The 112,058-nt window shown below is 45.8% G+C and carries 98 protein-coding genes, 3 tRNA genes, 1 other RNA gene and 1 pseudogene; 44 read left to right on the plus strand and 59 right to left on the minus strand.

The genetic code is table 11. The annotated features are described in order from the left end of the window. A partial coding sequence (locus LPW36_RS05600) for an IS1 family transposase (RefSeq protein WP_230608631.1) occupies nucleotides 1-108 on the plus strand: 108 nt, incomplete at its 5' end. Between the two features lie 444 nt (nucleotides 109-552). Here the strand turns inward: LPW36_RS05600 and LPW36_RS05605 are convergent. From LPW36_RS05605 to mltB, 10 genes are all read right to left on the minus strand, one after another. Continuing rightward, nucleotides 553-693 carry a hypothetical protein gene (locus LPW36_RS05605; protein WP_230608480.1) on the minus strand — a complete coding sequence of 47 codons (141 nt, stop codon included), beginning with the start codon at nucleotides 691-693 and terminating at the stop codon, nucleotides 553-555. Nucleotides 694-1,438: 745 nt separating this feature from the next. After that, nucleotides 1,439-1,515: transfer RNA gene (locus tag LPW36_RS05610), tRNA-Arg, on the minus strand. Nucleotides 1,516-1,595: 80 nt separating this feature from the next. Beyond that, nucleotides 1,596-1,672, minus strand: a tRNA-Arg gene (locus LPW36_RS05615). Between the two features lie 25 nt (nucleotides 1,673-1,697). After that, nucleotides 1,698-1,790: transfer RNA gene (locus tag LPW36_RS05620), tRNA-Ser, on the minus strand. 290 nt (nucleotides 1,791-2,080) lie between these two features. Further along, nucleotides 2,081-2,266: a carbon storage regulator CsrA gene (gene csrA, locus LPW36_RS05625; protein WP_027275176.1), complete on the minus strand. Its 186-nt coding sequence runs from the start codon at nucleotides 2,264-2,266 to the stop codon at nucleotides 2,081-2,083. A 275-nt stretch (nucleotides 2,267-2,541) separates the two neighbouring features. Beyond that, nucleotides 2,542-5,169, minus strand: coding sequence for an alanine--tRNA ligase (gene alaS / locus LPW36_RS05630; RefSeq protein ID WP_230608482.1), 2,628 nt, complete (start codon nucleotides 5,167-5,169; stop codon nucleotides 2,542-2,544). Nucleotides 5,170-5,311: 142 nt separating this feature from the next. Further along, entirely contained in the window at nucleotides 5,312-5,779 is a 468-nt protein-coding gene (locus LPW36_RS05635) for a regulatory protein RecX (RefSeq protein ID WP_230608484.1), read from the minus strand. 37 nt (nucleotides 5,780-5,816) lie between these two features. Continuing rightward, nucleotides 5,817-6,872 (minus strand): recombinase RecA, encoded by a 1,056-nt coding sequence (gene recA / locus LPW36_RS05640; RefSeq protein WP_230608486.1) that lies wholly within the window; start codon nucleotides 6,870-6,872, stop codon nucleotides 5,817-5,819. 105 nt (nucleotides 6,873-6,977) lie between these two features. Beyond that, nucleotides 6,978-7,466, minus strand: coding sequence for a nicotinamide-nucleotide amidase (gene pncC / locus LPW36_RS05645; protein ID WP_230608632.1), 489 nt, complete (start codon nucleotides 7,464-7,466; stop codon nucleotides 6,978-6,980). A 232-nt stretch (nucleotides 7,467-7,698) separates the two neighbouring features. Then, complete coding sequence (mltB, locus tag LPW36_RS05650) at nucleotides 7,699-8,811, minus strand: lytic murein transglycosylase B (protein ID WP_230608488.1); 1,113 nt, start codon at nucleotides 8,809-8,811, stop codon at nucleotides 7,699-7,701. Nucleotides 8,812-9,003: 192 nt separating this feature from the next. Here mltB and LPW36_RS05655 point away from each other — a divergent pair, with 192 nt between their 5' ends. From LPW36_RS05655 to LPW36_RS05680, 6 genes are all read left to right on the plus strand, one after another. After that, on the plus strand, nucleotides 9,004-11,550 hold the full coding sequence (locus LPW36_RS05655; protein WP_230608490.1) for a penicillin acylase family protein: 2,547 nt from the start codon (nucleotides 9,004-9,006) through the stop codon (nucleotides 11,548-11,550). Then, entirely contained in the window at nucleotides 11,547-12,281 is a 735-nt protein-coding gene (locus LPW36_RS05660; protein WP_230608492.1) for an acyltransferase family protein, read from the plus strand. Before LPW36_RS05655 ends, LPW36_RS05660 begins: the two co-directional genes overlap by 4 nt. Nucleotides 12,282-12,492: 211 nt before the next feature. After that, nucleotides 12,493-13,677 carry an ROK family transcriptional regulator gene (locus tag LPW36_RS05665; RefSeq protein WP_230608494.1) on the plus strand — a complete coding sequence of 395 codons (1,185 nt, stop codon included), beginning with the start codon at nucleotides 12,493-12,495 and terminating at the stop codon, nucleotides 13,675-13,677. A 38-nt stretch (nucleotides 13,678-13,715) separates the two neighbouring features. Continuing rightward, on the plus strand, nucleotides 13,716-14,987 hold the full coding sequence (locus LPW36_RS05670) for a hypothetical protein (RefSeq protein WP_230608495.1): 1,272 nt from the start codon (nucleotides 13,716-13,718) through the stop codon (nucleotides 14,985-14,987). A 31-nt stretch (nucleotides 14,988-15,018) separates the two neighbouring features. After that, entirely contained in the window at nucleotides 15,019-16,188 is a 1,170-nt protein-coding gene (locus LPW36_RS05675) for an MFS transporter (RefSeq protein WP_230608497.1), read from the plus strand. Nucleotides 16,189-16,444: 256 nt separating this feature from the next. After that, entirely contained in the window at nucleotides 16,445-18,436 is a 1,992-nt protein-coding gene (locus tag LPW36_RS05680) for an O-linked N-acetylglucosamine transferase, SPINDLY family protein (RefSeq protein WP_230608499.1), read from the plus strand. A 179-nt stretch (nucleotides 18,437-18,615) separates the two neighbouring features. Here LPW36_RS05680 and LPW36_RS05685 read toward each other — a convergent pair whose 3' ends face one another. Continuing rightward, nucleotides 18,616-18,921: a hypothetical protein gene (locus tag LPW36_RS05685; RefSeq protein ID WP_230608501.1), complete on the minus strand. Its 306-nt coding sequence runs from the start codon at nucleotides 18,919-18,921 to the stop codon at nucleotides 18,616-18,618. Nucleotides 18,922-19,007: 86 nt separating this feature from the next. Then, complete coding sequence (locus LPW36_RS05690; protein ID WP_230608503.1) at nucleotides 19,008-20,018, minus strand: Fic family protein; 1,011 nt, start codon at nucleotides 20,016-20,018, stop codon at nucleotides 19,008-19,010. Between the two features lie 479 nt (nucleotides 20,019-20,497). Here LPW36_RS05690 and LPW36_RS05695 point away from each other — a divergent pair, with 479 nt between their 5' ends. Further along, entirely contained in the window at nucleotides 20,498-21,115 is a 618-nt protein-coding gene (locus LPW36_RS05695; RefSeq protein WP_230608505.1) for a Fic/DOC family protein, read from the plus strand. Here LPW36_RS05695 and LPW36_RS05700 read toward each other — a convergent pair. Then, nucleotides 21,112-21,282: a hypothetical protein gene (locus tag LPW36_RS05700; RefSeq protein ID WP_230608507.1), complete on the minus strand. Its 171-nt coding sequence runs from the start codon at nucleotides 21,280-21,282 to the stop codon at nucleotides 21,112-21,114. The two genes, LPW36_RS05695 and LPW36_RS05700, sit on opposite strands and share 4 nt — an antisense overlap. Before the next feature lie 413 nt (nucleotides 21,283-21,695). On the opposite strand from LPW36_RS05700, the gene mutS reads away from it, so the two are divergent. After that, nucleotides 21,696-24,254 carry a DNA mismatch repair protein MutS gene (gene mutS, locus LPW36_RS05705; protein WP_230608509.1) on the plus strand — a complete coding sequence of 853 codons (2,559 nt, stop codon included), beginning with the start codon at nucleotides 21,696-21,698 and terminating at the stop codon, nucleotides 24,252-24,254. A 77-nt stretch (nucleotides 24,255-24,331) separates the two neighbouring features. Here the strand turns inward: mutS and LPW36_RS05710 are convergent, their stop codons facing one another. Both LPW36_RS05710 and LPW36_RS05715 read right to left on the minus strand, forming a co-directional pair. Beyond that, nucleotides 24,332-24,907 carry an MSMEG_1061 family FMN-dependent PPOX-type flavoprotein gene (locus tag LPW36_RS05710; RefSeq protein ID WP_230608511.1) on the minus strand — a complete coding sequence of 192 codons (576 nt, stop codon included), beginning with the start codon at nucleotides 24,905-24,907 and terminating at the stop codon, nucleotides 24,332-24,334. A gap of 4 nt (nucleotides 24,908-24,911) precedes the next feature. Beyond that, nucleotides 24,912-26,018 carry an ABC transporter substrate-binding protein gene (locus LPW36_RS05715; protein WP_230608513.1) on the minus strand — a complete coding sequence of 369 codons (1,107 nt, stop codon included), beginning with the start codon at nucleotides 26,016-26,018 and terminating at the stop codon, nucleotides 24,912-24,914. Nucleotides 26,019-26,285: 267 nt separating this feature from the next. On the opposite strand from LPW36_RS05715, the gene LPW36_RS05720 reads away from it, so the two are divergent. After that, nucleotides 26,286-28,427 carry a TonB-dependent siderophore receptor gene (locus LPW36_RS05720; RefSeq protein ID WP_230608515.1) on the plus strand — a complete coding sequence of 714 codons (2,142 nt, stop codon included), beginning with the start codon at nucleotides 26,286-26,288 and terminating at the stop codon, nucleotides 28,425-28,427. A gap of 69 nt (nucleotides 28,428-28,496) precedes the next feature. Here the strand turns inward: LPW36_RS05720 and rpoS are convergent, their stop codons facing one another. The 12 genes from rpoS to LPW36_RS05780 all read right to left on the minus strand — a co-directional run bounded on the left by rpoS (nucleotide 28,497) and on the right by LPW36_RS05780 (nucleotide 38,998). Then, nucleotides 28,497-29,486 (minus strand): RNA polymerase sigma factor RpoS, encoded by a 990-nt coding sequence (gene rpoS / locus LPW36_RS05725; protein ID WP_230608518.1) that lies wholly within the window; start codon nucleotides 29,484-29,486, stop codon nucleotides 28,497-28,499. Between the two features lie 57 nt (nucleotides 29,487-29,543). Further along, nucleotides 29,544-30,692 (minus strand): murein hydrolase activator NlpD, encoded by a 1,149-nt coding sequence (nlpD, locus tag LPW36_RS05730; RefSeq protein WP_230608520.1) that lies wholly within the window; start codon nucleotides 30,690-30,692, stop codon nucleotides 29,544-29,546. A 275-nt stretch (nucleotides 30,693-30,967) separates the two neighbouring features. Next, on the minus strand, nucleotides 30,968-31,600 hold the full coding sequence (locus LPW36_RS05735) for a protein-L-isoaspartate(D-aspartate) O-methyltransferase (protein WP_230608522.1): 633 nt from the start codon (nucleotides 31,598-31,600) through the stop codon (nucleotides 30,968-30,970). A gap of 2 nt (nucleotides 31,601-31,602) precedes the next feature. Next, complete coding sequence (gene surE, locus LPW36_RS05740; RefSeq protein WP_230608524.1) at nucleotides 31,603-32,355, minus strand: 5'/3'-nucleotidase SurE; 753 nt, start codon at nucleotides 32,353-32,355, stop codon at nucleotides 31,603-31,605. Between the two features lie 519 nt (nucleotides 32,356-32,874). Then, nucleotides 32,875-33,915, minus strand: coding sequence for a tRNA pseudouridine(13) synthase TruD (gene truD, locus LPW36_RS05745; protein WP_230608633.1), 1,041 nt, complete (start codon nucleotides 33,913-33,915; stop codon nucleotides 32,875-32,877). Between the two features lie 8 nt (nucleotides 33,916-33,923). Next, complete coding sequence (gene ispF, locus LPW36_RS05750) at nucleotides 33,924-34,397, minus strand: 2-C-methyl-D-erythritol 2,4-cyclodiphosphate synthase (RefSeq protein WP_230608526.1); 474 nt, start codon at nucleotides 34,395-34,397, stop codon at nucleotides 33,924-33,926. Nucleotides 34,398-34,415: 18 nt separating this feature from the next. After that, on the minus strand, nucleotides 34,416-35,135 hold the full coding sequence (gene ispD, locus LPW36_RS05755; RefSeq protein ID WP_338085969.1) for a 2-C-methyl-D-erythritol 4-phosphate cytidylyltransferase: 720 nt from the start codon (nucleotides 35,133-35,135) through the stop codon (nucleotides 34,416-34,418). Further along, on the minus strand, nucleotides 35,135-35,437 hold the full coding sequence (ftsB, locus tag LPW36_RS05760; protein WP_230608527.1) for a cell division protein FtsB: 303 nt from the start codon (nucleotides 35,435-35,437) through the stop codon (nucleotides 35,135-35,137). The genes ispD and ftsB overlap by 1 nt, the downstream gene beginning before the upstream one ends. 75 nt (nucleotides 35,438-35,512) lie before the next feature. Next, nucleotides 35,513-36,475: an aminoimidazole riboside kinase gene (locus LPW36_RS05765; protein WP_230608635.1), complete on the minus strand. Its 963-nt coding sequence runs from the start codon at nucleotides 36,473-36,475 to the stop codon at nucleotides 35,513-35,515. Between the two features lie 194 nt (nucleotides 36,476-36,669). Continuing rightward, complete coding sequence (locus LPW36_RS05770) at nucleotides 36,670-37,398, minus strand: amino acid ABC transporter ATP-binding protein (protein ID WP_230608529.1); 729 nt, start codon at nucleotides 37,396-37,398, stop codon at nucleotides 36,670-36,672. Then, on the minus strand, nucleotides 37,391-38,152 hold the full coding sequence (locus LPW36_RS05775; protein ID WP_218466378.1) for an amino acid ABC transporter permease: 762 nt from the start codon (nucleotides 38,150-38,152) through the stop codon (nucleotides 37,391-37,393). Before LPW36_RS05775 ends, LPW36_RS05770 begins: the two co-directional genes overlap by 8 nt. 69 nt (nucleotides 38,153-38,221) lie before the next feature. Next, the gene (locus tag LPW36_RS05780) at nucleotides 38,222-38,998 is read right to left on the minus strand and encodes a basic amino acid ABC transporter substrate-binding protein (protein WP_230608531.1); all 777 of its coding nucleotides are present in this window, start codon (nucleotides 38,996-38,998) and stop codon (nucleotides 38,222-38,224) included. Between the two features lie 358 nt (nucleotides 38,999-39,356). On the opposite strand from LPW36_RS05780, the gene LPW36_RS05785 reads away from it, so the two are divergent. The 3 genes from LPW36_RS05785 to LPW36_RS05795 all read left to right on the plus strand — a co-directional run bounded on the left by LPW36_RS05785 (nucleotide 39,357) and on the right by LPW36_RS05795 (nucleotide 41,791). Further along, nucleotides 39,357-40,091: a nucleoside recognition domain-containing protein gene (locus LPW36_RS05785; protein WP_230608532.1), complete on the plus strand. Its 735-nt coding sequence runs from the start codon at nucleotides 39,357-39,359 to the stop codon at nucleotides 40,089-40,091. 37 nt (nucleotides 40,092-40,128) lie between these two features. Continuing rightward, entirely contained in the window at nucleotides 40,129-40,593 is a 465-nt protein-coding gene (locus LPW36_RS05790; protein WP_230608533.1) for a YjiG family protein, read from the plus strand. A gap of 85 nt (nucleotides 40,594-40,678) precedes the next feature. Next, complete coding sequence (locus tag LPW36_RS05795; protein ID WP_230608534.1) at nucleotides 40,679-41,791, plus strand: M20 family metallopeptidase; 1,113 nt, start codon at nucleotides 40,679-40,681, stop codon at nucleotides 41,789-41,791. 263 nt (nucleotides 41,792-42,054) lie between these two features. On the opposite strand, the gene mtr is transcribed toward LPW36_RS05795, so the two are convergent. Beyond that, nucleotides 42,055-43,320: a tryptophan permease gene (gene mtr / locus LPW36_RS05800; RefSeq protein ID WP_230608535.1), complete on the minus strand. Its 1,266-nt coding sequence runs from the start codon at nucleotides 43,318-43,320 to the stop codon at nucleotides 42,055-42,057. 137 nt (nucleotides 43,321-43,457) lie between these two features. Continuing rightward, a complete protein-coding gene (locus LPW36_RS05805) occupies nucleotides 43,458-44,831 on the minus strand; it encodes a tyrosine phenol-lyase (protein ID WP_230608537.1) in 1,374 nt (457 codons plus the stop codon). Between the two features lie 820 nt (nucleotides 44,832-45,651). Between LPW36_RS05805 and queD the strand changes: the two genes are divergently transcribed. Further along, complete coding sequence (gene queD, locus LPW36_RS05810; RefSeq protein WP_230608538.1) at nucleotides 45,652-46,014, plus strand: 6-carboxytetrahydropterin synthase QueD; 363 nt, start codon at nucleotides 45,652-45,654, stop codon at nucleotides 46,012-46,014. Between the two features lie 439 nt (nucleotides 46,015-46,453). On the opposite strand, the gene queE is transcribed toward queD, so the two are convergent. The 6 genes from queE to rlmD form a co-directional block, all read right to left on the minus strand. Further along, nucleotides 46,454-47,125: a 7-carboxy-7-deazaguanine synthase QueE gene (queE, locus tag LPW36_RS05815; RefSeq protein ID WP_230608540.1), complete on the minus strand. Its 672-nt coding sequence runs from the start codon at nucleotides 47,123-47,125 to the stop codon at nucleotides 46,454-46,456. Nucleotides 47,126-47,228: 103 nt separating this feature from the next. Beyond that, complete coding sequence (eno, locus tag LPW36_RS05820) at nucleotides 47,229-48,530, minus strand: phosphopyruvate hydratase (protein ID WP_230608542.1); 1,302 nt, start codon at nucleotides 48,528-48,530, stop codon at nucleotides 47,229-47,231. Between the two features lie 171 nt (nucleotides 48,531-48,701). After that, nucleotides 48,702-50,339 (minus strand): glutamine hydrolyzing CTP synthase, encoded by a 1,638-nt coding sequence (pyrG, locus tag LPW36_RS05825; protein WP_230608544.1) that lies wholly within the window; start codon nucleotides 50,337-50,339, stop codon nucleotides 48,702-48,704. A gap of 114 nt (nucleotides 50,340-50,453) precedes the next feature. Next, nucleotides 50,454-51,260 carry a nucleoside triphosphate pyrophosphohydrolase gene (gene mazG, locus LPW36_RS05830; RefSeq protein ID WP_230608546.1) on the minus strand — a complete coding sequence of 269 codons (807 nt, stop codon included), beginning with the start codon at nucleotides 51,258-51,260 and terminating at the stop codon, nucleotides 50,454-50,456. Between the two features lie 511 nt (nucleotides 51,261-51,771). Beyond that, nucleotides 51,772-54,003 (minus strand): GTP diphosphokinase, encoded by a 2,232-nt coding sequence (relA, locus tag LPW36_RS05835; protein WP_230608548.1) that lies wholly within the window; start codon nucleotides 54,001-54,003, stop codon nucleotides 51,772-51,774. Between the two features lie 31 nt (nucleotides 54,004-54,034). Further along, nucleotides 54,035-55,351: a 23S rRNA (uracil(1939)-C(5))-methyltransferase RlmD gene (gene rlmD / locus LPW36_RS05840; protein WP_230608550.1), complete on the minus strand. Its 1,317-nt coding sequence runs from the start codon at nucleotides 55,349-55,351 to the stop codon at nucleotides 54,035-54,037. 101 nt (nucleotides 55,352-55,452) lie between these two features. Here rlmD and barA point away from each other — a divergent pair, with 101 nt between their 5' ends. Continuing rightward, nucleotides 55,453-58,227 (plus strand): two-component sensor histidine kinase BarA, encoded by a 2,775-nt coding sequence (gene barA, locus LPW36_RS05845; protein WP_230608552.1) that lies wholly within the window; start codon nucleotides 55,453-55,455, stop codon nucleotides 58,225-58,227. Between the two features lie 88 nt (nucleotides 58,228-58,315). Here the strand turns inward: barA and pdxJ are convergent, their stop codons facing one another. The 6 genes from pdxJ to lepA all read right to left on the minus strand — a co-directional run bounded on the left by pdxJ (nucleotide 58,316) and on the right by lepA (nucleotide 65,299). After that, a complete protein-coding gene (pdxJ, locus tag LPW36_RS05850) occupies nucleotides 58,316-59,047 on the minus strand; it encodes a pyridoxine 5'-phosphate synthase (protein WP_230608554.1) in 732 nt (243 codons plus the stop codon). A gap of 206 nt (nucleotides 59,048-59,253) precedes the next feature. Continuing rightward, nucleotides 59,254-59,997, minus strand: coding sequence for a DNA repair protein RecO (gene recO / locus LPW36_RS05855; protein WP_230608636.1), 744 nt, complete (start codon nucleotides 59,995-59,997; stop codon nucleotides 59,254-59,256). Between the two features lie 11 nt (nucleotides 59,998-60,008). Further along, nucleotides 60,009-60,935 (minus strand): GTPase Era, encoded by a 927-nt coding sequence (gene era, locus LPW36_RS05860; protein ID WP_230608556.1) that lies wholly within the window; start codon nucleotides 60,933-60,935, stop codon nucleotides 60,009-60,011. 701 nt (nucleotides 60,936-61,636) lie between these two features. Continuing rightward, complete coding sequence (gene rnc / locus LPW36_RS05865; RefSeq protein WP_230608558.1) at nucleotides 61,637-62,317, minus strand: ribonuclease III; 681 nt, start codon at nucleotides 62,315-62,317, stop codon at nucleotides 61,637-61,639. Between the two features lie 161 nt (nucleotides 62,318-62,478). Beyond that, nucleotides 62,479-63,468, minus strand: coding sequence for a signal peptidase I (gene lepB / locus LPW36_RS05870; RefSeq protein ID WP_230608560.1), 990 nt, complete (start codon nucleotides 63,466-63,468; stop codon nucleotides 62,479-62,481). A gap of 16 nt (nucleotides 63,469-63,484) precedes the next feature. Continuing rightward, complete coding sequence (gene lepA / locus LPW36_RS05875; protein WP_230608562.1) at nucleotides 63,485-65,299, minus strand: translation elongation factor 4; 1,815 nt, start codon at nucleotides 65,297-65,299, stop codon at nucleotides 63,485-63,487. Nucleotides 65,300-65,484: 185 nt separating this feature from the next. On the opposite strand from lepA, the gene bhsA reads away from it, so the two are divergent. Further along, nucleotides 65,485-65,718 (plus strand): multiple stress resistance protein BhsA, encoded by a 234-nt coding sequence (gene bhsA / locus LPW36_RS05880; RefSeq protein WP_230608637.1) that lies wholly within the window; start codon nucleotides 65,485-65,487, stop codon nucleotides 65,716-65,718. Between the two features lie 139 nt (nucleotides 65,719-65,857). Here bhsA and rseC read toward each other — a convergent pair whose 3' ends face one another. The 5 genes from rseC to trmN form a co-directional block, all read right to left on the minus strand. Next, on the minus strand, nucleotides 65,858-66,313 hold the full coding sequence (rseC, locus tag LPW36_RS05885; RefSeq protein ID WP_230608564.1) for a SoxR-reducing system protein RseC: 456 nt from the start codon (nucleotides 66,311-66,313) through the stop codon (nucleotides 65,858-65,860). 9 nt (nucleotides 66,314-66,322) lie between these two features. Then, complete coding sequence (gene rseB / locus LPW36_RS05890; protein WP_230608566.1) at nucleotides 66,323-67,273, minus strand: sigma-E factor regulatory protein RseB; 951 nt, start codon at nucleotides 67,271-67,273, stop codon at nucleotides 66,323-66,325. A 3-nt stretch (nucleotides 67,274-67,276) separates the two neighbouring features. Then, complete coding sequence (gene rseA / locus LPW36_RS05895) at nucleotides 67,277-67,909, minus strand: anti-sigma-E factor RseA (RefSeq protein WP_230608568.1); 633 nt, start codon at nucleotides 67,907-67,909, stop codon at nucleotides 67,277-67,279. 47 nt (nucleotides 67,910-67,956) lie between these two features. Further along, the gene (gene rpoE / locus LPW36_RS05900; protein WP_108900045.1) at nucleotides 67,957-68,532 is read right to left on the minus strand and encodes an RNA polymerase sigma factor RpoE; all 576 of its coding nucleotides are present in this window, start codon (nucleotides 68,530-68,532) and stop codon (nucleotides 67,957-67,959) included. A gap of 326 nt (nucleotides 68,533-68,858) precedes the next feature. Next, the gene (gene trmN, locus LPW36_RS05905; protein WP_230608570.1) at nucleotides 68,859-69,605 is read right to left on the minus strand and encodes a tRNA(1)(Val) (adenine(37)-N(6))-methyltransferase TrmN; all 747 of its coding nucleotides are present in this window, start codon (nucleotides 69,603-69,605) and stop codon (nucleotides 68,859-68,861) included. Between the two features lie 195 nt (nucleotides 69,606-69,800). Here trmN and srmB point away from each other — a divergent pair, with 195 nt between their 5' ends. After that, entirely contained in the window at nucleotides 69,801-71,141 is a 1,341-nt protein-coding gene (srmB, locus tag LPW36_RS05910; RefSeq protein WP_230608572.1) for an ATP-dependent RNA helicase SrmB, read from the plus strand. A 235-nt stretch (nucleotides 71,142-71,376) separates the two neighbouring features. Here the strand turns inward: srmB and grcA are convergent, their stop codons facing one another. Beyond that, nucleotides 71,377-71,760: an autonomous glycyl radical cofactor GrcA gene (gene grcA, locus LPW36_RS05915; protein WP_130592065.1), complete on the minus strand. Its 384-nt coding sequence runs from the start codon at nucleotides 71,758-71,760 to the stop codon at nucleotides 71,377-71,379. A 388-nt stretch (nucleotides 71,761-72,148) separates the two neighbouring features. On the opposite strand from grcA, the gene ung reads away from it, so the two are divergent. Continuing rightward, on the plus strand, nucleotides 72,149-72,826 hold the full coding sequence (ung, locus tag LPW36_RS05920; RefSeq protein ID WP_230608574.1) for a uracil-DNA glycosylase: 678 nt from the start codon (nucleotides 72,149-72,151) through the stop codon (nucleotides 72,824-72,826). Between the two features lie 69 nt (nucleotides 72,827-72,895). Here ung and LPW36_RS05925 read toward each other — a convergent pair whose 3' ends face one another. Then, nucleotides 72,896-74,290: a cytochrome c peroxidase gene (locus LPW36_RS05925; RefSeq protein ID WP_230608576.1), complete on the minus strand. Its 1,395-nt coding sequence runs from the start codon at nucleotides 74,288-74,290 to the stop codon at nucleotides 72,896-72,898. Between the two features lie 342 nt (nucleotides 74,291-74,632). Then, entirely contained in the window at nucleotides 74,633-75,214 is a 582-nt protein-coding gene (grpE, locus tag LPW36_RS05930; protein WP_230608578.1) for a nucleotide exchange factor GrpE, read from the minus strand. Nucleotides 75,215-75,339: 125 nt separating this feature from the next. Between grpE and nadK the strand changes: the two genes are divergently transcribed. From nadK to bamE, 3 genes are all read left to right on the plus strand, one after another. Next, nucleotides 75,340-76,221 carry an NAD(+) kinase gene (gene nadK / locus LPW36_RS05935; protein WP_230608580.1) on the plus strand — a complete coding sequence of 294 codons (882 nt, stop codon included), beginning with the start codon at nucleotides 75,340-75,342 and terminating at the stop codon, nucleotides 76,219-76,221. Between the two features lie 85 nt (nucleotides 76,222-76,306). Continuing rightward, a complete protein-coding gene (gene recN / locus LPW36_RS05940; RefSeq protein WP_230608582.1) occupies nucleotides 76,307-77,968 on the plus strand; it encodes a DNA repair protein RecN in 1,662 nt (553 codons plus the stop codon). 252 nt (nucleotides 77,969-78,220) lie between these two features. Beyond that, nucleotides 78,221-78,568, plus strand: a complete 348-nt coding sequence (gene bamE / locus LPW36_RS05945) for an outer membrane protein assembly factor BamE (RefSeq protein ID WP_230608603.1) — start codon at nucleotides 78,221-78,223, stop codon at nucleotides 78,566-78,568. A gap of 55 nt (nucleotides 78,569-78,623) precedes the next feature. On the opposite strand, the gene LPW36_RS05950 is transcribed toward bamE, so the two are convergent. Beyond that, nucleotides 78,624-78,908 carry an RnfH family protein gene (locus LPW36_RS05950; RefSeq protein WP_230608604.1) on the minus strand — a complete coding sequence of 95 codons (285 nt, stop codon included), beginning with the start codon at nucleotides 78,906-78,908 and terminating at the stop codon, nucleotides 78,624-78,626. Next, the gene (locus LPW36_RS05955; protein WP_230608605.1) at nucleotides 78,901-79,335 is read right to left on the minus strand and encodes an SRPBCC family protein; all 435 of its coding nucleotides are present in this window, start codon (nucleotides 79,333-79,335) and stop codon (nucleotides 78,901-78,903) included. The genes LPW36_RS05950 and LPW36_RS05955 overlap by 8 nt, the downstream gene beginning before the upstream one ends. A 238-nt stretch (nucleotides 79,336-79,573) precedes the next feature. Here LPW36_RS05955 and smpB point away from each other — a divergent pair, with 238 nt between their 5' ends. Next, entirely contained in the window at nucleotides 79,574-80,056 is a 483-nt protein-coding gene (smpB, locus tag LPW36_RS05960) for an SsrA-binding protein SmpB (RefSeq protein ID WP_140921380.1), read from the plus strand. A gap of 91 nt (nucleotides 80,057-80,147) precedes the next feature. On the opposite strand, the gene caiD is transcribed toward smpB, so the two are convergent. The 5 genes from caiD to caiT form a co-directional block, all read right to left on the minus strand. Then, nucleotides 80,148-80,933, minus strand: coding sequence for a crotonobetainyl-CoA hydratase (caiD, locus tag LPW36_RS05965; protein WP_230608606.1), 786 nt, complete (start codon nucleotides 80,931-80,933; stop codon nucleotides 80,148-80,150). Between the two features lie 127 nt (nucleotides 80,934-81,060). Next, the gene (gene caiC, locus LPW36_RS05970; RefSeq protein WP_230608607.1) at nucleotides 81,061-82,620 is read right to left on the minus strand and encodes a crotonobetaine/carnitine-CoA ligase; all 1,560 of its coding nucleotides are present in this window, start codon (nucleotides 82,618-82,620) and stop codon (nucleotides 81,061-81,063) included. Nucleotides 82,621-82,701: 81 nt separating this feature from the next. Continuing rightward, a complete protein-coding gene (gene caiB, locus LPW36_RS05975; protein WP_230608608.1) occupies nucleotides 82,702-83,919 on the minus strand; it encodes an L-carnitine CoA-transferase in 1,218 nt (405 codons plus the stop codon). Nucleotides 83,920-84,005: 86 nt separating this feature from the next. Next, the gene (caiA, locus tag LPW36_RS05980; protein ID WP_230608609.1) at nucleotides 84,006-85,148 is read right to left on the minus strand and encodes a crotonobetainyl-CoA dehydrogenase; all 1,143 of its coding nucleotides are present in this window, start codon (nucleotides 85,146-85,148) and stop codon (nucleotides 84,006-84,008) included. A gap of 34 nt (nucleotides 85,149-85,182) precedes the next feature. After that, nucleotides 85,183-86,712: an L-carnitine/gamma-butyrobetaine antiporter gene (gene caiT, locus LPW36_RS05985; RefSeq protein WP_230608610.1), complete on the minus strand. Its 1,530-nt coding sequence runs from the start codon at nucleotides 86,710-86,712 to the stop codon at nucleotides 85,183-85,185. Nucleotides 86,713-87,390: 678 nt separating this feature from the next. Here caiT and fixA point away from each other — a divergent pair. The 5 genes from fixA (at nucleotide 87,391) to LPW36_RS06010 (ending at nucleotide 92,359) form a co-directional block, all read left to right on the plus strand. Next, a complete protein-coding gene (fixA, locus tag LPW36_RS05990) occupies nucleotides 87,391-88,164 on the plus strand; it encodes a putative electron transfer flavoprotein FixA (protein WP_230608611.1) in 774 nt (257 codons plus the stop codon). A gap of 12 nt (nucleotides 88,165-88,176) precedes the next feature. Further along, on the plus strand, nucleotides 88,177-89,118 hold the full coding sequence (locus LPW36_RS05995; protein ID WP_230608612.1) for an FAD-binding protein: 942 nt from the start codon (nucleotides 88,177-88,179) through the stop codon (nucleotides 89,116-89,118). Between the two features lie 55 nt (nucleotides 89,119-89,173). After that, nucleotides 89,174-90,463, plus strand: a complete 1,290-nt coding sequence (fixC, locus tag LPW36_RS06000; RefSeq protein ID WP_230608613.1) for an FAD-dependent oxidoreductase FixC — start codon at nucleotides 89,174-89,176, stop codon at nucleotides 90,461-90,463. Then, nucleotides 90,460-90,747, plus strand: a complete 288-nt coding sequence (locus LPW36_RS06005) for a ferredoxin family protein (protein ID WP_108900065.1) — start codon at nucleotides 90,460-90,462, stop codon at nucleotides 90,745-90,747. The genes fixC and LPW36_RS06005 overlap by 4 nt, the downstream gene beginning before the upstream one ends. A 295-nt stretch (nucleotides 90,748-91,042) precedes the next feature. After that, a complete protein-coding gene (locus LPW36_RS06010; protein WP_230608614.1) occupies nucleotides 91,043-92,359 on the plus strand; it encodes an MFS transporter in 1,317 nt (438 codons plus the stop codon). A 46-nt stretch (nucleotides 92,360-92,405) separates the two neighbouring features. Here the strand turns inward: LPW36_RS06010 and aes are convergent, their stop codons facing one another. Further along, the gene (gene aes, locus LPW36_RS06015) at nucleotides 92,406-93,371 is read right to left on the minus strand and encodes an acetyl esterase (RefSeq protein WP_230608615.1); all 966 of its coding nucleotides are present in this window, start codon (nucleotides 93,369-93,371) and stop codon (nucleotides 92,406-92,408) included. 471 nt (nucleotides 93,372-93,842) lie between these two features. Between aes and caiF the strand changes: the two genes are divergently transcribed. The 10 genes from caiF to LPW36_RS06065 all read left to right on the plus strand — a co-directional run bounded on the left by caiF (nucleotide 93,843) and on the right by LPW36_RS06065 (nucleotide 105,271). Further along, complete coding sequence (caiF, locus tag LPW36_RS06020; protein WP_230608616.1) at nucleotides 93,843-94,244, plus strand: carnitine metabolism transcriptional regulator CaiF; 402 nt, start codon at nucleotides 93,843-93,845, stop codon at nucleotides 94,242-94,244. Between the two features lie 141 nt (nucleotides 94,245-94,385). Beyond that, nucleotides 94,386-94,750, plus strand: a transfer-messenger RNA (tmRNA) gene (ssrA, locus tag LPW36_RS06025). Nucleotides 94,751-95,196: 446 nt separating this feature from the next. Beyond that, nucleotides 95,197-96,438 carry an integrase domain-containing protein gene (locus LPW36_RS06030; protein WP_230608617.1) on the plus strand — a complete coding sequence of 414 codons (1,242 nt, stop codon included), beginning with the start codon at nucleotides 95,197-95,199 and terminating at the stop codon, nucleotides 96,436-96,438. After that, complete coding sequence (locus tag LPW36_RS06035; protein WP_230608618.1) at nucleotides 96,435-96,941, plus strand: hypothetical protein; 507 nt, start codon at nucleotides 96,435-96,437, stop codon at nucleotides 96,939-96,941. Before LPW36_RS06030 ends, LPW36_RS06035 begins: the two co-directional genes overlap by 4 nt. After that, nucleotides 96,913-97,542, plus strand: a complete 630-nt coding sequence (locus LPW36_RS06040) for a hypothetical protein (RefSeq protein WP_230608619.1) — start codon at nucleotides 96,913-96,915, stop codon at nucleotides 97,540-97,542. Before LPW36_RS06035 ends, LPW36_RS06040 begins: the two co-directional genes overlap by 29 nt. A 276-nt stretch (nucleotides 97,543-97,818) precedes the next feature. Next, nucleotides 97,819-98,049, plus strand: a complete 231-nt coding sequence (locus LPW36_RS06045; RefSeq protein ID WP_049032564.1) for a helix-turn-helix domain-containing protein — start codon at nucleotides 97,819-97,821, stop codon at nucleotides 98,047-98,049. After that, entirely contained in the window at nucleotides 98,046-99,545 is a 1,500-nt protein-coding gene (locus LPW36_RS06050) for a type I restriction-modification system subunit M (RefSeq protein WP_230608620.1), read from the plus strand. The genes LPW36_RS06045 and LPW36_RS06050 overlap by 4 nt, the downstream gene beginning before the upstream one ends. 5 nt (nucleotides 99,546-99,550) lie before the next feature. Beyond that, nucleotides 99,551-101,041 (plus strand): type I restriction-modification system subunit M, encoded by a 1,491-nt coding sequence (locus tag LPW36_RS06055; RefSeq protein WP_230608621.1) that lies wholly within the window; start codon nucleotides 99,551-99,553, stop codon nucleotides 101,039-101,041. Further along, nucleotides 101,042-102,205: a restriction endonuclease subunit S gene (locus LPW36_RS06060; protein WP_230608622.1), complete on the plus strand. Its 1,164-nt coding sequence runs from the start codon at nucleotides 101,042-101,044 to the stop codon at nucleotides 102,203-102,205. It begins immediately after the preceding gene. Nucleotides 102,206-102,208: 3 nt separating this feature from the next. Then, nucleotides 102,209-105,271 (plus strand): type I restriction endonuclease subunit R, encoded by a 3,063-nt coding sequence (locus LPW36_RS06065; protein ID WP_230608623.1) that lies wholly within the window; start codon nucleotides 102,209-102,211, stop codon nucleotides 105,269-105,271. Between the two features lie 477 nt (nucleotides 105,272-105,748). On the opposite strand, the gene LPW36_RS06070 is transcribed toward LPW36_RS06065, so the two are convergent. Beyond that, on the minus strand, nucleotides 105,749-106,297 hold the full coding sequence (locus LPW36_RS06070; RefSeq protein ID WP_230608624.1) for a hypothetical protein: 549 nt from the start codon (nucleotides 106,295-106,297) through the stop codon (nucleotides 105,749-105,751). Nucleotides 106,298-106,329: 32 nt separating this feature from the next. Between LPW36_RS06070 and LPW36_RS06075 the strand changes: the two are divergent. Beyond that, nucleotides 106,330-106,454 (plus strand): annotated as a pseudogene (locus LPW36_RS06075) (cyclopropane-fatty-acyl-phospholipid synthase); the annotation flags it as partial. A 90-nt stretch (nucleotides 106,455-106,544) separates the two neighbouring features. On the opposite strand, the gene LPW36_RS06080 reads toward LPW36_RS06075, so the two are convergent. Next, nucleotides 106,545-107,444, minus strand: coding sequence for a diaminopimelate dehydrogenase (locus LPW36_RS06080; protein WP_230608625.1), 900 nt, complete (start codon nucleotides 107,442-107,444; stop codon nucleotides 106,545-106,547). A 391-nt stretch (nucleotides 107,445-107,835) separates the two neighbouring features. Here LPW36_RS06080 and LPW36_RS06085 point away from each other — a divergent pair, with 391 nt between their 5' ends. The 6 genes from LPW36_RS06085 to LPW36_RS06110 form a co-directional block, all read left to right on the plus strand. After that, nucleotides 107,836-109,164, plus strand: coding sequence for an MATE family efflux transporter (locus LPW36_RS06085; RefSeq protein ID WP_230608626.1), 1,329 nt, complete (start codon nucleotides 107,836-107,838; stop codon nucleotides 109,162-109,164). A gap of 258 nt (nucleotides 109,165-109,422) precedes the next feature. Then, nucleotides 109,423-109,749 (plus strand): hypothetical protein, encoded by a 327-nt coding sequence (locus LPW36_RS06090; protein ID WP_230608627.1) that lies wholly within the window; start codon nucleotides 109,423-109,425, stop codon nucleotides 109,747-109,749. 153 nt (nucleotides 109,750-109,902) lie between these two features. Then, nucleotides 109,903-110,295 (plus strand): VOC family protein, encoded by a 393-nt coding sequence (locus tag LPW36_RS06095; protein ID WP_230608628.1) that lies wholly within the window; start codon nucleotides 109,903-109,905, stop codon nucleotides 110,293-110,295. A 147-nt stretch (nucleotides 110,296-110,442) separates the two neighbouring features. Then, nucleotides 110,443-111,090: a glutaredoxin 2 gene (grxB, locus tag LPW36_RS06100; RefSeq protein WP_230608629.1), complete on the plus strand. Its 648-nt coding sequence runs from the start codon at nucleotides 110,443-110,445 to the stop codon at nucleotides 111,088-111,090. A gap of 171 nt (nucleotides 111,091-111,261) precedes the next feature. Next, on the plus strand, nucleotides 111,262-111,939 hold the full coding sequence (locus LPW36_RS06105) for a pirin family protein (RefSeq protein WP_230608630.1): 678 nt from the start codon (nucleotides 111,262-111,264) through the stop codon (nucleotides 111,937-111,939). A 43-nt stretch (nucleotides 111,940-111,982) separates the two neighbouring features. Next, a partial coding sequence (locus LPW36_RS06110) for an IS1 family transposase (protein ID WP_338085967.1) occupies nucleotides 111,983-112,058 on the plus strand: 76 nt, incomplete at its 3' end.

The raw sequence follows: 112,058 nt of genomic DNA on the forward strand, positions 1-112,058 counted from the left end.
CGAACCCATCTTAAACGGTTGACCCGCAAGACTATCTGCTTCTCAAAGTCAGAAGAAATGCACGATAAGATCATCGGATGGTATCTGACGATCAATCATTACCACTAAATCTGCGTCACGACCCCATCCCTCATTGTTGTCTTTGTCACACTTCAGCGGCCTTTACAGGCCGCTCTTTTATTGGCTTTTGCTGTATAAGAAGAAAAACACTTTATAAAAAGCCGTTATATATCTTCTTTTTTCAACACTATTATTCTGGTTCTGCCTCACCATAATTAATAGCAATACTTTAAATTACATCAAAGACAGTTCTAATAACCTATAAATATTTTTAAATAACTTTCTCTAAAGCAGTTACTGATAATTTATTAAATCATTATTTCCGACAACTAATAAAATACAAAAAATAAGGCAAGGAATATCCCTTATCCTATTAGCAAAAACAATAAATTTATCTTTCAAAGAACCGTTTAATAAATTACTAGTACTTCACCAGAAATAAATAATTGCCATATAAAAAAGATAAATAAATTAAAAATAAATCAGATATTATTAACAGCGTCCACAAACAATTTTTGCTGCATGACACAGCTTCAGGTGGCCACTACAGAAGGTACCACCGGCTTCAGCAACCGATGCAACTCCGAAAGACAGTAACAAAGCAAGCGATAACATTTTCATTTTGCTAACCATAATAAACTCCTTTTAATATATAATTCATATATCAGAGATATAATATAGAAACAACTTCCTCTTCTTATTAAAAGTCTCCCTAATACTCTACTCTTAAAACAAGAAATTGAGAATTGAATATAGTATTTCTGAACACGATTTTATTTACTTCTTTCCAGAAGAAAATAAGTTACTCCTGATAATATTACCATGTCAATACATAATAAAAACAAAACCACAATAACCCTGGTCTATTATTGTATTGTTATAAAAATTAATTATTTCTTTTAATATAAAACAAACGTCTTAATTACGATGGTAATCTTACTATAAGATAAATTGACTTTTGGCTATAGCTCGCTATGCAGACAGATTAAAACCAGAGTTAAATCGATTTTATTCCTGGTCATTATCCCCGGTAAACCACTGATGGATTGTTACAGCCTATTCCCGCTAAAAAATACCGGCATCAACTTATCGTCGTGACAAATTACCGTCAATTAACAGTTACCTTATTGGCCTCGTTGTAAGCCTGTTTAGCAGTTTAATAAACCGAATCATCTCCGATACACACAATCCTGATAAAACGCGCTGAGAAGCTTTATAGCGCGATAATTTCTACTTTGAAGGAGAGCAGGCACTCTGCTGTGAACGGGTTATACAGGTACATTGTGATTGGATTTAAGGCAAAACACCGCCAGAAACAGAGAAGCGCTAAATTGCAGGCATAAAAAAAGATACCTTTCGGTATCTGCAAACTTCAAAATGGTGCACCCGAGAGGATTCGAACCTCTGACCGCTCGGTTCGTAGCCGAGTACTCTATCCAGCTGAGCTACGGGTGCTCTTTGATTCCCTGAAACAGATATTACGATGGCATCTGTTTTTGATACGAATGCTGTTACTAAAACAACACTGTAAAATATGGTGCACCCGAGAGGATTCGAACCTCTGACCGCTCGGTTCGTAGCCGAGTACTCTATCCAGCTGAGCTACGGGTGCAGATTCTAACAATGTAGTAAGTAAATGGCGGTGAGGGAGGGATTCGAACCCTCGATGCAGCTTTTGACCGCATACTCCCTTAGCAGGGGAGCGCCTTCAGCCTCTCGGCCACCTCACCTTGTACTTACTATCTACAGGTTGCTAAACATTAAAAATGTTTATTAACACTGCGTGGCGCACATATTACTTTCCCGGACTTATAAGTCAAATACTTTTTCATTCATTAGGTTCGTTTGTGCACTAAGCAAACAACACGAACAATTTGCCAGCAAAAAATCGTACTTTTGTGGCAAAACCAGGGGATAAAAAACAGAATATAAAAAGAGGCAATAACCAAAAAATCAGAGGAATTTCGAAAAAATCAACGCGCCTTACTTTCGATTACCGCAAGTAAGGCGCGTTTATTGGTTAAAAAGTCGATTGTTGTGACTTTTCAGCCTGAATTCGCTGGTAGATCTCTTCACGGTGAACAGATACTTCTTTCGGTGCATTAACACCAATACGAACTTGATTACCTTTCACGCCCAAAACAGTAACAGTAACTTCGTCACCAATCATCAGCGTTTCACCAACTCTACGAGTTAGAATAAGCATTCTTTGCTCCTTGACAGATTAAACAGACCATTGCATCTCTTTGTGCATCCTGCCCATTATCCATGATATGCCCTAAGAACGTAAGCTATAAATCCGATAGATTAACTAGCATCACTGACTCATTCAGCCAATAATCAAGATAAGAACACGTATATGCCTAAGTTTAGCCAACTTTAGTAATTTTGTACTAATTTGTTTCAACTAAAAATATCAAACAACCCCGCAGGTTCCAATATGATAAAACAGAATAATCATACAAACCTGCGGGCCCTGTTTTATAGTTTAGCAGCAACCCAGTTTTCTACCGTTGCTAATGCAGCGGGTAACGCTGTCACATCGGTACCACCTGCCTGAGCCATATCAGGACGCCCACCGCCTTTACCACCCACTAACTGAGCGACAGGGCTAATCAGTTCACCGGCTTTTACCCGATCGACCAAATCTTTGGTTACACCAGCGATTAAGCTAACTTTGTCATCATGTACCGTTGCCAATACGATAATGCCGGAGCCTAGCTGATTTTTAATGTCATCAACCATGGTGCGCAACATTTTTGGTTCAACGTTTTGCAGGTTGCTAACCAGCAGCTTAACCCCTTTTACGTCTACCGCTTTGCTGACTAATGATGAACTTTCCTGAGCTGCCAGTTGATCTTTTAACTGTTGAAGCTCTTTCTCTACGCCTTTGGCATGTTCCAGCAGGCTCTTCACTTTTTCGATCAGACTGTTGCTGTCACCTTTTACCAACGATGCCACTTCGCTCAATACATCTGTTTGCTGATGCATAGAGACGATGGCATTCTCACCGGTAACCGCTTCAATACGACGCACACCGGCCGCAATACCGGATTCAGAAGTAATACGGAACAAACCAATATTACCGGTCGCTTCAGTATGAGTACCACCACATAATTCAGTGGAGAAGTCCCCCATAGAGAGTACGCGAACTTTATCATCGTACTTCTCGCCAAACAGCGCCATGGCCCCTTTGGCTCTGGCCGCTTCCAGATCCATAATATGGGTTTCTACCCGTAGATTGCGGCGAATTTGCTGATTGACTAAGTCTTCAACCGCGCGAACCTGTTCCGGCTTCATGGCTTCAGGATGAGAGAAGTCAAAACGCAGATAGTTATCATTAACCAGAGAACCTTTCTGCGCGACATGCTCACCTAAAATTTGGCGCAGAGCAGCATGCAGTAAGTGGGTTGCCGAGTGGTTAAGACGAATACGTCCACGACGCACAACATCCACCGCCGCATCAACGCTCTCCCCGACTTTCAGTTCACCCTGAGTCAAACGACCAACGTGACCAATTGCCTGACCATATTTTTGCGTATCCAGCACCTCAAAGGTGCTATGGGTGGATTTCAGCACGCCCCGATCGCCAACCTGTCCACCGGACTCACCGTAGAATGGCGTATTGTCCAATACCACGACGGCTTCCTGGCCGCTCTTAATCTCTTTAACTTCATTACCGGCAACAAACAGTGCGATAACTTTTGATGACTGTTCCAGACGCTCATAGCCGCTAAAGCATGTTTCACCGTCAACGCGAATTAATTTGCTGTAGTCAGCGCTAAAACCGCTGGATTCACGAGCGCGACGACGCTGCTCTTCCATCGCTTTTTCAAAACCGGCTTCATCGACTTTAATATTGCGTTCACGACAAACATCAGCCGTTAAGTCCAGCGGGAAACCAAAGGTATCGTACAGGCGGAATGCGGTCTCACCGGCCAGCGTATCCCCTGTCAGCTTACTCAACTCTTCATCCAGTAGCGTTAAGCCGCGTTCCAGAGTACGGGCAAACTGCTCTTCTTCGGTTTTCAGTATTTGTTCAACCACCGACTGCTGGCGGCGTAGCTCATCCGCAGCACTGCCCATCACACTAATTAATGGGGCAACTAACTTATAGAAGAACGTTTCCGTCGCGCCAAGCATATGCCCATGACGCACTGCACGGCGGATGATACGGCGTAATACGTAGCCGCGGCCTTCATTTGACGGCACTACACCATCAGAAATCAGGAAGGCGCAAGAACGAATATGATCGGCAATAACCCGTAAAGATTTACTGCTTAAATCGGTCGCTTTGGTGGCTTTAGCTGCCGCATCAATCAGGGTACGGAACAGGTCGATATCGTAGTTAGAGTTAACGTGCTGTAAAACCGCAGCAATACGCTCTAAGCCCATGCCGGTATCCACAGAAGGCTTCGGCAATGGCAGCATGGTTCCGTCGGTTTGACGGTTAAACTGCATAAATACGATATTCCAGATTTCAATATAGCGGTCGCCATCTTCTTCCGGCGAACCCGGAGGGCCGCCCCATATATGGTCACCGTGGTCAAAGAAGATCTCAGTACATGGACCACAAGGGCCGGTATCACCCATCTGCCAGAAGTTATCAGATGCATAAGCAGCACCTTTGTTATCGCCGATACGGATGATTCTTTCGCGGGGAATACCGATCTCTTTTTCCCAGATTTCGTAAGCTTCATCGTCCGTTGCGTACACGGTCACCCACAGCTTTTCTTTTGGCAGGTTAAACCATTGAGCGCCGGTGAGTAACTCCCAGGCAAAATTAATAGCATCGTGCTTAAAGTAATCACCAAAACTGAAGTTACCCAGCATTTCAAAGAAGGTATGGTGGCGGGCGGTATAACCTACGTTTTCTAAGTCATTATGTTTACCACCGGCGCGCACACAGCGCTGAGAAGTCGTTGCCCGAGTATAGGCACGCTTATCCAGCCCAAGAAATACATCTTTAAACTGGTTCATCCCTGCGTTGGTAAACAGGAGTGTTGGATCGTTATGCGGCACTAAAGAGCTGCTATCGACAACTTGGTGCCCTTTACTATTAAAGAAATCGAGAAACGCTTGACGGATCTCAGCGGTGCTCTTGGTCATATAATTTCCAATATCTGGCTAATAAAATGAAGGCGATACGTAAGTTAAGCACGAAAAATCAGAAGTAAGCGACTTATTTACGAATTAAAAGTAGCCATAAGATAAAATTTCTTTGATGGGAAGTAAATCCGCAGAAGATTTATTATTCAGAATCGCTGAAAACTGATTGAATTTCATCCTGAGCAAACCCACGACATGCAAGATAACGCTGCATTTTTGAGCGTTCTTTCCAGTCCGTCGGGATATTATCCCCAAAACGCTGCGTCGCGACTTTTTTAGCTTTTTCATACCAGTCAATCTCACAGGCTTGCATCGCCCGGGAAATATCGTCCCGATCGATGCCCTTCTGCTGCAATTCTGACCGAATACGCTGACGGCCATAACCTTTATGGCTGCGACCGATAATAAATTTACGGGAGTATTCCGCATCGTTAAGCCAATTGTACTGATGACAGTATTCAATTGCGCGATCGATGGATTCTTTGGAGATGGGTTCTTTTTCTGCGGTGCGGTCGAAAGGAGAATGCGCCGCAAGCTTACGGCGCATCTCTTGTTCACTATAATCACGCTGGGCTAATAAGCGCATTGCTCGTGGTAATAGTGATTTCATAACTAACCAACTCTACAACTTAAGCTTACGGCCGAAATTAAAACTCTTCGCCTTCCGGCAGCTCGGCATCATCTTCAATATCCGCACCGGCTGGCACAAATGGGTTAGCGGTCAGCAATAATTCACGCAGGCGTTTTTCCAGATCGTTAGAAATTGCCGGGTTTTCCTGCAGGAATTTCATTGAATTAGCTTTGCCCTGACCAATTTTGTCACCGTTATAGGCATACCATGCGCCAGATTTATCAACCAGCTTATGCTTAACACCCAGATCGATCAGCTCACTCTCTTTAGAAATACCGCTGCCGTACAGGATTTGGAAATCTGCCTGACGGAATGGTGCAGAGATCTTATTCTTCACCACTTTAACGCGCGTTTCGTTACCCACCACTTCTTCACCATCTTTAATTGCGCCTACGCGACGAATATCCAGACGAACAGAAGCATAGAATTTCAGTGCGTTACCACCAGTGGTGGTTTCAGGGTTACCAAACATCACGCCAATTTTCATACGGATCTGGTTGATGAAGATCACCAGACATTTAGCATTCTTAATATTACCGGTTAACTTACGCAGCGCCTGAGACATTAAACGTGCCTGCAAACCAACGTGAGAGTCACCCATTTCGCCTTCAATTTCAGCTTTTGGCGTTAACGCAGCAACGGAGTCAATAATGATAACGTCAACAGCACCGGAACGAACTAAAGCATCACAAATTTCCAGCGCCTGTTCACCCGTATCCGGCTGAGAGATCAGTAAGTCATCTACCTGCACACCCAGCTTGGCGGCATAAATTGGGTCCAGAGCATGTTCAGCATCGATAAAGGCGCAGGTTTTGCCTTCTCTTTGTGCCTGAGCAATAACGGACAGCGTCAGCGTGGTTTTACCGGAAGATTCTGGCCCAAAGATTTCAACCACGCGGCCCATTGGTAAACCACCAATACCCAGCGCAACATCCAGGCTCAGGGAGCCGGTGGAAACAGACTCAACATCAAGAGATTGAGTGTCACCCAAACGCATGATTGAACCCTTACCAAACTGCTTTTCAATCTGTCCTAATGCGGCGGCAAGCGCTCTTTGTTTGTTGTCATCCATTATGCGGCTCCGTGGTTATCAAATGTGGTCATAAAGTAATATGAGACTTTATCTCTAAAGCGATGAAATGATTATACTGTATAATCATACAGTATCAAGTCAGTTTTAAATAAATTTTTCCAGCACTACCCTCAGGGCATATTCTACCGCCTGTTGACGTACCTGATGGCGGTTGCCATTAAAGCGCCTTTTGCGGGCAATCACCAGCCCTTCACGATTCGCCCAGCCAAACCAAACGGTGCCAACCGGCTTTTCAGCACTACCGCCGTCCGGCCCGGCAATACCGCTCACCGAAATAGCGATATCCGCATCGGCAGCCTTTAGCGCGCCGGTTGCCATTTCTCTCACCGTTGGTTCACTAACGGCTCCCCATTGGGAAAGCGTTTGTTGGTTAACGCCCAGTAACTGCTGTTTAGCCAAATTACTGTAGGTGACAAAGCCGCGGTCAAAATAGGCTGAACTTCCCGCTATTTCGGTAAAATAAGCGGCAATCAAACCACCGGTGCAAGACTCAGCGCAAGTGATCCACTGGCTTTTAGCAGCAAGACGTTGGCCAATCTGCTGACTCAACTCGCATATTCTGGTATTCAATATAGAGACTCCCCTGCGGTTATTCTCCTGAACAGGCTACTCGCAACAAAGCCTGAGAGCATAAGTCTCAGGCTTTGTTTACCCTACAGAAGATTACCATATATGAAACACAGACAGGGAATCAAACCTGCCTGTATCAATATGCAAAAGGCCTTTCAGTTTTTAATCTATTGAAACGCTAATTTGTTGGTTGTAGGGGAGCAAAAATACGCTCCGCTACAACCAACAAAAACACTTATCTGGCGCGTTTAACCGCTTCACCTAACTGCCATACTGCCATGGCGTAGTGCGTGCTGTGATTGTAACGGGTGATGGCGTAGAAGTTGGGTAAACCATACCAGTATTCATAGTTGGTACCCATGTCAAAACGCAACAGACTGGCTTCCTGATAGCCTCCAAGGGAGCTTTGTGGTCTTAGCCCGGCGGAGGCTAACGTAGAAAGTGGATAAACGGTGTTAAATCCATGCTTCAATCCAGGTGCTTCGCCAACGCCAGGTACGGCAATCGGTGCATTTTTCTTCCAGCCATGTGCCTGGAAGTAATGGGCTACGCTACCAATAGCATCTTCCGGATCCCACAGGTTAACATGGCCGTTACCATTAAAATCTACCGCATAGTCTTTAAATGAGGATGGCATAAATTGACCATACCCCATGGCTCCGGCATAAGAGCCGCGTAAAGAGAGCGGGTCGTTGCCTTCTTTACGCGCCATCAGCAGGAAGGTTTCCAGCTCACCGGTAAAATACTCTGAGCGACGTGGGTAGTCGAAAGAGAGCGTTGCTAATGCATCAATGATGCGAGTTTTACCCATGACGCGGCCCCAACGGGTCTCTACTCCAATGATGCCAACAATGATTTCTGGTGGTACGCCATATCGTTGCCAGGCGCGTTGTAAAGCACCTTCATACTGATTCCAGAATACAACGCCATTTTGTACATTGTCCGGCGTGATGAACTTATTACGATAGCGAATCCATGAACCGTTTGGCCCGGATGGTTGACCGGTGCTCACCGTAGTAGACGGTGCTTGTTTATCCATCAATTTAATGACGTAATCCAGCCGTTTAGTCTGACCTAATACGCTTTGTAACTGTTGACGATCAAAACCATGCACCCGAACCATCTTATCAATAAAGCGAGATGTCGCCGGATTATAGGCAAAATCACCGTCGGCTAAATGGTTAGCATGTTCAGCTTCAAGCTGAAAACCCCCTCTTACGGTGTATACATCCGGTAGCGGTGCAGTTCCTGACATTGGTGCAAAAACGGGGGAGGTAGACTGGGGCTTACTGCTACTACAGGCAGAAAGCAACAGAACTAAAGGTAATAAAGCAGCCAAATAACGCATCAAATATCCATATGAACAAACAGAAAAGAATGGCGACTATGGTAAGGCATTATCTACTATGAACAAACAGGAATATGCCTGAGTTACCGCACAACCTTGAATCCACTGGCGATAAAATAGTCATGAATCGCTGGGTTTATTGGTGCTTACGGATATAATCGCAAAAGAGTTTCAATTTTTACGGAGCACAATATGAGATTACAGGGAATGTTGGGCTGCTGCCTGCTTGCCAGTTCGTTATTGCTAACCGGCTGCCATAGCCTGCTTAATCTCTATTATTCCGATACCCTCCCCCCTGAAGAGGGACAGATCACTCTGGCGGGACTAAGTGAACCAGTCAGCGTTCGTTATAACAAAATGGGCGTTCCGCTGATTAAGGGCCAGAATCTGGATGATGTCTATCTGGTTTGGGGCTATATCCATGCATCCGAACGTATTAACCATATGGTGTTAATGCGCCTGACGGCTGAAGGACGACTATCCGAATATCTGGGGGAAAGCGCCCTCAGTATTGATAGCTTTATGCGTAAGATGCGTTTTCGTCAGGCCGCCGATAAGCTTTATCAGCAAACTAATGCCCAAAATCGCCGTTATCTGCAAGCCTATGCTCAGGGGGTAAACCTGTGGCTGAATACCCATCAGGATAGTTTACCGATGGATTTAGCCGCCGCTGATTACCCGGTTCCTGCCTGGCAGGCTACCGATGCTATCTTAATTTTATCACTGGCCAACTTTGGTCTGGCTGGCAACCTGCACGAAGAGATTGATAGCCTGATTATTGCCCAACAGTTGGGTACCGAGCGACTACCCTGGCTGTTTCCCGTTTATCCCGATGAGCCCATCCCTCACGGCGAAGCAAAAAAGCTACAGGGGCTTAATCTGCAACCGTTACAGCAGGAAGCCGATCGGTTAAAGCTGGTTAGCCAATCGCTGGAAAGCATTCATCTGCACGATATTATGGCCTCTAATAATTGGGCGCTCACATCCGATCTGACACAAAACGGCGGCACTCTGTTGGCAAATGATACCCATCTGCCCATCGGTTTACCTTCGCTGTGGAGTATGATTCAAATCGAAACTCCCGAGTGGCAAATGGCGGGAGCCGCTATTCCGGGTATTCCGGCAATTGTACTGGGAGCCACACCACATCTGGCCTGGGGCTACACCATGGTGATGGCGGATAATCAGGATCTGTTTCTGGAACAAATGCGCCCTGCCGGTAAAGGGTTTGAGTATCTGTATAAAGGAAAATGGTTGCCGGTGAAGCAAACGCAGGAGGTCTTTCATGTTAAAGGGCAGCCTGACGTTACCGAAAATATGTATGAAACTCAGCACGGCATTTTGCTCAATGAATCGCTGAAAAGCCGTAGCTATCTGCTACAGCCGCTGGAAGTAGAGTCCCGTTATGGTATTGCCTTGAGCACCCTCTCTCCAACAAATGACGATAACAGTATTAACGCCCTGATGGCGATTCCCTACCAGCAGCACGTGCCTCAGGCAATAGCGCTGGCTAACCAGATTAAAGTGATCTCGGTAAATATGCTGCTGGCGGATAAGCAACAAATTGGCTGGCAGTTAACCGGTAGCTACCCATTGCGCAAAAATGGTCTGGGGCAGTTTCCTTCTCCGGGTTGGGACGGTATATATGACTGGCGGGGAAGCGTATCGACTAAATACTATCCATCAGCGCTGAAGAAGAGACAAGGCTGGTTAGCCAGCGCCAATAACCGTATTGTAGAAAAGGGTTATCCGGTCAACTTTTCACAAACCTGGGCCCATCCGGAACGCTTTGAGCGCATATCAGCCATGCTGAATGCTACCAATCGCCATAGCCTCAACGCCATGAAGCAGATGCAGTATGACCAATTGGACCCGATGGTCGCCAAACTTCAGACCTACCTGAGCGACCCGGCCCTCAGCATCGCGATTGCCCGTCTGCCTGAGCCTGAACAGCAACAGGCTCGGTTAGCCCAATCCCGGCTGATGGATTTCGACGGTCAGCTACATGCAGATAGCCCGGCGGCGGCACTGTATAATCTGTTTTTATCGGCGTTTAGCCACCAGCTGTTTGCCGACGCGTTTACTGACCACCCGCAGGCCTGGCATGCCTTTGTTGAAAGTTCAAAATCCTATTCCGCTCAGGCGGACCATCTGCTGTGGCAGGATGACAGTAAACCAGACTCCAGCCCGTTCTGGCAAAAAGCCGATCCGAGCCGCAGCGGTAAAGCGGCAATAGTAGCCCATGCGCTGGCTGCCGCCGTGCAACATGGGGAACAGCAGCTTGGCAGCGACTATTCCCGCTGGCAATGGGGGCAACTGCATCGCTATAAGTGGAACAGTCTGTCATCCCAAATAGCGCCCTATTTACCGGAAGAACAACAAAAAATGATTGGTCGCCTCGACGGTTATCTGAACCGGGGCCCTTACCCTGCCGGAGGCAATATCAACACGATTAATATTGCCAGCTACACTATGGGACAAGACTTTAATACCCTGTTGATCCCCGCCATGCGCTTGATTGTCGATTTCAGTCAACCCGATCCGGTTTGGGTCATGAACAATGCCGGTCAGTCGGCTAATCCAGCCAGCCCACACTATGCGGATAATATTGATGACTGGTTAAAGGGGGAATACCAAAACCTGCCTTTCAGTCAGGAGGGGCAGCAGCGTCTGTATAGTGCCAAAGCGCTCAATTTTGTGCCGGGGCAAACCTCATTACCGGTATCTGAGGTCCCATGACATTAACAACGCTGTTTCAGCGATTTACCCCTATTGAGCAAGATGTATCTCATCAGCTTGATATGCTGCGCGGCTTTAGTACCGCCATGGTGCTGTTCTGTCATGCCTATTTACTGTTTCTCTATCCGGTCTGGCCTGCCATTATGCTGCCAGTTTATCTGTTTGCTCATGCCTGGGTGATGTCGCTGTTTGCCCTGAGCGGTTTTCTGATATGTAAATCTGCCTGCTATAACATTCAGCAAAACCATCAGTTCAATATCAAACGTTATGCCTTTTCCCGTTTAAACCGTATTGTTCCCCCTTTCTATTTTGGTTGTGGGGCGTTGTTATTGATCTATCTGGTTTCACCCTGGTTTTTTGCCTCCAGTAGCCGTGAACTGGCGGTTATCAGCGATACCATGAGTCAGGCTAAAATGGTGTTAGATGCCAAAAGTTTTACCGGCGTTTTACTATTTGTGAACGGCTTTTTAACAGTGACTCCGGCCAGTAACTTCTCTTTCTGGTCGCTACCTTTCGAGGTTTGGTTTTATGTTCTATTTGGCCTGATGCTGTGGCCTCAAAATAAAATAGCCATCTTCACTGCCGTTCTGTTATTACTGACATTAAGCCTGCTGAATTATGCTTTTCTGCTGTATATTGCCGGGTTTATGGTGGTATGGTGTTTAGCTAAACTACTAAACCGTATTCAGGAGCGTGAAAAGATGGTCGCCGTGAATACCGAAAATAACTGACTCTCAGATTAACCGTGAAGCACGGTATTAGCGCCGCCGTTTCACAAACTCATCAAAAGTGTGCAGCGCACCACAAAAGTTCACAAAGCAAACCAATGGATCGAAAAATCACTTTACAAGGCGTGATATCGAAGTCTATTTTATAAAAAAACACATTAAAGCCTATTTTTTTACTTAATTAGTTTAGATTCAAAACTAATTGGAGATAAACATGAGTCCTAACGTACCGAATACCCTGAGACTGATGAATAAGTCTTTAGTCCTCAATGTGATTCGCGAACATACGCCCCTTTCCCGGGCGCAAATCGCGAAAATTGCCGGTATTACAAAAGCCACTATTTCTGAGATTGTTACAGAACTGCTGGATGAAAAAATCATCTATGAAAGCGGTATGACCGAAGGCGGCCTGGGGCGTAAAGGGGTAATGGTTAATTTTGATGCCAATCACGGTGTAGGTGTGGGTATTGATTTGGGTGGCACCAAAATATCCTTCTCTTTGTTTAATCTGAATGCTGAATTGCTGGCGACCGTACAAACAGAAACCTACAAAGTTGCCACCCGCGCTGAGTTTTTACAGCATTTTAATCATGCCATTCGCCAATTTCTCAATAAACATGCCGTTAGCGCCGATAAACTAAAAGTGATTGGTATTGCTACTCCGGGCATCGTTGATTACCACCATGGTATTGTGCTGGAAGGTTCACCCAATTTGCCGGAATGGGAAAACATTCCTCTGGCCGATGAAGTTTCCGCTGTGTTTAACGTACCGGTAGTGCTGGAAAACGACATTCGTTCAGCCCTGATCGGTGAAATGTGGCGGGGTAAATGCCAGAGAGTTCATAGCGCCGCACTCATTGGTGTTGGTACCGGGTTAGGCGCTGCATTATTAATGGATGGAAAAATCATTCGCGGCGCTAACAATGCTGCCGGTGAGATCGGCTATATGATGTTTAGTCGTGAACACCTTTCCCATAACTGGCGCAATAAAGGCTGTTTTGAGGTTCACGCCTCCGGTTCCGGCATTAGTCAACGCTATCATGAACTCAGCGGCAAAACGTTAGACGCGGCAGCCATTGCTAAACTAGCCCAACAGAGCGAGCCTCTGGCTGAATCCCTGTTCAGGGAGCTGGCTGACTACTTAGCTATTGGTATTCTGAATATTGTTGCTATTGCCAATCCGGAAAAAATCATACTTACCGGCGGTGTAACCCAATCAGCGCCACAGTTTTTGCCTTATATCCAGGCCCATATTAACCAGCATACGTTTTCACAAACCTTAATTCAGATAGAACAATCCGAGCTGGGCACTCAGGCACCACTCTACGGTATTGCCGTACTGGCGTTGAATCAGGTTTATCCTTCGATTCAATTTATGTCAGATGCTCAACTCAGTTAGCGCCAACTAAAAAACGATTATCAAGCGAGGAATTCACCATGTCAGGTATTCATCTCCACCCTCACGATATTCTTGATGAAGGCGTGGATAACATTGTTAGCCGCTTGGCACAAATGGGTGATGTCGACCATCTGTTTGTCGAAGTTAATACCATATTTGAACGTAACCCCTATCCGGTTGGTCATCTTCCTCATAATCCGGTTCATCAGGTCGTAATGGGTACCGGAACCCTGCACGCCAGACTGAACGATTATCAACAGGGTGCGCTGTATCAGCGCGTTGATCCTACGATCCTGGCAGGTCAGGACCCATTAGCCATCATTAAGCAACAAACTGATGGTAGCAGTATGAAGGTGATCCCCTGGGTCAATATTCTTAACGGCGATTTTGCCGGCGATCTGGCGAATAATCAGGTCGTAGATTTTCAGGGCAATACCATTGAACACTGGTTATGCCCTAATGCGCCGGACGTCATTGAACTGTGGAAAAAAACTTTCCACAGCCTGCAAAAAACATACGGTTATGATACCTACCTGATAGATCGTATTCGTTTCCCTGACTGGGCAGGCAAAACCGTTAACCCACGCGGTCTGTTAACCTGCTTCTGCCCCCACTGTCAGAAAAAAATGCAACAGCAGAATATTGATATCAGTCATCTGAGATTCACGATTAATCAGTTAGTCATTTTGCTCAAACAGCATGAATATGATGTGATTGCCGATTACCTGCTCAATGACACGCGGCTAAAACAGTGGCAACAGTTCCGCCAGCAAAGCATTAGCGATTTTGTCAAAAATCTGTTGCATGACGTCAATCAACATAATGGTTCGCTGAAGCTCTGGCTCGATCTGTGGCCACCGGCTTATTCATGGATCCTTGGTCAGGACTATACCCAGCTCACTAAACTCTCACCGGCATTAAAACATTTCCCTTATCACAAACTGGGCGGTGGCGCTGATGTGCAGGGACTGATTAATTTTCTGGCGAATACGTCAGAGCAACAGGAAGCGGCTTTTTCTGCCTTTCTGCGGTTATTCAATTTGCCTTACGATCTGAGTTACCAGCAGTTTAAACAGCATGGATTTCCTATCGCTTTCGTTAAGCAGCAAAACGATATTGTTCGTGAGCGTTCACAGCCCGGCACCTGGATTTTTAGTGGCATTCAAATGTGGAATATCGATGCCGATGGCCTGTTGGAAGCGGTGAAAGCGGCTAAAAACAGCGCCTGCGATGATCTGCTGTATTACTGCTATGGATGGGCAACCGACGATCTGTTTACCGCTATCGGTCAACAGTCAGCTAAACGTTAACACTTTCATCCTGACATCAGGGAGAACAAACATGACTAATGCACAAAAATGGAAAGTGTTCTTTTTGTTGTTTACCACCATGTTTCTACTGGGTGGTATCCAAAACACCAAGGGCATCATTCTGGAACAGGTCCATCATGATATTGGTTTAACCATGTCACAGATAGGCACCTTAATTTCTACTTTTCAGTACGGTTTTCTTATCGCCAGCCTGTTAACCGGTTACTTTACCGATAAGAAAGGCTTACGCTTTATGATGTTTATTGGTGCCAGCTGTATGGCAATTGGCCTGGTGGGCACCAGTATGGCATTTACCGTGATGCTGTTTCTTGGCTTCTATCTGGTTATCGGACTGGGTATTGGCTCAATGCTGGTGTCTATCGTTACCGTTATTCCGACCTTCTATAAAGAGCGTGCTGGTATGATGTTTAACGTGGCGAATGCCATGTTTGGTGTCGGTATGATTGTTACTCCGCTGGTGTTGAATATGATGTTCAGCCATAACATTTCATGGCGAATCTTCTATATTGCCGTGGCGGTGATTGTGGCGCTGATATTGCTGGTTCTGACGACGCTTCGGTTAGAGAAGTCCGGCGGCATGGATATGAACGTTAAAGACTTCATGCAGCTTTTAACTAACCCCCGCCTGATGTTAGTCATTGCCTACTTACTGTTTTACGTGGCGGCGGAAGTGGCTTTCCTTAACTTCTTCCCTATTTTTTACAGTTCGCTGGATATCGCTAATGCAACCGTCGCCGAAAAAACGGCTACCGGTGCCTATGTAATAGCCAGCTTTGCCGTACTGTTTACCATCGGACGCTTTATCGGTGGCTTTATCAATATGCGTTTGGGGGAGCGTAACACGCTGATCCTGTTCTCTGCCCTGTCTCTGGTTACATTGATTATCAGCCGGATGATGGTATATGAGTGGATTTATGCCTTTATGGCCTTCGGTTTTGCCATGTCGGTGCTGTTCCCTACCGCTTCCGCCATCGGTACCCGCATGACCGATAAAAGCGGCAGCATGCTGGGGCTAATTTATGTGGCATCCGGTTTAGGCGGTGCATTTGCCGGTTGGCTGGTAGGTATGTTGTCAGATACTTACGGTATTGCCTTTGGTTTTAATACGCTGATTGGCTTCGTCTGCGTATTCCTGGTGCTCTCCTGGTTTGTTAGAGAACCACCCAATGCAGTAAAATAATCAGATACCATATATAGCTAAACGCTAAAAATATCAGGGACGGGGAATCACTCGTCCCTGTTTCATACCAAAACCCTTCCCGTTCTGCGTCATCAAAATGACGAATCCTCCCTTTATTGGTAAACTTAGACATGACTTACTAAAGGTAAATGCTTCTCCCGTTAAGCAGCCAATTTCAACACCGCTTCAAGTATGACGCGTAGGTTATGAAACAGATTCGATTCTGTTGTTCATATCGATAGCTCCAGGAGGGGCAATGAAGAGTAATCCACAAATTTTAAATCAAAAATATCAGGAAGCCCTTGCTCTGTATAATAAGAGTGAATACCTAAAAGCCGAGGGCGTTCTGCGTCAACTGGTACAACGGGCACCAAGATTTTCCGATGCCATACATTTACTGGGTGTTGTCTGCTATCTGCTTAATCGCCATACCGAGGCAGAAACCTTTATTCGCAAAGCTATCCTTATCAAACCAACGTCTGAATGTTATTTCAATCTTGGTTTGGTTTATCGGGAATTAAATAAAGACGCAGAAGCCGAAGCAGCCTTTATTAAAACAATAAAGCTGGACCCACAGCATGCCAAAGCAGCCAACAATCTTGGCAATATCGAACTTAGCGGAAAGAATTACGCTAAAGCAGAACAGTATTACAATATGGCTATCGCCAGTGCCCCAAAATATGCCCTGGCTTATAAAAATTTGGGCCTGATTCTCAGAGATACCAATCAGGAAGAAAAAGCCAAAGAGGTATTACTGAAGGCAATTCAATTTGATCCTAATCTTATTGAGTCCTACTCTATTTTAGCGGGTATGTATGAGAAAGATGGCGAATTTCAATCAGCCATTGATATGTTCAAAAAAATTGGTAATTACTGTTCTGCACAGCGCGCTGCCCGCCGCGGTGCGTTCTGGAACGGACTGGATGAGTTGGATAAAACCGCCTTACAAAGTTTAACCACCAGTGATGAATTCAATTTTTTTGAGCCCTGGTCGCTATTAAACGTTTCAGGATTAACGCCAATTCAACACAGAGACATTGGTAAAAAGTTTGCTCAGTTTAAGTTAAAGAGCGTCTTACAGCGCCCGCCTGTGCCGCTGGCACCTTCATTGCCTGCCGATAGCGTGTTAAGAGTCGGATATCTCTCATCTGATTTCTATAATCACGCCACTATGCATCTGATGTCCGGCATTCTGGAAAAGCACAATACCAATAACTTCTTTATTCGGCTTTACTCCTATTCTCCCCAAACGAGAGACTCTTATACCGAACGACTAAGCGCATTGAACATTGAGATTATCGATCTCAGTAATATGTCGGACAGCGCAGCCGCTAAAACCATTGCTCAGGATAATTTACATATTCTGGTTGATTTAAAAGGTTTTACGCAAAATACCCGGTTGGAAATTACCGCATTACGCCCGGCACCGGTGATTGTGAGTTGGTTAGGATATCCGGGGTCCTTAGGTGAACCTCGGCTGGCAGACTACATCATTGGCGACCCGGTAGTGACCCCTGTCGAACATGCTGAACACTTTAGTGAAACTCTGGCATTAATGCCCCACTGTTATCAGCCCAATGATGACAAAAAGAAAATTGGCCTTCGCCCAACCCGTGCGGAGCAAAATTTACCGGAAGACGCTTTCGTTTTCTGTAGCTTTAACCAAATAATGAAATATACCCCGGAGACGTTCGCCCTTTGGTGCAAACTGCTACATAACGTGCCAAACAGCGTATTGTGGTTGCTTTCCAGCACCTCCGTACCCGTGGATAACTTGCGTGCTGAAGCGGTAAAAAACGGTATTGACCCACAACGTCTGATTTTTGCCAATGGCCTACCCGTAGAGCAGCATCTTGGTCGTTTACAACTGGCGGATTTAGCACTGGATACCTACCCGGTTGGTTCACACACCACTGCCAGTGACACCTTGTGGGCAGGAGTCCCCTTGGTTACTCGCCTTGGGCCACTATTTGCCAGCCGCGTTGCCGCAAGTTTGCTTACCGCAGTAGGGTTACCTGAGTTGGTTACTGAAACCGATGAAGATTACTACCAGCTAGCACTTTCATTAGCTAATGATCCGGTACGCATTCAGCAACTAAAAGAGCAACTGGCGGCAAATCGCACCACTTCGCCGCTGTTTAATACTGAACGTTTTACCCGAGATTTAGAGCGGTTGTATCAGGCTATATGGCAGCAACACAGTGAAGGAAATGCCAAACGGGATCCCATCGTTTTGCAAAGTGAATAGTGACTCTTTTCACCTGAAAAGCGCTCTTCTCCGTGAAGGGCGCAAATTATCTGATTTATATCACCACTACCACAAGGCGTCAGAGCCAGACTCACTACTTGATGATGTACCCTCAAAGCCATGGGACAAGGCTGGATAGCAGGTATACTATTAGTGAGTTACATCGGTACAAGGAGCAGCTAATAAGTTGTTACAACAGTATAAAGGGGAATATCATCATCAGTTCCTTCTTGATCTATAAACGACATGTATTCCTCAATGCCATCATATTTATATATATCTATATAGGCTTTTTGCTTAGATGCTACCGAGTCCCAAACGGCAACATCAAACCATTTGGCACCATTTCTGATTAACGAGTGGGAAACATAACCTTTTTGTTTAGACATAAATTCGCGGTTAAATTTTTCATGGGCACGCAAGAAATCTGCCTCTGATACTCCGTCTTTAATTTTGAAACATGGCATTTCCAATATATGTGGCACAGCATACTTCTCCTTTTTAAAAGATGAGCACTACCATTTTATTAATATTTAACTACACCATATATAATTATCGAAGACTAACACAACTAAATCACCCTCCAATACCCAGCCTTTGTTGAACCAATTCTTTCTAACAACTTCAACTGCTGCAAAGTATTAAGATGGCGTTCAACGGTTCGGGTGCTGACTTGCAGCTTTTCTGCGACCATAGGGATCGTCATCGTTGGGTTTTGTTTCAATGCGTTAAAGATCTGGCGAGCGACTTTGTGTAGAGCAATCGGACTATTTTCCCCCGACATTTCTACCGTCATTTCTCCCGACATTTTGTCGCTGTTGCTATCAATTCCCTCTTTCAACACCCCAGTCATCACCTTTAGCATGAAATCAATAAAGCAGGTACAATCACTCGCCTTATCAGCCTCACCCAATACACGATAGTAATCGTTTTGTTGTTTTTGAATCAGCGTCTCAACAGGCAACCATGCCAACTCCGATCGCCATTCACTCAGTATTACCGTTTGCCATAGCCTACCCATTCGCCCATTGCCATCCGGAAAAGGATGAATAAACTCAAGTTCATAGTGAAAAATACAACTCTTAATCAGCGGATGAATATCAACACTTGTTACCCAGTCAAAAAGAGAAAACATTAATCTGGAAATTTGACTTGCCGGTGGAGCCATATGAATTAATTGCTTGTCACGATAAATACCTACGTCGCCATTTCTCCAATGTCCCGAGTCATCAACTAACCCTCGCATAAGCAATCTATGCGCTTCAAGAAAGTGCTCAATCTGACCACTATTCCAATAAGGTAATTGTTCATAGGTTAAAATAGCATTTCGTACTTCCTGAATATCTTTTGCAGGCCCAATCACCTGTTTTCCATCCATAATCGCCGTTACCTGCTCAGTAGACAGGCTATTGTGTTCAATAGCTAAAGATGCCTGAATGGTACGAATACGATTTTCTCTACGCAGCTGTGGGGAGATAAGTTTGTCTTTGGCCGACCAATAACCTAATAACTCACTAATTTCCGCTACCGAGTTAAGTACTGAAGATGTAATAGTATAAAGGGTAGAGTACTTATGACTCATTATGCCGTGCCTTCATTGCTTATTTTAGTAAGGTTACAATGCATCTATATCTTCTCCCATTTTTGCAATAACTATTAAGTACTCCTACATAAATCTTCTCAATTTCCGTTGAGATGCCCGGAATTACTTCTGACCCCATTTGGGAACTACCCTATACGAATAGTACGGGGCAAATCATAAAGCGTCCAGTTGGGTATTTCAGACACTTATCTTGTTTTACATGATTTCAGCTTTATATTCTTATTTCTTCAAAAACTTGGGCCTTAGTCATTGCTATTACAAGTGAATTTTGCGAGAACCTTCCAACTATTAGCTATATGCGTTTACCCATAACTGGGCTAGTATAGCGGTAGAAAACCTCAACCTAAAAATCATCAACCATTTGATTTAAATATTGTTATTAAGATTCTGATATAACATTATAATTTTACTTATACTTTCCATCCGCTCCTTAAACTCCAAAAGCGCAGGGCATTTCAATGAGCCGGTATCATGTTTCTAATAGTGAAGGTCAGTATGAGGAAAACTCCAGTAAACAAGTTTTAACTAACAAGCTGAAAATTTCCAATGCTGATGAAATTGATGATGCTGAACTAGTGTTATTAGAACAGCTATATCATTTTATCTTTGAAGAACAGTTTCCTCTTGAACAAATCACTGTCTCCCTGCTTAAAACCTGGCATCGTCGCTGGTTAGGCAACCTTTATAAATGGGCTGGACAAGAAAGAACAGTCAATATCAGCAAAGGCGGTTTTATGTTTGCACCTTCAGCGCAACTTCCGAAACTACTAAATGAATTTGAAACTAAATACCTTGCCAATTATACGCCCTGCATAGGAATGAATAAGGAAAAACTCATAGAGGCCATCGCTATAATTCACGTTGAAATGATACTCATCCATCCGTTTAGAGAAGGGAATGGGCGTTTATCGCGACTTTTAGCCGATGTAATGGCTGTTCAAGGGGGATTTAAACCGTTGGATTATCAAAGCTGGCAACAGAATAAATCTAAATATATTTCAGCCATCCACGCAGGTATATCAATGGACTATGAACCCATGAAGTTCTGGGTTAAAAAAGCATTAGAAAACAACTAAACAGCCAAACGGAGATAGGAGAATTTTTTGCGTTTAGCTTCAAGTGAAGCCTCGATTTGTCTGGAGGATTGACCCGTTTCAACCGCCGTTGACGTTGCTACAGAACGAGCGATCTCTTCACGAGATGGCTTAATGTAAGCGGCTTGCACTTCTTTGCTGTTGCTCATCACGGTTTCCAGCTCTAAATAAATATTAGGTCTATATTATAGGTTATTTAACTACATTAAGGGAATGTGGACAACCGCCCATATAGTAATGACGTTAATATCCAGTTTCAGAGAGGTAATATCTAAAGTCATCAAATATATGTCCGTTGAGCCGCCATGCTAATTTCAACCGCTATTAACTTAATATCGACAGCTTACTCATTGCTATTACAAGTGAATTTTGCGAGAACCTTCCAACTATTAGCTATATGCGTTTACCCATAACTGGGCTAGTATAACGCCAGCAAATTTTGACATCGGTAATCCACCAGAAACTCATAGTCCTGTATTCTCACCTGCATTTTATGGGATTGAATGATTTTCAGTGAACCCATAATTAACATTAAACTCAATATATTAAATAGATTAATCCTATGAGTAATAGTGCAAACTTAGATTCCCATACCCCCATGATGCAACAGTATCTGAAGCTGAAAGCCCAGCACCCTCAGATTTTACTGTTCTATCGTATGGGCGACTTTTACGAGCTGTTTTATGATGATGCTAAACGCGCCTCGCAACTGTTAGATATTTCCCTGACCAAACGGGGAGCTTCTGCCGGTGAGCCGATTCCTATGGCGGGCGTACCTCATCATGCGGTAGAAAACTATCTGGCGAAGCTGGTGCAGTTAGGTGAGTCGGTTGCTATCTGCGAACAGATTGGCGATCCGGCCGCCAGCAAAGGGCCTGTAGAACGTAAAGTTGTACGCATTGTTACTCCGGGTACCGTCAGTGATGAAGCGCTGTTACAGGAACGTCAGGATAATCTGTTAGCCGCCATCTGGCAGGAAGGCACACAGTTTGGCTATGCCACATTAGATATCAGCTCAGGTCGCTTTCAGGTTTCCGAACCCGTCGATAAAGAGACTATGGCAGCAGAAATTCAGCGTACCAATCCCGCTGAATCACTCTATCCGGAAGATTTCCCTTCCATGGAGCTTATCGATCAGCGCCACGGGTTGCGCCGTCGTCCACTGTGGGAATTTGAATTAGATACTGCCCGCCAACAGCTTAACTTGCAGTTTGGCACTAAAGATTTAAATGGCTTTGGCGTAGAGAAATCAATACACGCTCTGCGTGCAGCAGGTTGCCTGCTGCAATATGTTAAAGATACTCAGCGTACCTCACTGCCCCATATTCGCGGTATTACTCTGGAACGTCAGCAGGATGGCATTATTCTTGATGCTGCCACGCGCCGCAATCTTGAGCTGACCATCAATCTGTCAGGAGGCACGGAAAATACTCTGGCAGCCATTCTTGACCATGCGGTAACCCCTATGGGTAGCCGCATGCTTAAACGCTGGATTCACGCCCCGACCCGCAATATTGAGCTACTGCGTAACCGTCAGTCGGCTATCAATGAGTTACAGGGCTACTATGGCGACATTCAGCCTTATTTGCGTAATATCGGTGATTTGGAGCGCATTCTGGCCCGTCTGGCGCTGCGCACTGCCCGTCCACGCGATCTGGCTCGCATGCGCTATGCTTTTCAGCAGTTGCCGGATATCCACCATATTCTGGCACCGCTGGACTCCGGCTATATTCAGACCCTGAAAAATCAAATTGGCAAATTTGATGAACTACAGGCATTGCTGGAACGCGCCATTATCGAATCACCTCCGGTATTGATTCGTGACGGTGGAGTCATTGCTCCCGGCTACCATGCCGAACTGGATGAATGGCGGGCCTTAGCCGATGGCGCTACCGACTATCTCGATCGTCTGGAGATCCGCGAACGGGAAAAACTGGGGCTGGATACACTAAAAGTTGGCTTTAATGCCATTCATGGTTATTACATTCAGGTTAGTCGCGGTCAGAGCCATTTAGTGCCCATCAACTATGTTCGCCGCCAGACGCTAAAAAATGCAGAGCGCTATATCATTCCTGAATTGAAAGAATACGAAGACAAAGTTCTGACCTCTAAAGGCAAGTCGCTGGCCCTGGAGAAGAGCCTGTATGATGAACTGTTCGACTTGCTGCTACCGCATCTTGAAGCATTGCAGCAGAGTGCATCCGCCTTAGCAGAACTGGATGTGTTATGTAACCTGTCTGAACGTGCTTACAGCCTTAACTATATTTGCCCACAGCTAACGGATAAGCCAGGTATTGCTATTACCGGCGGTCGCCACCCGGTGGTTGAACAGGTGTTGAACGAACCCTTTATTGCTAACCCGTTACAACTATCGCCACAGCGTAGAATGTTGATTGTCACTGGCCCCAATATGGGAGGTAAGAGCACCTATATGCGTCAGGCGGCATTAATTGTGTTAATGGCCCATATCGGCAGTTTTGTTCCTGCCGAAAGCGCTACCATTGGCCCGGTCGATCGCATATTTACCCGTATTGGTGCCGCCGACGATCTGGCATCCGGTCGTTCAACCTTTATGGTGGAAATGACGGAAACCGCCAATATTCTGCATAACGCAACCGAACAAAGTCTGATTTTGATGGATGAAATCGGTCGTGGTACTTCCACCTATGATGGCCTCTCTCTGGCATGGAGCTGTGCTGAAAATCTGGCAAATAAGATTAAAGCCATGACGTTGTTCGCTACCCACTATTTTGAACTGACCACGCTACCAGAACGTATGGAAGGCGTGGAAAACGTTCATCTGGATGCCGTTGAGCATGGTGATACCATAGCCTTTATGCACAGCGTACAACCGGGGGCAGCCAGTAAGAGCTACGGTCTGGCGGTAGCAGCGCTGGCTGGCGTACCAAAAGATGTGATTAAACGTGCCAGACAAAAACTAAAAGAGCTGGAGTCGCTATCGATTAATGCCGCTAACAGCACCGCTGAAGGCTCACAGATGGCGCTGATCGCCGTTGAAGAGACATCACCGGCGGTGGAAGCACTGGAAAATCTGGATCCGGATACCCTATCGCCTAAGCAGGCGCTGGAGTGGATTTATCGGTTAAAAGATCTGGTCTGATTCTTCTCTTCTTAACGTAAAAAGCCGGGTAATGTCTTCATTCCCCGGCTTTTTATTACCACCAATAGCGCTATTTATTACACCGTCTCGGGTTTTGTATGAAACGCGATAATCTCATCAAGAGAAGGCGCCTTATCCTTGTTGATTTGGCTCTCGCTATCCCATAATTTCGCCAGACTGATAGCCTGACCGCAGTGAATAAATGCCTCTTCAATCTCAACCACAATGACAGACTTCACTTTTTTACCGGTGTCGGTAAAAAACTCACACAGTGAAGGATCGATAGAGATAGTCGCCTTCCCATTAACACGGAAAGTTTCATTATAGCCGGGGACTAAAAAGGTTAAGCCCACCTGTGGATTCTCAATAATATTCTGGATGCCGTCTAAACGATTATTACCGGCATAGTCAGGGATTAACAGTGTCTTTTCCCCTACCGTTTTTACAAAGCCAGGATATCCCCCTTTTGGGGAAGCATCCACACCGTTTTTACCCACTGTCGCCAGTACAAAAAACGGTGACATGGAGATCAACTTCTGACCATAAGGTGCCAGAAAATCAATCTGCTTTTTTATCACTATCTCATGAGGCATCTCATAGTGTTCACGCAGTTGCTGCTGAGATGAAACAATATGCTCAGGTTTTATATACATAATTTTATCTCTGTAAGGTAAGCCAGTAAGTCCCGGTCAACTTCACGGGAAGAAACCGTTGATTCATTTCGTCCATTGTTTGCTGTGGATCGATATCCTGATACAGCTCAGGCTGAATCCATTTCGCCATCACTTCAGCACCAACCACATTAAACGGCGAGCCGGAAAAATAGTTCCAGAAACCATACACCCGCCCATGTTTAACGGCATCAAAAGTATTGATACCTTTCTGCTCCACCAGCACTTTTAACTGCCGTTGGCTTAATGCCATATCCACACTGGTTCCTAATGGCAAAGCCTTTTGTGGATCGACGCCAGAATGGCCGGTAGCAATATACACCTGAGGATTCTTTTGAATTAAGTATTCGAGACTCAGCAACCCGCCATTAGCCGTTGGAAACTTATCAGCCCCCACGTTCTCACCTTTAAACAGTGAAATATATTCGCCAAGCCCACCGGAACCGCTGCTCCAGCAACATTCCCAGACACCCGGATAAGCATGCAGCAATACGCGAGGATGTTGTAACTGGCCGCTATTAAGGCGGGAGGTTAATCGTTCCATATGGCTTTGATAGAAGGTTATCAACTCTCCGGCTTTATCTTCACGATCTAACACTTGCCCCAGCACACGCATAGAAGGCACGGTATTTTTCAGCGGTGACTGATAGTAATCAATAAACACTACTGGAATTTGACTCTTATTCAACAACGCAATTAACGACTGCGATCGCGGAGCCTGCCATGCTTCAAAAATCACCAGATCCGGAGACAATGACAAAATCGTTTCTAAAGACAGCTCATCACCACTGCCGCTGCCAATGGTTTTCAGTGTAGAGAGTTTAGGAAAAGTCTTCTGAAAAAGTTGGTAAGTGGCGGTATCAAATCTCTTTAGCTCACTTCCCCAGCCAACTAAAAATGATGTTGGATCTTCATGGGCAAATGACAAAGCAACAAAACTATAGCCTGATGCTAAAACCACACGTTGTGGTTTTTTATTAATCACCACCTGATTGCCTAACACATCGGTGACCGTTTTTGGCCACTCCGCTGCACTGACCGTCGAAATACTGAAAACCAGTATTAACATCAGCTTTAACAAGCTTTTGCTCATTGAATTCTAAAACCTTTTATATGCCAAAAATGAAAACCGTTAATGTCCATCATTCATTTAAAATCCGGCAGATCATACCACCGCTGCTAACTATAGCTCAGAAATAATGATAACTATTCGCAATATATTTTAATTCCCACTTTACCGTTGGCTTACAACTATTCATCAGGCTTTTTATGGTTTCAATTGACATAAACATACAAAAGAAAAGAGAATACGCATGATAAGTGTTCTCATTTTAAAAATCATTCATCAGGATGCCCATCTATGAACAACCCGGTTGCACCGAACAGCCAGGCTTATAAACCATTGGCTTATGCTATTTTACTTAGTCTGGCTACAGTTTCTCCTGCCATCGCCGACGAATCTACCGATAAAAAAGATACTAACGACAATGAAACTTTAGTTGTTACCGGTAGTAATACGTCCATGAAAATGGATACGCCTGCGGCAGAAACACCAAGGTCAGTATCAGAAGTTACAGAACAAGATATCAAAGACCGCGGCGCAAAAAAAATTGATGAAGCGCTACGTTACAGCGCTGGTATCCAGACAGGTCAATATGGCGCGGATAACCGCACCGACTGGTTGATTATTCGCGGTTTCGAATGGGCACCTTATCAGAACGGTCTGGCCAGCATTTATAACGAAGCGGGATTCTACTCCTGGCATCAGGAAACCTACGGTATAGAGCGTATTGATGCCCTTAAAGGCCCTGCCTCAATGCTCTATGGTCAAAACCCTCCCGGAGGTCTGGTGAATATCATCACCAAGCACCCAACCCGTTTAAAGCAGGGAGAAATTGACGTTTCCTATGGTTCAGACGATTACCGCCATTTTGGTATCGATACATCAGGTCCGGTCAACGAAGAAGGTAACGTACTTTATCGTTTCGTCGGTTTTGCTAAAAAAGATGACGGCCCGGTAGACGGCGCATCCAGCGAGCGTTACTACTTCGCACCCAGCATGTCCGTTGATTTTAACGATAAAACCAGCCTGACACTGCTTACCAGCTATATGAAAGATAACACCAACCCAACCAGCGGCTTTAAGCTGCCATACGGTACGCTACAAAGCACGCCGTTCGGTAAGGTGGATAAAGACACCACTTTTGGCGAGCCAGGCTATAGCAAAGGCGATTCAGAACAGTTCAACATCAGCTATGAACTGAGCCACATGTTCAACGACATCTGGACATTTAAGCAAAACGGCTCTTACAGCTATCTCAATCTGCTGTTACGTAACGTTTATGGCTCCTATATGCTGGATGACCGTAACGTTCAGCGCGGCCTGACCTATCGTGACGGTAGCGCTCAAAACTATGCTATCGACAACCGTCTGGTTGGTAACTGGACCTCAGATCGTTTTGAAAACACGCTGCTGTTGGGTACCGATTACTCAACCATTAACTCTCGTGGTACAGACGGTAACGTCTATAGCTTTGGCAACCCACTGGATATCTTTAGCCCGGTTTACGGCAACTACACGCCGGTCAGCGATGACCAGTTATTTGGCCATCACACCAAACGTTTCCAAACTGGATTGTATGTTCAAAACCAACTGAAGTTTGATGACAAGTGGTTATTACTGCTTGGCGGTCGTTATGATAAAGCGCGCTCCAGCGATATCATCTCAAATGCAGGTGCCAACAGTAATACCACCGACAGCCGTATCGATATGGATGACCACAAATACACCAAAAGTGCAGGTTTAATGTACCTGTCTGACAATGGTCTTAACCCATATATCAGCTATTCAGAGTCATTCCAGCCGCTGTCCGGGCGTGATGGTAATAATAAACCTTATGTCCCACAAACAGGGCAGCAAACGGAAGTCGGCGTTAAGTATGTTCCGGAAGGTTTCAATGGCTACTTTAATGCTGCCGCATTTGAGATGTATCAAAAGAATATTTTGACTACTTCAAATGACCCGACAATTAACTATGCTCAGGTTCAAACAGGAATGGCGCGTTCTCGTGGCCTGGAACTGGAAGCCGTCGGTTATGTTACTGATGCCCTTCAGCTTCACGCCAACTATACGCTAAACCGTGTAGAAACAATTCGCTCCGGCAATAGCGATGAAATTGGCAATCGCCTACCGTTAACCCCGCTGCACATGGCTTCCCTGTGGGCAAATTATTCCTTCAATGGCAAACTTGAAGGGCTAACCATAGGTTCCGGTGTTCGTTATATTGGTAGCACCTACGGCGATAAGACTAACGACAAAGATATGAAAGTCCCGGCTTACACACTATGGGATGCCATGGTCCGTTATGACATCAACAAAGAGTGGCAAGTACAGGTTAACGCCAGCAACCTGACTGATACCAATTACGTTAGTGGCTGTAACTACTGGTGTTACTATGGTGAAGGCCGCAATGTAACGGCGAAGGTCAATTACCACTGGTAATTTAACAGCGCATGAAAAAGCCGGCTAAATAAGCCGGCTTTTACTCTGTAACAAATCAATATTTAACGATTATTCCTGAAACAGTGCCTCAATACTCAGCCCTTGTTTCACCAGAATCTCACGCAGTTGACTCAACCCTTCTACTTGAATTTGACGAACGCGTTCACGAGTTAACCCGATCTCTGCGCCGACATCTTCCAACGTTGCCGCTTCATAGCCTAACAGGCCGAAACGACGGGCTAAAACCTCCCGCTGCTTTGGATTCAGCTCAAATAACCATTTAACGATGCTCTGCTTAATATCGTTATCCTGAGTGGTAAATTCAGGATCATTGTTATTTTCATCCGGTAGAATATCTAACAATGCGCTATCAGATTCACCATTTAACGGAGAATCTACAGAAGTCACTCGCTCGTTAAGGCGTAGCATTCGACTAACATCACCCACGGATTTATCCAGTTTAAGCGCAATGTCTTCCGCACGCGGCTCGTGATCCAGCTTTTGAGAAAGCTCACGGGCAGTACGCAAGTAAACGTTTAGCTCTTTAACAATATGAATCGGTAGACGGATAGTTCTGGTCTGATTCATAATGGCGCGTTCAATAGTCTGACGAATCCACCAGGTTGCATAAGTAGAGAAACGGAACCCTCTTTCAGGATCAAACTTTTCTACCGCACGAATAAGACCCAAATTGCCTTCTTCGATAAGATCGAGCAGCGCAAGGCCACGATTGTTATATCGACGAGCAATTTTGACAACCAAACGCAGGTTACTTTCTATCATGCGACTGCGGGCAGCAGCGTCGCCACGTAATGCCCGCCGTGCAAAATAGACTTCTTCCTGCGCGGTTAATAAAGGAGAGAAACCAATTTCTCCGAGATACAGCTGTGTCGCATCCAGCACATGTTGAGTCACATCTTGTGAAAGCAGTATGTCATCCGTGGAGCTATCTTCTTCGACGATATCCAGTTGAGCTTTTTCGTCGAACTCCGTGGGTTCATTCTCATCGAAATCGGCATTTTCAGGCCATTCGTTGACTTTCAGCGTATTGGAACTCATTTTTGTTTTCCTACCTGTAAATTGCGACAATCAGGCAGGAAAACAACTCCTGCCCCGTTAACGCTGCGGTAAATGCTGCAGCGGGTTGACGGACTTGCCCTTATAGCGGATTTCAAAGTGTAATCTCACTGAGCTGGTGCCCGTACTTCCCATTGTTGCTATTTTTTGACCTGCTTTGACTTCTTGCTGCTCCGCCACGAGCATTGAGTCATTATGTGCATACGCACTCAGATAGTCATCATTATGTTTGATGATGATCAAATTGCCATAACCACGTAGTGCATTACCTGCATATACAACTCGCCCATCAGCGGCTGCCAGTACAGACTGACCACGGGATCCCGCAATATCGATCCCTTTGTTACCCCCTTCTGAAGTCGAAAAGTTCTCTATCACTTTTCCTTCAGTCGGCCAACGCCAGCGAACATTTGAGGTACCACTGCTACTTGCCGTTGCCGGAGTAGTGGTGGTACTGGCCGCTGCCGTTGTCGTCCCTGCCGCGGTCGCAGCTGGTAACGTTTTATCAACATTTTGTTTACTACTTGAGGCAGTGTACGCGCCTGAATTTGCAGAATCAACACTTGTTGTAGGATTTTGATTAGAAGTCACAGATGAGACGGACGCCCCATTATTGCTGGTTCCAGCCAAAGTTCCGCCAGTATTGGCGCCGCCGCTAACGTTTAAGGTCTGACCAGCTGATAAAGCATAAGGCTCTGAAATGTTATTTTTTTGTGCCAGTTCACGATAATCATTACCGGTAATCCAGGCAATATAGAATAAAGTATCACCACGAGAGACGGTATAGGTTGGTCCCCCATTGTAAGAACCTTTTGGAATATCAGAGTAGCTGCGGTTATAAACGATACGCTCGCCGGAAGTGGCTACCTGATTAGTCGCCTCCTTGTTCTGATTAAATGGATTACCGCTGCTCTGAGCAGATGCGCTGGCACTGGATGTTGCCGGAGCCAACTCCTGCCCTTCGGTATAGACAATATTTGGCCGACTGGTATCCATCGCCGTTGTCGTCGCAGGCCCGGAGTTTTTTGCCGGCGTTGAGGTGGAGGCAGTGGAGTAGGTTCCGCTGCTATTATTAATAGAAGTAATTGGAGCTGGCTTGGTCGGCTCACTACTACAACCAACCAATATCATACTTATCGCTGCGCCTATTGTTATACGCCGATACATCATCGGCCTTCCTTTATTCATGCTTCCCCCACCGTGTAGCATAATCAAAACTGATAATATTCATGCTTACTCCGTTAATAGCGGAATAAACTTGCCATAAATATGGCGACTTAAAATTAGGTAAATACCGACTGCCATTGCTAAAAAATTATCAGGATCGCAGCAGATAGCGTCACTTTAGTGCGACTTATACTACGAACAACTCTCTAATAAAGACAGATAGTTATAAATTGGACACTAAATTGACAGGTAACGTCAAACAAGAATAGATAAATTTACCTATCTCTACATATGGTTCAGGCCAGATCTCCTTTAACCATAGGAACAAAACGCACCATTTCAATGGTATCAACGATAAACTTATCGCCGTAACGCTGAACCAGTTGCAGCAACTGAGACTGACGCTTTTCTCCTACCGGCAGAACTAATCGTCCCCCGTCCGCCAGTTGAGCCATCAGGGATGGCGGTATTTCATCCGGCGCCGCGGTAACAATAATCGCGGCAAAAGGGCCGCGAACCGGCCAGCCTTCCCAGCCATCACCATGACGGGTTGATACATTGTGCAGATCGAGCTGCTTCAGACGTCGTTTCGCCTGCCATTGCAGGCTCTTAATTCGTTCAACGGAATAAACATGTTGTGCCAGATTAGCCAAAACTGCCGTCTGGTAGCCGGAGCCGGTGCCGATCTCCAGCACTTTAGAATCGGCGGTTAGCTTCAGCAATTCGGTCATTTTAGCCACCATATAGGGCTGAGAGATGGTCTGCCCGGAACCTATTGGTAATGCAGTATTATCGTAGGCCTGATGGGACAATGCCTCATCAATAAAAAGTTCGCGTGGAACGGATGCTATGGCCTGCAGGACCCGTTCATCACGGATCCCCTGCCCGACAAGCTGTTTCAGCAATGTCTGCATACGTTTACTTGGCATTCTCAGGTAACCTTGGTTTGCAATAGCCATTGATTAATCACATCTTGTGCTGCATACGCGGTTAAATCAACCTGCAAAGGTGTAATAGAAACATACCCCTGCTCAACCGCTGCAAAATCCGTATCAGCACCTGCATCATCTTTTTCTCCCGGAGGGCCAATCCAGTAGATATCGTGCCCCCGAGGATCTTGCTGACAGATAACTTTATCTGCCGGATGGCGCCTACCGCAGCGCGTTACTTTAAATCCTTTGATTTCATTCAGGGGTAAATCCGGCACATTAACATTCAGAATACGATTAGTATGTAATGGTTCCTGTTCCAGCATACGCAATAGTTTACAGGTCATCACCGCGGCAGTTTCAAAGTGCTGGTTTCCCACCAGAGATACCGCTAACGCAGGTAGCCCCAGATGACGCCCTTCCATTGCCGCGGCAACCGTACCGGAGTAGATAACATCATCCCCCAGATTTGCCCCTGAATTAATGCCAGAAACCACGATATCCGGACGAGGTACCATCAGCGCATTTACCCCCAGATAGACGCAATCGGTCGGCGTACCCCGCACGGAGATATCCCCCTGTTGCTGACTGTGGATACGTATTGGTAGCTCCAGCGTTAACGCATTAGAAGAACCGCTGCAATTGCGATCCGGCGCAACAACCTGTACCTGAGCAAACTGCCGCAGATGTTCTGCCAGTATCTGAATGCCCGGCGCAGAAATACCGTCGTCATTGCTCAGAAGTATTCTCATCATCAATGCTGCCCGCAGCCTCTAACATATGAATAAGTATGAATGATATCTGTTCTCTGACCCAAATGGCCGGGAGATATTCATAATGATTAACAAAAGTTTGATTATAACCACTTCCGCCTGCACAGGAAAACCTGACCATCCCATTCAGTGGCGCTTTCTTCTCATATTTGTCACGTAATGGCGATAAATTGTGCAAGCTATTGCGGGGGAAACCATTAACCCTCACCCGGTCTGAACTAAACTATAACCACAATATCCAAATGGCTGTCATGCCCTGTCACCACCATGTCAGACTATCTGATGGAGCAACGCTATAATTATTGCCAATAAGAATAGACCGCGACTGTCTGGAAAATAAAGCCCGTCAGCAGGCGTTTTCGCAGGATAATTTGTTTCACACCATCTTGGGGATGCTGGATATTAAAACGGAGAAATATAAATCCGAACTTGATATTCTACAGGGGTATAGAGCGAAGGAGTAAGAAAGCCATCCCGACCAAAGCGCGATGGCCGTATAAATTACTCTTCCGGTATGTCTTCAGCGGCAGCGGTTACCATCATCTCCCGCACCACGCTGGTGGCAAAACTGCCCGCCGGTAACCAAAAGCTAACGGATACCGTCGCATCATCCAGCCATTGCCATGCCATATGCTGAGGTTGAACCAGAATCGCCCGACGGGCGGGTTCAACCCGTTCGCGTTTTACCAGCGAAAACAATGTCTGGTCATCAAGCAATACCTGTTGTTCAAAAGCCAGCGCTTCCAGTTGAGTACCCAGTTCACCATCGCCTGGTAATGGTGCAGTCACTCTCAACTCACCGCCATTTAAACGTTGCTGCACAGAATCAAGCTCTTCAGGCCGAACAACAAACCAGCTTCCCCTGCCAGTCAATTGCATGGCATCACCCGGAATTGCCTGCTGATGCAATGATTGTGCTATTCGCTGGCTGGCAACATGATTAAACATGGCACTACGCGCTGCGGAAAGATAAAAACTGCGTTTGTTGCGCTCTTTGACGCTAATTTCGTTGTTAGCCCAGCGAGCTGCCATTACCAGATTATTACCCTGACGGCCAAAGCGTTGCTCGCCAAAGTAGTTGGCTGCACCAGACTGCTGAATCTTTTGTAAGCGCAGTTCAACATCATCTTTCTGGCTGATATTCCGTAACACCAACTGAAAAAAGTTTCCTTTAAGGGTACCAATACGCAGCTTACGGCGATGACGCGCCACTTTCAGTACTTCACAGCCTTCCAGTTCAAAGGCGCTGAAATCAGGTGTTTCTTTACCCGGCATTTGCAAACAAAACCACTGTTCGGTTACCGCATGGCGATCCTTAAGACCGGCATAGCTCACTACCCGACCCGATACTTTTGCAAAACGCGCCAGATTATCAGCCACAAACTGAGTATTACAGCCGGTCTTACGCAGATAAACCAGTACGTGTTCACCATCACCATCCGGTTCAAACCCCAAATCCTCTTTAACGCAGAAGTCTTCTGGTGACTGTTTCAGAACGCCAGTGGCAGTTGGTTCGCCATATAGCCAGGATAATGACATCATGCCGTTATTCACACCTTCACCAGCAGGGCAACCGCCTCGCAGGCAATTCCTTCTTTACGACCGGTAAAGCCAAGCTGTTCTGTCGTCGTGGCTTTGACGTTAACCTGCTCCATATGACAGCCTAAATCTTCCGCAATATTCACCCGCATCTGAGGAATATGGGGAGCCATCTTGGGCGACTGAGCGATAATAGTGACATCCACATTACCAACGATATAACCCTTAGCCTTAACCTGACGAAAGGCTTCCCGCAGCAGCTCTCTGCTATCAGCGCCTTTATAGGCCTGATCGGTATCAGGAAATAACTTACCGATATCGCCTAATGCCGCTGCACCCAACAGTGCATCGGTCAACGCGTGCAGTGCCACATCGCCATCGGAATGGGCCAGTAATCCAAATTCATAAGGAATGCGAACACCACCAATAATCAGCGGACCTTCTCCGCCAAATTTATGTACGTCAAAACCATGACCAATACGCATCAGCCACTCTCCTGTTTATTATTGGTGTGTAAGATAGAATGTTGCCAGCGCCAGATCTTCAGGGCGGGTAACTTTAATATTGTCTGAACGACCGGGGACTAACAAAGGATGGAAACCACAATACTCCAGCGCTGAAGCCTCATCGGTTAATACCGCCCCTTCCTGTTGCGCCCGAACCATGCATTCAAACAGTAATTCCACAGGGAACATTTGTGGGGTTAGCGCATGCCATAAACCGTTACGGTCTACCGTATTGGCAATCTCAACTTTATCAACAACGGCACGTTTCATGGTATCTCTGACCGGCATAGCCAGAATACCGCCCTGCTTCACGGTTAATACCGTTTGAATCAGTTTATCTAAATCATCGTAGCGTAGGCACGGGCGAGCAGCATCATGCACTAAAACCCAGTCTGCATGTAGGGTTCTGGCCTGTTTTAAGCCCGCCAATACCGAGTCAGCGCGTTCAGCACCGCCGGTCACCACGGAAACCCGGGAATCCTGAGCGATGGCTAATTGAGCAAAAATATCATCCTTAGGGTTTAGTGCGACAATAACCTGTCGAACCGCAACATGGGATAACAGCGTATGAATGGCGTATTCGATAATAGTCTGTTGACCGATGGCGAGATACTGTTTCGGGCAATCGGCCTGCATGCGACTACCAATACCTGCGGCGGGAAGTATGGCAACAATATCAGGACAGGATGACGTGGAAGAAGAGTTAACCTGCGTCACTACTTTTTACCACCTTGTGCTGGCTGAGTCTGCTCAGGGATAATCCGGTAGAAGTTCTCCCCCGGTTTAATCATTCCCAATTCATTACGGGCTCGCTCTTCAATAGCTTCCTGCCCGCCTTTCAGATCGTTAATTTCTGCAAACAGTCGTGCATTACGGGATTTAAGTTTGGCATTATTATCTTGTTGTATCGCCAAATCTTCTTTCACCCGGGCATAATCGTGCATGCCATTTTTGCCCAGCCACAGGGAGTACTGTAACCAGCCAATGAGTACAATTAATAACAGCGTAAGTTTTTTCATCCCGCCCCCTAAAAACCGGCTAATCATCCCATAACTCAAGGCCAGACTCCATACAGAAATGGGATAAAACTGAACTTATCGCGTTCCCGGCTTTAACATTCCCTGTGTTGAAAGAAAGTGCTGTAACTGATTTTGATTCGGTAATGCCCCCCAGGCTCCCTTATGGGTTGTCGACAATGCGCCACATGCGCTGGCCTGGCTGATAATCAGACTCAGGGTTTTTAGCCCATCGTTCCCCTGCTCCGGAATCCCATTACGGGCGATACCGGTCAGCAGTCCGGCCATAAATGCATCACCGGCGCCGGTAGTATCCACACTGGTTACTACATAACTGTCAAAGGTGTGGATGGTATTCTGGCACAGTACCAGACATCCCTGTTTACCCCGGGTGATCACGATTAGCGCTGCCGGGTAATGGCTTAACCGCGCTAATGCATCAGACCAGTTATTGTCAGAACATTGGGTTAACCAAAACAGCTCTTCCTCTGACAGCTTAAGCACATCAGCTTGAGCACAATATTCAGCAATAACCTGATGCATTTCCTGTTTATCCGCCCACATCTGAGCGCGCAAATTCAGATCAAAGCTCACCACTCCTCCCAGTTGCTTAACCTGATGTGTAATATTTAGCAGTGAATTCCGACAGACTTTTCCGGTCAGGGCTAATGAACAGGTATGTAAAATGGCCGCTGAGGCTTCAGGTAATGCATGTAAAGAGAGAAACTGATCCGCTGACGGACTGACTAAAAAAGTAAAACTACGTTCACCACTGGCCGCCAAATCAACAATGACGGTACTGGTTTTGTAATTGTCATCCCGTTCAATACACTGGCAGTCAACCCCTTCCTGTGCCAGTGATTCAGCCATAAAGCGACCAAATGGATCCTTACCCACCCGCCCGGCAAAACCAGACGGATGCCCTAAACGAGCAATGCCTACTGCCACATTCGCCGGAGCACCACCAGCACAGGCCTGATATTGCATATTTTCCAGCGGTAGCAAGTCCACCACCACATCACCTAATGACCAGATTTTTATCATATTCAATGTTGATTGTTGTAAATAGCTGGGGGTAGTTTAACTGAAATTCAGTTTAGAGTAAGTTTCGTCCACTAACAGTACAGTGTCTGAATTAACAATAGTGCTCAAAAGGTCAAGGAACAAAACAAAACGGCGTAGGGCCATAATCATAGCACTACGCCGTAATCAAAAACTCACAAAAACCCTTTTAATCAGACCTCCAGCACCTTACTCAAAAAAGCTTTCGTCCTCTCATTCGACGGTGCCGTAAATAATTTCTCCGGTACATCTTCTTCCTGAATAATACCCTGGTCGATAAAAATAACCCTGTCAGCAACATCTCTGGCAAAGCCCATCTCGTGGGTTACCACCACCATGGTCATACCTTCATGGGCCAGTGCTTTCATAACTGCCAGCACTTCACCCACCAGTTCAGGATCCAGCGCGGAAGTAGGTTCATCAAACAGCATCACTTTCGGCTCCATCGCCAGCGCACGAGCTATTGCCACACGCTGTTGCTGGCCGCCGGATAGCTGGCTTGGGTAAGCATCGATCTTATCGATCAGCCCTACTTTTTGCAGCAGTTGCTCCGCGCGTTTTATCGCTTCTGCTTTAGACAGCTTTTTCACATCCATCGGTGCCAGAATTAAGTTTTCCAGCACTGTCATATGAGGAAACAGATTAAAGCGCTGGAATACCATGCCGACACTTTCACGCAGTTTATTTAAATCGGTTTTACGATCGTGGACATCGTAGCCATCAATAGTAATTTCACCGCCACTCATCTCTTCCAGCGCGTTCATGCAGCGCAGAAAAGTACTTTTCCCTGAGCCTGACGGACCGATAATACAAACCACCTCATTGGCAGCAATATCGCAGGAAATACCGCGTAAAACGTGAGTTTTACCAAACTGTTTTTGTAAATTGCGAATCTTAATCACTTCGGCCTAACCTCTTTTCCATATGCCTTACCATCAGTGAAAGTAAGAACGTAATCACCCAATAAACCACAGAAATTGTCAGGTAGGGCTCCCAGTAACTGGCATAAGCGCCAGAAACGGTACGGGCAGCATAGGCCAAATCGGCAAGCCCGATGGCGGATGCCAGCGAAGAGTCTTTAACAATGGCAATAGCGTTATTCCCCAGCGGCGGCAGCATACGGCGAAATGCCTGCGGCAGAATAATCTTACGCATAGTTTTACCGTAGCTCATTCCCAGCGAACGGGCCGCTTCCATCTGTCCGCGATCGATAGACTGAATACCGGCACGGAAAATCTCAGAAACATAGGCCCCGGCATTCAGGGTAATCGCCACCACACAGGAGAGAAACGCACCGTATTCTGAACGTAACATACGGGCAAAATCGACAGACATAATGCCACTGCTAACCAATAACCCATCACGAGGATTGATCAACAGAGGGATCAACGCAAAGTGCACCACCATGATCTGAACAAACAGCGGGGTGCCGCGAAAAGCACTGACATAAATCTTAACCGGCCACTGCACAAAAATGTGCAATAAACGGTTTAAACCGCGATTGCGGGGCGCCTGTGCTGTGCCGCCCAGCCCGAGAATTAACCCCCAGGTTACGCCCAATATCACACAGATGATGGTACATTTGATGGTCATCCATGCGCCCTCGGCAAACAGAGGGGCATACTCCTGGATTATTTCCCAGCGAAATCCTGACATAAAAATGAATCCGTTATAGAAAAACATTCAGGGCGAATAATCGCCCTGAATGGAAAATCGATGAAAAAATTACTCGGCAGGTAATACCGGTACGTTGCTGTCAAACCACTTCTGGTAGATTGCCGCATAAGTGCCATCAGCAATGATTTTCTTCAGACCGGAATTGATCTTGTTACGTAACTCTTCATTGCCTTTAGCCACAGCGATGCCAAAGAATTGACGTTCAAACTTGTCATCAGCAACCAGAGAAAATTCTTTTTCCGGATGATTTTTAATGTAAAACTTAGCGACGCCCACATCACCAACTGCTGCATCAATACCATCTTCATACAGCTCTTGCAGCATGAGTGGCGTATTATCAAAGCGCTTAATTGAGGTGCTGTTTTTGCCTAATACGTCTGATACCACGATATCACCGGTACTGGAGTTCACTACGCCCACTTTCAGCGGTTTCAGGTCGGCAATCGCTTTAATCTCTTTACCTTTTGGTATCACAATAGTCTGTTCCGCCGGGAAGTATGGCGCAGAAAAATCAACCATTTGCTTGCGCTTATCGGTAATAGTGATACCAGAAATGATGATGTCACGATCGCCACTACCTAATGTGGCGAAAATCCCTTCCCAGGGCGTATTCACCAGCTTGATCTTGAAGTTCTCCGCTTTAGCAATCGCACTGATGATATCAATATCAAAACCTTCCAGCTCTTTTTTACTGTTTTCAAATTCGAAAGGACGATAAGTACCACCAGAACCTACGACGTAGGTTGGTTCGGCTGCATTAGCGACAGGTAATGTACACAGAGCGGCAGCCAGGCATACACCAAAAATAGAAAGACGTTTAAACATTTGCGCATCCTTTATTATTACATGGAGATTCGTGAAATTATGCATGAAAATCGCATAAAAATACACTGGATATATATTGGTTATGTAAATAAATAAGATTTACGTCTATTTTCCTGTTATGACAGAAAAATCCGCTAAATACCGCCGATTATTTAACAAAAAAATTACATCATTATCGCTATAACCGGTTATTTCGTATAACATTTGCTCAGGAAAATGATGAGAAAGCAGATTAATACCAGAAGCGTGATCTCAAGCAGCTATGTTATTTGATCGAAGTCAAATGCTGGTAAAACAGAACTAATAGATAATCAAAAACTATCTTATCGCTATCATTATTTCTAAATGGAACAATCATATGTCTAATGAACAGTCACTGTCAGAACAACCGGAGCAGGAAAAGCCGGAACAATTTAAAGTAGGCATTGGTGCTTACATATCCCTGATCTTCGCCATGGTGTTCTTCTCCGGCTTGCTGGGTGGGAAAGAATGGTGGTCAGTCTTTGATTTCACTACGCTTAATGGTGCGTTTGGTAAAGTTGCTTCTAACGTAACTGAAGTCGATGGCGCACTAAATGTTGCCAAAAGTACCTTCCGCGGTACCGGTGGCGGCGGTGCAATGGATGGTTTTTTATTCGCTTTTGGCCTGATTCCATCCGTTATGTTTGCTCTGGGTATGATTAACGTGCTGGAACACTATGGTGCTCTGGATGCAGCCCGTAAACTGCTAACACCGCTGTTACGTCCTCTGTTAGGTATTCCTGGTTCTACCGGTCTGGCCATTATTGGTAGCCTGCAAAGTACCGACGTTGGCGCATCACTCACCCGCTCTCTGGTCGATGAAGGTCAACTTAATGAAAAAGAAAAAGACCTCATTACTATGTTCCAGTTTTCTGCCGGAGCCATGATCACCAACTTCTTCTCATCAGGGGCCGTGCTGTTTACGCTGATGAACGCCGATAACACACCCGCCGTACCTGCTTCTATCGGCCTGTGTATTTGTGTCATGTTCGTTATGAAGATTGTCGGAGCCAATATCTTCCGACTCTATCTCGCGCTAACAACTAAAAAAGAAACCGTCGCTGCTAACTAATAACGAATACAGCCCAAATTTTAAGGATATCAATATCATGTCAAACGCAAGCAAACCGATGATTACCGATGTATTTGTTGCCGGTGCACGTAAAGGCTGGGGCATCGCGACCTCCAGCACCCTGCCAAACGTATTAATGGCATTCGTCATTATTAAAGCCCTGGAAATTACCGGCGCTCTGAAAGGATTGGGCTATGTTTTCGCCCCACTTATGAACCTGTTTGGTCTACCGGGCGAAGCCGCTGCCGTATTAATCGGCGGTTGGATGTCTATGGGCGGCGGCATTGGTGTTGCCGTCAGTCTGTATGCTAACGGTACATTAAGCGGTGAACATCTGGCGATTTTAGCTCCGGCGATTTATCTGATGGGCTCTCAAATCCAGTACGCTGGCCGTATTCTTGGGGTTATCGGCACTAAAGCCAGTAAGATCCCGGTGATGATTATTATTTCTGTCATCAATGCCTTTATCGCCATGTTCCTGATGAAACTATTTATTGCCTGATTCTAACCCTTCACAGCCCTCCTTCTGGGGTAAGACCTGCGCCGCGTCACCTGACGTGGCGCATTCTGAGAAATAAGGATGCACCATGCAGTTAAACCAATATTTAGATGAGCTACGTCCTCTGGTTAATATCGATTGTGGAACTCAAACCACTGAAGGTGTTGCCGTTGTTGCCGGCCTGATGAAGAAGAAATATAAGGATTTAGGCTGGCATGCAGAAATTGTTGATCTGGGCAAAGAGGTTGGTCCTGGCGTGTTTGCCACCAACAAACCTGGCGCCACTCAGTTTGATGTGTTGCTAATTGGTCATATGGATACCGTATTCCCACCGGGAACCGCGGCCGAGCGCCCAATGTCTACTGATGCTACCCGTCTATATGGTCCGGGTGCGGCGGATATGAAATCGGGTCTGCTGAATATCCTGTGGGCTATTCGTGCATTGGATGACAAAGATGTGCAGAGATTATCCATTGCCGTTGCCATGAATCCTGATGAAGAAACCGGTTCAGTTTATTCTCACGAGTGGCTGGGTAAATATGCTAAACAGAGTCGTTATGTACTGGTTGCTGAAGCAGCACGTGCCGATGGTTCTCTGGTTAAAGCCCGTAAAGGTATGGTTCGCTACAACATTGATTTTCACGGACGTGCAGCCCATGCGGGTAATGCTCCGGAAAAAGGCCGTTCAGCCATTACCGAGTTAGCCAACTGGATTCTGGCGATTAATCAGTTAGGTAATACGCAAGCCGGTACTACCCTGAACGTAGGCGTTGTTAAGGGTGGTGATGCCGCCAATATCGTACCTGATAAAGCTCAGGCCGTCGTTGATGTCCGCTTCTGGGATAACAACGAATATCACCGTATTGATAAAGCCATCAATGAGATGAGTAAAAAAGCCTATGTGGCAGACGTTACCGCCTCCATTACCAAAATGGCCCATACCCCTGCGATGTCTCCTTCTGCAGAAACAGAAAAATTGATGACCTTGGTTGAGCGCTGTGGTCAGGAAGAAGGTATTCCGGTGAAATGGCAGGCAGTGGGTGGCGGTTCTGATGCTAACCACACCGCAGCGTTAGGCGTTCCTTCACTGGACGGTTTTGGCCCTATCGGTGCCGACTTCCACAGCCCGGCGGAATATGTTGAGTTAGAGAGCATTATCCCGCGGATTAAGTTGCTGAGTCGCATCATTAAATCGCTGTAATAGATTTTGTTTTGATGTTGAAACCGCCTGTTGGGCGGTTTTTTATTGCGGTTAGACAATCTTTATTTGCTGTCGTGGATATTCCGATCGTAAAAACAACCTTGCCCATATTACTTTTATACTCGACCGGAGAATCATCAGCGCTTGAGTTCTGCGCCGCCGGGCCTGAATTTCCTGTGGGCTGTTATATAAACGCCTTCAATCAATTTTTTATAAATGATAAAGCCGCCCAAAAGGGGCGGCTTTATATTAAACATCGTTTATTAACTATACGTCGGCAATATATTAAACGTCGACAGTATATGTGCCAACATGGTGACCACCCCAAACACGATCACAACATATATCAGCGGAGTTCCACCCCAAGTGCGGAACATCGGGTTACCAAATTTTTCACGAGAGGCTTTCGCCAACAGACCGGGAACAATGATAGCCCATACTGCAAACGCCAGCCCCGCATAGCCAATGGCATACAAAAAGCCATTTGGATAGATAGAACACAGCAGCGCCGGAGGAATATAGGTGACTAATGCCGTCTTCGCTCTGCCGCCATTATCATCCTTAAACTTAAACAGGTCAGCAATGTAGTCGAACAGACCCAATGTTGCGCCTAACATAGAGCTGGCAACCGCAAAGTTGGCAAAGAAGGTCAGAATCACATCCATGGATGCACTGTTAAGTATCGCTCCCATCGCCGTGATAAATACGTCGATATTTCCGCCCTGAGCAATAATTGGCTTAAAGTCAGTCCGGGAAATATTTCCCATGGTGCAATAGAGCCAGAAGATATACAAGAACAGCGCAAACAACGTTCCAATTAATATGCAGGCGACAATGCGTTTAGGATCTTTACCATAGTGTTTCACCAGACTAGGGACGTTGCCGTGGAAGCCAAATGAAACAATACAGAAAGGCAGTGTCATTAGCAGGAAAGGTAAATAGCTGGTTCCCTCTGGTGCCATGACGTCCATCAGATTATCAACCTGTACATAACCCAACAGGCTGGCGAACGTCATAAAGAAAGCGATAAATTTACCCAACAGCAAAATGGTGGTAATACGCCCTACCGCCGTTGAACTCCACCAGACAATAAATGCCACAATAATGGTAAATATCACACCGGTAATACGGGAGGAGATTCCAATAGCGAAATACTGGGTTAACGTTTGGGAGATAACCGCAGCACTTCCTGAAATATAGGCGTAGGCAAGAATGTATAAAACGAAAGCAAAAGTAATGTTGGTTGCAATATTCCAGAATCGACCTAATAGATCTTTTGTTAATGTGTCGAAACTGGCACCAATATGATAATTAAGGTTGGCTTCCAACAGCATAAAGCCAGCCATTATCATAATAAAACAGGTAACGGCAAGGATACCAATTGACCAGGAGAACCAAACCCCGGACATGGCTACAGGTAAAGAGAACATTCCGGCGCCAACAACGGTCGCCGTAGTGATCATCGCTCCACCAATAACCGACTTCTTCTTAACCTGAGCAGACCCCTGAGCTTCTATGCTGTCCGTCATAATTGATTCCTTTAATTAAAATTCTAAGTGGGAAAAACATATTAATGACCTGTGACTGATACAGACTTTTAGAGTCTTTCATTCCGCAGAATGAAAGACTCTTTGATAGTTAATTTATGATTTGCTTAACAAAAACCTTATTTAAGAGGCTCAAATCTTGCGGTAAAGAAACGCAGGAATTTAGGCTCGTATACCATATCCAATCCTTTGATCTTCTCTCTGTTTTTATACAGATGAATCACAGAATCAGCGACCACATCCAGATGTGCATAGGTGTATACGCGACGAGGAATAGTCAGACGAACCAGCTCCAGCTTAGGCGTATGGTTCTTACCGGTTTTCTTATCGCGTCCGGCGGATATGATACCGCGTTCCATACTACGTACTCCGGAGTCAATATAGAGTTCAGCCGCTAAAGACTGAGCCGGGAACTGATCCTGAGGTATGTGTGACAGGAAGGCTTTTGCATCCAGGAATACCGCGTGACCGCCAACGGGTTTTACAATTGGCACGCCTGCTGCTTCCAGTTTGTCTGCCAGATAGCGACACTGCGCAATACGGTGATGAATGTATGCATAGTCAACGGACTCAACGATACCACGCGCCATTGCTTCCATATCACGACCTGCCAGACCGCCGTAAGAAGGCATACCTTCGTACAGAACAACCAGTTCGCTGGCTTTTTGATATAGGGAGTCATCGTTCATACATAAGAAACCGCCGATATTTACCAGACAGTCTTTTTTGCCGCTCATAGTACAACCGTCAGAGTAGCTCATCATCTCTTTCAGGATGGCTGCAATAGTGACGTCTTTATACTCTGGCTCACGATCTTTGATGAAATAGGCGTTTTCAACACAGCGTGTCGCATCATACATCACCAGAATTTTGTTTTTGCGGCACAGCTTACTGACTTCACGCATGTTAGCCATACTCACCGGCTGACCACCTGCCAGGTTTACGGTAACCGCCAGGCAAACGTAAGGGATACGGTCTGCACCAACTTCATTAATCAGTTTTTCCAGTTTAGAAATATCGACGTTGCCTTTAAACGGCAGCTCTTTTTGTGAGTCATGGGCTTCGTCGATGATAATATCAACGAATGTTGCGCCGTTTCTCTCCTGGTGAGCACGGGTAGTGGTGAAGTACATGTTACCCGGTACATAATCACCTTCTTTAATTAACAGAGAAGAGAGCAGGTTTTCTGCACCACGCCCCTGATGGGTAGGTACAACGTGCTTGTAGCCGTAATATTCGCTAACCACATCTTGCAGATGATAAAAGTTTATGCTGCCTGAGTAGGCTTCATCACCTAACATCATACCGGCCCACTGATTATCACTCATGGCTGTGGTGCCGCTATCGGTTAACAGGTCGATATAAGTCTGTTTGGATTGAAGTAAAAATGTATTATATCCTGCATCTTTAATATATTGAATTCGCTGTTCGCGAGTAGTCATTGCAATTGGTTCAACAACTTTAATTTTATAAGGTTCAGCTGGGTATGACATTATACTTTCCTCATTTGTGATTTTATTAATTCAGGCTTTTTCGGACTCCTTCATTCTTACTTTTAAATATCTTTTTGCAATACCAGCACCCAATTAATAAAAAACCCCACCTGTAACCTTATTATTACGAGTGTTACATTTATGACACTCATCGTTTAATCGTACATATAGTTTAATTCATTGACTGAACAAAGCCATTAATGTGACCGGACTCAAATTTTATATTCAAGATCTATGTTGAATTACATTCTGGACATCGAAGTGGAGCGAATAATCAGATGTACATTAATATTTACAACTCATGATAATTTATTTTCAAAAAAATAATCAATTAAAATCAACGAAATAAAAATTATGGAGTGTTATTATTAAAAGATGAGACTCAGGTCAATTGACTTATAATATCTGGCATGACTACTTCGCCTGGCGAAATTTTCATATAAAAAACCATAAGATAATAAAACGATAAACACGCTTACAAACTGCAAACCAAGATAGAAATGATTTATTAATTTAAATAATAAAAATATTTATCATAAATAATAATTATAAATAGAAATACGCTCCGTCACTTCAAGAGCAAATTCACAACATTTATTTTTAGAGATCAACTTAAAAAGTTGATAACAGAAAAAACAAAAGCAAATTAAACACGTTAAAGTTTTATCGTGATAAAGATAACTTAATTAACATTGATAAGAATGAAGACTTGTTACCATCAATAGCACCAAGGAAATGGATACACTTCAAAGCGACCTCAACGTGGTAACCTACCCCGCTTTTTAGTAAAATACCGCCGAAATTATTATCCGAGGCGATTATGGTAACCACATTATTTAAAGATTTTACTTTTGAAGCCGCTCATCGGTTGCCAAATGTTCCCGAAGGCCATAAATGTTCCCGCCTGCATGGGCACTCTTTTGCGGTCAGAATCGAAGTAACAGGCGAAGTTAACCCTTATACCGGCTGGGTCATGGACTTTTCCGACATTAAAGCCGCCTTTAAGCCCATACTGGACCGTTTAGATCACTACTACCTGAACGATATCCCCGGACTGGAAAACCCCACCAGCGAAGTTTTAGCCCACTGGTTTTGGCAACAGCTTAAGCCGGGGCTTCCGTTACTGAGTGGGGTTAGGGTGAAGGAGACATGCAGTGCTGGGTGTGTTTATAGGGGGGAGTGATCCTCTGTTCAGGCAACTCGTCTGATTCAGATTAAGTGATATTGAATTTTAAAGTACTATTGAATTTGGAGTATGTTTCGGCCATATCAGTATCATGTTTGAATTAACATTGATGATCGGCCGAGCAAGAGGCGTTAAGGCCAACGCCTCTTGCACCTCTGCGCCTTCACACCCGAATCCAGGCCGCCTACGGCGACTCCCCTCCGCCTTCATTCGGGCTCACGCACCGGCACTGATTCGGTTTATTCGCCTCATCCATGAGGCTCACCCCTACGGGGCCAGCACGTTGTGCTGTTCAAAATTGCTCCTGCAATTTTGTCCGGCGAAGCAGTGCCTCACCAAACATCCATGTTTGGCGTGCTACCCTCTCTCAGTTGTCGGCTGAATTCCAGTGCTCACTTAGAAGAACAAGAGAAAGAGCAAGGGCTAGAACTGACTATTACTCGATCCCTAAGTACTTATGCGTCTGCATCGACAACCGCCAGTTGCGTTCAATACAGGTATTAATACATAGCTCAGTCGCTCTCGGATTTTGGCTAATGGGTTGTAACGCTATCACTCGTTTTTTATTATCTGACAGCGTTGCTAACAGCTCATCCAACTGTTCAATATCCCGCTCCCGGGCTACCGGATGTTTTATTTCATCTGCCCTTACCAGAGCCTGAGGTATAACATGTAACCCACCGCGCATATCAACCTTAGGGGAAACCGTCACCCAGGTATCTGCCGAACAGAGCACCGGTTGAGTACCACTGGTTTCTATCTGACACTGAAAACCATGCTGTTCCAGTAAACCCGTCAGAGGAAGCAAGTCATAAAGACAGGGCTCACCCCCGGTAATCACTACGTGGCGCGCCGTATAATAAGGTTGCTGTAAAATAGCTAACAGTTGTGAAGCACTGGCTTCTCCCCAACTGTCGCTCTCCTGAGTTTTCGCCAGAATATCACCCATTGATTGCTGACGATCGGCAATCTTCTCCCAGGTATGTTTGGTATCACACCAGCTACAACCAACCGGGCAGGCCTGCAAACGAATAAAAATCGCAGGAACACCGGTGAAGAACCCCTCGCCTTGCAGGGTTTGAAATAACTCATTAACGGGATATAACATTTTTCTCTCGGAGATTTTCTTTCAATCTGCACAACTAAAAACAAAAATCCCGTATTGATAGCAACCAATACGGGATTTAACTAAGCTACAGGAGGATTAAAAATTAACCCTGACCTTTCACTTCTTTTAAACCGTTGAATGGCGCACGGTCACCCAGCGCTTCTTCAATACGGATTAATTGGTTGTACTTAGCAACACGGTCAGAACGGCTCATAGAACCTGTTTTGATTTGACCAGCAGCAGTACCTACCGCTAAATCAGCGATGGTAGCATCTTCAGTTTCACCTGAACGGTGAGAGATAACGGCTGTATAACCAGCGTCTTTAGCCATTTTGATAGCGGCTAACGTTTCGGTCAGAGAACCGATTTGGTTAAATTTGATCAGGATAGAGTTAGCGATACCTTTTTCAATACCCTCTTTCAGGATCTTGGTGTTAGTTACAAACAGATCGTCACCAACCAGTTGGATTTTGTCGCCCATCACTTTAGTCTGATAAGCAAAGCCATCCCAGTCTGATTCGTCTAAACCATCTTCGATAGAAACGATTGGGTATTGCTTAGTCAACTCTTCCAGATAGTGAGTGAATTCTTGAGAAGTGAAGGTTTTGCCTTCGCCTTTCAGCTCATAGTTGCCAGTTTCTTTGTTATAGAACTCAGAAGCTGCACAGTCCATCGCTAAAGTCACATCTTTACCCAGTACATAACCTGCTTGTTCTACTGCTTCTTTGATAGCAGCCAGTGCAGCAGCGTTAGATTCCAAGTTAGGTGCATAACCACCTTCGTCACCAACCGCAGTGCTCATGCCTTTAGACTTCAGAACTTTCGCCAGGTTGTGGAATACTTCAGAACCGATACGTACCGCTTCTTTCAGAGTTTTAGCGCCGATTGGCTGAATCATAAACTCTTGAATATCAACGTTGTTATCAGCGTGCTCACCACCGTTGATGATGTTCATCATTGGTAATGGCATAGAGAATTTGCCTGGTGTGCCGTTCAGTTCAGCAATGTGCTCAAATAAAGGCATGCCTTTTGATGCTGCTGCTGCTTTAGCCGCTGCTAAAGAAACCGCCAGAATCGCGTTTGCACCGAATTTAGATTTGTTCTCAGTGCCATCTAAGTCGATCATGATCTTATCGATGTTAGCCTGATCTTTTGCATCTTTACCCATAACTGCCTGTGCAATTGGGCCATTTACCGCTGCAACAGCTTTCAGTACACCTTTACCCATATAACGTGCTTTATCACCATCACGCAGTTCCAGTGCTTCACGAGAACCGGTAGATGCACCTGATGGCGCAGCAGCCAGACCTACAAAACCGCCTTCTAAATGAACTTCAGCTTCAACAGTGGGATTGCCACGAGAGTCGATAATTTCACGACCGAGCACTTTAACGATTTTGGACATTCGGTTTTCCTCAGTACAAGTTGATTAAACTACAAACTGTAGATTGCGACACCTCATTGTGTCGTACACTCTGGCCCGATGTATCAATAAACGCAATGTCTGAACATTTAGCATCTATGACCGATAATCAGGCCGGGCTTACTGAATACTTTTAATACTATTGCTGACCCTTTAGCCCGCCTGACGCTTCTGGTAATCACCAGCAGCCTTCACAAAACCGGCAAACAGTGGGTGGCCATCACGCGGAGTTGATGTGAACTCCGGGTGGAACTGACTGGCAACAAACCATGGATGATCAGGCAGTTCAATAATTTCCACCAGCTTATGATCAGCAGAACGCCCTGCTACAAGTAACCCTGCTGCTTCAATCTGCGGCAGCAGCATATTGTTCACTTCATAGCGATGGCGATGACGTTCTGAAATTGTTGGTGAGCCATACAACTTGCGTACCAGGCTGCCTTCAGTTAAATGACATAACTGACTGCCTAAACGCATGGTTCCACCTAAATCGCTCTCTTCTGTGCGTACTTCAACATTCCCCTCTTCATCACGCCATTCAGTGATCAACGCGATAACCGGATACTTACAGTCTGGCACAAATTCGGTCGAATTAGCATTAGGCATACCAACAACATTACGTGCAAACTCCATCATCGCTACCTGCATGCCTAAACAGATACCCAGATAAGGGATCTTGTTTTCACGAGCATAGCGGGCGGCAGTGATTTTGCCTTCCACACCACGGTAGCCAAAACCACCGGGAACCAGAATCGCATCAAGACCAGACAGAACTTCTTCACCTCTGACCTCAACATCCTGCGAATCGATTAGCTTTATATTAACGCTGAATCGATTCTTCAGTCCACCATGCTTTAATGCTTCGATGACAGATTTATATGCATCTGGCAATTCTACGTACTTGCCAACCATGCCAATAGTGACTTCACGGGTAGGATTCGACTCTTCATAAATTACCTGTTCCCACTCAGATAAGTTGGCTTCAGGCAGGTCGAAACGGAAGCGTTTACAGATAAATTCATCCAGCCCCTGTGACTTCAACAGTGCAGGAATTTTATAAATAGAATCAACATCTTTCAGAGAGATAACTGCCTTTTCAGGCACGTTACAGAACAGGGCAATTTTAGCCCGCTCATTGGCTGGAACTGCGCGATCGGAACGACATACCAGAATGTCTGGCTGGATACCGATAGAGAGTAATTCTTTGACCGAGTGCTGGGTTGGTTTCGTTTTCACTTCACCAGAAGCCGCCATGTAAGGCACCAGTGTCAAATGCATAAACAGTGTGTGCTCACGGCCCACTTCAACCGCTAACTGACGAATCGCTTCCAGAAACGGTAGTGATTCAATATCACCAACGGTACCACCAACTTCGACTAAAGCCACATCATGGCCTTCTGCACCGGCAATAACACGTTCTTTAATCGCATTGGTAATATGAGGAATAACCTGAACGGTTGCTCCCAGATAGTCACCACGGCGTTCTTTACGTAATACATCAGAATAGATACGACCGGTCGTAAAGTTATTACGGCGGGTCATTTTAGTGCGGATAAAACGTTCGTAATGGCCTAAATCCAGATCGGTTTCTGCGCCATCTTCGGTGACGAATACTTCACCGTGTTGAATAGGGCTCATTGTACCCGGATCGAGGTTAATGTATGGATCCAGCTTCATCATAGTGACGTTTAAGCCACGAGCTTCAAGAATAGCGGCCAGAGAGGCTGCTGCAATACCTTTACCGAGTGAGGATACAACCCCGCCTGTCACAAATATATAATTAGTTGTCATGCTGAACCTGAAGGTTAGGTTTAAAAGACTAAAATGGAGGTACTAGGACGGGAAAGTAGTATACCAGACCCTTTTCCTCACAACAAACGTTGAAATCAGATAGTGAAAAATAATCTATTTTTCTGTCTGATTTTCAAGGTTTTTTACCTGTTGCCATGCGGCTTCCATTTCGTCCAGCGATGCTTGCTCCATCGACTTCCCCGATTGCGCAACCAATTGTTCTACCTGACGGAAACGACGCTCAAACTTACGATTAGCGGCCTGCAGAGCACTTTCTGCTTTATGGCCTAAATGACGACTCAGATTAACGGTGGCAAAAAACAGATCGCCTAACTCTTCTTCCAGTTTAGACTGGTCGATAACCACTTGCGTAGCCTCGTGCATCACTTCATCAATCTCTTCATATACCTTATCCAGTACCGGACCTAACGTTGTCCAGTCAAATCCCACCGAAGCACAACGTTTCTGAATTTTATGAGCACGCATCAATGCAGGTAACACTTCAGGAATATCATCCAGCATGGAAAATTGCGCTTTCTGCGCCCGTTCCTCGCCTTTACGTTTTTCCCAACCGGCAATCACTTCCTGACTGTCATGCTGAGTTTGAGTATCAAAAACATGAGGATGACGACGTTCCAGCTTATCGCTGATGCTGTTACAGATATCATCGAAATTAAACCGGTTTTGCTCATCCGCCATACGCGCGTAGAACACCACCTGAAACAGCAAATCACCCAGCTCATCCCGTAAATCACCAAAATCCGAACGCCGGATCGCATCCAACACTTCATAAGTTTCTTCCAGGGTATAAGGCGCAATAGTTTCAAACGTTTGCTGCTTATCCCAAGGACATCCATTTTCCGGGTCACGTAACCGGTTCATAATATTCAGCAACCGCTGAATGGGTGTAATCTGGTCCATTATTTATCTTCTATGACTGGTGAAAATACATTCAAAATTATAAATGTATAAAGGGGCTTTAATTGCTCTTTTGAGACTGCTGACAAACCTAATAAATCGGCATCAATGGACATTCCGGTCGTAAAATCTAATATGCTTATATTGGCTTGGTGCTCGACCGGAAGACCACTAATACTTGACTTCAGCGCGTGTCGGGCCAGCGCTAGCGCTGTTCAAACAGGCAAAGCCTGTTTGTCGTTGGCTCACGCCAGGTCGCTCCCCACGGGAGTCCCTCCCATTTTAAAACACAAAACTGAGCAAATTAATGATACTAATCGAGCTAAACGACGGGAGGGATTGCCGTTGGGGTCGTAGCAGCTTTAGCTGCCGGAGCGCCCCCAGGGAATCCAGGCCCGTCGCACTCCGGAGCTGAGTAAAATGGTTTTCCGACCGGGCACCAAGCCAATATAAGCACTTTATAATGACGGACGGAACATCCACAACAGCCAATAAAACAACCTCAACAAAAAGGTTACTTAACCCCCAACCTCTTAGCCTCAATAATATCCGGCAACTGATTGATCCGCGACAGCACCCGATCCAACACCTGTAAATTATACAGTTCGATCTCCATATCAATGGTGGCCATCTGCTTTTTCACATCGCTGCGGCTGGAAACGCTCAGTACATTTACTTTTTCGTTAGCCAGAATAGTCGTGATATCACGCAGCAACCCGCTGCGATCGTTGGCAATCACTCTTACCACCAGCGAATAGCCGCTGGAGTAACAGTCACCCCATACCGCCTCTACCAAACGCTCTGGCGCATGATTTTTTAGCTCATTTAACTGATCGCAGTCGGAGCGGTGAATAGAAATACCACGCCCCTGAGTGATAAAGCCGACGATATCATCACCCGGAATCGGCTGGCAGCAGCGGGCGATATGGTGCATCAGGTTACCAACCCCTTCCACCACGATCTGACTGTCATTTTTTGCATTACGCTGCTGGGCGTTAGCGGTCTTTTGATTTAGCTGACGCAGCGCTTCACGATCCGCCTCTTCCGCCGTTGGCTGGTTAAATTTGCTTTGCAGGAAATTCACCAACTGGTTGAGACGAATATCACCACCGCCAATACCGGCTAACACTTCATCAAATGAGTGTACGTTATAGCGCGGTACCAGCAGCTTCTCTGCATCTTTAAAGCTGATACTTAAACGTTCCAGCTCATCATCTAAAATTTGACGACCGGCAAGAATATTTTTATCCCGATCCTGCTTTTTAAACCACGCCTGAATTTTTGCCCGTGCTCTGCTGCTATTAACAAACCCTAAATTTGGGTTCAACCAGTCACGGCTTGGGTTAGGTTGTTTTTGGGTGATGATTTCTATCTGATCGCCCATCTGTAATTGATAGGTAAAAGGAACGATACGCCCGCCAATTTTGGCACCGATACAACGATGACCTACATCGCTGTGGATATGGTAGGCGAAGTCCAACGGCGTAGAACCGGTTGGCAAATCAATGACATCACCTTTTGGCGTAAATACATAGACCCGATCGTCAAAGACCTGACTTCTGACTTCATCCAGCATTTCACCGCTGTCAGACATCTCTTCCTGCCAGGCAATCAGTTTACGTAACCAGGCAATCCGCTCCTCATAACCGGAACGACCAAAAACCGTACCTTCTTTATATTTCCAGTGGGCAGCAACCCCCAGCTCCGCATCTTCATGCATCTGGCGGGTACGAATTTGAATCTCTACCGCATGGCCTTTAGGGCCAAATACCACGGTATGAATTGACTGATAGCCATTGGGTTTTGGGTTAGCCACATAGTCATCGAATTCGCTCGGCAGATGACGGAAATGGGTATGTACAATCCCCAAAGCCGCATAACAATCCTGCAAACGCTCAACAACAATTCGCACCGCACGCACGTCATACAGCTCTTCAAAGGCCAGCGCTTTCTTCTGCATTTTGCGCCAGATACTGTAAATATGCTTTGGACGACCGTAAATCTCCCCCTGAATGCCTTGCTCTTTCATCGAGTCGCGCAGGGTTTGTACAAAAGTATCAATATAAATTTCACGATCGATACGGCGTTCGTGCAACAAATTAGCTATCTGTTTATATTCGTCCGGATGCAGATAGCGGAAACAGAAATCTTCCATTTCCCACTTTAACTGACCAATACCTAAGCGGTTAGCCAATGGAGCATAAATGTTAAAACACTCTTTGGCCGCCAGAACCCGAACCTCTTCCGCCTCATCCTTAACTTCACGCAGATGAGCAATACGCTCTGCCAGCTTGATAACCACACAGCGGAAATCTTCCACCATCGCCAACAACATGCGGCGAACGTTGTCCACCTGTATTGAAGTGTTAGAACCATTGTGCGTAGCGTTAAGCTGGCGAATGGCATCCATATCCAGCACGCCATGCACCAGATTAGTCACTTCACTACCAAACTGCTCTTTAACCGTCTCTTCATCAATAATTTTGGCATCAGCTAATGGAAACAGCAGCGCTGCGCGCATGCTCTCATTATCCATGCTGAGGGTAGCTAAAATTTCCACTACCTCCAACCCACGCCATAACAGTAGCGAAGCATCCGGATTGCCCTGAACCTGCTGCTCACAATACCGCCAGGTCGCTGCCAAACGTTCGCATAATTCCGGACTGCTGATGCCCAGACTACCGATCCATTTATCCAGCTCAAACTCTCCGGCTGTATTTAAATGCGCACTTCTTACCGCAACCATAAAGCTTCCTCATTACTGACTACCAGAATTCTTACTTTTTAATAAATAACGCCATTGACTCAATATGCCCCGTTTGTGGAAACATATCCAGCATACGTAATTGGTTTAACTGGTATCCGCCTGACAGAAGAACTTTACTGTCTTCCACCAGCGTTAATGGATTACAGGAGACATACACAATACGCTCGGGGTTTAAACTAACGATTTGTGACATGGCTTCTGCTGCTCCCGCCCTGGCAGGATCCAACAACACTTTATCAAAACCTTCGCTCGACCACGACTGTTGACTGACATCCTGTTCTAAATTGTGGTGCAAAAACTCAACATTTGATAAGCCATTTATGCGAGCATTTTGTTGCCCCTGGGCAACCAGCGCCGCCACGCCTTCCACACCAGTGACCCGTAAAGCTCGTTTGGCGATAGACAGTGTAAAGTTACCCATACCGCAAAACAGGTCCAGCACACGGTCGGTTGGCTGTAGCGCCAGCCAGGTGATTGCCTGCTGAATCATTAATTGATTAACTCCAGCATTAACCTGAATAAAATCGCGTGGATTAAAGCCAAGGGTTAAACCATCTACCTGATAACAAGGCTCTTCGCCAACCAATCGTTCCAGTGAATCACTCTCTCCCGCCAGATAAATAGCCAGTTGATGGCGTTCCGCAAACTGTAGCAGGTGCTGGCGATCGCTTGCTGTTAACGGTGCTAAATGACGCAGCACCAATAGTGGTCCGTTATCTGCCATCACCAGCTCGACATGCCCCAACTTCTTCACTATCGAGAGTGTACTGAGGCAATCTTTCAAAGGAACCAGCAACTGTTCCAGTGCAGAAACCAGAATTGGACATTCGGTCATCTCAACTAAATCATTGGAAGCCCGCTGGCGAAAACCCATTTGCAGGCGCTGCTGCTTTAATTGATACTGCAACCCCAGACGGGCGCGGCGTCGATAGTGATATCCTTGAGCAAAAATCACCTCTCCCGGAGCAAGTTCTAACCCGGTTTCTCGCTTAAACAACTGGTTGAGTGCTTTAGATTTGCTACTATGCTGCAAATCGGTGGAAACATGTTGCTGATTGCAGCCCCCGCAAATACCATAATGTGAACAAAGCGGAGTCATTCGCTGCGGGCTCGGCGATAAAATACGGATCGCTTTGGCTTTAGAATAATTTCGTTTATTCTCGTAAATCTGCGCTTCGACCTGCTCCTGAGGAAGTGCACCAGAAATAAAAATAGTTTTTCCGTTATCACGAGCAACCCCCTGCCCTTGAGTATCAAGTTCATGGGGAATAACATTGATGGTTTGTTGTGCCGCCTTACGGCGACCGGGCGAGTAAAATTGCGCCATAATATATGAATAAAGATTTCCGTAGTTTATTACTATCTATACAATCGGGTACGTCACTAAGTCGCTAATTGTCACATATTGTCGTCCCATATTGGAACCTTATGACCAAATACAGCCTTCGGGCCCGCATGATGATACTGATCCTTGCCCCAACCCTATTAATCGGGCTTTTGATCAGTACCTTTTTCGTGGTTCACCGCTATAACGAGCTACAAGATCAATTAGTTGATTCCGGCTCCAGCATCATTGAGCCTCTTGCTATTGCCAGCGAATATGGCATGACGTTCAGTAATCGCGAAGGCGTTCGTCAATTGGTCAGTATGTTACACCGACGCCACTCAAATATCGTGCGTTCTATAGCTGTTTTTGATACTCAAAATCACTTATTAGTGACTTCTAACTTCCATCAGAATTATACCTTATTACAGCTGCCCAAGGGGGCGGCAATTCCGGATGATTTAACCGTCACCACCAAAGGGGATTCACTGATCCTCAGAACACCGATCGTTTCAGAGAACCAGCTACCGGATATGGATGTCAGTCTGGAGCCCGACCACAGCACTTTAGGCTATATTGCCATTGAGCTGGACTTACGCACCGTTCGGCTACAACAGTATAAAGAAATTTTCGTTGCGACTCTGCTACTTAGCCTCTGTTTATGTATTGCCATGCTGTTTGCCTATCGTCTGATGCGCGATGTCACTGGCCCAATCCGCAATATGGTTAACACCGTAGACCGTATTCGCCGTGGTCAGCTTGATAGTCGGGTTGAAGGCTATATGCTGGGCGAGCTGGACATGCTAAAGAACGGGATAAACTCGATGGCGATGTCCCTTGCCGCCTATCATGAAGAGATGCAGCAAAATATCGATCAGGCAACTTCAGACCTGCGGGAAACGTTGGAACAGATGGAGATCCAGAACGTAGAGCTGGATCTGGCCAAAAAGCGCGCTCAGGAAGCCGCCAGAATCAAGTCAGAGTTCCTGGCTAACATGTCCCATGAGCTGAGAACACCGCTTAACGGCGTAATTGGGTTCACTCGCCAAACTCTGAAAACGTCGCTGACGCCAACACAAACCGATTACCTGCAAACTATTGAACGTTCGGCTAACAACCTGCTGAACATCATTAATGACGTACTGGACTTTTCCAAGTTAGAAGCCGGTAAGCTGGTATTAGAACATATTCCATTCTCACTGCGGGATACGGTAGATGAAACCGCGATCCTACTGGCTCACAGTGCCCATGAGAAATTGCTGGAACTGACACTGAACATCAATAATGATGTTCCGGACAACATTGTCGGCGACCCATTACGCTTACAGCAAGTGATCATGAACCTGTTGGGAAATGCCATCAAATTCACCGAACAGGGCAATATTGATATCAATATTGAACTGCGTATGCTGCATGAAAACAGCGCAGACATTGAGATTCAGGTTCACGACACCGGTATTGGTATTTCTGAACGTCAGCAGTCGCAGCTGTTCCAGGCCTTCCGTCAGGCAGATGCCAGCATTTCCCGGCGCCACGGCGGTACCGGCCTGGGTCTGGTAATTACTCAGCGTCTGGTGAAAGAGATGGGCGGTGACATCTGCTTCCACAGCCAGCTACATAAAGGCTCAACCTTCTGGTTCCATATTAATGTGGAACTGAGCGACCGCACTATTCTGGATGATGGCCATCATCTAACCAAGCTGTCAGGACAACGAATTCTGTATGTGGAAGCTAACCCGGCGGCAACTCAGGCTACGTTAAATATCTTCCAGTCAGAGCCGGTAGAAGTTATTCATTATGATAATTTCGATCAGATTCCAGAAAAACATCAGCAATACGATATTGTTCTGCACGGTGTGCCCATCGCTACCGATGATATTGATATGTACACCAACGGTGCAATGAAGCAGGCATTATCGCTTTCTGAACGTTTGATTCTGGCGATTCCAAATCAACCCCATATGGATGCAGAAACGCTGAAACAAGCCGGAGCGCAGGCCTGCCTGTTTAAGCCGCTTTCCCGTAACCGACTGTTTAATGCGCTGCTGGCAGCACAGACATCACCAGCACCACAGGTATCAACTAAAGCACATCATCTGCCGCTGACCGTAATGGCCGTTGATGATAATCCGGCGAATCTGAAACTGATTGGCGTACTGCTGGAAGATCTGGTGTCTAACGTTATTCTGTGCCATAGCGGTGAAGAGGCGATTACTCAGGCGAAAAAACACGATCTGGATATTATCCTGATGGACATTCAGATGCCGGAAATTGATGGCATTAAAGCCGCAGAGCTGATTCGTAAGCTGACAAACCATATCACTACACCCATTGTTGCCGTCACGGCTCACGCCGCTATTGGTGAACGGGAACGCCTGATGAATGCGGGTATGGATGACTATCTGGCTAAACCAATAAACGAAGATATGCTGTTTAATGTGCTAAAGACCCAGTGCAGAATTCCACTCAGCATACAGACCAAAGAGCCGCTCATTCCAACAAGTCCCGCGGAAATCCGGCCGGTTGGCATGGCCTCAACATCACTTGACTGGGAGTTGGCGCTGCGTCAGGCGGCAAATAAAGAAGATTTAGCCCACGATCTGCTAAAAATATTGGTCGACTTCCTGGCTGAAGTTGAAGAGCGGGTTCAGGCCGTGCTGGATGGCAATAAAGATAATGACATCGTTAATATCATTCATAAACTGCACGGAAGCTGTAGCTACAGCGGCGTACCGCGCCTGAAGCAACTCTGTCAATATCTGGAAAGCCAACTGCGTCACGGAACGCCTGCGGAAGACCTGGAGCCGGAATGGATGGAGCTACTGGATGAATTTGAAAACGTCAGAAGAGAAGCGGTTTATTTTATCAAAACGGAGTAAACCATAATCTATCGATTAGTTTGTGATTTTGTATACATTGCCCCGCGATTAGCGGGGCAATGTTATTCTGATAGCTATTAAAGTAATGTTACTTTCTCGCCGCCAGCATCAATGCCTTCATATCCGCCACTGCGGCATGTAATCCTGACATCACCGCCCGGCCAATAATGGCATGTCCAATATTCAGTTCATAAATTTCAGACAGCGCTGCGATGGCCTGAACATTATGGTAAGTTAATCCGTGCCCGGCATTCACATGCAAACCTTTACCGGCGGCATAAGTAGCTGCCTGAGCGATACGCAACAGCTCTGCTTCACGCTCCAGCTCATTTTCGGCATCAGCATAGCGACCAGTATGGATTTCAATAAAAGTGGCGCCAACGGCTACCGCGGCGTCAATTTGGCGATGGTCAGCATCAATAAACAGAGATACGGAAATACCTGCATCCACCAGACGGCCAACCGCCACGGTCATTTTATCGATTTGACCCGCCACATCTAACCCACCTTCGGTAGTCACTTCCTGACGCTTTTCTGGTACCAGACAGCAGAATGCCGGTTTTATTTCGCAGGCAATATCCACCATCTCATCGGTTACTGCCATTTCCAGATTCATGCGGGTTTGAATGGTCTGACTAAGCAGTTGAACATCCCGATCGGTAATATGGCGGCGATCTTCCCGCAGGTGAATAGTAATACCATCCGCTCCCGCCTGTTCAGCAATAAATGCCGCCTGAACCGGATCGGGATACTGAGTACCACGGGCATTACGTAAAGTTGCAATATGGTCGATATTAACGCCTAACAATAAATCCGACATGACTCCACCTTAAAAGTTAATGAATGTCTTTCTGACGCCAGAGGCTGACATTTTTCATTTTCCAATCGTTTTGACCACCATCCGGTGTGATATAGCCCGAGGTTTAGAATGGACTAAAATCTGTTCCATTCTTTTACCGGATTTAAGCAAAAAAGAAAATGAAATCAGAAATTTTAACTGTTAAACAGAGTGTAAACCTTTCACGATTACTGGTCGTCAACGGGCAACGCAGAGCCGGAGGTGGGTTTCTTAATGGTAAACTGGCGAAACAGTTCGCGGCTTTTTAGCGGCTTGCCCCCCAGATAGGGTTTCAGTGCAATACGGGTAAAACGCTTGGCGGCTTTAAGGGTATCAACATCAGGAAACTCCCGATTAGCCAGCGCCTGTAAATCACGACCGGTAAAAGAGAAATGGTCTACCACCAGACTGGCAATAAACCCTTTTTCAGCCCGATAACGGTAAGTCATCTGCTCAGTAACTGGTTCACCGCTGCCGGCACAGTGCAGAAAGTCGATGCCGTATCCCAAATGGCCTAACAGAGCGAGTTCAAAACGACGCAGGATCCGTTCTGGTGAACCGGAAACGCCGGCAAGAGATTGAATGCATTCTAAATAATCGAAAAACAGTGAGGAGTATGGCGTTTCGGCTTCCAGCACTCTGTCCAGCACTTCATTAACGTAAAGCCCACTGTACAGCGTCAGGCCAGACAGCGGCAAAGAGAGAGAAACGGCTTCAGCGGCGCGTAACGTTTTAACGCCACCTTTCCCTCCCCAGCGCACCAGAAGAGGCGTAAAAGGCTGCAGGCAGCCTTTTAAATGAGAACGACGACCGCGGGCTCCTTTCGCCAGCAGCTTTATTCTGCCGTGACTTTCTGTAAACAGGTCCAGTAACAAACTGGTTTCGCTGTAAGGTCGTCCGTGCAGAACAAAAGCCCGTTGCCAGCCGTCAATCATGCTTACCTTCAGAGGTCGTCGGTGTATCCCAGACTGCGTAATGCACGTTCATCATCCGCCCAGCCTGATTTCACTTTCACCCAAAGCTCCAGGTGAACTTTGGCTTCAAACATCTCTTCCATATCGTGACGGGCTTCAATACCGATGGTTTTGATTTTTTGGCCTTTATTACCAATAACCATCTTCTTCTGGCCTTCGCGCTCGACCAGAATCAGGCCGTTAATGTCATAGCCACCGCGCTCGTTAGTCACAAAGCGTTCAATTTCTACCGTAACAGAATAAGGCAGCTCTTCACCCAGAAAACGCATCAGCTTCTCGCGAATAATTTCAGAAGCCATAAAGCGCTGGGAGCGATCGGTAATGTAGTCTTCCGGGAAGTGGTGCTCCGCTTCCGGCAGCAGTTTACGTACAATTCCGGCGATAGTGTCGAGATTCATCCCCTTCTCCGCAGAGATAGGAACAATATCCATAAAGTTCATCTGCTGGCTCAGGAAGGCCATATGGGGCAGCAGCGCCTCTTTATCCGTCACGTTATCTACTTTGTTAATAGCCAGAATCACCGGGCATTTTAAGCTACGTAGTTTATTCACTACCATCTCATCATCCGGTGTCCAGTGGGTGCCTTCCACTACAAAGATCACCAGCTCAACATCACCAATCGAACTGCTGGCAGCCCGGTTCATCAGGCGGTTGATAGCACGCTTTTCTTCAATATGTAACCCCGGGGTGTCCACATAGATAGCCTGATAAGGTCCCTCAGTGTGAATTCCCATAATACGGTGACGAGTGGTCTGCGCTTTACGTGAAGTAATCGATACCTTCTGACCCAACAGCTGGTTAAGCAGGGTTGATTTACCAACGTTAGGGCGACCCACGATAGCGATAAAGCCGCAATATTGCTTATCCGTATCGGTTAATTGTTTATCTGTTGTCATTCCAATCCTAAATATAACGAATTATTTATTTTCATATTCAAATCAAATAGTTAAATAAATTTAATTGATTTAAATATCTTTGCATGTAAGCAGGCGTGAGCCGGGTTGATCTTGGCCCAGCGGTTTTCGTTGTGAATGTGGGTAATATTAGCATTGATTAGGGTGGTTTGATATCAGATGCTGGGATGAGAAGCGTGATTAAGTCATGAGCCCGGCGTACTACTTTCATTCAGTTGTCGACTGTATTTCAGCATTCAAATAAGAAGGCCAAAAGAAAGGAAGCGACAGGTTACCAGGCATATCGGTACGCCACACGGTAAACAAAAACAACTAAAGGGGATATATTCAATACCTTGTGTTGAACTGCTCTCTTTCACCAAAAATTTAGCAGAAAAATGAGCAACCCCAACAATAAACTTTAATGGCGATATAACCACCGAAATCACATACCGGCCTGGGTCTGGTAACTCCTCACCTGGCTCAGGCAAAACCGAAAAAACATGGCCCGTTTTGGGCAAGATGATTTTCTGCACCCGCAATAATAGCGATAATTAAAATTGCACTACCGACGATAAAACAGAGAGGGACAAGGAAATAGAGAAACGGGAGTAATATGCTCATCGATTATCAATTCTTCGATAACGCACAGGCAACAATCCAGCTAATGCGCTCACCTGATTAAAATGAGCGCATCATATCGATTATTCCAAACCTAAATGCTTAAGCGCCTGCTCTGCCGCAGCCTGCTCTGCTTTACGACGGCTGGAACCAATACCGATAATCGCATCATCAATACCGCTCACCTGGCAGTGAATGGTAAATTCCTGATCGTGGGCTTCTCCCTTCACTTGCGTCACCAGATAGCTCGGTAGTGGCAAATGACGGCCCTGTAAAAACTCCTGCAAACGAGTTTTAGGATCTTTTTGTTTATCTCCCGGGCTTATTTCATCTAAGCGGCTCTGATACCAGGCCAGAATCAATTGCTGAACCCGATGAATATCGCTATCAAGGTAAACGGCACCGATTAATGCTTCTACCGTATCAGCTAAAATGGACTCACGACGGAAACCACCGCTTTTCAGTTCACCTGGCCCCAAACGTAAGCACTCACCTAAATCGAACTCACGCCCCATTTCAGCCAGGGTATTACCCCGCACCAGCGTCGCACGCATACGGCTCATATCACCTTCATCTACGCGAGGAAAGCGCTGATAAAGTGCATCAGCAATAACAAAACTCAGAATAGAATCGCCCAAAAACTCCAGACGTTCATTATGCTTACTGCTGGCACTTCGATGTGTCAGGGCTTGCTGTAAAAGCAATTGCTGTTGAAACGTATAACCCAGCTTTCGCTGTAGCCTCTCAATGATGATGGGGTTCATTCATTACCAACAAATTGTTCCAAACGAGAAAAATAACGGCCTAGCTTAACGGTTATCCAGCTAAAGCACTACTATGTTATGGCGAGATAATAAAAAAATCCGGATCTAAGGGGTTCTAAATCCGGACATTTTATATCTGAGACAGTATAACTTAGAACGAATTAGTGAATTCCGCCAATACGGCTAAAACGAACACCGGAAGGCCACTCACCTTCTTGTTTCTCAAAACTCATCCAGATCCCTATTGCTTTGCCAACAAAGTTCTCTTCCGGTACAAAACCCCAGAAACGACTGTCCGCACTGTTGTCGCGGTTGTCACCCATCATAAAGTACTTGCCTTCCGGAACAATCCAGGTATTCGCCGGAGCCCCTGGTTGCTGATAATAATCAGCCGCACTGTTTGCTACGCCAGGGATCATTAACGTCTGGTGGAAGTTATCGCCCAGTTTTTCGTTACGCTCGACCATATACACACCGCGTAAACCTTCAGCGCGAGCCGCTTCTGCTTTAGTATCGAAGAAACGAGTCGTCATCTGATTTGCGCCGCCGGCAGAAGGTTCAAAGCCAATAAACCAACTGCTCTTCTCCAACTCAGAATATTCCAGCTCGGCAGCCGGTTTACACGCTTTCCCCGTAGGGCAAGCTGGAGTGATAGTTAACTTTTTCGAATTCGGATCGAAATGGATGGTATCTCCCGGCAACCCGACGACCCGTTTGATATAATCGATATTCTTATCCAGTGGATATTTAAATACCGCTATATCTCCCCGCTGTGGAGTACCGGTCTTAATCAGCGTTGTCTGGGTGATAGGATCTTTAATGCCATAAGCATACTTCTCCACCAGAATAAAATCACCGATAAGCAGCGTAGGCATCATTGAACCGGATGGAATCTGAAAAGGCTCATATAAAAAGGAGCGCAGCACAAAGACCACCGCCAGTACCGGGAACACAGAAACACAGCTTTCAATCCATCCTGGCTGTCTGGCCACTCTGGCCAGCGCTTTACCATCAATCTTTCCGTCGGTCTCAACCCTGAGGGCTTCAATCTTAATACGTCGCGCAGGCGCCCACTTAAAGCGGTCCAGACACCAGATGATTCCCGTCACCAGTGTGGCCACAGCTAAAATTAAGGCAAACATATTCGCCATGCGAACTCCTTATTACTTATTTACCAACGTGAAGAATAGCCAGGAACGCTTCCTGAGGAACTTCAACGTTCCCCACTTGCTTCATACGTTTCTTACCATCTTTCTGTTTCTGCAATAGCTTTTTCTTACGGCTCACATCGCCGCCGTAACATTTGGCCAATACGTTTTTACGTAATTGTTTGACCGTTGAACGGGCAATCACGTGGTTACCAATCGCCGCCTGAATCGCAATATCAAACTGCTGGCGCGGAATTAATTCCCGCATTTTCTCCACCAGTTCACGACCCCGGTTTTGTGAATTATCCCGGTGGGTGATCAATGCCAGAGCATCTACCCGATCGCCGTTAATTAACACATCTACCCGCACCATGTCAGAAGTCTGGAAACGCTTAAAGCCATAGTCCAGAGAGGCATAACCGCGAGAAGTAGATTTCAACCGGTCGAAGAAATCCAGAACCACTTCAGCCATAGGAATATCATAGCTCAGGGCAACCTGATTGCCGTGATACACCATATTGGTCTGCACGCCACGCTTCTCAATACATAACGTGATGACATTACCCAGAAATTCCTGAGGCAATAACATATGGCACTCTGCAATAGGCTCGCGCAGCTCTTCAATATTATTCAACGGCGGTAGCTTAGACGGGCTGTCGACATAAACCGTCTCACCACTGGTGGTGATCACTTCGTATACTACCGTTGGTGCGGTGGTAATCAGGTCAAGATCGTATTCACGTTCCAGACGTTCCTGAATGATCTCCATATGCAGCAGCCCCAGGAAACCACAGCGGAAGCCGAAACCCAGCGCCGTTGAGTTTTCTGGCTCATAAAACAGCGATGCATCATTCAGGCTCAGTTTGCCCAATGCATCACGAAATGCTTCATAATCATCAGAACTGATCGGGAACAGACCCGCATATACCTGAGGTTTAACTTTTTTAAAACCCGGTAACGCTTTTTCTGCTGACTTATGGGCATTGGTCAGGGTATCCCCCACCGGTGCACCAAGAATATCTTTAATGGCACAAACTACCCAACCTACTTCACCACAACCGAGGGCTTCGGTATCTACCCGCTTCGGAGTAAAAATACCTAAACGGTCTACGCCATAGGTTTGGCCGGTGCTCATTACTTTGATTTTATCGTTTTTACGCAGTACACCATTTTTAATGCGCACTAATGACACAACGCCAAGATAGTTATCAAACCATGAATCGATGATCAACGCCTGTAACGGCTCATCCGCAGAACCTGACGGTGGAGGAATATCGCGCACCAGACGTTCCAGAACATCAGGTACACCCATACCGGTTTTAGCTGAACAACGAACCGCATCGGTGGCGTCGATTCCAACAATATCTTCAATTTCCTGAGCGGCACGATCGGGATCTGCTGCCGGTAAATCGATCTTATTCAGCACCGGAACGACTTCCAGATCCATCTCAATCGCGGTGTAACAGTTTGCCAGCGTTTGGGCTTCTACCCCTTGTCCGGCGTCAACCACCAGTAGAGCACCTTCACATGCCGCAAGAGAACGAGATACTTCATAGGAGAAGTCAACGTGCCCTGGGGTATCAATGAAGTTCAACTGATAGGTCTGACCATTCTGTGACTTATAATCCAGCGTTACGCTTTGCGCTTTAATGGTGATGCCACGCTCCCGCTCCAGATCCATAGAATCCAGAACCTGTGCCGCCATTTCACGATCGCTCAACCCGCCACAAATTTGAATAATACGGTCGGACAACGTCGACTTACCGTGGTCAATGTGGGCGATGATCGAAAAGTTTCTTATATTCTTATTTGCTATACTTTTATTATCAGTCATTTACCTAAATCCGGCTGATACAGAAACCCACTGATGCAAGGAATATTTTATCTATCCTCACACAGCAAAAATTCACTTAACCTCTAAACTGGCGGACATTCTACACGTCACTATGATGAAAACATAGCAACATACGCTATCTGCTAACCAGTTAACTGCTGTTGCTGCTCTTTTAATACCGGTGAATTACAGCAAAAACTCGCGATCCCTTTAGCACTTTTTCCGCTGAACAAGTGACTCGTTCTCAAACAGAAAATTTGGATAAAATTGGCACCATTTCTGCCAGTGATGCGCGTTCTTTATCTTCATTAGAAAGTAAACTGGCCGCTAAAGCCAATGCAATGGGTGCAAGCCACTATTACATTAACTCTGCATCTACCAGCGAAAATATCCACGGTACTGCGATCATTTATAAATAAGTCAGATACGCTATCGCTATTTTCTAACGATTTCATCGTCCTTGCTTCCTGAATCAATCACTCCGCCCTGCGGGGTGATTTTTCCATTGTGTTATTGAGAATAGATAAAAACGGGAAGAATGCAGGAATTCTGTAAAATTTAGTTCCCGGGCTGGCTAACCGAAGGAATGGCTATCTGCAATATAATCGGGTGAACTGATGCGCTGGTGGAGAATTTCGCCGCATAGAAACGAGCAACCGCAAAGCCGAGAGCGCCGCCGATAACAGCGCCAATAACCGCAGCGATATCACTTCCCAACCCATAATAGAACAGCCCTGAGCACAACAAAATGCCTAACAGAGGAACCATATAAACCAGCAGTGCAGATAACAGCACGCCGGACTCAGGGATCCCCAGTTCGACACGTTGGCCTACGGCAAGAGGTTGCTCAATCGGGATTTTAAGATCGTGAATAACCTGAGGCCCCAGTTTATTCAACACACGAGTTCCGCAGGAAGCTTTTGACTGGCAGCTACTGCAACCCGCTTGCTGTTCACAACGCAACGTCGCAATACCCTGTTGCCAGTCGATAACGGTCGCCCATTCACGTAACATCTATCAGACTTAATTTACCACGACGCTGGTAGCAACGCGCTTGGCTGTAGCCGGAGGCAACTCACCAATCACCGTAATTTCTACATTATTACGGGTTTCGGTATGAATGGTTCGACGCCCCTGACGCAATGAGTGTTCGCTGGCCGGGCCCTGATAGTTGTTGGGTGATACGTTCAGTGAAAAACTGAACAGGCCATCGGAATAGAGCCGGGACTCCACCACACTGTTTTTCGAATCAGAAACCGTGTGTCGACTACGTGAAAACTCGGCAAAACCCTGAGGTAACCAGCCCACGCTCCAACGCATGGTTAGTTTATCACCGGGAGGAACGGCTAACAGCGGCGGCATAACCGGCATGGAAAAATTAGCCATTTTTTCTTTTACACTATCGCCATCACTAAAGGCGACTACGCGAAACTGTTCCAGCGTATCGCCATCCCGATCGAGTAAATCGGTGCGCAGAGGCAATTTAGTTTCAGTGTCCAGCCAAACCACATAGCTATAACGTAATCCATCGCGCGGCACTACCCGCACCACATCACAAATACGATTAGCAATACGTGAACGCCCTACCGGAACAAAATCATAATTCTGTTCCAGGCGGTCGATATCGGCAAATACCAGAGCAGGTAATGAATCAACAATATGGTCACCACGAATGCTGAACGGCTCCATACCAGGTTCGAAGTAACTCACTTCAATACCACGCAGTATGGCCTCCCGTTGAGGCCCATCCATATTGATTAGCTGGACCAGTGGCTTACCATTTTGTATAGAATGTCTGTACTGCAGGGACTCAATGCCAACCTTGCTAACGTTCACATAAGAGAACTCATAGCTTAACGTCTGGCTGGCATTGGTCATTTGCTGCAATAAAACTTCTGTTGGATTCGGCGCGGAAACCGCAGCCAGGGGGAGAGCCCCCAGTAAACCACAAACAATAAACGCGATTGGTTTCATCGACTACTGAGTTAACCCTGTTGACGCAGAATTACTGGTTTTTGCACTGGTATCAGCCCTTGGTGCTATCTTCAACTGTTCCGCGTGTAAACGACGTTGTAATTCGTAGTCCTGCAGCATGGCGTTAATACGTTTACGCTGCTCCAGAACCTGTTGATTAGTGTTCTGAGCACCTTCCGTTGCCACATCAAAACTGACTGGTGATGCCTGACCACCTAACGGAATGGTATTAAATACCGGAACGTCTGGCGTACTGTCAGATCCCTGTTGGTTATATTGTTGAACGCCAACAATCACTGCCAGAGAAACACAGGCCGCAACACCAATTTGCCCAACCTGAGCAAACCATGGACGCACTTTATGCCAAAACGGCATCTTCTGCCAGGTTGCCGGATGAGGCTGTGATACCACCGGCTTTTCAACGCCAGATAACGTTGGTTCCAGTGCTAATGCGGCAGAGACTTTGCCTGCTATATCGAAATGAACCACTTCGCCGATATCTCCACGCAGAGTATCGCGAATCAGGTGGTAGCGATGCCAGCTTTGCTGAAGCGTTCTATCTTGGGACAGCCCATTGATAACTTCATTATCAATGCTTTCGCCATCCATCAGAGCGGAAAGCTTTTCTTTTTGCATGCCTAATACCCTTTCTCTTACAACATCCAGGAAGTCAGATACAAATACTATCGCTGTATCAGTGGTTGTACTTTATTATCAATTGCCTCACGGGCCCGGAATATTCTTGATCTTACTGTCCCTACCGGACAATCCATGATTTCAGCAATCTCTTCATAGCTCAAACCATCGATTTCACGCAGGGTGATTGCCATCTTTAAGTCTTCCGGCAATGACTCGATAGTTCCAAAAACGATACGTCTCAATTCCTCTGACAACATTAAATTCTCAGGGTTCGAAATTTCTTTTAATGCACCCGCATTTTCAAAGTTTTCTGCATCGCCAGCATCCACATCACTGGAGGGCGGGCGGCGCCCCTGAGCCACTAAATAATTTTTCGCGGTATTAACTGCTATTCGGTATAACCAGGTATAAAAAGCGCTGTCACCACGAAAAGACTCCAACGCTCTATAGGCTTTAATAAAGGATTCCTGTGCCACATCGGCGACATCCGCCTGTGGTACATAGCGGGAAACAAGGCCCGCAACTTTATTCTGGTAGCGAACAACCAGAATATTAAATGCGTTTTTGTCGCCCTTTTGGACCCGTTCAACCAACACCTGGTCGGTTAACTGCTCGCTCATTCGAGGTAAAGTCTCCTCAACTATCTCGATGCGTTTCGTGCTGCCAAACCTATTGTTGTACTAATTTGAGCAAGCAACCTCTTAGAGACGCTGTTGAAGGATTAGTTCCCAACATCTCACGCGTAATTATATCGTTAGCTGGTTTTTCAACCAATTCACCTGTTATGTTGTCTTTCCGGAGCTCCCGCCAGAGGTATGGCATCAGGGTATTCAGCCAATACGCTTCTGTTTCCGGCATGATGGTGTAGGCTAACATGATTTTTCAATTTCAGCCCCACTCTATACAAAAGATTGCAATAATTCATCAGGCTATTTTTATATGTTTATCAGAGAGCAAGATAAAAATCTTTGGCTAACTGCTTAAAGGCTTCGGTGTAATCTTTTCTACCAACCTGATGAGTCACCAATTTTTGTTCATCACAAAACCGTGGGGATTTAGATAGTTCCAACAGTACAATATAAGGTTCTTTATCGGGTACATCACAAACCCGGGTACGACGGGCAACAAACCATCCCATATCCAACGCCTGCTTTTCCAGCTGTTCACCGGAAGCACAGGGTAACATCACCGCAAATCGCCCCTGAGGTGCCAGCAGTTTATCAACATACTTCAATAAATTCTGATGACTAAGAATATGGGTATAACGCGCTTTAGCTCTGGATTCATCGCGACAACCCGTTCCCTCCGGGAAGTAAGGAGGATTGCTGATGATTAAATCATAGCCGCTATCCGTTATTTCAGCATAATCAGCAATATTTTGATGAATGACCCGAATACGCTGATGCCAGGGAGAAGCCTGTACATTCTCTTGTGCCTGCTGGCAAGCAGCCTGATCGATTTCAACGGCATCAATCATAACCTGCTGTTCACTACGCTGTGCCAGCATCAGGGCTAACAGTCCAGTTCCGGTACCAATATCCAGAATACGTTGACATGAACCCAGGCTTGTCCAGGCTCCTAAAATAACACCATCGGTTGTTACTTTCATTCCACACCGGTCATGACCGACAAAAAACTGCTTAAATGTGAAACCGCCGCGGCGAAGTAAAGGTTTCTCCCTGCCCTGTTTCATCGTAACCTGCATAAATAGCCCATACGCTTTTACTGCCAATACAGATAATTATTCTGTATTTTGCCAATAATTTCACCCATAAATAATGTTTGATGAATTCTAACCGAAAACGAAGATAAATGCCTGATGTCAACAATAACAGATGAAGATCCCGCTCAATACATCTATAATCGGCGCCCCAAGCAGAGGTAGACCATGACAGTATTAGACTTTTCCGCACTCGATCTCGACCAGCCGTTGCTGGATGCATTAAGTGACAAGGGCTATGAGCGCCCAACCGCTATTCAGGCCGCGGCTATTCCGGCAGCTATGGATGGACGTGATGTACTGGGTTCCGCACCGACGGGAACCGGTAAAACTGCGGCATTCCTGCTGCCCGCACTTCAACACCTGCTCGATTATCCGCGCAAAAAGTCCGGCCCTCCGCGCATTCTGATCCTGACACCCACCCGGGAGTTGGCAATGCAGGTCGCAGAACAGGCGCGTGAACTGGCAGCCCATACGCATCTGGATATTGCGACCATTACCGGCGGTGTGGCTTATATGAATCACGCTGAGGTTTTCAGCGAGAATCAGGATATCGTGGTCGCGACGACCGGCCGCCTGCTGCAATATATTAAAGAAGAGAATTTTGACTGCCGTGCGGTAGAGACGCTGATCCTTGATGAAGCAGACCGTATGTTAGATATGGGTTTTGCTCAGGATATTGAACGCATCGCCGCAGAAACCCGCTGGCGTAAACAAACGTTGCTGTTTTCCGCAACGCTGGAAGGGGAAGCCATTCATGACTTCGCCGAGCGTCTGTTAAACGATCCAGTAGAAATTGAAGCAGACCCTTCGCGCCGCGAGCGTAAAAAAATTCACCAGTGGTATTATCGCGCTGATGACATCAAACATAAAACCGCCCTGCTTTGCCATTTGCTAAAGCAGCCTGATGTGCATAAAGCAATTATTTTTGTGCGCAAGCGTGAGCGTTTACACGAGTTGGTAAGCTGGATCCGTGATGCCGGTATTAACTGTTTCTATCTTGAAGGTGAAATGGTACAGGCAAAACGTAATGAAGCAATTAAACGTTTGCAGGATGGTACGGTTAATGTACTGGTAGCCACCGACGTCGCTGCTCGTGGTTTGGATATTCTGGATATCAGTCACGTATTCAACTTTGACCTACCTCGCACTGCCGACACCTATCTGCACCGCATTGGCCGCACCGGTCGTGCAGGTAAAAAAGGTATTGCTATTTCTCTGGTTGAATCGCACGACCATCTGTTGCTGGGCAAAATTGAACGCTATCTTCAGGAGCCGCTAAAAATGCGCGTGATCGATGAACTGCGCCCAACCAGCAAAGCCCCTGGCCCAACCAGCGGTCGTAAACCATCCAAGAAAGCCAAAGAAAAAGCGGCAGAAAAGAAAAAAGAGAAGAATAAAGAAAAGGTTAAAGTAAAAGTCCGCCATCGGGACAGTAAAAACGTAGGTAAACGGCGTAAGCCAGCCAGTGAGGCTGCATCTCCGGATAAACCTGCTGATAAAGCATAATCCAATACGGCTCCCTTCGGAGCCGTTCTTTTTTGAGCCCTTTGCTCGACGCCTACACTGACACCAAGATGAACTCAGAACTTAAAGCGGCGAAATTGACACTGGATCTAACATTCAAAAATAGGTACAACATCCAAAGCAGCAAAACTTACACCCAACAATTCATGAACCAATCAAAAAAATACAATAAAAAAAGCCGCTGTTCCCAGCGGCCCTCTCAACCAACAACTACCTACTACAAACTTTCAGTGAAAGTACGAGTAATAACATCACGCTGTTGTTCCGGAGTCAGTGAGTTAAAACGCACTGCATAACCCGATACGCGAATAGTCAGTTGTGGATATTTCTCCGGGTTCTTAACCGCATCTTCCAGGGTATCACGGCTCAGTACGTTAACGTTCAGGTGTTGACCACCTTCTACACGTACCGTTGGTTTTACTTCCATTGGAACTTCACGGTATTCGATTTTGCCCAGTTGGCTAACCGGTACAACCTGATCTTCTGAATAATCTGCTTTTGCACAAACGCAACGTGCTTCAGCAGTTTCATCATCCAGCAACCAGAAAGAGTTCAGTAATGCAGAGTTATCAGCTTTAGTAATTTGGATACCAGTAATCATTTGGTGCCTCCATCAGTATTTTAAATTTAAGTTCCCCTAATCTTTTGGGGTAACGATATCGAATTCATTCAGTCGTAACATTAGTGATACAAAACTAACATTATTTTTTATCTTATATATCAGCGATACCATTAATATTCTTTGATTAAAATCAATTTTCACGTATCGTCGAAAGTTGTGTTTTATTCACCTTTTTGTTTTATATCAAATTTCCCCAATTTTTGGCATTTAATTATTTTTGTAAATTTTCAACTTTTTTTATAATCAGTGCCAAATCATTATTCAAAAACACGATTAAAAGATCATAATCATCGCCACCTTGCTGTATTATTCAGCGATAACTTTTTCTTAGCGCTCGATATACCATTCAAAAGAAAGGAGATCCTTTATGAGCGACAAACTGACATGGCATGATGTTATTGGCCAGGAAAAGCAGCAACCCTACTTTCAGGACACTCTCAAGTTTGTCGCTTGCGAAAGAGCGGCTGGAAAAGTGATATACCCACCACAAAAAGACGTTTTTAATGCGTTCAGTTCAACGGAGCTGGCTGACATTAAAGTCGTGATACTGGGTCAGGATCCTTATCACGGCCCTAATCAGGCACACGGCCTGTCGTTTTCGGTATTACCGGGCATTCAACCGCCGCCATCGCTGGTCAATATGTATAAAGAACTTATGACCGATATCCCCGGTTTTCAACGTCCTAATCACGGTTATTTGCAAAGCTGGGCAGAACAAGGGGTGATGCTACTCAATACCGTACTTACCGTTGAGGCAGGTAAAGCACACTCTCATGCCAGCTTAGGTTGGGAAACCTTCACCGATAAAGTGATAGCGGCTATCAATGAACATCGCGATGGAATTGTCTTTATGTTGTGGGGCTCTCACGCCCAGAAAAAAGGCAGCATTATCGATCGTAAACGCCATTATGTGTTGGCAGCACCTCACCCATCTCCGCTGTCTGCTCATCGTGGTTTCTTTGGCTGTAAGCACTTCTCTCAGGCTAATTCGCTATTAGAACAACAAAGTTTGACACCTATCCGCTGGCAGTTAGATAACCTCTGATATGCTGTCTTACAGGCAAATAATAACCGCGCCAAAGAGCGCGGTTATACATTATAGCCTCAGTCAGTATCAAAGCCTGGTCGGTTGATCCAGCTTATATTCACCGGTAGTAGACTTCAGGAACTCAACGATATCGTCTACATCTTTCTCTGGCAGGTTAACTTCTAACTGATACTTAAGCATCATCTTAACCGCCCCTTTCAGGGTATCCATACTACCGTCATGCAGATATGGTGCCGTCAATTCAATGTTTCTCAGCGTTGGTACCTTAAAGCGATTACGGTCACGTTCAAAGGTCGTAAAGTTGAAACGGCCCTGATCAACGTCAGTAATGCTACCGCGGGCGGCGAAGTAGTCTTCTTTCAGCCCCATCATTTCAAACGACTGACCACCCAGGTTTTTACCTACGTGACAGGTTCCACACTTGTTATCTTTAAACAGTTGGAAACCGCGCTTCTGTTGAGCGGTCAATGCACCATCGTCACCCTTCATAAAGCGGTCAAATGCACTGTTTGGTGTTACCAGCGTCTTTTCAAACTCTGCAATAGCATCCGTGATGGTATCAGCAGTGAAACCCTGCGGATAAACTTCAGTAAATGCCGCGGTCAACGCCGGATCCTGAGACAGTTTACCAATGATTTGATCCCAAGATTCTGAGCCCATTTCAATTGGGTTAAGTGGTGGTCCGCCTGCCTGCTCTTGCAGGTTTTTCGCACGACCATCCCAAAACTGCTCAATGTTATACACCGAGTTAAATACGGTTGGTGCGTTAATTGGCCCAATCGCCCCATTGATACCTTTTGAAGTAATCAGATTATCAACGCCACCCGCATTCAGCTTATGACAAGTTTCACATGAAAGTGAGTTATCACCGGATAAACGGTTGTCATGATAAAGGATAGAACCTATTGCCACTTTCTTTGGATCCGTTGGCATTGGCTCAGGTAACGGTTGAACCACTTCGTTTTTAAAGGCCGGACTAACACCTTCCGTTACGTAGTACTTGGAACGCTGTTCTTTCGCCCACGCCAGAATTGCTGCTTTATCTTCTGCCGTGACACCACCACTCCAGTGCACCGCAGTATAGCGGCCAGGAGGCATGATTTCGTCCTGAATTGCGCGTTCAATTTTAGCCAGGTCAGACTCTGGTGCCGCCGTATTATTAACCAGACTATCCATTGTGGCTTCCAGGTTAAAGTGTACATAACCCATCTTTACATCATATTCCATCAACTGCTTGGCAATTGGGAATGATGCATAGAAAGGCATCTCGGCATTGGCGGTATGGCAATATTCGCAACCGCGCTGGTAAAAAATTTCCCTTACGTGTGCATCACCTTTTGGTGCCGCGCTGGCAATTAAACGCTCACTTCGTTTAGCGTCGTAATTGTAAATATAGGCTGCCGTCCCCAGATAACCGACTATGCCTAAAGCACAAGCTCCTACGATTAGCTTCTTTATCATAGTTCCCTCACATTCTTCTCTGTCTTATTGGAATGTCATGAGAAAATCCTACCTCATGATGAAAATCGCTTGGATTATCTCTGGTAAGGGAAATATCAAATTGATACGGATCAAGTATCACGGGCGGTCTTGCCTATCATTAGAATAGGATCTGGCTATTAATGGGTATTTAGTAAGATATCTCTGATGAAAAGCTGAGGAGAAAACAAAAAATGAAGGCTAACTCAATGAATAATAATATAAATTTAAAAATGTGAGACAAGAGCCGATTTAGACTCCCATCTCACATTAATCATAACGCTAATGATTATCAAGCTTCATTAGCATTAATTTTTATGTCTATTATTTAGAAACGGCCACCATCGCCGGGCGAATCAGACGACCATTTAAGGTATAACCTTTTTGCATCACCATCATTACATGATTTGGTGCATGGTCGGCAGACTCCATCATAGTCATTGCCTGATGCAGCTCAGGGTTAAACGGAACGTTAACCTCTTCCACGACTTCAACACCAAATTTACGTACCGCATTCAGCAGTGATTTCAGGGTCAGGTCCACACCTTCCAGCAGCGCTGTAAAATCCGGATTCTCTTTATCGGCAGAGGCCAGAGCACGTTCCAGGTTATCAATCACCGGAAGTAGCTCAATAGAGAATTTTTCCAGCGCAAACTTATGGGCTTTTTCCACATCCTGCTCTGCGCGACGACGAACGTTTTCAACTTCGGCACGAACGCGTAAAATATTCTCGCGCTCCTGCTGCTGAGCCTGGGCCAGTTGAGCTTCCAGGTTAGCTATTTGCTCAATAAATTGAGTGTTTACGTCTGTCTCTGCGGCTTGTTCTGCGCCTTCCACTTGCTGGTGCTCGTTTAATGTCTCATCCAAGACTTGCTCATTAGGGGTGTTTTGTTCTTTACTACTCATGTAAATCTCCGCAGTTTGGCATTACGCTCACTTGTTCGCTTATATTATGGGGATGAAAATTGACGAATCAAGGAAGTCATTCATATTGTATGGATGCTATTGTCGCATCTGACAGGAAAAATTAAATGAATAATAACAAGTTCAGTTGCATTGGATTAGTTGGACACCCACGTCATCCTTCAGCACTAGCGACACACAAGACACTATACCACTGGCTAAAGAGCAACGGTTATAACGTTATTGTAGAGCAACAAATAGCAAACGATCTGAAGCTGGAAGATATGACCACCGGCAGTTTGTCAGAAATTGGACAACAGGCCGATCTGGCCGTGGTTATTGGCGGCGATGGGAACATGCTGGGGGCGGCCCGGGTTCTCTCTCGCTATGATATTAAAGTTATTGGTGTTAACCGCGGCAACCTTGGTTTTCTCACCGATCTCAATCCGGACAACCTGCACCAGCAACTTTCAGAGGTACTGGCCGGAGAGTATATCACCGAAAAACGCTTTTTGCTGGAAGCACAACTGCATCGCGCAGGTCAACCCACCCGTATTAGCACCGCCATTAACGAAGTGGTGCTGCATCCGGGTAAAGTAGCCCATATGATTGAGTTTGAAGTATATATCGATAATAACTTTGCCTTCTCTCAACGTTCCGATGGTCTGATTATCTCTACTCCTACCGGTTCAACGGCCTACTCACTGTCTGCCGGTGGCCCTATCCTGACACCAACGCTGGATGCCATTGCGCTGGTGCCAATGTTTCCACATACGCTAACCTCCAGACCGCTGGTTATCAGCAGTAACAGCGTTATTCATCTGAAGTTCTCTCACTATAGTCGTGACCTGGAAATCAGCTGTGACAGCCAGATAGCCCTGCCGATCCAAAAAGATGAAGAAGTCATCATCAAACGTAGTGAGGCACACCTGAATCTGATTCATCCTAAAAACTACAGTTACTACAATACATTAAGTACAAAATTAGGATGGTCGAAAAAATTATTCTGAAAAATCAATTATCCCTCTTTACTGTATATAAAACCATATTATACTGTATGTAACTACAGTTGTTAGGTTATACAGGAAGATCATCATGCTGGTACAGTTAACCATTAGTAATTTTGCCATTGTTCGCGAACTGGAAATTGATTTTCAGTCAGGTATGACTGCCATTACCGGCGAAACCGGTGCCGGTAAATCTATTGCTATTGATGCATTAGGTTTATGTCTGGGTAGCCGTTCCGAAGCGGCGATGGTGCGTACCGGCGCTAATCGGGCCGATATCTGTGCCCGCTTCTCCCTGAAAGATACCCCGGCAGCCCGTCAGTGGCTGGAAGATAATCAGTTAGACGACCAACAAGAGTGCCTGCTGCGCCGGGTGATCAGCGCCGATGGCCGTTCCCGTGGTTTTATTAACGGTACGGCAGTTCCTGTTTCCCAACTGCGTGAGCTGGGCCAACTGCTGATTCAAATTCATGGCCAGCATGCCCACCAGCTTCTGTTAAAACCTGAACACCAAAAACACCTGCTGGATGCTTATATGCACCAGACAGAACTGACTAATGAGATGCAGCAGGCTTATCAATGCTGGCATCAGAGCTGTGCTCAACTGGCGCAGTTTCAACAGCAGAGCCTTGAACATGAATCCCGTCAGCAACTGTTACAGTATCAACTTAAAGAGCTGAATGAGTTTGCCCCTCAGGCTGGCGAATATGAACAGATTGATGAAGAGTATAAGCGTCTGGCCAACAGCGGACAGTTACTGTCTCTGAGTCAGGATACCTTACAGGTACTAGCTGAAAATGAGGAGCAGAACGTACTCAGTCTGCTGAACCACGCTAAACATAGCCTGCAAGAACTTTCTGCCATTGATGAAAAAATGGCTGGTCTGCTAACCATGCTGGAGGAAGCGTCTATTCAGGTTAGCGAAACCAGCGAAGAACTTCGCCACTACTCAGAGCGAATAGATATGGATCCGGTACGCCTGTATGAACTGGAACAGCGCCTGTCTCGTCAATTAGCTTTAGCGCGTAAACACCATATTGCGCCGGAGCAACTGCCCGAACTCCACCAACAGCTATTGAATGAACAGCAGCAAATCAACCGTCAGGGAGATGACTACGAAGCACTGACCGAAGCGGTTGCACTGCATCACAAACAGGCTCTGGAAGTGGCCAAACGTCTGCATGTACAGCGCGCCCACTATGCGGCAGAACTCTCTACCATGATCACTGACAGTATGCATTCACTGGCCATGCCGCACGGTCAATTGGCTATTGATGTGGAGTGGCAGCCAGAACATCTGAATACAGAAGGCGCGGATCGGGTTGATTTCCGGGTCAGCACTAACCCGGGGCAGCCGCTGCAAGGGTTGTCTAAAGTGGCCTCAGGCGGTGAACTGTCACGTATTGCTTTAGCGGTTCAGGTCATTACCGCCCGGAAGATGGATACACCTGCGTTAATATTTGATGAAGTGGATGTCGGTATCAGCGGACCCACTGCCGCTATCGTCGGTAAGCTACTCCGTCAGTTGGGTGAATCGACTCAGGTTATGTGTGTTACGCACTTACCGCAGGTTGCCGGTAATGGTCATCAGCACTTCTATGTCAGCAAGCAAACCGATGGCGAAGAAACCGAAACCCAAATGTTACTGCTGGATAAAAATGCCCGTCTGCAAGAACTGGCCCGCTTGCTGGGTGGCAGTGAAATCACCCGCAACACGCTGGCCAATGCCAAAGAACTTCTGGCCGCCTGATGATTATACAACAGTTGAGCAACAATTAAGCGATAGCAACTGCCGATAAAAAGAGCCGCATTAACAACAAAAGTTTTAATGCGGCTCAACTTTTTGTGATAATTGGGGTCGAATCAGCACATATCTGAAGCATAAGAACAGATTTGCAGATAAAATTTTATTAAATGACCTCGATAAACAACCGGTAAAGGTTTCCAAATGTCGCAAGGTCTATTATCATCGACAGCCTATGTTCTAAAGGAAAGTACTATTATGCGCTGCAAATTGCTGACTGCCGCTGTGGTGGCTCTTGGAATTCTGGTAACCGGTTGTTCTACTTTAGAAAAAGTAGTTTACCGTCCGGATATTAATCAGGGTAATTTCTTAACGCCAGCTGATGTCTCCAAACTGCAAAAAGGCATGACCAAACAGCAGGTGGCTTATATTTTAGGCACCCCGATGTTACAGGATCCATTTGGCTCCGATACCTGGTTCTATGTCTTCCGCCAGCAGCCAGGGCATCAGGACGTGACACAACAAACGTTGACACTAACGTTTGACGGTGGTGGTTCACTAAGCGGTATCGCTAACGATACCTCAATGATGAAGCAAGAAAACTAAGCAACACCAAACCGTTACTGATACGAATAACATAAATAAGACGCCATTTGGCGTCTTATTTTTTTGCCCGCTCCGCCCGCATCCGACGCAACTCTTTAGGATCGGCAATCAATGGGCGATAAATTTCTACCCGGTCACCATCATGAATCGGATCGCTTAATTTGGCTCCGCGGCTAAAAATACCTACCTTATTAACTTTCAGGTCGATCTCTTTACGCATTTCCAAAATGCCGGAGGCAATAATAGCCTGCTCTATGCTACTCCCTTCCGCCACCGTTAAATTTTTAACGTATTGCTGTTCCGGTAAGGCATAGACCACTTCAATATGGATATCAGGCACCGTACACCTCTTTCGCCCGACGGGTGAATGCCTGCACCATATTTTGTGCTAAATCCTGAAAAATTCGGCCAAAGGCGATTTCAATCAGCTTGCTGCTAAATTCAAACTCAAGATTAAACTCAATGCGACAGGCATCCTCACCCAAGGGGGTAAACAACCAACCGCCTTGCAGAGAACGAAACGGTCCATCCACCAGTTTCATATCAATGATGGCGTTTTCTACCATTTGGTTACTGGTGGTAAAGGTTTTACGAATTCCCACTTTTGCAACATCAATGGATGCCGTCATGGTATTTTCCGTTTGCTCAAGTATGCGACTGCTCACACAACCCGGTAAAAACTTCGGGTAAGAAAGAACATCGTTAGCCAGTTTATACATTTGCCCGGCGCTATAGTTGACCAGTGCCGAACGTTTGATACGCTGCATAACATTTCCTAATCAATGGGTCTGAAAAGCGAGAAAGATTTAAACGGCGCAAATCATACCATCTAACCGGATTGTGACCAAAAGCCTTATCACTCGTCTCTTTTTCCTGCAAAAAAGTAAACTACAGCCAACCATCCGGTAAATACACCGATATAATGAAACCTGATGAAAGAAAATTACCTGAGCAAAGGGCTTAGGGGATATCTTTCAAATCAGCATTAAGTATAATAAAAACATTATGACAAAGAAAAAAGCATACAAACCCGGTTCCGCAACCATTGCGATGAACAAACGAGCACGCCACGAATACTTCATTGAAGAAGAGATCGAGGCGGGTTTAGCCCTGCAAGGCTGGGAAGTAAAATCCATGCGTGCGGGCAAAGCAAATATCAGCGATAGTTATGTGGTATTCCGCGATGGTGAAGCCTATCTGTTTGGCGCCACTATTATTCCACTTAACGTTGCCTCATCACATATTGTTTGTGACCCAACCCGTACCCGTAAACTTCTGTTAAACAGAAGGGAACTTGATAAGCTGTTTGGCCTGGCAAATCGCGATGGTTACACCATTGTTGCCCTTTCCATGTACTGGAAAAACGCCTGGAGTAAAATCAAAATCGGCGTGGCAAAAGGTAAACAGCTGCACGATAAGCGCACCGATATTAAAGACCGCGAATGGCAGTTAAATAAAGCGCGGATTATGAAGAACGCCAACCGCTAAGGGTTGGCGACTTTCTGTCAAGGCTGCTTTCCCCAACAGGATAAGCATAAAACGCATATCCTGTTGGTAAATCACTTTCTGACCTCTGGCTTTACTTCCCTTTCCATACCGGATCGCGTTTCTCCGCAAAGGCTTTTGGCCCTTCCAGCGCGTCTTCTGAATGAAGAACAGACGGGTAATTTTTTAGCTTACCACTACGAATATGGCGATAGCCCTCTTCCACCGACATTTCGCCGGTTTCGCGATAGATTTCCTTAATTGCCGCCACGGCCAATGGAGCACTGAGAGCCAGTTGATGCGCCAGTTCACGAGCGGCTTCCATTAACTGTCCGCTTTCCACCACCCGATTCACAATCCCCCAACGCAAAGCCTCTTCAGCATTCATCTGACGTCCGGTCATCATCATTTCGTTAGCGATGGCTGGCGGCAGTATTTTCGGCAGGCGCAGCATACCGCCGCTGTCGGGTACGATACCCAGCTTAGTTTCCGGTACAGAGAAACTGGCGTTTTGAGAACAAACGATCATATCCGCTGCCAGCGCCAGTTCAAAACCGCCACCAAAAGCATAACCGTTTACGGCCGCAATCACCGGTTTATCCAGATTGAAAAGCTCCGTCAGTCCGGCAAACCCGCCCGGGCCGAAATCGGCATCAGGGGCCTCCCCTTCTGCGGCGGCTTTTAAGTCCCAACCGGCAGAGAAGAAACGCTCTCCGGCACCGACAATAATTGCCACCCGTAACTCGGGATCGTCACGAAACTTAATAAATACGTCACCCATTTCAAAGCTGGTTTTAGCATCGATGGCGTTGGCTTTGGGTCTGTCTAAAATAATCTCCAGAATGTGACCATTCCGGCTTACGTGTAACGATTCGCTCATATTAATACTCCATTGACTGGCAATTAATAACCTCACTGAGCTGATAATGGAGCGCGGTAAACCACTACGGCATCAGGATAAATACTGATGTCGTATCAGCGCTCTGTTTATGATTTCTTCAACAAACTCAGTGCAGACCTTTTTTAATAATTTTTCCCGAGCAGCTTCTTGGTAAGTTCTTCCTGATTTCCAGAAAGGATGGCACTTTAAATTTGGCCATATGGTTTTCGCAAAATGAGAAGAACTCCTCTTCGGTTATGGTTTCCCCTTCATTGAGCACCACAAAAGCTTTAATCGCCTCATCCCGAATCGAGTCCTTCAGGCCAATTACCGTGACATCCATGATTTTTGGGTGGGTAGAAATAATATTTTCCAGTTCGACACAGGAGATATTTTCACCACTGCGTTTTATCATGTTGCAGCTACGTTCAACAAAGTAGAAGAAACCTTCGTTATCCACATAGCCGTAATCACCGGTGCGTAACCAGCCATCGGCACTCAGTGCTTTAGCGGTCTCTTCTGGCATGCGGTAGTACTCTTTAAACAGGGTTTTGCCGGGGATGCCTTTAATACAAATTTCTCCGGTGACATTGGCTTCCAGCCTTGTACCATCCCGATCGCGAATTTCTATTTCATAGCCAAATCCGGCGCGGCCAATCGATGGCCAACGACGTTTATCTCCGGGGCGATCGCCAATGGCACCGACAATGGTTTCGGTCATACCATAAGAAGTGAATAACCGAACGCCAAAACGCTGCACAAAAGCATCTTTTTCCCGATCGGAGATATTGAGATAGAACAGCACTTCACGCAGGCAGTGCCGCTTTTCCCAAGGCATCTGTGGTTGCATCATCATGGTTTTGATCATCAGCGGTATGCATTCAGTCACCGTCGCCCGGTATTTACATACCTGTGACCAAAAAGTACGCGCACTGAATTTCTCCAACAGCACAAAGGTCGCTCCGGCCGAAAAGGCCGCCATCGCCGCGGTACACTGGCAGTCGATATGAAAGGCAGGCATTGGTGTCAGATAAACATCATCCTGACGCAGGGCACACTGCCAGGAGGTATAATAACCAGCAAACCTCAGATTATAGTGAGTGATCACCACCCCCTTGGGGCGCGATGTGGTGCCAGAGGTAAACAATATTTCCGCCGTATCTTCAACATCGAGATCTTCCCAATGCATCAAATGGAGAGGTTGCAGCCGTTTCAGATGATGAAAATCCAGCACACCGGATAAAGGCCCATCTTCTACTACCGGATCGATCAACATCAGCCGCTGTATTGGTGCCAGCGCCTCTTGCTGAAGCGCCTGATACATAGCAAAAAACTCCCGACTGGTTACCACCATCGTAGCTTCGCACTGATTAATGATATAGGCGCTCTCATTTTTCAGCAGATTGGCGTTAACCGGCACCATTACCGCGCCGATTTTCGCCAAACCAAACCAGCAAAAGAAAAACTCAGCACAATTATTGAGATGCAGGGCTATCCTGTTACCTTTAGCGACCCCCAGCGAATGAAAAAGATTAGCGGTACGATTAATCTCTTCATTCAATTCCCGGTAGCTATATTCCAACGCCAATCCCTGAAGATTCTCTACAATCAAGGCAGTTTTATCGCCGTGCAGTTCTGCAAGGTCGTCCCACATTTGACGTAAATCTTGTCTACCTACTATATCCATTCCATACCTACCCAATATTGCTGCACGGTTGGCGGGGGTGCAATGACGGCAAAAATATTATTTAATCAATAACTAAAGCGGTTACCCCACCTTGGCCAGACCTTTAGTTACCAGTTGCTGAATGTCTGCCTCACTGTAGCCAACGTTGGCTAAAATGGCGGCAGTATCCATTCCCAGAGTTGGCATACCGCGCCAAATTTGCCCCGGATTATTCTTAAACTTAGGCATGACGTTTGGCCCTTTACAGTCCTGACCATCAATGGTTTGCCAGTGGGTAATAGACTCACGGGCAACATACTGCGGATTGCCTTCCAGCTCGGGAATGGTAAGTACTTTAGTCGATGCTATCTTCAGCTCGGCAAAACGGGCCAGCACCTGAGCAATCGGCCTTTCCGCCAGATACTCATCCAGTTTATCTTCAACAAACTGGCCTTTGGGGCACTCAATACGATGTATCAATTGAGTATCTTCCGGAATTTCAGTTGTTCCCCACAGGTAATCGATACCCATATCCTTAAACATTTCCTGAATCTGATTTACCCCCACCAGCTCCATAACAATGTAGCCATCCTGACATTTATACAGACCACAGCCGGTATAATACGGATCTTTACCTTTGGTCATACGCGGGCAGATTTCACCGCCGTTAAAGTAGTCCATCATGAAGTACTGACCCATACGCAACATTACTTCATACATTGCCACGTCGATACTTTCACCCACACCGGTCTCGCGCACCTTATGCAATGCCGCCAATGTTGCCGTGGTTACCGTCATACCGGAGAAATAGTCCGCCGTATAAGGGAAAGCTGGCATCGGTTGATCTTTATCACCATTTTGAATCAGATAGCCGCTAAAAGCCTGTGCAATGGTGTTATAAGCAGCAAGATTGGTGTATTCCGGGGTACCGTACTGACCAAAACCAGAGAGGTGAGCAATCACCAGCTTTTCATTGTGTTCCCACAGCACTTCATCCGTAATGCCGCGACGGGCAAAAGCGGGCCCTTTACTGGCTTCAATAAAAATATCGGTGGTTTCAATAAGTTTCAGAAAAGCTTCCCGCCCTTCATCTTTAAAGATATTCAGCGACAGCGCATGCAGGTTACGCCTTGAGAGCTGAGGGTAATTAGGTTGAATACGAATGGTATCGCCGTAAGTGACGTTTTCGATCCAGATAACTTCAGCCCCCCACTCGGCAAACATTTGTCCGGCAAAGGGACCGGCGATCTCAATTCCGGAAAAAACTACCCGTAAACCGGAAAGTGGACCGAATGTGGGCATGGATAACCGTTCAGACATAATTATTAGCCTTTTGTATAGCACCAGTTCAGGAATACTTCAGGTCAAGATGCCACCAAAGCATTCCCGTTGTCTGGTGAGAGTGATTAACGATACTTTTTCAGTTCAGCACGACCCAGAGTCAGAATCTGCATTTCATCAGAACCACCGGAAATACGGTCAACCCGCAGATCACGCCAGAAACGCGTTACCCGATGGTCTCCGGCAATACCAATCCCCCCCAGTACCTGCATGGCGGAATCCACCACATCAAAAGCAGCATTAGCACAATAGAATTTACACATTGCCGCATCACCAGAGGTCATCAGGCCGTTATCACTTTTCCAGGCTGATTCAAACAGCATGTTTTTCATGGCGTTCAGTTTGATTGCCATATGGGCGAACTTTTCCTGAATCAGTTGAAAGCGACCAATGGTTTCACCAAACTGTACCCGCTGGTTAGCGTACTTAGCCGCATCTTCATAGGCGCAGTAAGCAGTACCGTAGTTGGTTAAAGCCACAATAAAACGTTCATGGTCGAACTCTTCCTTCACCCGGTTAAAACCATTGCCTTCACGGCCAAACATATCCTTCTCTTCCAGCTCAACGTTATCGAATACGATTTCGCAGCAGCTATCCATTCTCAGCCCCAGCTTTTCCAGCTTGGAAGCTTTAACGCCCGGCTTGCTCATATCAACAAACCATTCGGAGTAAATTGGTTTATCCGGTGAGGCCGCATCCCGAGCCATTACCACAATATAAGGGGTGTAGGCGCTACTGGTGATAAAGCACTTGCTACCGTTGAGGTACACTTTGCCATTCTTGCGGGTGTAGTTCGTTTGCAGGCTGCCTACGTCAGAACCGGCTCCCGGCTCGGTAATGGCTGAGTTCCACATTTGTTTACCGGTACCCTGAAACGCCATAATCTTATCGATTTGTTCCTGGGTACCTTCACGCAGAACGGTATTAAAGCCACCCGGCAATTGATACAGAACATAAGTCGGTGCACCTAAGCGCCCTAACTCAGCCCAAACCGCCGCCAGCGTAACAAAACCCGCATCCAAACCACCGTGTTCTTCCGACAGCAGCAGGCTATCAAGCCCCATTTCTGCCAACGCTCTGACAAAACGTTCAGGATATTCACTGTTACGGTCGCATTCGGCAAAGTAGGCTTCCCAGTTTTCCTGCGCCATCAAATCTCGAATACCGGCAACAAACAGTTCCTGTTCATCGGTCAATGTAAAATCCATAGGTAAGGCCTCTTCTGTTTTCTGTGTTAAAAGATCAGTATTTCCAGTGAGTCGCTTTGGCGTCTTTCAGGAAAGAGATGGTTATCATTATGTTGACGAAGAACAGGGGACATCCTCCGGCAATAATCGCTGTCTGAATCGGCTTAAGGCCACCTAATGCCAGCAGGATGATGCCGATAATGCCAACCAGCACCGACCAGCCCACGCGCACCCAAACCGGTGGCTCATCGTAGCCATTGGCTTCTTTACAGGTCGACATGGCCAGCGTGTATGAACAGGCGTTAATCAGGGTTACCGTGGCGATAAAGCAGAGAATAAAGAAGGCCCACATGGTGACTGTGCTTAACGGCAATGCAGCCCAGGTTTGAATAATGGCCCTTGCTACACCGTGCTGTTCGATGATTTGTGGAATATTGATGATTTGATTATTAATCAGAGACAGGGTGTTACTACCCAGAATGGTCCACAGCAGCCAGGTTGATGCCGTCAGGCCGCCAACCATTCCCAGGCACAGTTGACGTACACTACGTCCTTTAGATATACGCGCCAGGAAGATACACATCTGGATGCCGTAAACAATCCACCACGCCCAGTAGAATACCGTCCAGCCCTGCGGGAACCCACTTTTGCTAATGGCATCAGTATAAAACAGCATGCGGCCAACGTTCATCAGCAGCACCCCAACCGAATCGGTGAAATAGTTCACCGTAAAGCTGGTTGCACCAATGATAAATACCCAGGCCAGAATGATAATGCTCAGATAGTTGCGCACATCGCTGGCAATCTTGATCCCTTTCTGCAGACCAAACGCAACGCAAACGGCGTTAAATATAATCCAGCAGCCAATGATTAACGCATCCAGTTCCAGCGTATGCGGAATACCAAACAGATACTGAATACATTCGGTTACCAGCGGTGTTGCCAGGCCGAGGCTGGTACCCATCGCCAGAATCAGCGCCACTAAGTAAAGGTTATCCACCATGGTACCGATAAACCCTTTACAGCGTTTTTCTCCCAGCAGCGGTACTAAGGTGCCGCTTGGGCGCATCACATTGATTTTTCGTACAAACATGAAATAGCCAAACGCCACCGCCAGGAAGCTATAAGTTGCCCACGGCAACGGCCCCCAGTGGAACAGGCTATAAGCCAGACCTAACTCTTTAGCCGGAGTAGAGAACGGTTCCAGACCAAACGGCGGGGAGGATACGTAGTAATAAATCTCAATAGAACCCCAGAACAGTACCGCGGCAGAGGTGCAGGAAGCGAACATCATAAAAATCCAGCTCAACGTACTAAATTCCGGTTTTTCATCCCCTAAAGTGCGATGAGCGAATGGCCCAAAAATCAGCCAGAACCAACCGCCAAACATCACTACCATGTACCATTCAAACGCCCATCCCCATTCATAGGTGATGTAATTAAATACCGAATTAATAACTGCGTTTGACGCTTCCAGATCGCGAACCGTCAGATAGCAAAGTATGGCTACAATAATCAGTGAAGGAAAAAAGACTTTTGGTTCTATTCCCGTTTTCTTTTTACCTGCTTCATTTTCAGTTTTCATTTTTGTATCTGCCCCATAAAATATTCTCCTCACAATGGCAATATTGAGAGCTATGTTTCTAAACAGAAACTATCCATGTCACCGTAAACAGGTGAACACACCCTGAAAGAAAATTATCTTTTTATTTAAACTTCAGAATTAAGAAACCAAATTACAACACATTTAATATATAAACATAATTCAGAGCATATTCCTTAATGTAAAAAACCCAGCTAATTAATATGAGGTTTATAATGAAATTTGAGCCGTGAATAATCCGTGATCTTAATCAAGTTATGTCCCTGATCTCGCCGTGCTCTGGATGAGTCAAAGCAATACCACTCTATTTAAAATCAATAAATATCATTTAAAATCAATAAAATAAAAAACAAATCATCTACTAAAAAAGAGTTAGCCACAGAGATGACACTTTCAATATTGGTGATCTACGTATTATTTTGACCAGATGAATCATGGTATTTCTATTGCTATCAGGATAATTTGATGTTGAGGAATGGATAAATAGAATATTAATTAATCATATTAAATCAGGTGAACTATTTTACCGTTAATAACCACACAAATTTTTAAACGGCCGCTAACATGCCGTTATATTATATTTTCCTTAAATTGTATTTAGTTTCTAATTTTGGAAATACTTCACAATATTGAAAATTATATTGTCTAATCGGAGAAGTGATGAAAATAATTGCATGCTATAAACTCATTCCCGAGGAGCAGGATATTACCGTTAACGGTGATGGCACACTGAACCTCAGTAAAACAGATGCAAAAATCAGCCAATTCGACCTTAACGCCATTGAAGCTGCCTGTGCACTAAAGCAGCAAAATGGCGATATTCATATTGTTGCCATGAGCACCGGTGGTGAAGCGCTGGCAAACCCTAAAAGGCGTAAAGACGTACTATCACGCGGCCCGGATGAGCTGATTGTTGTCTCTGAACCGGGGCTGGAGAATGCACTTCCTCATCAAACGGCGGCCATTCTGGCTGCGGCAGCGCAAAAATCTGGCTTTGATCTGATCCTGTGCGGTGATGGCTCTGCCGACCTTTATGCCCAGCAGGTTGGCCTGTTACTGGGTGAAGCACTGGGCGTTAGCGCCATTAATGGCGTTAGCCGCATTATCAGCCTTTCCGATACACAAATTCAGGTGGAGCGCACTCTGGAAGATGAAGTGGAAACCTTAACCCTTAATCTGCCTGCGGTGGTTGCCGTCTCTACCGATATTAACGCTCCACAAATTCCTTCCATGAAGGCTATTCTTGGCGCGGCTAAAAAACCGGTACAGGCATGGCAATCGGCAGATTTAGGGCTGAATAATGTAGGTTCTTACACCACCTTACTCAGCGTACTGGCTCCTCAACAGAAAGCGCGTGCCCGCGTGATCATTGAAGGCGATGGCGAAGATCAAATCGCCGAATTTGCAGAACACCTGCGTAAAGTAATCGGTTAATGAGGGGATGACATGAGCAAATTTTCAACTGTTTGGGTATTTAGCGATGCGACATCCCGCCTGCCGGAACTGATGGGTGCCGCCCGCCAGCTTGGTGAAGATATCCGTGTGATTGTTCAGGGTAGCGAGCAGTCGGCTCAGGCTTTCCGCCTTGGAGCCGCCGCCGCTTATGATGTAGGAACCATCCCTGCCGCTCGTATTATCGAGGATTATGCGGACACGCTGGTACATACCATTAAGAATCACGGCCCCAGCGCTCTGGTGCTGTTACCCGCCACCCGACGCTGCAAAGCGCTGGCGGCACGACTGGGTGCCCGCCTTGCGGCCGGTGTGGTCAATGATGCCAATGAACTGGTTTTACAAGATGGGCACTTAGTGGCAACCCACATGGTGTATGGCGGACTGGCATTCGGTAAAGAGCAAGTTACTACGCCTTATGCGGTAACCACACTGAACAGCGGTGTATTTGAAGCCGCGCAGGAAGACGCGACCCGCAATGGAAGCGCTACTCCGCTGGAGTTCATTGCACCAAAAAACCCCATTGTTTGTGTATCCCGTAAGGTTAAACAAAATAACAGCGTTGACCTGGGTAAAGCACGACTGGTGGTTAGCGTGGGCCGTGGTATCGGTAATCAGGTGAATATCTCCATTGCCGAAGCCCTCAGCAATGCAATAGGCGCCGAACTGGGCTGTTCGCGTCCGGTGGCGGAAAACGAAAAGTGGATGGAGCGGGAGCGCTATGTGGGTATCTCCGGCATTATGATCAAGCCAGAGCTCTATCTGGCGCTGGGCATCTCCGGTCAAATCCAGCACATGGTTGGTGCTAATGGCGCTCAAATCATCATGGCAATCAACAAAGATAAAAACGCACCGATATTCCAGTATGCCGATTATGGACTGGTTGGCGATCTGATGAAGATCGTTCCTGCGCTAACTGAGGCGTTAAAACGTTAACGAAACGGCGCAGCCCTTCCGCGCTGCGCCCTTTTATCGTCTACCTGGAGACATTATGTCCGAAGATATCTTTGATACCATTATTGTAGGTGCAGGGTTGGCTGGCTGCGTTTGTGCTCTGGTGCTGGCACGCGAAGGTGCTAACGTATTAGTTATTGAGCGTGGCAATTATGCCGGTGCCAAAAACGTTACCGGCGGTCGGCTGTATACCCATAGCCTGGAGCGCATTATTCCCGGCTTTGCCGAACAGGCTCCCGTTGAGCGTCGCATTACCCATGAGAAGATCTCATTTCTTACCGACGACAGTGCCGTAACCCTTGATTACCACCGTTCCGGTGATGCCACCCCGTTAAAAGACTCCTACTCCATACTGCGTGCTCAATTTGATCCCTGGCTAATGGCTCAGGCTGAAGAAGCCGGTGCACAGTTCATCTGTGGTATCCGCGTCGATAAACTGGTTCAGCGTGACGGTAAAGTTATTGGCGTTGAAGCAGATGGCGACGTGCTGGAAGCCCATACCGTCATTCTGGCTGAAGGGGTTAACGCTATTTTGGCCGAACAAATCGGGATGGCGAAGCCGGTATCTCCTGCTTCCGTTGCCATAGGTGTTAAAGAGCTGATTGAACTACCGCAGGATCTGTTAGAAGCACGCTTTAGTTTAGAAAGTAATCAGGGTGCCGCCTGGCTGTTTGCCGGTACCCCTTCCGATGGTCAAATGGGTGGCGGTTTTCTGTATACCAACCGCAATACTCTCTCTCTGGGGCTGGTATATGGTTTGCTCCACATTGAACAGGCAAATAAATCCGTACCGCAAATGCTGGAAGATTTTAAACATCATCCGGCGGTACGACCGCTCATTGCCGGTGGCAAAACCATTGAATATGCCGCCCATGTAGTACCAGAAGCCGGTATCAATATGATGCCAAAACTGATTGGTGATGGCGTTCTGATCGCCGGTGATACTGCCGGAATGTGCCTCAACCTTGGCTTTACCATTCGCGGTATGGATTTGGCCATTGCCTCCGGCGAAGCCGCAGCCCGTGCGGTACTGGATGCCAAAGCCAAAAACGACTTCAGTGCTCAGGGTTTAAGCAGCTATACCCAACATCTGGAAAACCTGTCGGTCATGCAGGATCTACGCCACTACCGCAAAGTGCCAGCCATGATGGATAACCCACGTATGTTCACCCAGTACCCGCAAATGGCCGCCAACATTATGGCGGATCTGTTCACCATTGACGGACAGCCTCCGCAACCGTTACGCAAAAAAATCATGCGTCATGGAAAACAGGTCGGCTATCTGAATCTGCTTAAGGACGGAATTAAAGGAGTAACTGCGCTATGAGTGAACCAGTCAATATTGACGTGAAACTGGGTATTAATAAGTTTCATGTGGATGAGGGGCATCCCCATATCATTATTCGCGAACATCCCGATATGGCGGCATTTCGTACTCTGACGCTTGCCTGCCCGGCAGGGCTGTATAAGCAACTGGAAGATGGCTCTATTCGTTTTGACTATGCCGGTTGTCTGGAATGCGGAACCTGTCGCATTCTATGTCGCCATTCCGTTTTGGAAGAGTGGACCTACCCGCGCGGTACCTTTGGGGTTGAATATCGTTACGGTTAAGGCCAATGCGGAAATAGATACTCCATCTATTTCCGCTCCTTAAACATAAGGGATGAATAACGCTAGGTTTTGATGAGTTTCAGAGGAGATTCTGGCCGTAAAAGCATTCTGCTTCAATCAACGTACTGCCAGGTCGGAAGACCATTTGTACTTAACACCGGAGAGCATTGGCCTACGCCAGATCGCCCCAGCGCCCGACTCTCCCAACGATTAGCATCTTAAGGCATCATCAATCTCAATAGCCTTTTAGTTATCAGTACATACTAAAACGCATAACAAAATGGCCTGATATTTTATGGAACAATATAAAAAATTCGATGACATAAGTTTTTCACCGATACACCGCAAAATTATGTTGTGGGGTAGCGGAGGCCCTTTTCTTGATGGCTATGTTCTGGTCATCATCGGTATTTCACTGGAACAACTTACCCCGGTTTTAAAACTGGACGCTAACTGGATAGGCTTAATCGGTGCCGCTACGCTGGTTGGTCTGTTTATTGGTACTGCCCTGTTCGGCTATATTGCCGATCTGGTTGGCCGCCGCCTGATGTTTTTGATTGATATTCTGGCCATCGGTTTAATTTCCGTGGCTACCATGTTTGTCTCATCCCCGCTGGAACTGGTGATAATGCGCTTTCTTATTGGCATTGTGATTGGGGCTGACTACCCCATCGCCACCTCAATGATTGCGGAATTTTCCAGTACTAAGCAGCGAGCCTTTACCATGGGATTTATTGCCGCTATGTGGTACATCGGGGCGACGGCTGCCGATCTGGTAGGTTATTTACTCTACGACATGGAAAACGGCTGGCGCTGGATGTTGGGTAGTGCGGTTATTCCCTGCATTGTCATTTTGTTAGGGCGCTTTGAACTACCGGAATCGCCCCGCTGGCTGATACGCAAAGGTCGGGTAAAAGAGTGCCGGGAACTGATGTTTAAACTGTTTGGTGAGCACGTAGTTTTCGAAGAGGAACAGGAGCCAGAAACCCGCTACCGCCAGATTTTTACCCGCCGCCATTTCACTTCGCTACTGTTTGTCGCCATTATCTGGACCTGTCAGGTGATCCCGATGTTTGCCATTTATACCTTTGGCCCACAAATCATTACTCAACTGGGCCTTAGCGAAGGAAAAGATGCCGTATTAGGCAATGTGGTCATCAGCCTGTTTTTCATGCTTGGCTGCCTTCCGGCCATGTACTGGCTGAACAGTATTGGACGCAGACCCCTGTTGATTGGCAGTTTTACAATAATGACTATCGCTCTGGCGCTGCTGGGTTTTGTTTCTGAACCCGGCATTCTGTTTATTATTATTGCCTTTGCGACCTATGCTTTCTTCTCTGGCGGCCCCGGGATTCTGCAATGGCTGTATCCTAATGAGCTGTTCCCCACATCCATTCGTGCCTCAGCGGTAGGTGCCGCAATGTCCCTCAGCCGTATTGGTACTATGATTTCCATCTATGGGTTGCCGCTGTTTATGCAGCAGTACGGCATTTCAGCCACTATGCTGGTTGGCGCTGGCGTCTCACTGTTTGGCTTACTGGTATCCGTTGTACTGGCACCGGAAACTCGCGGCATGTCGCTGGAACAAACCAGCCAGATGAAACTTTATTAAGGTTTTTTACGAGGGTTGCCCAATCGGGCAACCTGTAAAAGATCGATTAATCCAGATGACGACAAAAGTAATCCGCACCGTCGCGCAGTGCCCGATCGGCACTCTTCATCATACGGGAATAGTGCAAGAAGGCGTGCAGAGTTCCGGCATACATCTGGTAGCAACAAGGTTGTTGATGTTCACGCAATGTTTGATACAGCGCCCTGCTATCGTCAATTAACGGATCGAACTCCGCGCCGACGATAAAGCAAGGTGGAATATCATGAGTTAATTCGTTATTAAATATACAGTAATAAGGTGATTCCTTATCCTGTTGATTAGCCAGATAGGCTTGCTCATACTCTTCCAAATCTTTCCGGGTTAGTCCATCCCAACTGCCACCGTACAGGCGGCGGGTCATGGAATCCCGTAAACCATAAAGTCCATAATAGAGCAGCACACCAGCAACACGCCCGCAGTGAATACCACGATCCCGTAACCACAGAAGGGTAGCAAATGACAACATCGCACCAGCGGAATCACCCGCGAAGCCAATCTGTTGCATATTTAACTGATAATCCACCGCCTGAACATGAAAGTATTGGCAGACGGCAACCGTCTCTTCAATAGCCTGCGGAAAGCGTGCTTCAGGGGAAAGGGAATAATCGACTCCTATTACCGCACAGCCAGTGTAGTGTGCCAGCAGGCGCATAATACGATCGTGAGTATCAAGATTACCCACAATAAAACCACCACCGTGTAAATAAAACAGCGTCGCCCGGGTTTTGTGTTGTGGATAATATATTCGTGTCCCGGTTTTTCCATATTTAGTGGTTATTTTTACCAATTGCGTTTTGACCATTTCCGGCCCTTCAGCATTCCAATATTTACGCTCGTCAATATAACCTTGGCGAATAGTTCCATAATCTGAATTAGCAGATTGAGGTTTGGCATTTTGTAATTGAAATTGCAATACATCACGCATTTCCTCAGAAATACACTCAAGAACATTTATTTTATTTTCCGGCTTCATTTTATCCTCCAGGCAGATATCGATTAATTTTATTCGTTATATGAAACCGAACTAAGACCCACCGCACAAAAATAGTAATATAATGAAATTTAAAATAAAAAAGTCATAATGAATGATAAATTGATTTACACTCCAGTGCTAAAACAGCAAAAAACCGCCATTCTTTCTCAATAAATGATGGCGATCAAAAAATGTAGTCCACCCTATTTTAATGTCACAAATAATCATTTTAAATTACGCTGAATATACCTTATTGAAACAATGAATTAACATTATCAATTTATTGATATTTTTATAAAAAATAGCATAAAAACACATAGTTCTTTGGGGCATGATTAGGTATATTCAGACAGATTGATAATAAAAAACTTAAATATCAATATATCGTCGTGACATCTATTTATTGCACTAAAAAATAGATAAATGCTGGCAATATTATAGGTTAGTAGTCCTGATGAAATAGGTGAGAATATGTACAGACAGTATGTTCAAGAACCTTTATATCTTTCCGTTGCTCGCTGGATAATGCAGCAAAGTCGTTGGATTAGCGCAACAGAGATTGCGGAGCACTTCGAGCTGACGCCCTGTAAAGCTATCAATACCGTTTCCTATATTCTTTCTGCGGTTGATGAAATAACCTGCAAAACCAAAAGTGTACCCAATCAGTTGGAAGGCCGAGGCTGCCAGTGTCAGCGCCTGATTCAGGTAAGCCATATTGATGAAGTAATTACCACCCGCATTAAGAATGCCGTCAATAATGAAACTGAAAACGATCCCACATCCCGTTTAGACCCATCCATGCGCGTTCCCCCTCCGGAACTGAACCGCGAACAAAAATGGCAATGGATGCTCTCTAAAGGGCAACGCAAATAATTCTCTACGGCCAATGGGCCTGACGGTAGTGTCTTAATGTTCCGTCAGGCTCCTACTCAAAGCTTCTGCCTATAAAACCGGCAAACGGTTAAGTCGCTGGTGTGTGCAGGGATAAATCTGTTATAATCGACTGAACAACTTGGGGCTGATTCTGGATTCGACGGGATTTGCGAAACCCAAGGTGCATGCCGAGGTGCGGTAGGCCTCGTTAATAAACCGCAAAAAAATAGTCGCAAACGACGAAAACTACGCACTAGCAGCTTAATAACCTGCTCAGAGCCCTCTCTCCCTAGCCTCCGCTCTTAGGACGGGGATCAAGAGAGGTCAAAACCAAAAGAGATCGTGTGGATGCCTTGCTTGGGGTTGAAGCATTAAAATTAATCAAGCTAGTCTGGTAGTGGCGTGTCTGTCCGCAGCTGCCAGGCGAATGTAAAGACCAGACTAAGCATGTAGTACCGACGGTGTAGAAATTTCGGACGCGGGTTCAACTCCCGCCAGCTCCACCACATTAAGTTCTAAAGAAGTCTAAGAAAGTCTTGAAAGCCCGTAGCCACCTTGGTTTACGGGCTTTTTCTTGTCTAGGGTTGTCTTGTGTGAACTTGTAATATCTGCATATTTATGGCACTCTGGTTGGCACTCAAGGAAGCTAAATACAGTAACAGAGTGCCAACGATGATTACATATTGAGAGACAATCATTCATTAGACTAGAGCAAGGAAATGTTCTTTTCCCCGCCCTCTAACTAGTCCCCAGCGGTTGATCATCCCCCATCTAGCACTCATACATTTTCACCTTTCTTGAAAAAGCGTGTCACACGAGTCACAAGCGTCACACTTGCCGCTATCCCTTCTGGCGTAAGGCTTTTATCTGTGACGTCATTTTATGAAGCTGTGACTCAATGAAAACGTGCGTCACCTTTCGTGGTAACACCAAGTAATGGGAGATCTAGCGAGTGCCAAAACAAACAACACCCTTAACAGATACAGAGATCAAGGCAGCAAAATCTAAAGAGAAAGACTATTCACTCTACGATGGGGACGGCTTGAATCTTTTAATAAAAACAACCGGCAGTAAAATTTGGCAATTCCGCTACTCACGTCCAATAGATCGAAAACGCGCTAAGCTTACGTTCGGTTCATATCCATCAATCCCATTAAAAAACGCTCGTGAACTCCGCGATAATGCCAGAGCTTTAATAGCCAGAAACATTGATCCCCAAGACCATGAACGCATGCAACAGCAGAAAGCACGGGAGACCAAGGCTAATACATTTCAAGTTGTCGCTGGTATGTGGTGGGAGGTGAAGAAAAAAAGCGTTACTGAAGACTACGCCAAGGACATCTGGCGCTCGCTGGAAAAAGATGTCTTCCCTATGATTGGTAATATTGCTATAGCGGATATTAAAAGGCGTACTTTAGTTCTAACTCTCGAACCGATTCAAGATCGCGGCGCACTTGAAACAGTCAGACGGCTTTGCCAGCGTATCAATGAGATTATGATTTATGCTATGAACAAAGGCCTGATCGATGTAGCCCCCAGCGTTAACATCAGTAAGGCATTCGCTAAGCCGCAAAAGAAACACATGCCAAGCATACGTCCTGAGCTGCTACCTGAACTGATGCAGACTATGAAGCTAGCTAGTATTGAACTACCTACCCGCTGTCTTTTTATGTGGCAATTGCTAACGCTTACCCGCCCTGCTGAAGCATCAGGTACACGTTGGGACGAGATCGATCTTGATGCCAAACTATGGCGCATCCCTGCCAATAGAATGAAGATGAACCGAGAGCATGTAGTCCCTCTATCAGAACAAGCATTAGTTATCCTAAATAGAATGAAACCTCTTAGCGGTCACAGGGAATATGTCTTCCCTAGTCGAATTAAACCAACCCAACCTATGAATAGCCAAACTGTTAACGCAGCGCTTAAGCGTGCCGGATTTGGCGGCGTGCTGGTTTCTCACGGTCTACGCTCTATCGGTAGCACTGCACTCAATGAGGAAGGATTTTCACCTGACGTAATCGAAGCGGCTCTTGCTCACGTTGATAAGAATGAAGTAAGGCGTGCCTATAATCGCAGTGACTATCTGGAACAGCGTAAACCGATGATGCAATGGTGGGCTGATTTTATTACAGCTGCGGATAGCGGTAGTGTGATGGATAGCGGCATTCGGGGATTGAGGGCTGTGGGATGAGCAAGAAAAAAATTGCAGCCTCGGAATTAGAATTATTAGATGCAGAAATATCGAAAGCATTAAACGAAGCCTCTACTTTAGAAACATCAAATTCAGAAGGAACATTATTTTTCCTCCATCGTCCAAATAGCGAGCTGATTTCACAATTATCAAACATTGGTTTTTCTTATGATGATTATATTGCATGGCTATCAAATTTTAGCGAGTGGCTAACAAAAATTGCCATTAACTTTCCTGCATTATATCAAAGCATCTCAGATGATTTTTACTCAGAAGAAATAACAAATAAAGAACTTGTAGAGTCCAAATCTTTTCATGCTATATATCGACTGTTATTGCTATCAACTTCTGATGAATTACGTATACGAACAATTGCAGGATTAATTCTAATATTTAAAGCAGCTGGGAATAATGAACTACTAGAAGATATCCAATTTGTTTTTCCGAACCTGAAGACCAAAAGGATTAATAGAAATGAACGCCTATTTAGCATCAGTACATAGACGATGGGAAGAACGCTTACAGCAACAAGCTACCGATTCTATTGAGCCTAAAGAGATATACCGTCCCTATACTCAAAAACTAGCTGATAAAATTCGCTCATGGCTCAACGAACTTGATGCTGAATATCATAATAATACTTTTTATGAATGCGATTTATGCCAGATGTTTAAGTGTAAGAAAGAAGATCTGGCGATTGCATCATCAAGCATCCCGCTCTACAGCCAAGTAATAACTGTCAATGGAGTAAGGGTTCGTAGCTATTCTCTGGTGCCACTTACAGCTTCTCAGTTGGAGCTTAATGACGTTCAACTATTCATGATGGATTGTTTACAACGGGGATATATCACAACACCACAAAACGGCTGGCTCCTAATTATCCCCTCAGTAAATCTCTATGAGGCATTTGTTCATAGTGAACAATATCAAGGAACAAGCCGTTTATCTTTTGGGCGAAACCTTTCAAAGATGGGATTCGCTAAGGCTGTTCTTGCTGGTAATCCGCCCTATAGATGTCGGTCGTTTAAACTAAAACCATTGGATGAAGCTAGGCATGATTTTGCGACCATAATATTAGGTGATGAAAAATATAGATGGGAGTGACCTATTTATCATATTAAATGTAGTAGCCACAACTTGCTCTAACCGCCGGTTAAGAGTAAGAAGCTGGCGTTCCTCTTCCTCGACTCCTCAATAGAAAGACCATAGATGACACAATTCATTAATACATAGGTGAATATAATTTCGCCATTTCAGGTTTTATTATGTTGATTTCTTGTTTTTCCATCTGCAAAAATATCATTTCAACTTAAAAAATATTCGCTTGAACAAACTTCTGGTGTACCATTCGCATAGCTAAATACAACAATAAGGACCATTATGATCCGCTGCCATCTTGCTCGGCTCATGGGCGAACATAAGATGCGAATAGCCGATGTTGTCAGGGAAACTGGCCTGAGTCGCAACACTATCACTTTGCTTTACAAAGAGACGGCTCAGAAGGTTGACCTAGATACATTAGAAAGGCTTTGCGTGCTTTTTGACTGTGAAATACACGATTTATTGCAAAAGGTTCCTGCTTCGCAGAATCGTACAGAGAAAAATAAATGACACTTATTAACCTAAAAGATCTCGAAGCCCATCTTTGGCATGCTGCCCATATTATCACCGGGCCAATCGATGCATCAGATTACAAAACGTACATTTTCCCCATCTTGTTCTTCAAGCGCATTTGTGATGTATATGACGAAGAATTTGCCGATGCGATGGAGAGCGTTGGGGATGCAGAGCTTGCCAAAGGTAAGATGTTTCATCGAATTCAGATACCTGAAAATTGCCACTGGCGCGATGTTTTCGCTGAGACCAAAGACATCGGGCAGGCCTTAAAAGACTCTTTCCGTGGTATAGAACTAGCAAACCCTAAACTGCATGGCATTTTTGGCGATGCCAGCTGGACCAATAAAGAACGCCTTTCAGATGAGTTACTGGCTACGTTACTCAATCACTTCAACAAGGTGAACCTTGGCGTTTCTAGTGTCCGTGACGATGATATGGGGCGCGCATACGAGTATCTGATCAAACGTTTTGCAGACAAAGCCAATAAGAAAGCCGGTGAGTTCTACACCCCACGTACTATTGTTCGCTTGATGGTTAACATTCTTGATCCAAAAGCTGGTGAGAGTGTCTACGATCCTGCCTGTGGTACTGGTGGTATGCTGCTCGAGACTATCCACCATGTAAAAGAAAACGGTGGAGATCCGCGTCTGCTAAAAATCAAAGGACAGGAAAAAAACCTGACCACCGAAGCCATTGCGCGAATGAACCTGTTCCTGCACGGTCAGGAGGATTTCGATATTATTCGCGGGGATACGCTGCGTGAACCCAAGTTTTTGCAAAGCGACCATTTAGAAACTTTCGACTGCGTTGTTGCCAACCCACCATTTAGCTTGAAGGAATGGGGATACGATCTGTGGTCGAACGATCCCTATGGCCGTAAGCAATATGCTCTGGCGCCTAAAACAAATGGTGATTTTGCCTGGGTACAGCATATGTTTGCTTCACTTAACGACAATGGGCGTATGGCTGTTGTGTTACCTCATGGTGTGCTATTTCGTGGCGGAACTGAGGGAGTAATTCGAACCAAATTGCTGCAAGAAAATCGCATTGTGGCGATTATTGGTGTCGCTTCCAATCTATTCTATGGGACTGGTATTCCTGCGTGTATTTTGGTGCTGCGAAAATCACGTCCGACAACACATAAAGATCATGTATTGATCATCAATGCTGAAGAAATCTATACCAAGGGACGTGCACAGAATACGCTGTCCAACAAACAGGCTGATGACATATACCAAATCTACCATGACCAGATTCAAAAAGGGCCAGATGCAAAAGAAATCGAAGGCGTTGCACGCTGGGTACCTCTGAAGGAGATTGAAGAAAATGACTTCAATCTAAATATTGCTCGTTATGTGCAAAAGCCTCTCGAAGAAGAAAACATCACTGTGGAAGAGGCGCTCAAAGATTTTCAACGGAAACTGGCTGAGCTGGAAAAAGCTGAAGAGGAGCTGGAAGCCCTGCTTATCAAAGAAGGGTTCGAGGTATGAGTACCATGAGTAATAAAAAACTGGAAGAGCTGCTCTGGGGAGCTGCTGAGTTTCTTCGCGGCCAAATCGACGCATCAGACTACAAGCAGTATGTCTTCCCCTTGCTGTTTTATAAACGCCTGTCAGATGTCTATCTGGAAGAATATAACGAGGCGATGGAGCTCCATGAAGGTGATGCCGAATATGCAGCCATGCCGATGTTTCACCGTTTCAACATTCCCTCTGAAGCCAGTTGGGAAAAGGTCCGTAATACCAGTAAAAACATTGGTGAGGCGATCCAGGATGCGCTTCGACTAATTGAAGCCAATAACCCGCGTTTACATGGCGTCTTCGGTGATGCACAGTGGACCAATAAAGAGCGCCTGCCCGATCATCTGCTGGCTGATCTTATCGAGCATTTCAGTAAAATTCCTCTTGGCATTAAATCTGTTGCTCAGGATGATCTCGGTGAAGCCTACGAATACCTGATTAAAAAGTTCGCTGACGATTCCGGCCACACGGCGGCAGAGTTCTACACCAACCGAACAGTCGTGCATTTAATGACGCGCATTATGGGCTTAAAACCGGGTGAAACGGCCTATGACCCAACATGCGGCACTGGCGGGATGTTGCTAAATGCAGTGATGGATCTCCGCGCAAGAGGGGAAGAGTGGCGCTCGGTACACCTTTATGGCCAAGAAGTGAACCTGCTGACCTCCGCTATCGCGCGTATGAATATGTTCCTGCACGATATCGAAGAATTTGATGTGCTGCGTGGCGACACCTTGGCTGAGCCAAAGTTTATTGAAAACGATCGGCTTAAGCAGTTTGATGTAATTTTTGCCAACCCGCCGTACTCCATCAAAAAATGGAATCGTGACAAGTTTGCCGCCGATCCATATGATCGTAATCTTTATGGTGTACCACCGCAGGGTTGCGCTGATTATGCTTTTTATACCCATATAATCAAAAGCTTGAAGCCTGATACCGGTCGCGCCGCCATGCTCTGGCCGCACGGCGTGCTGTTCCGTGATTCCGAGCAATCCATACGTAAACAGGTGATTGAATCGGATATTATTGAAGCGGTGATTGGGCTAGGGCCGAACCTGTTTTACAACTCGCCGATGGAATCTTGCGTGGTTGTGCTTAACTGCAATAAACCTGCTGAGCGTAAAAACAAGGTGTTATTTATTAATGGGGTTGAACACGTTACTCGTGAGCGCGCCCATAGCCGTTTATCCTATGAGAATTTAACAGTGTTATGTGAGGCTTACTTTACACCTGAAAAGCAAAGCAATATCACCGCGTTGGTGGATCTCGACGTTATTAAAGAGAATCTCTATAACCTGTCAATTCCACTATATGTGCAAGCACAAAGTAACGGTGAAGCACATAATATTGAACATGCAATTGAGGCGTGGAAAGTAAGTCGCACTCAGCTAAAAAAACAAACTAATAAATTATTCCAAAGCCTTGCAGAGCTTGGATATAACGTTGAAAGCAAGGTGGGACAGTAAATGACGGAACAGCAATTACCGGAAGGCTGGCAAATGGTGAAGTTTGGCGATATCGCGAAACATATCTCCAAACGTGTAGAACCGAGCGAGACAGACCTTGAAATTTATGTCGGTTTGGAGCATTTAGACCCTGATAGCCTGAAGATTAAGCGACATGGCGTACCAGGTGATGTTGAAGGGCAAAAGCTTTTGGTGAAGAAAGGACAGATTATATTTGGTAAGCGTCGTGCCTATCAGCGCAAGGTAGCGGTGGCGGATTGGGACTGTATATGCTCGGCTCATGCCATGGTGCTTGAAGCTAATTCTAAAAAAGTTCACCCTGACTTTTTACCTTATTTTATGCAGTCAGACAGCTTTATGAGTAAAGCAGTTGCTATTTCAGAAGGTTCTCTCTCCCCCACCATTAAATGGAAAGTGTTGAGTGAGCAGTACTTTCCAATGCCAAACTTAGAGAGACAAAAGAGTATTGTGCAAGTTCTTCTTGCAATCAATGCCGCTTCAAATGCAGCATTGGAGGCTCAAGAAGCCGTAGAAATAAGCTTTAATATATTCAAAAATAAAATATTTTCATCATTTCCACGAACACTAAAGATAAAGCTAGGTGAGATTATTGATATAAAGAATGGATATGCTTATCCAGGTAAGTCAATAATTGATGAAGAAACCGATAACATTCTAGTTACTCCCGGAAATTTCTTGCTAAGTGGAGGTTATAATAATGCAAAGAACAGGTATTCAACGACTGGGCCAATTCGTGATTTTAAACTTATTCCTGGGCAGTTAATTATTAATATGACTGATTTATCCAAGGCGGGAGATACTCTTGGCATGCCTGCAATACTCCCTAGTTCAAACAAAACTTATCTACATAATCAGCGCGTCGGATTAATTAATATATTGAATGAAGATAAGGTCGATAAAGGTTATCTATTTGAATTTTTGAGCTCTCCTCTTTGCCGTCAATACATTGTTGCTACTAGTAGTGGTACAACAGTTCGGCATACATCTGTACAAAAATTGCTTGATGTAGAGATTCCGCTGCCTGACCTGATTGAGCAGCAAAAAATCGCCTTTATTTGCAATAAATACAGGCAATGTATCTATTATATAAAGACAAAAAAGAATGTTAATAGGCCTCTAATCAATAAATTAGTGAGTAATTGATGTATGTTTAACGAACAAACCGTTACAGAAAATGGAATTATCGATCGCTTAAAGGGCTTAAGCGGGATCAAATGGGCTTACTGCCACGGCGAAAACCTGCCTAAACAAGCGCAGAATATCTTCATTGATGAGTGGCTAAAAGACGCGCTTTGTTCGTTAAACCCCGATATTGGCAGACAGCCTGACTATGCTGATGAGGTCATCTACAAACTTCGGGGAGTGGTTTTAGAGGCCCGCCATACCGGTCTGGTAAAGGCCAATGAAAACTTCCAGGAATGGTTGATGGCTGAAAAAACCTTGCCCTTTGGCGAGAATGGCGACCATATCACCATCAATCTGATTGATTTTGACAATATAGAAAATAACCACTTTGTGGTGGCACAGCAGGTTCACTATATCGCGGCCACTGAAGTCTATTTTGATATTGTTCTTTATGTGAACGGCATACCGCTAGTAGTGGGCGAAGTTAAAACTGCAACACGCCCCAGCGTGACCTGGCAAGACGGTGCCGCCGACTTTATGGGCGGCAAAAAGTACTACTGGAAAAACGTTGAATCTTTCTTTGTCCCCAACTTGCTGTGCTTTGCCAGCGAAGGAAAAACCTTTGCCTATGGCGCAATTAATGCCCGAGTTAAAGACTGGGGGCCCTGGCATAATACTGAGCTTCGTGATGAGATTCTGCCGGGATTAGCATCGGTACTCAACAGCTGCGAAAGTTTGTTAAATCCACAAACCTTATTGCAGTTACTGGAATCTTTTGCATTATTTTCAACCATCAAAACGGGCAAAAATACTCCACCTAAACGCGTTAAAATTCTGCCGCGCTACCCGCAATTTGAAGCAGCAAAACAAATCGTTGAACGTGTTCGCAGAGGCTATCCAAAAAAAGGTCTGATTTGGCATTTCCAGGGATCGGGTAAATCCTTGTTGATGCTTTACGCCGCTAAAATGCTGCGTGCCGACAATGCGTTAAAAAATCCGACGGTACTCATCGTTGTGGACCGGCGAGATCTGGACAGCCAAATTAACGAGACCTTTGGTGGGGCCGACGTTAAAAACCTGATTAAAGTGCAAAGTTGTAAAAAGCTTGGCGAATACATTGAGCAAGACAGCCGTGGCATTTTAATCACCACTATCTTTAAATTTAAAGATATCGAAATTGATGATAGCAACCCCAATGGCTTGAACAACCGTGACAACATCATTGTGTTGGTTGACGAAGCCCACCGTACCCAAGAAGGTGGATTAGGCGAGAAAATGCGCTGGGCGTTACCCAATGCCCACTTCTATGGCCTGACTGGTACTCCGATTTCTGGTATTGATCGTAATACATTCAAGTTGTTCGGTGCCGAAGAAGATCCGGGTCGCTATATGAGCCGCTATAGCTATAAGCAGTCGATCCGTGACGGCGCGACTAACCCAGTGAAGTTCGAACCTCGGCTGGCCGAACTCCGAGTGGATCGTGACGCTATCAACGAAGAATTCGAGCAACTGGCTACCGAAAACAACCTGGATGAAGAAGAAAAAGCAGCATTGTCCAGGCGTGCAGGCAAGCTGGCTATTATGCTGAAATCTCCCAGACGTATGGCTGCGGTGAGTAATGACATTGTTGAGCATTTTACCAGCCATGTTATGCCGAAAAAGATGAAAGGCATGGTTGTGGTATACGATCGCGAAGCCTGCGTGCAGATGTATTATTTGCTCGGTGAAAAGCTCGGTTTTGATGCAGTTGAAGTGGTTATGAACGTTGACCAGGCTCCGGTTAAAGCTGAAGAGGGTGGCAAAAAAGATAAGCTCAACAAGGATTGGCTTAAATGGCATGATGAATTGGAGCTGCCTGTCAAACAAGTCGATTTCGAACGCTGGCAGCACATTGACGCAGAAGAACAAGTACAGAAGGATTTGATTGAATGCTTTAAAGATCCAGAGCATCCATTACAGCTTATCATCGTTACCGCCAAGCTGCTTACGGGCTTTGATGCACCAATTTGCTACTGCATGTACCTCGATAAGCCTTTACGCGATCATACGCTTCTGCAGGCTATGTGTCGTACCAACCGATTGTACGAAACCGATGATGTACGCAAGGACATGGGATTAATTATCGACTATCTCGGCGTTTTCGAAAATCTGCGCACAGCCCTAGCCTATAATCCTGAAGAAATTGAAGGAGTTGTGGAAGGAATTGAGGCATTTAAAGAGCTATTGCCGTTACAACTGAATAAATGTCTGTCCTTCTTCCCTGGTGTGGATCGGTCCATAGCAGGTTTTGAGGGTATTATGGCTGCGCAGGAATGCCTGCCGACCAACGAGAAACGTGATGAATTCGCTGCCAGTTTTGGGGTGTTATCAAAGCTATGGTCGGCTATTAACCCCGATCCTTTTTTAAGCTCGTATCGTCAGGACTATAAGTGGTTGGCACAAATATATGAATCTGTAAGACCGGTTGGTCAGACCGGTGCATTGGTTTGGGCTGCACTTGGTCCTGAAACCATCAAAATGATCCATGAGCATACTGATATCAATCGTATCCGTGATGACATCGACGAATTGATCATGGATGAGCACGCCATTTTTACCTTGACCGCTAAAGAACAGGAACAACGCGCCAAGCGGTTGGAAATTGATCTTATGGGCCGCCTGCGTGGCAGTCACGATCCTAAATTTGTAGAACTAGGTGAGCGCCTAGAAAAACTACGCCAAGACTATGAGGCTGGCGTTATAAAAGCTATTGAGTGGCTCAAAGGACTTTTGGATGCTGCGAAAGATACGGTACAAGCCGAGCGAGAAACTGGTGAGCATCCCGTGACTGAAGCGGATAACAAGCAGGCTTTAACCAAGCTTTTCTTGGAAACCAGACCGGAGACTACACCTAAGTTGATTGGTGATGTCGTTGAACAAATCGACAAAATCGTCAAGGCTACTCGTTTTGACGGTTGGCAAAACTCTAACAGCGGCCCCCGTGAAATCCAAAAAGCATTATTGCTAACGCTGGCCCAGTTTGGATTAGGTAAAGATAAAGAATTATTCCAGAAGGCTTACGGATATATAGAGGAATATTACTGAGCTAAACACTGAACGGTAATATCTTCAGGGGTTAAAGAGTCTGGTTGGATAAGTTCATTCATGGGCTAACTCCAAAGGTAATGATTATCACCCACCTCCGGAGCTGCAAATCTCACGGGTGGTGGCTTTGATCGGGTTTGCAGACCGCCCCTTGGAAACGGCACATCCAAAGATGTCCCAGCCAAAGCCACCATAGAACAAGCATTATGACATGTTTTTAGGGTGTACAAAGACCATGACTATAAAAATACTTTATGTATCAATACGTCATTTTCAAGGAACCATTCGGGCTGCAAACCCCGACATCCCACTCAGGATGCCCCGCCACTATACCAATCCCAAAACCACCAGCAATCAACCTTTTCAGGTTCATCCCAACAATGCGAAACCTCTCGAAAAACCATAAAAGATTAACGCAAGCCACAAAAAATCGGCCTGTATCGCCGGTTTTTTGCCATCTGAGAATATATTCCAAGATTATACCGGACGATCCAACTTACCGGCGGCATCCTCCAACAACTTATCCAGACTGGAATGCAGTAGCTTAGATTTCACCTCTTTACTTTCAGTTTCCAGCTTTGAACCCACTTTTTTATCCATGGTGTAAATGGTCACTTTTCCTGGCTGATGGTCGTACATCAGCAGGCCATCAACCCCATGTCCTTTACTGTCTTCAAATATATTCAATATGTTTTGCATTTTCTGTTTGGCGGCATCATCCCCTTTCACCGCTTTTCGCAGTTCCTCAACGGACAAGCCGACCGGAATGGAATAGAGATAGAGCACCTCGACGTAACTACCCGCATCACCAGCGTTGCACATAAAACAAAATTCTCTTTTTCCATCGGATAGTGATTCCATTTTTCTTAAATCAATCAGCAGCTTTTGACCATCCTGATAGGGCTCTTCTGAAATATCCAGAAACACCAGCCAGTAAGGCCCAGGATCGCCAGCCTGTGCCGAAAAACTACAACCCAGCGTTAGCGCAAAAAATAGTGAGTAAATAAACTGGCGAATTCTTTCCATTATATTGTCCTTAATAAACGTCGATAGCTCACTATAAACGAATGTTTGCTTACTATCTGAATGCCTGCGCCGGTGCTTTCCGGGCCAGAGATATTCAGTGTGGCAAATTCTGTTCAGCCCCAAAGGGATTGAGGGTGGGATCCGCGTTCCTCGTTAATGTTATCCGGTTATCCATTACCTAAGCAAAAACCCGCGCACCAGTTAGTTAACGCGGGTTTTGTGATTAACGCCTAAACGTTAAAGAATATTACACCAGACGCTCAATCAGCTTATCCGTTTCCCCTTGCAGGAAATGAATCGGAGCCACTTCAATCACCGTATAGGCACCACTGTTCAATTTGGTGGTAGCACGGGCAGCAGAAACTAAAAACTGTGAGGTTAAAGCCGGGTTGTTAATACGCATTGAATATTCAAACAGTTGATTTTGAGTCTCACCAGACACACCTTTATGGGTTAAATGCACGCCGTGCCCCATATCTTTCAAATTGTCGACACAATCGACCTGCTTAACGTGAGTCTCGTCCGAGGCAAAATAGTCATCGGCCTTCAGCGTTTTTTCCACGGTGGCAAAATCAGCCCCCTGCTCCAGTTCAACATACACCAGACGGCGATGCACGCCGGTTCCCATAGGAACCGTTACCGATAGCGCTTCTTTAACCCCAGGAATCGCTCTGGCAGCCACCGAATGCCCCATACTCATGCCCGGACCAAAGTTAGTATAGGTGATCCCTTTTGGCGCCATTGCCAGCATCAAAGCTCGCACAATGGAGTCAGAACCCGGGTCCCAACCGGCGGCCACAACGGATACCGCATTATTGGCTTTAGCGATAGGGTCCAGCGTATTTTTCAAATCAACAATCTGAGAGTGAACATCAAAACTGTCTACGGTATTAATACCCTTCGCCAGAATTTTCTGAGCTACTTGCTTAATTGCACGGGTTGGCGAACAAAGAATAGCCACATCAACATGGTATAACTTATCAATATCATCCACTACCTGATAAGCCGCCAGTTCTGACAATGGTTCGCCCGTGCTGCGACGAACGACACCTGCAATTTCAAAGTCATCTGCCGCGTTCAGGGCTTCAATCGCATATTTACCAATATTTCCATAGCCGACAACGGCCGCTCTAATCTTTTTAGTCATGATTGTCCCTGTCTCAATTATTGTTTTAATCTTGCCGTTTTCATTCTTTCACTAACCAAAAGGATTAACAAAAGAGAAACCGCTTTAGACTTTAACCAATGTTATCAAATATTCCAAAGCAGAAATAATACTCTGATTTTATTTAATCAAAATTAACCCTCGCCAATCCCCTCTGTTTGCCAGAAAAAGCTATGCTTTGACTGGCACAATAGTTACCTGATTCCGGCAGTGAATTATCACGATTTCAGGCAAGTATTTTTAGCTTAAAAATTATCACTCTGTTAGAGACTATTGGTTGAACAATGCTACAATATCGCGCGTTGTTTTCCCTTCTCACCTGAGTTGAACTTCCGTTTTTACATTTATCTGATAAAAACTATTAGGATTTTGAATGCATCACCATGATGTTACAGAGCGCTCATTGTTTTCTTTGAGCTGGCCAATATTCATCGATCTGTTTTTACACTTTTCGACGCTGCTGATTAATACTTATATGGTCAGCCAGGTCTCTACCGCCTATCTTGCTGCAATGGGGCCCGGTAATCTGGTTTTCGATATGTGTATTACCATATTTAGCTTTATCAGCGTTGGATGTAGCGTTGTTATTGCTCAGTATTTGGGTGCCCGCCATACGGATATGGCAAAGAAAGCCATTCATATTTCTATTGCGTTTAACTTTGTTCTGGGGCTGTTCTGCGCGGCTGCCATTTTCTTCTTTGGTTATAAAGCGCTGAATATCATGAACATGCCGGAGCATCTGATGACAGATGGCTTCAACTATTTGCATATTCTGGGTATTTGTCTGATCCCTGAAGCGGTTTCGTTGATTCTGGCTGCTTGTTTGCGGGTTTATGGCAAATCTAAAGCCGCCATGTATGTCACCCTGATTGTAAATATCATTACCATTATCGGTAATATTCTGGCGCTGTATGTTTTCGATGCCGGCCTGGTGGGCGTCGCCTGGTCAACGGTATTTGGTCGTGTTATCTGTATTATTCTGCTGGCCTGTTTATTGAATTACGGCTTACGCATTCGCTTTGAAATGAAACTATTTTTCCACTGGTCTAAAGATCAACTGGGAAAAATCCTGCGCATTGGCTTACCGGCTGCCGGTGAGAATATAGTGTGGATCCTGCAATATATGACCGCCAATGCCTTTATCGGTCTGATGGGGGAAACCTCTCTGGCGGCGCAGACCCTCTATTTCCAGATAGCGCTATTCGTTATGCTGTTTGGTATTTCCGTTAGTATCGGTAATGAGATTTTTGTCGGACATCTGGTGGGCGCTAAGCGTTTCGAAGATGCCTATCGCCAGACGTTCCGCAGCCTGAAGCTGGGTGTTAGCGTTACTATTCTGGTGGTAATCGGCTTCTGGCTGGCAGATGTGCATATTCTGCACTTCCTGTCGAAAGATGATGGAATTAATAAGCTGCTGTTACCGCTATTTTTACTTTCAGTATTTCTTGAGCCGGGCAGAACCTTCAATATCGTCATGGTGAACGCCTTACGGGCCTCCGGCGATGCTACCTTTCCGCTGTATACCGCTATCTTCTTTATGTGGTGTGTATCAATACCGGTAGGCTACTTCCTCGGTATTACTATGGAAATGGGTCTGGTGGGGATCTGGATCGGCTTTATGTGTGATGAGTGGCTGCGCGGCCTGACAAACACCTGGCGCTGGAAATCAAGAAAGTGGCAGGCAAAACGACTCAACATTTAGTCGGTGGTTTCTGAGACGGGCTTACTCTATTAATTTAGTATTAAGCCCGATATTCTTATCATATCAACAACGCTTTTATTTATTTCCTAAAATAAGCGCTGCACTTAACTTTTCCTGCGATATTCGGCAACATTGCTCATCTTCTCTCAGTTTTACGTATTACAAGCGTAAAAATTTCGTAAAACTGATTTAGTTCTATTGAACAATTTCCTCTAAATGCAATGATTGCTATATATTCACTCGCGCAGGAATATCAACATGCTTAAGAAGACACTGTTTATTTTATTATTAGCGGCATCGTTCTGCGCATCGGCAGGGCCGAGGGATCATCGGGGCTATCGCGGTTATAACAGTTATCCGGAACATTATAATTACAACCGATATAAGCAATATCGTGCTCCATCCCACTATAACTACAAACGCTATTATAATCACCGCTATAACTATCGATATAATCCCGGTATCAGCTTTCAATATCGCTATAACCAGAATAACTATCGCCCGACGTATAAAGGTAATTATCGACCGGCTAACCGACCTGACGTATACCACCATCGCGGTGGACAGCCATCCCATTTCCGTTAGTTCTGTTACATGTAAAAAGCCTGAATACACCTTCAGGCTCTTTGTTTATTAGCCTGCTTCACAAATCCAATATTCTTGTTCCTTCGTAATAGATTTCCGTTATTCTTTTGCCATAATTTTATTACTGACCGCATAAACAGACAGGATTGTATTATGGTTAAATTCGGGTACACCATTGTCTATGTCGACGATGTTGAGAAAACGCTTCACTTCTTTAATGAAGCCTTCAATATGAAAACCCGGTTTCTGCACGATACCGGAGCTTATGGCGAGCTGGATACCGGTGAGACCGTTCTGGCATTTGCTTCTCATGAGTTAGGCCACGGTCATTTTCCTGATGGCTACATACAGGCCGGTAGTTCAGAAAAACCACTGGGAATTGAAATTGCTCTGGTAACCCAAGACGTTCAAACCACCCACAATGCCGCCATTGTTTATGGTTCTACCGAGCTAAAAGCACCAACGGTGATGCCCTGGGGACAAACGGTCTCTTATGTCAGAGCACCGTCCGGAATTCTGCTGGAATTATGCAGCCCAATGTCCTGACCGATGGCGGCAAACTTGCCGCCTGTCATCCATTCTGATGATGCATTTCTTCGCCCGGTTAAGCAGACAGATAAGATAATAATGGCATCCATTTTCATTCTGAGTTAAACCTATACTATCCCTGATTCTGCTGGCTAAGGATATATTATGAAACTCTATGTCTATGACCATTGCCCGTTCTGCGTAAAAGCGCGCATGATATTTGGCATCAAAAAGATCCCTTTTGAGCTGGTCACTCTGTTGAATGATGATGAAGAGACCCCCATCCGTATGATTGGCCAGAAAATGGCGCCAATTCTGGAAAAAAACGATGGTAGTTACATGCCTGAAAGCATGGATATCGTCCACTATGTGGATGAAACTTTTGGTTCGCTGGCTTTAACCGGCAAGACTAATCCGGCCATTGCCGACTGGTTGAAGCTGGTTTCTCCTTATCTCAATAAGCTATTAATTCCTCGTTATGCTCAGGCTGATTTCTGTGAATTCAGAACGCCATCCGCCCGCCAATATTTTAGCCGTAAAAAAGAGGCCATGATTGGTAACTTCGCTGAAGCACTGGCACAAACTCCGGAACTGATTAAACAGCTTGAACAAGACCTTGCTCAACTGGAAAAACTGATTCAATCACCGGCAGCCTGTAACGGAGAACTCTCCGTAGATGACATTCACCTGTTTCCGGCAATCAGGGGAATATCCATTGTGAAGGGCGTAAAATATCCCCCTAAAACCGATGCCTATCGTAAAGAGATGTCGAAAATATCTGGCGTAAACCTGCTTGATAGTATTGCTCAGTAATTTTGCTTTTAAAAATAGCATCCGGCGTTTATCACTTTGCCGGATGCTTTATCCTGTCTGCCATAAACATCATTTTTATTATTCAAGTTTTTTGAATATTTGAGTGATTTTTTTCCGCTTTTTATCTTTGTGGTATCAACTAAACTGTTTAAAACGTTAAGGAGGTTTCACATGATTTATTTACGTAAGGCTGATGTTCGCGGCCATGCTAACCATGGCTGGCTTGATAGCTGGCACAGTTTCTCTTTCGCTGATTACTACGATCCTAACTTTATGGGGTTTTCTGCATTACGCGTGATCAATGAAGACCGCGTTGAACCGGGCCAGGGGTTCCCTACCCATCCACATAAAGATATGGAAATACTCTCTTATGTTCTGGAAGGTACTATTGAACATCAGGACAGTATGGGAAATAAAGAACGTGTTCCCGCCGGTGATTTTCAGATTATGAGTGCGGGTACTGGCGTTCGTCACTCGGAATACAACCCGAGTAGTAGCGAGCCCCTGCACTTCTATCAGATCTGGATTATTCCCGATCGTAAGGACATTACGCCACGTTATGAGCAAAAAACCTTTACTGAGAAACATGCTCGTCAGTTGGTACTGTCGCCGGATGCCCGTGATGGTTCCCTGAAGGTTTATCAGGATATGGAACTATGGCGCTGGACGCTGGATGCCAAAGAGAAAGCTGAATTCAGTATTAAAGAAGGACGCCGTATCTGGGTACAGGTGGTAAAAGGTGAAGTGGAAATAAATGGTGTCCAGGCCTCAGACAGTGATGGTATTGCCCTGTGGGATGAATCAACCATGAACATCACCGTTCATAGCGATAGTGAAATTTGGTCGTGACGCATATTTAGTGTTGTGGTATTCTTCGCCCTTTGGATGATTGATGGCAAAGATTGATGTAGTTTGTCCCCGCTGTTCTGAAACGAGTGATGTGATCCGAAACGGTCATTCCACCTCCG

It is taken from the genome of Limnobaculum eriocheiris (genome assembly GCF_021010575.1).
Taxonomy (GTDB): domain Bacteria; phylum Pseudomonadota; class Gammaproteobacteria; order Enterobacterales; family Enterobacteriaceae; genus Limnobaculum; species Limnobaculum eriocheiris.

What these genes read in the sequence shown, in the direction of transcription:
- LPW36_RS05605 (WP_230608480.1), bottom strand. Translation starts at nt 693, where the DNA reads ATGGTTAGCAAAATGAAAATGTTATCGCTTGCTTTGTTACTGTCTTTC.
- csrA (WP_027275176.1), bottom strand. Translation starts at nt 2,266, where the DNA reads ATGCTTATTCTAACTCGTAGAGTTGGTGAAACGCTGATGATTGGTGAC.
- alaS (WP_230608482.1), bottom strand. Translation starts at nt 5,169, where the DNA reads ATGACCAAGAGCACCGCTGAGATCCGTCAAGCGTTTCTCGATTTCTTT.
- LPW36_RS05635 (WP_230608484.1), bottom strand. Translation starts at nt 5,779, where the DNA reads ATGAAATCACTATTACCACGAGCAATGCGCTTATTAGCCCAGCGTGAT.
- recA (WP_230608486.1), bottom strand. Translation starts at nt 6,872, where the DNA reads ATGGATGACAACAAACAAAGAGCGCTTGCCGCCGCATTAGGACAGATT.
- mltB (WP_230608488.1), bottom strand. Translation starts at nt 8,811, where the DNA reads ATGCGTTATTTGGCTGCTTTATTACCTTTAGTTCTGTTGCTTTCTGCC.
- LPW36_RS05655 (WP_230608490.1), top strand. Translation starts at nt 9,004, where the DNA reads ATGAGATTACAGGGAATGTTGGGCTGCTGCCTGCTTGCCAGTTCGTTA.
- LPW36_RS05660 (WP_230608492.1), top strand. Translation starts at nt 11,547, where the DNA reads ATGACATTAACAACGCTGTTTCAGCGATTTACCCCTATTGAGCAAGAT.
- LPW36_RS05665 (WP_230608494.1), top strand. Translation starts at nt 12,493, where the DNA reads ATGAGTCCTAACGTACCGAATACCCTGAGACTGATGAATAAGTCTTTA.
- LPW36_RS05670 (WP_230608495.1), top strand. Translation starts at nt 13,716, where the DNA reads ATGTCAGGTATTCATCTCCACCCTCACGATATTCTTGATGAAGGCGTG.
- LPW36_RS05675 (WP_230608497.1), top strand. Translation starts at nt 15,019, where the DNA reads ATGACTAATGCACAAAAATGGAAAGTGTTCTTTTTGTTGTTTACCACC.
- LPW36_RS05680 (WP_230608499.1), top strand. Translation starts at nt 16,445, where the DNA reads ATGAAGAGTAATCCACAAATTTTAAATCAAAAATATCAGGAAGCCCTT.
- LPW36_RS05690 (WP_230608503.1), bottom strand. Translation starts at nt 20,018, where the DNA reads ATGAGTCATAAGTACTCTACCCTTTATACTATTACATCTTCAGTACTT.
- LPW36_RS05695 (WP_230608505.1), top strand. Translation starts at nt 20,498, where the DNA reads ATGAGCCGGTATCATGTTTCTAATAGTGAAGGTCAGTATGAGGAAAAC.
- LPW36_RS05700 (WP_230608507.1), bottom strand. Translation starts at nt 21,282, where the DNA reads ATGAGCAACAGCAAAGAAGTGCAAGCCGCTTACATTAAGCCATCTCGT.
- mutS (WP_230608509.1), top strand. Translation starts at nt 21,696, where the DNA reads ATGAGTAATAGTGCAAACTTAGATTCCCATACCCCCATGATGCAACAG.
- LPW36_RS05710 (WP_230608511.1), bottom strand. Translation starts at nt 24,907, where the DNA reads ATGTATATAAAACCTGAGCATATTGTTTCATCTCAGCAGCAACTGCGT.
- LPW36_RS05715 (WP_230608513.1), bottom strand. Translation starts at nt 26,018, where the DNA reads ATGAGCAAAAGCTTGTTAAAGCTGATGTTAATACTGGTTTTCAGTATT.
- LPW36_RS05720 (WP_230608515.1), top strand. Translation starts at nt 26,286, where the DNA reads ATGAACAACCCGGTTGCACCGAACAGCCAGGCTTATAAACCATTGGCT.
- rpoS (WP_230608518.1), bottom strand. Translation starts at nt 29,486, where the DNA reads ATGAGTTCCAATACGCTGAAAGTCAACGAATGGCCTGAAAATGCCGAT.
- nlpD (WP_230608520.1), bottom strand. Translation starts at nt 30,692, where the DNA reads ATGAATAAAGGAAGGCCGATGATGTATCGGCGTATAACAATAGGCGCA.
- LPW36_RS05735 (WP_230608522.1), bottom strand. Translation starts at nt 31,600, where the DNA reads ATGCCAAGTAAACGTATGCAGACATTGCTGAAACAGCTTGTCGGGCAG.
- surE (WP_230608524.1), bottom strand. Translation starts at nt 32,355, where the DNA reads ATGATGAGAATACTTCTGAGCAATGACGACGGTATTTCTGCGCCGGGC.
- truD (WP_230608633.1), bottom strand. Translation starts at nt 33,915, where the DNA reads ATGATGTCATTATCCTGGCTATATGGCGAACCAACTGCCACTGGCGTT.
- ispF (WP_230608526.1), bottom strand. Translation starts at nt 34,397, where the DNA reads ATGCGTATTGGTCATGGTTTTGACGTACATAAATTTGGCGGAGAAGGT.
- ftsB (WP_230608527.1), bottom strand. Translation starts at nt 35,437, where the DNA reads ATGAAAAAACTTACGCTGTTATTAATTGTACTCATTGGCTGGTTACAG.
- LPW36_RS05775 (WP_218466378.1), bottom strand. Translation starts at nt 38,152, where the DNA reads ATGTCAGGATTTCGCTGGGAAATAATCCAGGAGTATGCCCCTCTGTTT.
- LPW36_RS05780 (WP_230608531.1), bottom strand. Translation starts at nt 38,998, where the DNA reads ATGTTTAAACGTCTTTCTATTTTTGGTGTATGCCTGGCTGCCGCTCTG.
- LPW36_RS05785 (WP_230608532.1), top strand. Translation starts at nt 39,357, where the DNA reads ATGTCTAATGAACAGTCACTGTCAGAACAACCGGAGCAGGAAAAGCCG.
- LPW36_RS05790 (WP_230608533.1), top strand. Translation starts at nt 40,129, where the DNA reads ATGTCAAACGCAAGCAAACCGATGATTACCGATGTATTTGTTGCCGGT.
- LPW36_RS05795 (WP_230608534.1), top strand. Translation starts at nt 40,679, where the DNA reads ATGCAGTTAAACCAATATTTAGATGAGCTACGTCCTCTGGTTAATATC.
- mtr (WP_230608535.1), bottom strand. Translation starts at nt 43,320, where the DNA reads ATGACGGACAGCATAGAAGCTCAGGGGTCTGCTCAGGTTAAGAAGAAG.
- LPW36_RS05805 (WP_230608537.1), bottom strand. Translation starts at nt 44,831, where the DNA reads ATGTCATACCCAGCTGAACCTTATAAAATTAAAGTTGTTGAACCAATT.
- queD (WP_230608538.1), top strand. Translation starts at nt 45,652, where the DNA reads ATGGTAACCACATTATTTAAAGATTTTACTTTTGAAGCCGCTCATCGG.
- queE (WP_230608540.1), bottom strand. Translation starts at nt 47,125, where the DNA reads ATGTTATATCCCGTTAATGAGTTATTTCAAACCCTGCAAGGCGAGGGG.
- eno (WP_230608542.1), bottom strand. Translation starts at nt 48,530, where the DNA reads ATGTCCAAAATCGTTAAAGTGCTCGGTCGTGAAATTATCGACTCTCGT.
- pyrG (WP_230608544.1), bottom strand. Translation starts at nt 50,339, where the DNA reads ATGACAACTAATTATATATTTGTGACAGGCGGGGTTGTATCCTCACTC.
- mazG (WP_230608546.1), bottom strand. Translation starts at nt 51,260, where the DNA reads ATGGACCAGATTACACCCATTCAGCGGTTGCTGAATATTATGAACCGG.
- relA (WP_230608548.1), bottom strand. Translation starts at nt 54,003, where the DNA reads ATGGTTGCGGTAAGAAGTGCGCATTTAAATACAGCCGGAGAGTTTGAG.
- rlmD (WP_230608550.1), bottom strand. Translation starts at nt 55,351, where the DNA reads ATGGCGCAATTTTACTCGCCCGGTCGCCGTAAGGCGGCACAACAAACC.
- barA (WP_230608552.1), top strand. Translation starts at nt 55,453, where the DNA reads ATGACCAAATACAGCCTTCGGGCCCGCATGATGATACTGATCCTTGCC.
- pdxJ (WP_230608554.1), bottom strand. Translation starts at nt 59,047, where the DNA reads ATGTCGGATTTATTGTTAGGCGTTAATATCGACCATATTGCAACTTTA.
- era (WP_230608556.1), bottom strand. Translation starts at nt 60,935, where the DNA reads ATGACAACAGATAAACAATTAACCGATACGGATAAGCAATATTGCGGC.
- rnc (WP_230608558.1), bottom strand. Translation starts at nt 62,317, where the DNA reads ATGAACCCCATCATCATTGAGAGGCTACAGCGAAAGCTGGGTTATACG.
- lepB (WP_230608560.1), bottom strand. Translation starts at nt 63,468, where the DNA reads ATGGCGAATATGTTTGCCTTAATTTTAGCTGTGGCCACACTGGTGACG.
- lepA (WP_230608562.1), bottom strand. Translation starts at nt 65,299, where the DNA reads ATGACTGATAATAAAAGTATAGCAAATAAGAATATAAGAAACTTTTCG.
- rseC (WP_230608564.1), bottom strand. Translation starts at nt 66,313, where the DNA reads ATGTTACGTGAATGGGCGACCGTTATCGACTGGCAACAGGGTATTGCG.
- rseB (WP_230608566.1), bottom strand. Translation starts at nt 67,273, where the DNA reads ATGAAACCAATCGCGTTTATTGTTTGTGGTTTACTGGGGGCTCTCCCC.
- rseA (WP_230608568.1), bottom strand. Translation starts at nt 67,909, where the DNA reads ATGCAAAAAGAAAAGCTTTCCGCTCTGATGGATGGCGAAAGCATTGAT.
- rpoE (WP_108900045.1), bottom strand. Translation starts at nt 68,532, where the DNA reads ATGAGCGAGCAGTTAACCGACCAGGTGTTGGTTGAACGGGTCCAAAAG.
- trmN (WP_230608570.1), bottom strand. Translation starts at nt 69,605, where the DNA reads ATGAAACAGGGCAGGGAGAAACCTTTACTTCGCCGCGGCGGTTTCACA.
- srmB (WP_230608572.1), top strand. Translation starts at nt 69,801, where the DNA reads ATGACAGTATTAGACTTTTCCGCACTCGATCTCGACCAGCCGTTGCTG.
- grcA (WP_130592065.1), bottom strand. Translation starts at nt 71,760, where the DNA reads ATGATTACTGGTATCCAAATTACTAAAGCTGATAACTCTGCATTACTG.
- ung (WP_230608574.1), top strand. Translation starts at nt 72,149, where the DNA reads ATGAGCGACAAACTGACATGGCATGATGTTATTGGCCAGGAAAAGCAG.
- LPW36_RS05925 (WP_230608576.1), bottom strand. Translation starts at nt 74,290, where the DNA reads ATGATAAAGAAGCTAATCGTAGGAGCTTGTGCTTTAGGCATAGTCGGT.
- grpE (WP_230608578.1), bottom strand. Translation starts at nt 75,214, where the DNA reads ATGAGTAGTAAAGAACAAAACACCCCTAATGAGCAAGTCTTGGATGAG.
- nadK (WP_230608580.1), top strand. Translation starts at nt 75,340, where the DNA reads ATGAATAATAACAAGTTCAGTTGCATTGGATTAGTTGGACACCCACGT.
- recN (WP_230608582.1), top strand. Translation starts at nt 76,307, where the DNA reads ATGCTGGTACAGTTAACCATTAGTAATTTTGCCATTGTTCGCGAACTG.
- bamE (WP_230608603.1), top strand. Translation starts at nt 78,221, where the DNA reads ATGCGCTGCAAATTGCTGACTGCCGCTGTGGTGGCTCTTGGAATTCTG.
- LPW36_RS05955 (WP_230608605.1), bottom strand. Translation starts at nt 79,335, where the DNA reads ATGCAGCGTATCAAACGTTCGGCACTGGTCAACTATAGCGCCGGGCAA.
- smpB (WP_140921380.1), top strand. Translation starts at nt 79,574, where the DNA reads ATGACAAAGAAAAAAGCATACAAACCCGGTTCCGCAACCATTGCGATG.
- caiD (WP_230608606.1), bottom strand. Translation starts at nt 80,933, where the DNA reads ATGAGCGAATCGTTACACGTAAGCCGGAATGGTCACATTCTGGAGATT.
- caiC (WP_230608607.1), bottom strand. Translation starts at nt 82,620, where the DNA reads ATGGATATAGTAGGTAGACAAGATTTACGTCAAATGTGGGACGACCTT.
- caiB (WP_230608608.1), bottom strand. Translation starts at nt 83,919, where the DNA reads ATGTCTGAACGGTTATCCATGCCCACATTCGGTCCACTTTCCGGTTTA.
- caiA (WP_230608609.1), bottom strand. Translation starts at nt 85,148, where the DNA reads ATGGATTTTACATTGACCGATGAACAGGAACTGTTTGTTGCCGGTATT.
- caiT (WP_230608610.1), bottom strand. Translation starts at nt 86,712, where the DNA reads ATGAAAACTGAAAATGAAGCAGGTAAAAAGAAAACGGGAATAGAACCA.
- fixA (WP_230608611.1), top strand. Translation starts at nt 87,391, where the DNA reads ATGAAAATAATTGCATGCTATAAACTCATTCCCGAGGAGCAGGATATT.
- LPW36_RS05995 (WP_230608612.1), top strand. Translation starts at nt 88,177, where the DNA reads ATGAGCAAATTTTCAACTGTTTGGGTATTTAGCGATGCGACATCCCGC.
- fixC (WP_230608613.1), top strand. Translation starts at nt 89,174, where the DNA reads ATGTCCGAAGATATCTTTGATACCATTATTGTAGGTGCAGGGTTGGCT.
- LPW36_RS06005 (WP_108900065.1), top strand. Translation starts at nt 90,460, where the DNA reads ATGAGTGAACCAGTCAATATTGACGTGAAACTGGGTATTAATAAGTTT.
- LPW36_RS06010 (WP_230608614.1), top strand. Translation starts at nt 91,043, where the DNA reads ATGGAACAATATAAAAAATTCGATGACATAAGTTTTTCACCGATACAC.
- aes (WP_230608615.1), bottom strand. Translation starts at nt 93,371, where the DNA reads ATGAAGCCGGAAAATAAAATAAATGTTCTTGAGTGTATTTCTGAGGAA.
- caiF (WP_230608616.1), top strand. Translation starts at nt 93,843, where the DNA reads ATGTACAGACAGTATGTTCAAGAACCTTTATATCTTTCCGTTGCTCGC.
- LPW36_RS06035 (WP_230608618.1), top strand. Translation starts at nt 96,435, where the DNA reads ATGAGCAAGAAAAAAATTGCAGCCTCGGAATTAGAATTATTAGATGCA.
- LPW36_RS06040 (WP_230608619.1), top strand. Translation starts at nt 96,913, where the DNA reads ATGAACGCCTATTTAGCATCAGTACATAGACGATGGGAAGAACGCTTA.
- LPW36_RS06045 (WP_049032564.1), top strand. Translation starts at nt 97,819, where the DNA reads ATGATCCGCTGCCATCTTGCTCGGCTCATGGGCGAACATAAGATGCGA.
- LPW36_RS06050 (WP_230608620.1), top strand. Translation starts at nt 98,046, where the DNA reads ATGACACTTATTAACCTAAAAGATCTCGAAGCCCATCTTTGGCATGCT.
- LPW36_RS06055 (WP_230608621.1), top strand. Translation starts at nt 99,551, where the DNA reads ATGAGTAATAAAAAACTGGAAGAGCTGCTCTGGGGAGCTGCTGAGTTT.
- LPW36_RS06060 (WP_230608622.1), top strand. Translation starts at nt 101,042, where the DNA reads ATGACGGAACAGCAATTACCGGAAGGCTGGCAAATGGTGAAGTTTGGC.
- LPW36_RS06065 (WP_230608623.1), top strand. Translation starts at nt 102,209, where the DNA reads ATGTTTAACGAACAAACCGTTACAGAAAATGGAATTATCGATCGCTTA.
- LPW36_RS06070 (WP_230608624.1), bottom strand. Translation starts at nt 106,297, where the DNA reads ATGGAAAGAATTCGCCAGTTTATTTACTCACTATTTTTTGCGCTAACG.
- LPW36_RS06080 (WP_230608625.1), bottom strand. Translation starts at nt 107,444, where the DNA reads ATGACTAAAAAGATTAGAGCGGCCGTTGTCGGCTATGGAAATATTGGT.
- LPW36_RS06085 (WP_230608626.1), top strand. Translation starts at nt 107,836, where the DNA reads ATGCATCACCATGATGTTACAGAGCGCTCATTGTTTTCTTTGAGCTGG.
- LPW36_RS06090 (WP_230608627.1), top strand. Translation starts at nt 109,423, where the DNA reads ATGCTTAAGAAGACACTGTTTATTTTATTATTAGCGGCATCGTTCTGC.
- LPW36_RS06095 (WP_230608628.1), top strand. Translation starts at nt 109,903, where the DNA reads ATGGTTAAATTCGGGTACACCATTGTCTATGTCGACGATGTTGAGAAA.
- grxB (WP_230608629.1), top strand. Translation starts at nt 110,443, where the DNA reads ATGAAACTCTATGTCTATGACCATTGCCCGTTCTGCGTAAAAGCGCGC.
- LPW36_RS06105 (WP_230608630.1), top strand. Translation starts at nt 111,262, where the DNA reads ATGATTTATTTACGTAAGGCTGATGTTCGCGGCCATGCTAACCATGGC.